The 108,851-nt window shown below is 70.7% G+C and carries 103 protein-coding genes; 32 read left to right on the top strand and 71 right to left on the bottom strand.

The features are described from left to right. Both AC2YHJ_RS19225 and AC2YHJ_RS19220 read right to left on the bottom strand, forming a co-directional pair. On the bottom strand, positions 1-4,056 hold a 4,056-nt coding region (locus AC2YHJ_RS19225), incomplete at its 3' end, for a type I polyketide synthase (RefSeq protein ID WP_487397711.1). A gap of 40 nt (positions 4,057-4,096) precedes the next feature. Further along, the gene (locus tag AC2YHJ_RS19220; RefSeq protein ID WP_487397710.1) at positions 4,097-5,386 is read right to left on the bottom strand and encodes a glycosyltransferase family 4 protein; all 1,290 of its coding nucleotides are present in this window, start codon (positions 5,384-5,386) and stop codon (positions 4,097-4,099) included. A 275-nt stretch (positions 5,387-5,661) separates the two neighbouring features. On the opposite strand from AC2YHJ_RS19220, the gene AC2YHJ_RS19215 reads away from it, so the two are divergent. The 4 genes from AC2YHJ_RS19215 to AC2YHJ_RS19200 all read left to right on the top strand — a co-directional run bounded on the left by AC2YHJ_RS19215 (position 5,662) and on the right by AC2YHJ_RS19200 (position 8,174). Beyond that, positions 5,662-6,090, top strand: a complete 429-nt coding sequence (locus tag AC2YHJ_RS19215; protein WP_487397709.1) for a hotdog fold thioesterase — start codon at positions 5,662-5,664, stop codon at positions 6,088-6,090. Positions 6,091-6,261: 171 nt separating this feature from the next. Next, a complete protein-coding gene (locus tag AC2YHJ_RS19210) occupies positions 6,262-6,477 on the top strand; it encodes a hypothetical protein (RefSeq protein WP_487397708.1) in 216 nt (71 codons plus the stop codon). Next, entirely contained in the window at positions 6,474-7,469 is a 996-nt protein-coding gene (locus AC2YHJ_RS19205) for an asparaginase (RefSeq protein ID WP_487397707.1), read from the top strand. The genes AC2YHJ_RS19210 and AC2YHJ_RS19205 overlap by 4 nt, the downstream gene beginning before the upstream one ends. Before the next feature lie 87 nt (positions 7,470-7,556). After that, a complete protein-coding gene (locus AC2YHJ_RS19200; RefSeq protein WP_487397706.1) occupies positions 7,557-8,174 on the top strand; it encodes a hypothetical protein in 618 nt (205 codons plus the stop codon). Positions 8,175-8,184: 10 nt separating this feature from the next. On the opposite strand, the gene AC2YHJ_RS19195 is transcribed toward AC2YHJ_RS19200, so the two are convergent. Then, on the bottom strand, positions 8,185-8,943 hold the full coding sequence (locus AC2YHJ_RS19195; protein WP_487397705.1) for a hypothetical protein: 759 nt from the start codon (positions 8,941-8,943) through the stop codon (positions 8,185-8,187). A 114-nt stretch (positions 8,944-9,057) separates the two neighbouring features. Here AC2YHJ_RS19195 and AC2YHJ_RS19190 point away from each other — a divergent pair, with 114 nt between their 5' ends. Next, positions 9,058-10,071: an NAD-dependent epimerase/dehydratase family protein gene (locus AC2YHJ_RS19190; protein WP_487397704.1), complete on the top strand. Its 1,014-nt coding sequence runs from the start codon at positions 9,058-9,060 to the stop codon at positions 10,069-10,071. Continuing rightward, on the top strand, positions 10,068-11,036 hold the full coding sequence (locus tag AC2YHJ_RS19185) for a tripartite tricarboxylate transporter substrate binding protein (RefSeq protein WP_487397703.1): 969 nt from the start codon (positions 10,068-10,070) through the stop codon (positions 11,034-11,036). Before AC2YHJ_RS19190 ends, AC2YHJ_RS19185 begins: the two co-directional genes overlap by 4 nt. Before the next feature lie 3 nt (positions 11,037-11,039). On the opposite strand, the gene AC2YHJ_RS19180 is transcribed toward AC2YHJ_RS19185, so the two are convergent. From AC2YHJ_RS19180 to AC2YHJ_RS19155, 6 genes are all read right to left on the bottom strand, one after another. Further along, positions 11,040-11,663 carry a hypothetical protein gene (locus AC2YHJ_RS19180; protein ID WP_487397702.1) on the bottom strand — a complete coding sequence of 208 codons (624 nt, stop codon included), beginning with the start codon at positions 11,661-11,663 and terminating at the stop codon, positions 11,040-11,042. Between the two features lie 63 nt (positions 11,664-11,726). Further along, entirely contained in the window at positions 11,727-12,581 is an 855-nt protein-coding gene (locus tag AC2YHJ_RS19175; protein ID WP_487397701.1) for a LysR family transcriptional regulator, read from the bottom strand. A 90-nt stretch (positions 12,582-12,671) separates the two neighbouring features. Continuing rightward, positions 12,672-13,445 carry a DUF2076 domain-containing protein gene (locus AC2YHJ_RS19170; protein WP_487397700.1) on the bottom strand — a complete coding sequence of 258 codons (774 nt, stop codon included), beginning with the start codon at positions 13,443-13,445 and terminating at the stop codon, positions 12,672-12,674. Positions 13,446-13,536: 91 nt separating this feature from the next. Then, on the bottom strand, positions 13,537-13,968 hold the full coding sequence (locus tag AC2YHJ_RS19165) for a CoA-binding protein (protein WP_487397699.1): 432 nt from the start codon (positions 13,966-13,968) through the stop codon (positions 13,537-13,539). Further along, positions 13,965-14,474, bottom strand: a complete 510-nt coding sequence (locus AC2YHJ_RS19160) for an N-acetyltransferase family protein (protein ID WP_487397698.1) — start codon at positions 14,472-14,474, stop codon at positions 13,965-13,967. Before AC2YHJ_RS19160 ends, AC2YHJ_RS19165 begins: the two co-directional genes overlap by 4 nt. Further along, positions 14,474-15,223 carry a maleate cis-trans isomerase family protein gene (locus AC2YHJ_RS19155; protein WP_487397697.1) on the bottom strand — a complete coding sequence of 250 codons (750 nt, stop codon included), beginning with the start codon at positions 15,221-15,223 and terminating at the stop codon, positions 14,474-14,476. The genes AC2YHJ_RS19160 and AC2YHJ_RS19155 overlap by 1 nt, the downstream gene beginning before the upstream one ends. A 120-nt stretch (positions 15,224-15,343) precedes the next feature. Here AC2YHJ_RS19155 and AC2YHJ_RS19150 point away from each other — a divergent pair, with 120 nt between their 5' ends. Next, entirely contained in the window at positions 15,344-16,318 is a 975-nt protein-coding gene (locus tag AC2YHJ_RS19150; protein ID WP_487397696.1) for a Bug family tripartite tricarboxylate transporter substrate binding protein, read from the top strand. Between the two features lie 457 nt (positions 16,319-16,775). Here AC2YHJ_RS19150 and AC2YHJ_RS19145 read toward each other — a convergent pair whose 3' ends face one another. Genes AC2YHJ_RS19145 through AC2YHJ_RS19135 form a run of 3 tightly spaced genes read right to left on the bottom strand, consistent with a single transcriptional unit; the run spans position 16,776 to position 19,368 of the window. After that, complete coding sequence (locus AC2YHJ_RS19145) at positions 16,776-17,555, bottom strand: hypothetical protein (protein WP_487397695.1); 780 nt, start codon at positions 17,553-17,555, stop codon at positions 16,776-16,778. Continuing rightward, on the bottom strand, positions 17,552-18,184 hold the full coding sequence (locus tag AC2YHJ_RS19140; RefSeq protein WP_487397694.1) for an isochorismatase family protein: 633 nt from the start codon (positions 18,182-18,184) through the stop codon (positions 17,552-17,554). The genes AC2YHJ_RS19145 and AC2YHJ_RS19140 overlap by 4 nt, the downstream gene beginning before the upstream one ends. Then, positions 18,181-19,368: an FAD-dependent oxidoreductase gene (locus AC2YHJ_RS19135; RefSeq protein ID WP_487397693.1), complete on the bottom strand. Its 1,188-nt coding sequence runs from the start codon at positions 19,366-19,368 to the stop codon at positions 18,181-18,183. Before AC2YHJ_RS19135 ends, AC2YHJ_RS19140 begins: the two co-directional genes overlap by 4 nt. A gap of 76 nt (positions 19,369-19,444) precedes the next feature. Here AC2YHJ_RS19135 and AC2YHJ_RS19130 point away from each other — a divergent pair, with 76 nt between their 5' ends. Next, positions 19,445-20,260 carry a S49 family peptidase gene (locus AC2YHJ_RS19130; RefSeq protein ID WP_487397692.1) on the top strand — a complete coding sequence of 272 codons (816 nt, stop codon included), beginning with the start codon at positions 19,445-19,447 and terminating at the stop codon, positions 20,258-20,260. Here the strand turns inward: AC2YHJ_RS19130 and AC2YHJ_RS19125 are convergent. Both AC2YHJ_RS19125 and AC2YHJ_RS19120 read right to left on the bottom strand, forming a co-directional pair. Next, entirely contained in the window at positions 20,255-21,388 is a 1,134-nt protein-coding gene (locus AC2YHJ_RS19125; protein ID WP_487397691.1) for a M20 family metallopeptidase, read from the bottom strand. The genes AC2YHJ_RS19130 and AC2YHJ_RS19125 overlap by 6 nt on opposite strands. A gap of 1 nt (position 21,389) precedes the next feature. After that, positions 21,390-22,181: an SDR family NAD(P)-dependent oxidoreductase gene (locus tag AC2YHJ_RS19120; RefSeq protein WP_487397690.1), complete on the bottom strand. Its 792-nt coding sequence runs from the start codon at positions 22,179-22,181 to the stop codon at positions 21,390-21,392. Positions 22,182-22,208: 27 nt separating this feature from the next. On the opposite strand from AC2YHJ_RS19120, the gene AC2YHJ_RS19115 reads away from it, so the two are divergent. The 3 genes from AC2YHJ_RS19115 to AC2YHJ_RS19105 are packed head-to-tail and all read left to right on the top strand — an operon-like array spanning position 22,209 to position 24,669. After that, a complete protein-coding gene (locus AC2YHJ_RS19115) occupies positions 22,209-23,114 on the top strand; it encodes a YicC/YloC family endoribonuclease (protein WP_487397689.1) in 906 nt (301 codons plus the stop codon). Beyond that, positions 23,104-23,739, top strand: coding sequence for a guanylate kinase (gene gmk / locus AC2YHJ_RS19110; protein WP_487397688.1), 636 nt, complete (start codon positions 23,104-23,106; stop codon positions 23,737-23,739). Before AC2YHJ_RS19115 ends, gmk begins: the two co-directional genes overlap by 11 nt. Positions 23,740-23,742: 3 nt before the next feature. Next, positions 23,743-24,669, top strand: coding sequence for an AEC family transporter (locus AC2YHJ_RS19105; protein WP_487397687.1), 927 nt, complete (start codon positions 23,743-23,745; stop codon positions 24,667-24,669). On the opposite strand, the gene AC2YHJ_RS19100 is transcribed toward AC2YHJ_RS19105, so the two are convergent. Beyond that, entirely contained in the window at positions 24,629-25,570 is a 942-nt protein-coding gene (locus tag AC2YHJ_RS19100) for a LysR family transcriptional regulator (protein WP_487397686.1), read from the bottom strand. The genes AC2YHJ_RS19105 and AC2YHJ_RS19100 overlap by 41 nt on opposite strands. 130 nt (positions 25,571-25,700) lie before the next feature. On the opposite strand from AC2YHJ_RS19100, the gene AC2YHJ_RS19095 reads away from it, so the two are divergent. Then, positions 25,701-26,615 (top strand): alpha/beta fold hydrolase, encoded by a 915-nt coding sequence (locus AC2YHJ_RS19095; RefSeq protein WP_487397685.1) that lies wholly within the window; start codon positions 25,701-25,703, stop codon positions 26,613-26,615. A 119-nt stretch (positions 26,616-26,734) separates the two neighbouring features. Here the strand turns inward: AC2YHJ_RS19095 and AC2YHJ_RS19090 are convergent, their stop codons facing one another. Next, positions 26,735-27,082 carry a hypothetical protein gene (locus AC2YHJ_RS19090; RefSeq protein WP_487397684.1) on the bottom strand — a complete coding sequence of 116 codons (348 nt, stop codon included), beginning with the start codon at positions 27,080-27,082 and terminating at the stop codon, positions 26,735-26,737. Between the two features lie 46 nt (positions 27,083-27,128). Between AC2YHJ_RS19090 and AC2YHJ_RS19085 the strand changes: the two genes are divergently transcribed. Continuing rightward, positions 27,129-30,236: an ATP-binding protein gene (locus tag AC2YHJ_RS19085; RefSeq protein WP_487397683.1), complete on the top strand. Its 3,108-nt coding sequence runs from the start codon at positions 27,129-27,131 to the stop codon at positions 30,234-30,236. 46 nt (positions 30,237-30,282) lie between these two features. Here the strand turns inward: AC2YHJ_RS19085 and AC2YHJ_RS19080 are convergent, their stop codons facing one another. From AC2YHJ_RS19080 to AC2YHJ_RS19045, 8 genes are all read right to left on the bottom strand, one after another. Continuing rightward, positions 30,283-32,181, bottom strand: a complete 1,899-nt coding sequence (locus AC2YHJ_RS19080) for a hypothetical protein (RefSeq protein WP_487397682.1) — start codon at positions 32,179-32,181, stop codon at positions 30,283-30,285. Between the two features lie 56 nt (positions 32,182-32,237). Continuing rightward, positions 32,238-33,071 (bottom strand): 16S rRNA (adenine(1518)-N(6)/adenine(1519)-N(6))-dimethyltransferase RsmA, encoded by an 834-nt coding sequence (gene rsmA, locus AC2YHJ_RS19075; RefSeq protein ID WP_487397681.1) that lies wholly within the window; start codon positions 33,069-33,071, stop codon positions 32,238-32,240. A gap of 240 nt (positions 33,072-33,311) precedes the next feature. Continuing rightward, positions 33,312-34,652, bottom strand: coding sequence for a peptidylprolyl isomerase (locus tag AC2YHJ_RS19070; RefSeq protein WP_487397680.1), 1,341 nt, complete (start codon positions 34,650-34,652; stop codon positions 33,312-33,314). Between the two features lie 218 nt (positions 34,653-34,870). After that, positions 34,871-37,150 carry an LPS-assembly protein LptD gene (locus tag AC2YHJ_RS19065; protein ID WP_487397679.1) on the bottom strand — a complete coding sequence of 760 codons (2,280 nt, stop codon included), beginning with the start codon at positions 37,148-37,150 and terminating at the stop codon, positions 34,871-34,873. Between the two features lie 5 nt (positions 37,151-37,155). Then, positions 37,156-38,280 carry an LPS export ABC transporter permease LptG gene (gene lptG / locus AC2YHJ_RS19060; protein ID WP_487397678.1) on the bottom strand — a complete coding sequence of 375 codons (1,125 nt, stop codon included), beginning with the start codon at positions 38,278-38,280 and terminating at the stop codon, positions 37,156-37,158. Continuing rightward, positions 38,277-39,428, bottom strand: a complete 1,152-nt coding sequence (lptF, locus tag AC2YHJ_RS19055) for an LPS export ABC transporter permease LptF (RefSeq protein WP_487397677.1) — start codon at positions 39,426-39,428, stop codon at positions 38,277-38,279. Before lptF ends, lptG begins: the two co-directional genes overlap by 4 nt. A 145-nt stretch (positions 39,429-39,573) precedes the next feature. Continuing rightward, complete coding sequence (locus AC2YHJ_RS19050) at positions 39,574-40,989, bottom strand: FAD-binding oxidoreductase (protein WP_487397676.1); 1,416 nt, start codon at positions 40,987-40,989, stop codon at positions 39,574-39,576. 40 nt (positions 40,990-41,029) lie between these two features. After that, positions 41,030-41,350 (bottom strand): hypothetical protein, encoded by a 321-nt coding sequence (locus AC2YHJ_RS19045; protein WP_487397675.1) that lies wholly within the window; start codon positions 41,348-41,350, stop codon positions 41,030-41,032. Between the two features lie 153 nt (positions 41,351-41,503). Between AC2YHJ_RS19045 and AC2YHJ_RS19040 the strand changes: the two genes are divergently transcribed. Continuing rightward, positions 41,504-42,061 (top strand): hypothetical protein, encoded by a 558-nt coding sequence (locus tag AC2YHJ_RS19040; protein WP_487397674.1) that lies wholly within the window; start codon positions 41,504-41,506, stop codon positions 42,059-42,061. 9 nt (positions 42,062-42,070) lie between these two features. On the opposite strand, the gene AC2YHJ_RS19035 is transcribed toward AC2YHJ_RS19040, so the two are convergent. From AC2YHJ_RS19035 to AC2YHJ_RS19020, 4 genes are all read right to left on the bottom strand, one after another. Next, positions 42,071-43,081: a TAXI family TRAP transporter solute-binding subunit gene (locus tag AC2YHJ_RS19035; protein WP_487397673.1), complete on the bottom strand. Its 1,011-nt coding sequence runs from the start codon at positions 43,079-43,081 to the stop codon at positions 42,071-42,073. Next, entirely contained in the window at positions 43,078-45,183 is a 2,106-nt protein-coding gene (locus AC2YHJ_RS19030; RefSeq protein WP_487397672.1) for a hypothetical protein, read from the bottom strand. The genes AC2YHJ_RS19035 and AC2YHJ_RS19030 overlap by 4 nt, the downstream gene beginning before the upstream one ends. A gap of 243 nt (positions 45,184-45,426) precedes the next feature. Next, complete coding sequence (locus AC2YHJ_RS19025) at positions 45,427-45,951, bottom strand: chromate transporter (protein ID WP_487397671.1); 525 nt, start codon at positions 45,949-45,951, stop codon at positions 45,427-45,429. Next, on the bottom strand, positions 45,948-46,508 hold the full coding sequence (locus AC2YHJ_RS19020; protein ID WP_487397670.1) for a chromate transporter: 561 nt from the start codon (positions 46,506-46,508) through the stop codon (positions 45,948-45,950). The genes AC2YHJ_RS19025 and AC2YHJ_RS19020 overlap by 4 nt, the downstream gene beginning before the upstream one ends. Before the next feature lie 182 nt (positions 46,509-46,690). Between AC2YHJ_RS19020 and AC2YHJ_RS19015 the strand changes: the two genes are divergently transcribed. The 4 genes from AC2YHJ_RS19015 to mltG all read left to right on the top strand — a co-directional run bounded on the left by AC2YHJ_RS19015 (position 46,691) and on the right by mltG (position 50,878). Further along, positions 46,691-47,668, top strand: a complete 978-nt coding sequence (locus tag AC2YHJ_RS19015) for a Bug family tripartite tricarboxylate transporter substrate binding protein (protein WP_487397669.1) — start codon at positions 46,691-46,693, stop codon at positions 47,666-47,668. Positions 47,669-47,935: 267 nt separating this feature from the next. Next, positions 47,936-48,175 carry an acyl carrier protein gene (locus tag AC2YHJ_RS19010; RefSeq protein ID WP_487397668.1) on the top strand — a complete coding sequence of 80 codons (240 nt, stop codon included), beginning with the start codon at positions 47,936-47,938 and terminating at the stop codon, positions 48,173-48,175. 30 nt (positions 48,176-48,205) lie between these two features. Beyond that, a complete protein-coding gene (gene fabF / locus AC2YHJ_RS19005; RefSeq protein WP_487397667.1) occupies positions 48,206-49,489 on the top strand; it encodes a beta-ketoacyl-ACP synthase II in 1,284 nt (427 codons plus the stop codon). 357 nt (positions 49,490-49,846) lie between these two features. Continuing rightward, positions 49,847-50,878, top strand: coding sequence for an endolytic transglycosylase MltG (gene mltG / locus AC2YHJ_RS19000; RefSeq protein WP_487397666.1), 1,032 nt, complete (start codon positions 49,847-49,849; stop codon positions 50,876-50,878). Here the strand turns inward: mltG and AC2YHJ_RS18995 are convergent. Then, positions 50,811-51,626 (bottom strand): YdcF family protein, encoded by an 816-nt coding sequence (locus AC2YHJ_RS18995; protein ID WP_487397665.1) that lies wholly within the window; start codon positions 51,624-51,626, stop codon positions 50,811-50,813. The genes mltG and AC2YHJ_RS18995 overlap by 68 nt on opposite strands. A gap of 143 nt (positions 51,627-51,769) precedes the next feature. Between AC2YHJ_RS18995 and AC2YHJ_RS18990 the strand changes: the two genes are divergently transcribed. Continuing rightward, complete coding sequence (locus AC2YHJ_RS18990) at positions 51,770-53,107, top strand: class I SAM-dependent methyltransferase (RefSeq protein ID WP_487397664.1); 1,338 nt, start codon at positions 51,770-51,772, stop codon at positions 53,105-53,107. A 154-nt stretch (positions 53,108-53,261) separates the two neighbouring features. Here the strand turns inward: AC2YHJ_RS18990 and AC2YHJ_RS18985 are convergent, their stop codons facing one another. The 5 genes from AC2YHJ_RS18985 to AC2YHJ_RS18965 all read right to left on the bottom strand — a co-directional run bounded on the left by AC2YHJ_RS18985 (position 53,262) and on the right by AC2YHJ_RS18965 (position 58,953). Continuing rightward, entirely contained in the window at positions 53,262-54,503 is a 1,242-nt protein-coding gene (locus AC2YHJ_RS18985; protein WP_487397663.1) for a hypothetical protein, read from the bottom strand. A 14-nt stretch (positions 54,504-54,517) separates the two neighbouring features. Further along, complete coding sequence (locus AC2YHJ_RS18980; protein WP_487397662.1) at positions 54,518-55,495, bottom strand: FkbM family methyltransferase; 978 nt, start codon at positions 55,493-55,495, stop codon at positions 54,518-54,520. A gap of 100 nt (positions 55,496-55,595) precedes the next feature. Further along, a complete protein-coding gene (gene der, locus AC2YHJ_RS18975) occupies positions 55,596-56,951 on the bottom strand; it encodes a ribosome biogenesis GTPase Der (RefSeq protein WP_487397661.1) in 1,356 nt (451 codons plus the stop codon). Positions 56,952-56,965: 14 nt separating this feature from the next. Then, positions 56,966-58,303, bottom strand: a complete 1,338-nt coding sequence (locus tag AC2YHJ_RS18970) for an outer membrane protein assembly factor BamB family protein (RefSeq protein WP_487397660.1) — start codon at positions 58,301-58,303, stop codon at positions 56,966-56,968. Then, entirely contained in the window at positions 58,303-58,953 is a 651-nt protein-coding gene (locus tag AC2YHJ_RS18965) for a tetratricopeptide repeat protein (RefSeq protein WP_487397659.1), read from the bottom strand. The genes AC2YHJ_RS18970 and AC2YHJ_RS18965 overlap by 1 nt, the downstream gene beginning before the upstream one ends. A gap of 107 nt (positions 58,954-59,060) precedes the next feature. Here AC2YHJ_RS18965 and AC2YHJ_RS18960 point away from each other — a divergent pair, with 107 nt between their 5' ends. Beyond that, positions 59,061-59,627, top strand: coding sequence for a hypothetical protein (locus tag AC2YHJ_RS18960; RefSeq protein WP_487397658.1), 567 nt, complete (start codon positions 59,061-59,063; stop codon positions 59,625-59,627). On the opposite strand, the gene AC2YHJ_RS18955 is transcribed toward AC2YHJ_RS18960, so the two are convergent. The 10 genes from AC2YHJ_RS18955 to AC2YHJ_RS18910 form a co-directional block, all read right to left on the bottom strand. Next, a complete protein-coding gene (locus AC2YHJ_RS18955) occupies positions 59,598-60,320 on the bottom strand; it encodes an SDR family NAD(P)-dependent oxidoreductase (RefSeq protein WP_487397657.1) in 723 nt (240 codons plus the stop codon). The genes AC2YHJ_RS18960 and AC2YHJ_RS18955 overlap by 30 nt on opposite strands. 175 nt (positions 60,321-60,495) lie before the next feature. Then, complete coding sequence (gene purF / locus AC2YHJ_RS18950; protein ID WP_487397656.1) at positions 60,496-61,956, bottom strand: amidophosphoribosyltransferase; 1,461 nt, start codon at positions 61,954-61,956, stop codon at positions 60,496-60,498. A gap of 13 nt (positions 61,957-61,969) precedes the next feature. After that, a complete protein-coding gene (locus AC2YHJ_RS18945) occupies positions 61,970-62,527 on the bottom strand; it encodes a CvpA family protein (RefSeq protein ID WP_487397655.1) in 558 nt (185 codons plus the stop codon). A gap of 33 nt (positions 62,528-62,560) precedes the next feature. Continuing rightward, entirely contained in the window at positions 62,561-63,967 is a 1,407-nt protein-coding gene (radA, locus tag AC2YHJ_RS18940) for a DNA repair protein RadA (protein WP_487397654.1), read from the bottom strand. Positions 63,968-64,048: 81 nt separating this feature from the next. Further along, positions 64,049-65,053, bottom strand: coding sequence for an ABC transporter substrate-binding protein (locus tag AC2YHJ_RS18935; RefSeq protein WP_487397653.1), 1,005 nt, complete (start codon positions 65,051-65,053; stop codon positions 64,049-64,051). A 108-nt stretch (positions 65,054-65,161) separates the two neighbouring features. Next, positions 65,162-66,466, bottom strand: coding sequence for a tetratricopeptide repeat protein (locus AC2YHJ_RS18930; RefSeq protein WP_487397652.1), 1,305 nt, complete (start codon positions 66,464-66,466; stop codon positions 65,162-65,164). A gap of 78 nt (positions 66,467-66,544) precedes the next feature. Further along, positions 66,545-68,299 (bottom strand): asparagine synthase (glutamine-hydrolyzing), encoded by a 1,755-nt coding sequence (gene asnB / locus AC2YHJ_RS18925; RefSeq protein ID WP_487397651.1) that lies wholly within the window; start codon positions 68,297-68,299, stop codon positions 66,545-66,547. A gap of 4 nt (positions 68,300-68,303) precedes the next feature. Then, positions 68,304-69,329, bottom strand: a complete 1,026-nt coding sequence (locus tag AC2YHJ_RS18920; protein ID WP_487397650.1) for a glycosyltransferase — start codon at positions 69,327-69,329, stop codon at positions 68,304-68,306. Next, a complete protein-coding gene (locus AC2YHJ_RS18915) occupies positions 69,326-70,096 on the bottom strand; it encodes a glycosyltransferase family 2 protein (protein WP_487397649.1) in 771 nt (256 codons plus the stop codon). Before AC2YHJ_RS18915 ends, AC2YHJ_RS18920 begins: the two co-directional genes overlap by 4 nt. Continuing rightward, a complete protein-coding gene (locus AC2YHJ_RS18910; protein WP_487397648.1) occupies positions 70,093-71,019 on the bottom strand; it encodes a glycosyltransferase family 9 protein in 927 nt (308 codons plus the stop codon). The genes AC2YHJ_RS18915 and AC2YHJ_RS18910 overlap by 4 nt, the downstream gene beginning before the upstream one ends. A 74-nt stretch (positions 71,020-71,093) precedes the next feature. Between AC2YHJ_RS18910 and ygfZ the strand changes: the two genes are divergently transcribed. After that, complete coding sequence (ygfZ, locus tag AC2YHJ_RS18905; RefSeq protein ID WP_487397647.1) at positions 71,094-71,918, top strand: CAF17-like 4Fe-4S cluster assembly/insertion protein YgfZ; 825 nt, start codon at positions 71,094-71,096, stop codon at positions 71,916-71,918. Between the two features lie 3 nt (positions 71,919-71,921). Here the strand turns inward: ygfZ and AC2YHJ_RS18900 are convergent, their stop codons facing one another. Beyond that, the gene (locus tag AC2YHJ_RS18900) at positions 71,922-72,356 is read right to left on the bottom strand and encodes a GNAT family N-acetyltransferase (RefSeq protein ID WP_487397646.1); all 435 of its coding nucleotides are present in this window, start codon (positions 72,354-72,356) and stop codon (positions 71,922-71,924) included. Between the two features lie 83 nt (positions 72,357-72,439). On the opposite strand from AC2YHJ_RS18900, the gene AC2YHJ_RS18895 reads away from it, so the two are divergent. Continuing rightward, positions 72,440-73,183: a polysaccharide deacetylase family protein gene (locus tag AC2YHJ_RS18895; RefSeq protein ID WP_487397645.1), complete on the top strand. Its 744-nt coding sequence runs from the start codon at positions 72,440-72,442 to the stop codon at positions 73,181-73,183. A 270-nt stretch (positions 73,184-73,453) separates the two neighbouring features. On the opposite strand, the gene AC2YHJ_RS18890 is transcribed toward AC2YHJ_RS18895, so the two are convergent. The 6 genes from AC2YHJ_RS18890 to AC2YHJ_RS18865 are packed head-to-tail and all read right to left on the bottom strand — an operon-like array spanning position 73,454 to position 81,200. After that, on the bottom strand, positions 73,454-74,611 hold the full coding sequence (locus tag AC2YHJ_RS18890) for a hypothetical protein (protein ID WP_487397644.1): 1,158 nt from the start codon (positions 74,609-74,611) through the stop codon (positions 73,454-73,456). A 9-nt stretch (positions 74,612-74,620) separates the two neighbouring features. Next, a complete protein-coding gene (ppdK, locus tag AC2YHJ_RS18885; RefSeq protein ID WP_487397643.1) occupies positions 74,621-77,293 on the bottom strand; it encodes a pyruvate, phosphate dikinase in 2,673 nt (890 codons plus the stop codon). A 13-nt stretch (positions 77,294-77,306) separates the two neighbouring features. Then, positions 77,307-79,637: a glycine--tRNA ligase subunit beta gene (gene glyS / locus AC2YHJ_RS18880; RefSeq protein WP_487397642.1), complete on the bottom strand. Its 2,331-nt coding sequence runs from the start codon at positions 79,635-79,637 to the stop codon at positions 77,307-77,309. Then, the gene (locus AC2YHJ_RS18875; RefSeq protein ID WP_487397641.1) at positions 79,637-80,026 is read right to left on the bottom strand and encodes a type II toxin-antitoxin system VapC family toxin; all 390 of its coding nucleotides are present in this window, start codon (positions 80,024-80,026) and stop codon (positions 79,637-79,639) included. The genes glyS and AC2YHJ_RS18875 overlap by 1 nt, the downstream gene beginning before the upstream one ends. After that, positions 80,023-80,274, bottom strand: coding sequence for a type II toxin-antitoxin system VapB family antitoxin (locus AC2YHJ_RS18870; RefSeq protein ID WP_487397640.1), 252 nt, complete (start codon positions 80,272-80,274; stop codon positions 80,023-80,025). The genes AC2YHJ_RS18875 and AC2YHJ_RS18870 overlap by 4 nt, the downstream gene beginning before the upstream one ends. 59 nt (positions 80,275-80,333) lie before the next feature. Continuing rightward, positions 80,334-81,200 carry a glycine--tRNA ligase subunit alpha gene (locus tag AC2YHJ_RS18865; protein ID WP_487397639.1) on the bottom strand — a complete coding sequence of 289 codons (867 nt, stop codon included), beginning with the start codon at positions 81,198-81,200 and terminating at the stop codon, positions 80,334-80,336. A 139-nt stretch (positions 81,201-81,339) separates the two neighbouring features. Between AC2YHJ_RS18865 and AC2YHJ_RS18860 the strand changes: the two genes are divergently transcribed. Continuing rightward, positions 81,340-81,747: a ketosteroid isomerase-related protein gene (locus AC2YHJ_RS18860; RefSeq protein ID WP_487397638.1), complete on the top strand. Its 408-nt coding sequence runs from the start codon at positions 81,340-81,342 to the stop codon at positions 81,745-81,747. Here AC2YHJ_RS18860 and AC2YHJ_RS18855 read toward each other — a convergent pair. The 3 genes from AC2YHJ_RS18855 to AC2YHJ_RS18845 are packed head-to-tail and all read right to left on the bottom strand — an operon-like array spanning position 81,731 to position 84,625. Further along, complete coding sequence (locus tag AC2YHJ_RS18855; protein WP_487397637.1) at positions 81,731-82,603, bottom strand: DMT family transporter; 873 nt, start codon at positions 82,601-82,603, stop codon at positions 81,731-81,733. The two genes, AC2YHJ_RS18860 and AC2YHJ_RS18855, sit on opposite strands and share 17 nt — an antisense overlap. A 7-nt stretch (positions 82,604-82,610) precedes the next feature. Then, positions 82,611-83,291 (bottom strand): nitroreductase, encoded by a 681-nt coding sequence (locus AC2YHJ_RS18850; RefSeq protein ID WP_487397636.1) that lies wholly within the window; start codon positions 83,289-83,291, stop codon positions 82,611-82,613. After that, positions 83,288-84,625 carry a dihydroorotase gene (locus tag AC2YHJ_RS18845; RefSeq protein ID WP_487397635.1) on the bottom strand — a complete coding sequence of 446 codons (1,338 nt, stop codon included), beginning with the start codon at positions 84,623-84,625 and terminating at the stop codon, positions 83,288-83,290. Before AC2YHJ_RS18845 ends, AC2YHJ_RS18850 begins: the two co-directional genes overlap by 4 nt. Positions 84,626-84,757: 132 nt before the next feature. Between AC2YHJ_RS18845 and AC2YHJ_RS18840 the strand changes: the two genes are divergently transcribed. Together AC2YHJ_RS18840 and AC2YHJ_RS18835 are read left to right on the top strand one after the other, a co-directional pair. Then, positions 84,758-85,756 carry a patatin-like phospholipase family protein gene (locus AC2YHJ_RS18840; RefSeq protein WP_487397634.1) on the top strand — a complete coding sequence of 333 codons (999 nt, stop codon included), beginning with the start codon at positions 84,758-84,760 and terminating at the stop codon, positions 85,754-85,756. A gap of 21 nt (positions 85,757-85,777) precedes the next feature. After that, on the top strand, positions 85,778-86,449 hold the full coding sequence (locus tag AC2YHJ_RS18835) for an HAD family hydrolase (RefSeq protein ID WP_487397633.1): 672 nt from the start codon (positions 85,778-85,780) through the stop codon (positions 86,447-86,449). 3 nt (positions 86,450-86,452) lie between these two features. On the opposite strand, the gene AC2YHJ_RS18830 is transcribed toward AC2YHJ_RS18835, so the two are convergent. Next, positions 86,453-87,337: a TauD/TfdA dioxygenase family protein gene (locus AC2YHJ_RS18830; RefSeq protein ID WP_487397632.1), complete on the bottom strand. Its 885-nt coding sequence runs from the start codon at positions 87,335-87,337 to the stop codon at positions 86,453-86,455. Between the two features lie 83 nt (positions 87,338-87,420). On the opposite strand from AC2YHJ_RS18830, the gene AC2YHJ_RS18825 reads away from it, so the two are divergent. Beyond that, complete coding sequence (locus tag AC2YHJ_RS18825; RefSeq protein WP_487397631.1) at positions 87,421-88,002, top strand: GFA family protein; 582 nt, start codon at positions 87,421-87,423, stop codon at positions 88,000-88,002. Between the two features lie 36 nt (positions 88,003-88,038). Here the strand turns inward: AC2YHJ_RS18825 and ahpD are convergent, their stop codons facing one another. From ahpD to rpsF, 12 genes are all read right to left on the bottom strand, one after another. Then, the gene (gene ahpD / locus AC2YHJ_RS18820) at positions 88,039-88,575 is read right to left on the bottom strand and encodes an alkylhydroperoxidase, AhpD family (protein ID WP_487397630.1); all 537 of its coding nucleotides are present in this window, start codon (positions 88,573-88,575) and stop codon (positions 88,039-88,041) included. A 139-nt stretch (positions 88,576-88,714) separates the two neighbouring features. Continuing rightward, a complete protein-coding gene (locus tag AC2YHJ_RS18815; protein WP_487397629.1) occupies positions 88,715-89,290 on the bottom strand; it encodes a peroxiredoxin in 576 nt (191 codons plus the stop codon). A 160-nt stretch (positions 89,291-89,450) separates the two neighbouring features. After that, positions 89,451-90,227: an ABC transporter ATP-binding protein gene (locus AC2YHJ_RS18810; protein WP_487397628.1), complete on the bottom strand. Its 777-nt coding sequence runs from the start codon at positions 90,225-90,227 to the stop codon at positions 89,451-89,453. After that, positions 90,224-91,009 (bottom strand): MlaE family ABC transporter permease, encoded by a 786-nt coding sequence (locus tag AC2YHJ_RS18805; RefSeq protein WP_487397627.1) that lies wholly within the window; start codon positions 91,007-91,009, stop codon positions 90,224-90,226. Before AC2YHJ_RS18805 ends, AC2YHJ_RS18810 begins: the two co-directional genes overlap by 4 nt. A gap of 4 nt (positions 91,010-91,013) precedes the next feature. Beyond that, a complete protein-coding gene (alr, locus tag AC2YHJ_RS18800; protein ID WP_487397626.1) occupies positions 91,014-92,096 on the bottom strand; it encodes an alanine racemase in 1,083 nt (360 codons plus the stop codon). Then, entirely contained in the window at positions 92,093-92,557 is a 465-nt protein-coding gene (locus AC2YHJ_RS18795; RefSeq protein WP_487397625.1) for an N-acetyltransferase family protein, read from the bottom strand. The genes alr and AC2YHJ_RS18795 overlap by 4 nt, the downstream gene beginning before the upstream one ends. After that, positions 92,550-94,058, bottom strand: a complete 1,509-nt coding sequence (locus AC2YHJ_RS18790; RefSeq protein WP_487397624.1) for a replicative DNA helicase — start codon at positions 94,056-94,058, stop codon at positions 92,550-92,552. Before AC2YHJ_RS18790 ends, AC2YHJ_RS18795 begins: the two co-directional genes overlap by 8 nt. 95 nt (positions 94,059-94,153) lie before the next feature. Continuing rightward, complete coding sequence (locus AC2YHJ_RS18785; RefSeq protein WP_487397623.1) at positions 94,154-95,383, bottom strand: class I SAM-dependent methyltransferase; 1,230 nt, start codon at positions 95,381-95,383, stop codon at positions 94,154-94,156. Between the two features lie 138 nt (positions 95,384-95,521). Further along, the gene (gene rplI, locus AC2YHJ_RS18780; RefSeq protein ID WP_487397622.1) at positions 95,522-96,088 is read right to left on the bottom strand and encodes a 50S ribosomal protein L9; all 567 of its coding nucleotides are present in this window, start codon (positions 96,086-96,088) and stop codon (positions 95,522-95,524) included. Next, positions 96,085-96,990, bottom strand: a complete 906-nt coding sequence (locus AC2YHJ_RS18775; RefSeq protein WP_487397621.1) for a hypothetical protein — start codon at positions 96,988-96,990, stop codon at positions 96,085-96,087. The genes rplI and AC2YHJ_RS18775 overlap by 4 nt, the downstream gene beginning before the upstream one ends. A gap of 24 nt (positions 96,991-97,014) precedes the next feature. After that, positions 97,015-97,293: a 30S ribosomal protein S18 gene (gene rpsR / locus AC2YHJ_RS18770; protein WP_198370384.1), complete on the bottom strand. Its 279-nt coding sequence runs from the start codon at positions 97,291-97,293 to the stop codon at positions 97,015-97,017. A 6-nt stretch (positions 97,294-97,299) separates the two neighbouring features. Further along, complete coding sequence (rpsF, locus tag AC2YHJ_RS18765; RefSeq protein WP_487397620.1) at positions 97,300-97,773, bottom strand: 30S ribosomal protein S6; 474 nt, start codon at positions 97,771-97,773, stop codon at positions 97,300-97,302. Positions 97,774-97,995: 222 nt separating this feature from the next. On the opposite strand from rpsF, the gene AC2YHJ_RS18760 reads away from it, so the two are divergent. The 5 genes from AC2YHJ_RS18760 (at position 97,996) to AC2YHJ_RS18740 (ending at position 102,804) form a co-directional block, all read left to right on the top strand. After that, positions 97,996-98,805 (top strand): class I SAM-dependent methyltransferase, encoded by an 810-nt coding sequence (locus AC2YHJ_RS18760; RefSeq protein ID WP_487397619.1) that lies wholly within the window; start codon positions 97,996-97,998, stop codon positions 98,803-98,805. 102 nt (positions 98,806-98,907) lie between these two features. Beyond that, on the top strand, positions 98,908-99,867 hold the full coding sequence (fabD, locus tag AC2YHJ_RS18755; protein ID WP_487397618.1) for an ACP S-malonyltransferase: 960 nt from the start codon (positions 98,908-98,910) through the stop codon (positions 99,865-99,867). A 13-nt stretch (positions 99,868-99,880) separates the two neighbouring features. Continuing rightward, complete coding sequence (gene fabG / locus AC2YHJ_RS18750) at positions 99,881-100,621, top strand: 3-oxoacyl-[acyl-carrier-protein] reductase (RefSeq protein WP_487397617.1); 741 nt, start codon at positions 99,881-99,883, stop codon at positions 100,619-100,621. A 97-nt stretch (positions 100,622-100,718) separates the two neighbouring features. Further along, on the top strand, positions 100,719-101,771 hold the full coding sequence (locus AC2YHJ_RS18745; protein WP_487397616.1) for an alpha/beta fold hydrolase: 1,053 nt from the start codon (positions 100,719-100,721) through the stop codon (positions 101,769-101,771). Positions 101,772-101,829: 58 nt separating this feature from the next. Then, a complete protein-coding gene (locus AC2YHJ_RS18740) occupies positions 101,830-102,804 on the top strand; it encodes an alpha/beta hydrolase (protein ID WP_487397615.1) in 975 nt (324 codons plus the stop codon). Positions 102,805-102,811: 7 nt separating this feature from the next. Here AC2YHJ_RS18740 and AC2YHJ_RS18735 read toward each other — a convergent pair whose 3' ends face one another. The 4 genes from AC2YHJ_RS18735 to cysQ form a co-directional block, all read right to left on the bottom strand. After that, positions 102,812-104,386: a hypothetical protein gene (locus tag AC2YHJ_RS18735; RefSeq protein ID WP_487397614.1), complete on the bottom strand. Its 1,575-nt coding sequence runs from the start codon at positions 104,384-104,386 to the stop codon at positions 102,812-102,814. Then, on the bottom strand, positions 104,383-105,063 hold the full coding sequence (locus AC2YHJ_RS18730; protein ID WP_487397613.1) for a cysteine hydrolase family protein: 681 nt from the start codon (positions 105,061-105,063) through the stop codon (positions 104,383-104,385). The genes AC2YHJ_RS18735 and AC2YHJ_RS18730 overlap by 4 nt, the downstream gene beginning before the upstream one ends. 366 nt (positions 105,064-105,429) lie before the next feature. Next, the gene (locus AC2YHJ_RS18725; RefSeq protein ID WP_487397612.1) at positions 105,430-106,401 is read right to left on the bottom strand and encodes an L-threonylcarbamoyladenylate synthase; all 972 of its coding nucleotides are present in this window, start codon (positions 106,399-106,401) and stop codon (positions 105,430-105,432) included. Beyond that, the gene (cysQ, locus tag AC2YHJ_RS18720) at positions 106,398-107,168 is read right to left on the bottom strand and encodes a 3'(2'),5'-bisphosphate nucleotidase CysQ (protein WP_487397611.1); all 771 of its coding nucleotides are present in this window, start codon (positions 107,166-107,168) and stop codon (positions 106,398-106,400) included. Before cysQ ends, AC2YHJ_RS18725 begins: the two co-directional genes overlap by 4 nt. Before the next feature lie 135 nt (positions 107,169-107,303). On the opposite strand from cysQ, the gene AC2YHJ_RS18715 reads away from it, so the two are divergent. Then, positions 107,304-108,779 carry a leucyl aminopeptidase gene (locus tag AC2YHJ_RS18715; protein WP_487397610.1) on the top strand — a complete coding sequence of 492 codons (1,476 nt, stop codon included), beginning with the start codon at positions 107,304-107,306 and terminating at the stop codon, positions 108,777-108,779. Positions 108,780-108,851 lie beyond the last annotated feature (72 nt).

Here is a 108,851-nt window from a genome sequence, read left to right as displayed (position 1 = left end):
TTCCGCCGGCCAGGCGGCGGCGAGCTTTGCGATGGCCGCTTCCATCACCACGGCGATCCGCGCGAAGGAGCCGGCCTCGGCGGGCGGCGGCGCAGCGGCGCGCGGCTGACCAGCCAGCGCGCCAGGCAATGCTTCCGCCGCGCGGGCGAGCCAGGCCATGTCGAGCGCGAGCCGCGGCTGCTCGGCCAGCACCGCGCGCCAGATCTCCTGCGCCGGGGGCAGGGACTGGTCCTCCGCAAGGGTCCAGCCGGCAGGGCTTTCCTCGGCGATGCCGGCCTCGGCCAGGGATTGCCACAGCGCGCGTCGATAGGGCGTGGCGAGCAGCGGCGCGGCCGGCAGAGCGGCAACGGCCGCCGAGGCGGCGAAGCCTTCCAGCAGCAGCGCGGCCTCGGTCATGTCGGCCGCTGCATCCGCCAGGCGCGCGGCCTCCAGGGCGGCCTCGGCCTCGAAGGTGGCAGGCGCGGCGGGGAAGGGCGCGGCCGGCAGTGGATCGAGCCGGAAGGCGTGTTCGGCCGGGGTGCTGCGGCCAGGCAGGCGGATGCGTTGCAGCCAGACATCATGGCCGGTCGCGACCACGGCGCCGGCCGCATCGCGCAGCACGAGATCGGCGGCCACGAAGCGTTCGCCGCGCCGGGTCAGCGCGACCTCGGCGACCGCTGGCGGCTCGGCGCCGCGCCGGGCAGCGAGGCGGCCGATGCGCACCGGCACCAGCGACTGGCCTTCCGGCCGCACCAGCGCCGAGAGCAGCGCGATCAGCCCCTGCAGCGCGCCGTCCAGCAGGACGGGATGCAGGATGAAGCCCTCGGCCGGCGGGGCGGTGTCGGGCAGGCGGAGCGTGACGCGGGCGCGGGCCTGAGCGTCATCCGCCAGCACCTCCACCACCGGGCGGAAGGCGGGGCCATAGTCAAGCCCGCAGCGCGCGGCCAGCGCCACCACCTCCGCCCCCGTGACGCGGCGGCGCCCGGCGGCGGCGGGCTGGTCGACGCCGGGCAGGCGCGGCAGGGTGGCGATGCGGGCGCGGGCCGACAGGCTCCAGGGTTCCTCGGCAAGGCGGCGCCGGCTTTCCAGGGCAAAGCCGCCTTCCTCTCCGGTGATCGCTCGTACTTCGCGCGTGCGGTCCGGCTCCAGCGCCAGCGGGCGCAGGATAGCCAGGTCGGAGACCTCCAGCACCTCGGCCTCCGGGAAGCGGGCGGCGGCGGCGGCGAGGGCCATCTCCGCCATGCCGGCGGCCGGCAGCACAGCCTCCCCAAGCAGCCGGTGGTCAGCGAGCCAGGGATGCAGGTCGGCGTCGAGCCAGGTGGTCCACGCACAGGCGTCCTCACCCTGGCGGATGCCGAGCAGAGGATGCTCACGGCGCGGCTGCGCCAGCGCGGCGGTTTCGGTGGTGCGCGGGAACCAGGTGGGGCTGCGCGCGAAGGGGGTGCGGGGCAGGGCGGCACGTTCCGCCGGGCCGTCGAAGGCAGGGCCGGATCGCGGGTCGGCACCGCGTGCGATGGCGCGGCCGGCGATGGCGGGAAAAGGGTCACCTGGCCCATCCCGCCGCGTCAGCGTGGCGAGCACCGCCGCGCCATCGGTGTCCTCGCGCAGGCTTTCGCGCAGATAGGATTGCAGCACCGCGGCCGGGCCGATTTCGACGAACAGCCGAGCGCCGGTTGCCGCCGCGCCGCGCACCGCGTCGCGGAAGCGCACGGGCTCGCGCAAGTTGCGCCACCAATAGGATGCGCCGGCCTCGGCCCCGGGTAGCACCGCGCCGGTGACCGACGACACCATCGGGATCGCAGCGTCGCACGGCGCCAGCGTCGCCAGGTCGGCGAGCAACCCGTCCCGCACCGGGTCCATCGCCGCCGCGTGGAAGGCATAGTCGAGGTCGAGCGGCACGGCCGAGAAGCGCGCCTGTTCGGCCGCCGCGCAGAGCCGCGCGATCGCCTCGGCCGGGCCGGCGACGGTGATGGCCGATGGGCCGTTGACGGCCGCGACTTCAAGACCTGGCCCGCAGGTTTCGAGCAACGGCGCGGCGGCCTCGGCCGAGGTGCCGATCGCCGCCATGCGCCCGGCGCCGCGCGTCGCATGCTGGTGGCGGGACCGCGCGACGATCAGCCGAGCCGCCTGGTCGAGCGGCAGGATGCCGGCGCACCAGGCCGCCGCGACTTCACCCACCGAATGGCCGAGTGCCAGGGCCGGGCGGATGCCCTGCGCGGCGAGTGCGCCGACCACGCCGACCTGCACCGCGAACAACAGCGGCTGCGCCACATCCGTCCCGGCCAGCATCGCCCCTGGCACGCCGCGCTTCAGCAGCGTCATCGGCGACCAGCCGAGCAGCGGCGCGAGCGCCGCATCCGCATCCTTCATCGCGGCGCGGAAGGCCGTGTTGTGGCGCAGCGCCTCGCGCGCCATCGCCTCATGCTGCGCGCCGTTGCCGGAGAAGACGAAGGCGAGGCTGCCGCGCACCGCCTGGCCCTGTTCGGCGGCGTCGCGCTGGCCATCGGTCGAGGCCGTGATGGCATCGGCTATCGCCGCGCCATCCGCGCCGCGCAGGACCAGCCGATGCGGCGCGAGGTCGCGATGCCGCGCGATGCCACGCGCAAGTGCCGCGGCACCATCCGCATCGACGTCGTCGAGCGCGTCGCGCCAGCGCGAGGCCAGAAGGCCGAGCGCGGCTTCGGAGCGTGCGGAGAGCACCAATGGCGGCGTACCGCGCGCGCGTCCGGCCGGGCTGCGCTTCGGCGCCGGCGCGCGGCCGAGCAGCACCGTCGCGTTGGTACCGCCGAAGCCGAAGGAATTGACGCCGACCACGGCATCCTCGCGCGCCGCGACGGGCGTCAGCGCGGTCGGAACGGCGATGTTCAGCGCGGCGAAATCGATCTCGGGATTCGGTTCGTTGAAATGGAGCGAGGGCGGGACTGCGCCCTTCTCCAGCATCAGCATCGCCTTCAGCAGCCCGGCCATGCCGGACCCCGCTTCGAGATGCCCGATATTGGTCTTCACCGAACCGACCGGCAGCGGCGCGCCGCGGTGCTGCGCGATGGTGGTGCCGATCGCCCAGGTCTCGGCCGGGTCGCCGACGCGGGTGCCGGTGCCATGCGCCTCGAAAGCCAGGAAGCGATCAGGCGCGATGCCGGTGCGCGCCAGCACACGGCCCATCAGCACCGCCTGCGCGGCGCGGTTGGGCAGCGACAGCCCAATGGTGCGCCCCGCCGCATTTGCCCCGCTGCCGAGCAGCACCGCGCGGATCGGATCGCCGGCGGCGATCGCGTCCTCGAGCCGCTTCAGCACGACGACGCCTGCGCCCTCGGCGCGGACATAGCCATCGGCGGCGGCGTCGAAGGCCCGGCAGCGCCCGGTCGGCGAAAGCATCCCCGCGCGCGAGAAGCCGATGAAGGAATAGGGCGAGAGCAGCATGTTCACGCCACCCACCACCGCCGCTTCCAGTTCCGGATCGTCGATCAGCGCCTGGGTCGCGAAATGCAGCGCGACGAGCGAGGAGGAGCAGGCGGTGTCCACCGTCTGCGCCGGCCCGCGCAGGTCGAAGACGTTGCCGATCCTGTTCGCCAGGATCGACAGCGCATTGCCAGTCATGAAGAAGCGGTCGCCGGCCGAAGGATCTTCCAGCCTCAGCTCCGCATAGTCGGTCGAGGAGCCACCGGCGAAGACGGCGATGTTGCGCCCGGCGAGGCGTTCGGCTGGCCAGCCCGCATCCTCGAAAGCCTCGGCGGCGACTTCCAGCAGCAGGCGCTGCTGCGGGTCCATCTCGGCCGCCTCCCGCGGGGACAGGCCGAAGGCAGGCGCATCGAAGCCGGCCGCATCGCCGATCGTGCCGGCGGCGAAGGTATAGGACCGGCCCGGTTCGGACTTGCGCGGATGGCCCCAGCGCAGCTGGTCGAAGCGGTCGGTCGGCACGGTCGTGACGGCGTCGCGCCCTTCGGCGAGCAGCGTCCAGAAGGCGTCGAGGTCGGGCGCGCCGGGCAGGCGGCAGGCAGCGCCGACGATCGCGATCCCGCCATTCGGGCGGGCTGCGCGGCCCCGGGTCGTGCGGCGCGTGCGGTCGTGGGCGGTCATCCGCGCGGCCGGCCCGGCCTGGCACGCGATGCAAGGCGGGTCATCGCAGGATGGCCGGCTGTGCGTCGATGGGTTCGGATGCCGGCGCGGCGGCGCCGGCACGGCGTGGCGCAGTGCCGGGGACGGCGGCGTGGCGCAGCGCGACGCGGGCCAGCAAGCCGTCCACCGCCTCGAAATGCTCGTCCCAGCAGGGTGCCGACCAGCCGCGCAGCCGCGCGAGCTGCGCCGCGCGCGCACGGCTGTCCGGCGCGGCGTAGTCGAGCACCATGCGCCGCCATCCCGCGCCGTCCAGCGGGTCGAGGTATTCCGGCACGTCGCCGCCCACCTCGCGCAGCGCCGGCAGGTCGGAACAGATGGCCGGCGCGCCGGAGGCCAGCGCCTCCGCCAGCGGCAGGCCGTAGCCCTCGGCGAAGGAGGGGAACAGCAGCGCCCGGCTGCCAGCCAGCAGTGCCGCGACGGCGGTGTCGGGCAGCGACCCCGCTTCCGTCACCAGGCCGCGCAGCAAGGTGCAGCGTTCCAGCAGGTCGAGGACGTTCTCATTCTCCCACCCCCGCCGGCCGACCAGGACGAGCCGTGGCGCGGCCGGGCCCCATTTGGCGGCGAAGTCGCGCCACAGGTGCAGCAGCAGCAGGTGGTTCTTGCGTGGTTCGATCGTGCCGATCGAGACGAAATAGGGTTCGTCCGGCATCGCCGGGACATTGGCGGCCGGGCCAGGCATGCGGATGCCGAGCGGGGCGACGACAACCTCCGGCGGGTCGGCCTGGCGCACCAGATGCGGCTGCAGCACCGCGCCCGTCGCGGCCGAATTGACGATGATGCCGGTAGCCAGGGAGGCGACGGTTTCGAGCCGCCGCAGATGCTGCATGGCCACGCCCGGCCGGGCATATTCGGGGTGCGTCGCCGGGATCAGGTCGTGCACCAGCGGGATGAAGGCGGCCCCCGCGGCGCGCAGCTCCGCGATCGGCTCCGCCTTCTCCATCAGGCGATGCGAGACGAGGAGGAACAGGCTGCGCCTTTCGCGGGCCATGACCTCGGCGAGCCGGGCCCGGCCACGCGAGATTGCCAGGCGCAGCAACGAAAGGCGGCCGAGGCGCTGGGCGGATCGGCGCGCCGCTGCGGCACCTGGCGCATCGGACCAGCCGACCGACAGCGCCGCAGCGTAGTCGGCGACCAGGGATCGTGGCACGGCGGCATAGCCGCCCCAGGGGCCACGCGCGCAGAAGGTGACATCGGCTGCCGGCGCCGCCAGCCATCGGGCCGCATAGGCAGCCTCGACTCGGTCGATCCCCGACGGCGCCCGCCGACGACCACAGGCAAGAAACCGGGACACGTCCAGCACTACGTGCAAGGCACCACCATTCCCTGCCGGCCAACCCCGCCGGCACCCGTTACGCCCCGCCATGACCAGGCTTCAGGCCCGGCAACCCCACGGCACCCTTCTGAACAGGGATGCTCGCGACAGCACTGCGTCCCGCCCTCCATGCAACCTATCACAACCTTAATCCCTCGGTAGTCTGCCGCGTCAACATCGAAGGTCCGGCCCTGGCAGGATCGGCCGTTCCGGGCCAGACTCGCGAAGGATCTACCTCGGAAGTGTGAACTCCCATGACCATCTGGCGCCGCAAGGCAGACCCCGCCGACATGGAGGCGCGCTTCCGCGACAGCCTGCCCGGCCTGTTCGGAATCCGCATCATCGAGATCGGGCCGGATTTCATCCGCGCCGAGATGCCGGTCGATCAGCGCCATGCGCAGCCCTTCGGCATCCTGCATGGCGGCGCCTCCGTCGTGCTGTCCGAGACGCTCGGCAGCATCGCGAGCAGCCTGACCCTGCCCGAGAGTCGCCGGGCCGTGGGGCTCGAGGTGAACGCGAACCACGTCTCCGGCGTGCCAGTCGGGCAGGTGGTCAGCGCCATGTGCCGGCCGCTGCATCTCGGCCGCACCACCCAGGTCTGGCAGACCGAGATCCACCGCGCTGATGGCAAGCTCGCCTGCGTGTCGCGGTTGACCACGGCGGTGGTGGAACGGCGCGACTGAATGCCCGTGGGGCATTCAGTCGCTGGTTTTCTTGATCCCTCAGGTGGCGGGCACCGCGCATTCGCGCTCGCGGATCGCGTGCGGTTGCCGGGCCGGGGTGCCGCCGATAGCCTGCGCTGCGGAAACCCAGACAATCGCCGGCCCTCCGAATGAACCGAGGAGACCGTTCGCATGCACCCCATTGCCATTCTATCCGTACGTGACGCGCGCTGGATCACCTTGCCCAGCCTTCACGCGCCCATGCTGACCACGGGTGACACCGCGTCCAGCGATGTGGCGCACAGTGCCGCGCGCGGGTTGTCGCGCACTGCTGTCGGGGATATCGCGACGGTCCGCCGGGCGATCGACAATCCGCGCATCGGCGCGGCAAGAAGGGCCATCGCATGAGCACGAAGCCAAAGGTCGCCGTCATCGGCACGGGCGGGACCATTTCCTCGGTCGGGCGCGGGCCGCTCGACCTGATCGACTATTCCGCCGCGGGCCAGGTGCTGGACGTGAACGGGGTGATCGCCCGCGTGCCAGAACTGGCGCTGGTCGCCGACATCGTCCCGGTGCCGTTCAGGGCCATTCCGTCCACCGCGATCGGTTGGGCGGAATGGAAGGAATTGCTGCTGATCTGCGACCGGCTGGTGGCGGAGCACCCCGACCTCGCGGGCATCGCGGTGACGCATGGCACTGCCTCGCTGGAGGAGACGGCCTATTTCCTGTCGTTGACACTCAAGATCCCGGTGCCGGTCGTCCTCGTCGGCGCGCAGCGGCCGGCTTCGGCCCTTGCCGGCGACGGGCCGATGAACCTGGTGAATGCGGTGCGCGTCGCCGCCGATCCGCGTGCGCGGGGCCTCGGCGCGCTGGTGCTTTTGAACGACGAGATCCAGGCGGCGCGGGAGGTGACCAAGACCTCCACCCTGCGCCTGCAGACCTTCCGCACGCCCGATTTCGGCGTGCTGGGCCATGCCGATGCCGATGAGATCTGCTGGTACCGCAAGCCGCTGCGGCGCATGGCGCCCGATACGGAATTCGATGTGCGCGGGCTGGACGCGCTGCCGCGTGTCGATATCGCCTATGCCTATGCCGGAGCGGATGGCGCGGCGATCGACGCCTTCGTCGCCGCCGGCGCGAAGGGCATCGTCACCGCGGGCTTCGCGCCCGGCTTCGTGACGCCGGCCATGGCCGCTGCGATGGAAGCGGCGGTGGCGACGGGCGTGGCCGTCGTCCTGTCGTCCCGCGCCGGATCGGGCCGGGCCGGCAAGACCACGCGCGGACGGAAGTCGGGCTTCATCACCGCCGACAACCTGACGCCGCAGAAGGCGCGCATCCTGTTGTCGCTCTCGCTCGCGGCCGGTGCGACGGATCATGAGCGCATCTTCGCGACCTACTGACCGTTCCTGTCGTAACGGACGGGTTCGGCGCGAGGCGTGCCCGCTGATCGTGGGCATGCTGGCGCGGCTGCGCGGGATCGCCGGCTGATGACCGATCGCGCCTGGGTGCGGCTGCCTTCGGGGCGACGGCTCGACCTCCTCGCGCCCACGCCCTTCGACTGGACGGATGCGGACCTTGCCACCGGCCTTGCGCGCACCTTCCGCTGGGGCGGGCATTCCGCCTGGCCGGAGCCGCTGTCGGTCGCGCAGCATTCGCTGACGGTGCTCGCGCTGCGCCGGACGCGCACGCGGCACCGCCTGACGCCGGCGCAGGAATTGCGCGAATTGCTGCATGACGCGGATGAGGGGCTGATCAACTTCGACTGCATCTCGCCGCTGAAGCCCTTCCTCGGGCCGGGCTTCGCGGAGTTGCAGGCGCGGCTGCTGGGGGTGATCGCCGCGCGATACCGGCTGCCGGCCTGGAGCGTGGAGGAGAAGCGCGCCCACAAGGCCGTCGATGTCGCCGTCGCCGCCGCAGAGGCCGTGCATGTCGTCGGCTGGACGGCGCAGGAGGTGCGCGAGACGCTCGGCATCCGCGCCGTGCCGATGGAAAAGGACCCTCTCGCCGTGCGTTACGGCGATCCGCCCTGGCGGCCCTGGGCGCCGGATGTGGCGGCGGGGCGGTTCCTGGAGGAACTGGCGGCGTTGCAGGCGCGCGCGCGGTAGACGAAGACGCTTAGCGCCCGAGGCGCTCGCCTTCCAGGACATAGCGATTGAAGAGGTCGGCCGCGGCAGCGACGATGGTTTCGGACTCGAGGTCGAGCCGGCCTACCCAGCGGATGCTGAAGACGACGCCGGCATCCGCCCCCGAGATTTCGCAGCTGATGTCGCGCGGCGACGTTCCATAGCAGAGGCGCTCGATACGAATGGCGCGGCTGTTGATAACGACAATCGCGTTCAGCGGCCGTCCTGAGGGCGTCGCGTCGCGCAGGCGCGAACTGAAGTTCACGCTGAAAGGGAGCCCAGGGAGGGCTCCCCCGCTGCCGAGCGCCGAGGGCACGCTGCCTGATGTCGCGTGCTGGGTTTGGCCATCGTCGAGCAGGACCCCGCGAAGGGACCAATATTGCCACATTTCCGGATGGCGCCCGGGAAGGGCTTCGCGCCTGCCATCGGCATTTGCCTCCGGCAGGCAATCGCTGTGTGGGGAACAGTACCCGACCGGCCAAGATTGATTCCGTGTGGGCATTCCGTGCGCAGAGTTCCCCAGCATATCGATGCGCGTCCAGCGCGGACCGGTGAAAGCCGACCACGGCACCTGCATGCGTCGATCCGGGCCGAAGCCGAAGGTGCAGTGTTCCGATGCTCCGCGCCGATCATCAGGACAAAGGTCGGCTGCGAACCCTGGCGGCGGCGGTGTGGAAGCCTCTGCGCGGCCCATCGAGAAGGAACTGAGTGCGGTCAGAAGCACTAGTAAACGATGTGCGTGACCGGTCATCGTGAGATCCCCCACCTTGCCAACTCCGCGCCCCACGAGAGGGAGGGTAGCCGGATCGCCCGTCCCGCGCGATCATCCCCTTTGGGAAACGTACCGAGAGGGATTGGAACGCGCATGACTGCCGCCGTGCCGGTTGCCGGCCACAAATTCATCATCGTGGGCGGCGCGAGCCTCGTGGGCTCCGCCACCGCCGCCGAACTGCTCGATGCCGGCGCGTCGGAAGTCGTGCTGTTCGACAATTTCTCGATGGGCTCCGAGCAGGCCATCGCGCACATCAAGGACAATCCGCGCTTGAAGACCGTGCGCGGCGATGTGATGCGCCTGCCCGACCTGCTGCGCGCCATGGAAGGTTGCCACGGCGCGCTGCTGCTCGCCGCCTACATGACGCTGAACATGGATCGCGACCCCTGGGGCGGGTTGGACGTCAACATCCGCGGCGTGCAGAACGCGCTGGAAGCGGCGCGCGCCAACGGCGTGAAGAAGGTGGTCTTCGCGTCCTCCAACGCCGTCTATGGCTACGGCCCTGGCGTGAAGGGCGATCTCGTGGAGGACACGCCCTTCCATTCCGTCGGCGCGCCGCCGGCCGCGATCATCTATGGCGCGACCAAGATCATCGGCGAGCAGCTCTGCCGCGATGCCAAGCGCCGCTTCGGATTGGACTACGTCGTGCTGCGCTACTCCACCGTCTATGGCGAGCGACAGCACTACCGCGCGGCCAATGCGCTCTACATCATCGAGACCTGGGACAAGGTGAAGAAGGGCGAGCGTCCGCAGGTCTATGGTGATGGCTCCGAGACCAAGCACTTCGTCTATGTCGGCGACCTGGCGCGGGCCAACCGCATGGCCTTCGAGGCGGATGCCACCGATGTCGCGGTGAACACCTCAGGGCCGAAGCCGGTCACCACGCTCGAACTTGTCGGCATGGTGACGAAGCTCGCGGGATCGTCCATCGAACCGGAGTTCGTCGGCGACACGCCGGGCAAGGTGCGGCTGACCTCGGGCGGTGCCTTCCGCATCGCGCATGAGCAAGCCTTCAAGGCCATCGGCTGGAAGCCGCAGGTGGAGATGGAGGAAGGCCTCCGCCGCCTGATGGCCTGGATCGAGAGCAATGAGGGGAGGACATCGTGACGACGACACGCCGCACGCTGCTGGCTGCTGGCGCCGGGCTCGCCGCGCCCGGCATCGCCCCCGCGCTCGCCCAGGTCAATCGCTGGCCGGACAAGCCCATCGAGATCGTCGTCGGCTTCGTCGCCGGCGGCGCGACCGACCTCGATGCCCGCGCCGTGGCGCCGATGCTGGAAAGGCGCATCGGCGGATCGGTCGTCGTGGTCAACCGCCCCGGTGCGGGCGGTGAGGTGGCGCTCGCGGCCGTCGCGCGCGCGCGGCCGGATGGGCACATGCTCGGCACCACCAACATGCCGGGGTTGCTGACCATCCCGATCGAGCGGACGGCGCAGTTCAAGCTGGATGACTTCGCCGGCATCGCCAACATGGTCACCGACCCCACCGCGGTCACGGTGCATGAGGACAGCCCGTATCGTTCCATGCAGGACCTGATCGCGGCGGCACGCGCTCGGCCGGAGACGATCACCTATGCCTCGCCCGGCGTCGGCACGGACGACCATCTGCAACTGGTGCTGCTGCAGGCGGCGACGGGAACCAGCTTCACCCATGTGGTGTTCCAGGGCGATCCGCAGCTCATGGCCGCGGTGCTCGGCCGGCAGGTCGATGCGATGGGGCTGAACCTCGGCCCGGTCTCGGCGAACCGCGACAAGCTGCGCACGCTTGCCATGGCGGGTGCGGCGCGCAGTTCCTTCCGCCCGGACGTGCCGACGCTGAAGGAACTCGGCTTCGATATCGAGATGGCGTCCGAGCGCGGTCTGGTCGCGCCGGCCGGCACGCCGCCCGCGGTGCTCGCGAAGCTGCGCGAGGCGATGGCCGACGTGGTGAAGGACCCTGCCTTCGTCAGCGCCTTCCGCGCCCGCTTCACCGAACCGCGCTACGAGGAAGGCGAGGCTTGGTTCACGCGCCTGCGCGGGTTGCAGGAGGGCTATCGCACGCTGTGGCAGCGCACGCCCTGGTCGCAGCGGTGACGCTCAGCGCAGCGGGATCGGGATCGGCTCCACCTGCTTCGCGCCGGTGTTGTCGGCCATCAGCAGGACGTTCGCCGGCACGGTGAAGCCGGTATCCTGCGGGCGGCTTTTCACATGGTCGCCCGGCCCGCCGATCGGCGGGCCCGAATGGGTCCTGTCGTGGTGCTCGACCCAATCATTCGTCCAGACCTCACAGGTCGTGGCGTGGATGATGCACTCGACGAAGACCCCGACGCGGCCCTCGCGGTTGTAGGACAGGTCGTAGCTCAGCACCGGCCCGTCGAAATGCAGTGCTTCGGCGATCGCGCGCATCTCGGCCACATGTTCCTGCACGCCGGGCATGCCGGGGCGATAGCTGGAACCATCGCCGATCTTGGCGGCGACATAGAGGTTGATCCCCTGGCTGCCCCCGCTGGGGTGTCCGGCGACGAAGTTCGCGAACTTCGCAGCGAAGGCATCGAAGCGGGACGGATTGGCGCCGAGCGCCTGGTGGAAGCCGAACACCCCCGCCGTGGTCTGGTACATGATCGCCCGGCAGGCGCTGATGCTGGGGAAGCCCAGCCGCGTCGCCGAGAATCCGTATTCATGCTCGCTGAGCAGGACCAGTCCCTGCGAGAAACTCGGCATGGCGGCGATCCCATCCTGTATGGCAGGCGCACATCAGACGATGCCCGCATGGCCGGAGGCAAGTCAGGCGGGCGTCGTCACGCTGTCGCGGATGAAGCCGATCAGCGGTTCAACGAGCGCGGAGCGGCCCTCCGCATCGCCGAACAGGCACATCTCCGCCGTGCCGCAGCCGGGCAGGGCAGGTAGCTCCACGAGGCCCGGCGGCAGCCCGGCACGGCCCAGCACCGTCGTCGCGAACCCCGCCTGCGCTGCCGCCGCGACGCCGGGCAGGGAGGCGGAGGTGAACACCACCTCGAAGGCCATCCCGGCACGGGCGAGCGCGGCCAGCGCCCGGTCGCGGAACATGCAGCCCTGCGGCAGCATCGCGATGGGCAGCGGTCGGTCGGCTGGCGGGTCCCAGCCGGGGGCGGCGACCCAGACGATGGTTTCGGTAAAGATCGGGCGGCCTTCCGTCTCCCCGTCGCGCCGCTTGCCGAGCACGAGGTCGAGCGCGCCGTCGGCCATCGCGCCGCGCAGCTCATGGCTGCGGCCGACCTCCACCTCCAGCCGCACCTGCGGATAGGTCTGTGCGAAGCGCGCCAGCACCGGGGCCAGGTTGCGCGGGATGAAGTGATCGGCGACGCCGAGCCGCAGCCGCCCTTCGACCGGCGGCGCGATCATCCGCCGCACCGCTTCGTCGTTCAGCGCGAGGATGCGGCGGGCATAGGCGAGCAGCGTCTCGCCTTCGCGCGTCAGCGCCACGCCACGCCCGCCACGGTCGAGCACTCGCTTGCCGAGGATATCCTCCAGCCGCTTCACCTTCAGGCTGATCGCCGATTGCGTCAGGCCGAGCGCGGTGCCGGCGGCGGTGAAGCCGCCACGCTCGGCCACCGTGACGAAGCCGCGCAGCAGGTCGAGATCAAGGTCGGGGACACGCATGGCATGAGGAACCATCATGCGCATCGCGGCGTCAATGACATCCGCAAATGAAAAGGCCGGGCCCCGAAGGGCCCGGCCTGGTTCCGGGGGCTAGATTTCCTCGTCGCTGCCCCAGTCGCCGCCGTCATCCTGGGCGCCGTAGGCGTCCTGGTTGTCGTCAACCGGGGCGGCATCCTGCTGGCCCCAACCGCTGTCCGCCGGCGCCTTGGCACCGCCATCCCCGCCGGCCCCGCCCGGATCGGTCCAGGGCGAGGAGACCGGCGACGCATCCGCCCCGCCGGTGGCGAAGGGGGTCGCGGCCTGCGCCGCGCCGCCATGCCCGCCGAAGGCGCTCGACAGCATGTTGCCGAGCATCATCCCGCCAGCCACACCCGCGGCCGCGGCGACCGCGGTGCCGAGGAAGCCCATGCCGCCCCGGCCCTGCTGCTGCTGCATCGCCTGCGGGTTGTAGCCAGCCGGGTATTGCGGCTGCGGCGGGGGCGGCATCGGCGGCGGCATGCGTGCATTGGACCGCCCGCCGAACAGCCCGCCGAGCATGCCACCACTGCCGGCCTGGGCCACCTGGGCCTGGCCCTCGCGGCGGGCGTTCTCGACTTCCCATTCCAGACGCTGGATGCGGTTGTTCGCCTCGACCAGCGCCGCTTCCTGCACGAAGGCGGACTGGGTGATGCGGTACCGCGCCTCCGGATAGCGCGTGAAGAGGTCGGCGATGAAGCGATCCGCCTCCGGGTCCACCGGCGGCAGGTTCGGGCGCTGCGGCGCCGGGGCGGCGCCCCAGGGACCGCTCGGTGCCTGCGGCACGGCCGCATTGCCGCTGATCCGTTCCACGAAGGCGGAAATGATCCGCCGTTCTTCTTCCGTCATTAGACCTCATCCTCTCCCGACTGAGCGGCGACGCGCCTGGACCAGCGCATTCTTCCGTCGCGGCGCGAAATGGCCCGGCGCGGGTCGGGATTCAAGGCGTGTCGCGCGGCGCCCGGTCCGGCATCGACAAGCGCCGCCATTCGATCGCCGGGCAGTGGTCCATCACCACGGCCAGCCCCGCCGCGCGGGCCCGCGCCGCCGCCGCCTCATCGATCACGCCCAGTTGCATCCACACGGACCGCGCGCCGAGCGCGATGGCCTCGTCCACCACCCCGCCGGCCTCGGACGAGCGACGGAAGATGTCGACCATGTCGAGTGGGCCGGCCTCGGCCAGCGTCGCGACGGAGGTGACGCCATGCACGGCGCGTCCCTGCAGCGCCGGGTTCACCGGCACCACGTCGTAGCCGCGATCGCGCAGGAAGCCGAAGACGCCGTTGCTTGGGCGATTCGGCCGGTCGGATGCGCCGACCACGGCGATGCGCCGCGTCCTCAGCAGCAGGTCGCGGATCTGTCCGTCGGTCATCGCGGCGCCCCCGGCACATCGAGGAATTTCTGCATCAGTTCCAGGTCCAGCCAGCGGTCGAACTTCCGCCCGACCTCCCGCAACACCGCGCCGCGCTCGAAGCCGAGCCGTTCATGCAGGCGGATCGACCCTTCATTCGCCGCATCGACGCCCGCGATCATCACATGCTTGCCGAGCGCGCGCGCCGGTTCGAACAACGCGGCGACGAGCGCGCTGCCAAGCCCCCTGCCGCGCGCATCGGCGCGGATATGGACAGAATGCTCGACCGTGTGGCGGAAGCCCGGCCAGGGCCTGAAATCGCCGAAGGAGGCGAGGCCGAGCACGCCGTCGCCCTCATCTGCGACCAGCACCGGATAGCCCAGCACGCGCCGCGCGGCGAACCAGGCAGCGCGGTCCTCGAGGCTGAAGGGATCGTCGGCATAGATCGCCGCGGTGGTCGCGATCACCTCGTTGAAGATCGCGGTGATCGCCGGCAGGTCGTCCTCGTTGGCCGGGCGGATGGCCATCAGAATTCCTCGAGCAGGCGGCCGCAGCCCTCGAAGCGATCCATGATCCCGTTGGCGCGCAGCGCGTGCCAGTAGGTCGCGGTGTTGATCGCGATGACCGGCTTGCCGAGCCAGAGTTCCGCCATCGCCGCGAGCCTCACCATCGACAGGTTGGTGCCAACCTGGATGATCGCATCCACGTCGTCGCCGTCGATCTGCTTGAGCGCGGCGACGCATTGCTGCGGCGTGACCTGCGCAATGCCCGTCCAGGACCGGCATTGCAGCGCGATGTCGCGCACCACGGAAAAGCCCATGTCGCCGAAGTACCGCGCGACCTCGGTGTTCATCGCCGGCCAGTAGGGCGACAGCACCGCGAGGCGCTTCACCCCGCCATAGCTGTTCAGCGCCGCGGTGCAGGAGTGGCTGCCAACCGAGATGTCGAGGCCCGAGGCATCCTTCACCTGCGCGATGAAGCGGTCCGCACCCTTGGCACCGTCGAAGAAGGTGACGGCCGACATGCCCATCACGAGGTAGTCCGGGTTGCAGGTCATCACCGACCGCACCGCGTCGAGGGTATTCGCCCCGATCAGCTCCGCGCCGGCGCGGAAGGTCTCATTCGACACCGCATCGGCATTCGGCGTGAAGATGCGCGAGTAATGGTTGGTCACGCCGGCCGGGCGCATCATGTCGAAATCCGGCTGCACCACGGTGTTGGTGGACGGCCCCATCACGCCGAACAGCTTCCGCCAGCCAAGGATATCGCGACCCATCACCGTCTCCCGCATAAATAGCCGCGTGCAGCCTGCCACAGGTGCCGGCCCGCGCCAGCCCTTGCCGGCACGCGGCATGCAAGGCCACTGTCCGATGCTTCACGCCGGAGAACGACATTGATGACCGGGGCCAGCCGCCGCACCTTGCTGCTCGCAGCACCAGCCCTTGCGCTGCCAGCCGCGGCCCGCGCGCAGGCGCCCTGGCCCGACCGGCCGATCCGCTGGATCAACCCCGGCCCGGCCGGTGGCGCGGGGGACGTGCTGTCCCGCCTGGTCGGCGACCGCGTCTCGGCCCGTCTCGGCCAACCCGTGGTGGTGGAGAGCCGCCCCGGCGCCGGGACGAACATCGGCATGACCGCGGTCGCACGCAGCGCGCCGGATGGCTACACGCTCGGCCTCACCTCCATCGCATCCAATGCCGCGAATCGCTGGCTCTATCCGAACATGCCCTTCGATCCGGAGAAGGATTTCGCGGCCATCGGCATGATTGCGCTGGTGCCCAACATCGTCGTCATCCCGCCCTCCATCCCGCCGCGCAACCTCACGGAATTCGTCGCCTGGGCGAAGGGGCTGGGGCGGCCGCTGAATTTCGGCTCGGTCGGGATCGGGTCGTCGCAGCACCTCGCCGCCGCGCAGTTCGGCCAGATCACGGGCATCGAGATCATCCACGCGCCCTACAACCAGGCAGGGCAGATGAACACCGACCTGATCGAGGCGCGGCTGGACGTGCTGTTCCAGTCGATCTCGGCGGTCGCGTCCATGGCGCAGGCGGGGCGGATGCGTCCCATCGCCGTCTCGGGCCCCGATCGCGTGCCCGCCTTCCCCGACCTGCCGACGATGCGCGAACAAGGCGTGGACGTGACCACCACGGGCTGGTTCGGCCTTGCCACACCGGCCGGCGTGCCGGAACCGATCCTCGCGCGTCTGGATGAGGCGCTGACGGCATCGCTCGAAGAACCCGAGCTGCGCCAGCGGATCATCACCGGCGGATCGGTGCCGACCATCATCCGCCGCGCGGAGTTCGCGCGCTTCATGGCGGAGCAGAGCGAGGAGATGGGGGCGATCATCCGCGCGACAGGGGCGCGGCTGCAGTAGCCTAGCCGGACGGTGCAGGCGGCCGCATCCCATTGGGCGGCGGCCGGGCCTTGCCCGGACATGATTGCGCCAGAAGAGCGCCTGCAACTGCGTGCGGCAGGCTCGATGCTGTCAGCATTGAGCATGAGTCGAGGCCGTCACGCACAGTTGAATGTTCCGTTCCGTTCGGGCCGGTGCGGAACAGTTGACCTCACCATTTGGGATTCACCTGCGCGACTCAGGGAATCTTGCGCCTGATCAAGTTTCTCATCCGCCGAAGCGGATAGAGGGGCGGTGAGATCGCAGACTTTCAATTGTGACGTGGTGAGGGTGCGGATCGATTTCCGTCACCGTCGAAGTGCGCATGCGGAGGAAGAAGCCCCTCTTCCGCTACGCACCCAGGACCGCTGGCGCAAGACTCGCGCCGGCGGTCCTGCGCTTGGCCGAAACCCGCCGCTTCGGGCGTTGCAGCGTGCGGTCAGCCCGGCGCGGCAAAGGCGCCGCGCAGGGCCAGGCCGATCGGTACCATTCCGGGGATCACCTCCCGCGTGAACAGCGTGAGGGTCGGGGCGAAGCTGGCCAGCGCCGCCGGTGTTGGAGGCGCCGGACCAAGTGCCGCGATCAGGCCGGGCGCCTCAGCCTCCGCCGCAGCGACGGCCGCTTCGCGTGCGGCGCCGAGCCGGCCGGCTGCGAGCAGCTGGGCCAGCATGGCGGGCAGCGTCGCCAATATCGCCGGCCAATGCGCGAGATGCAGATAGAGGCTGGGCACCACGGAAGCATCGGACAGCCCGTGCCGCGCGGCGAGCGCGCGCACCTCGGCGGCGGCATCCGGCGGCAACTCCGCGAGCCGTGGCAGGGCAGGGGGCGGGGGCGGCATCGATCCGATCGCACCAAAGGCGGCCGGACTGCCGGGCCCCATGCCGGCAAGTCGCAGCCGGATCGCCGTCAGCACCGCAAGGTTCGTGAGGTTACCGCGATTGTAGGTCTCGATCAGTTCCGCGACGCCGGCCGGCGCGGCCGTGCGTGGCAGCACCGGCACTGCGACGCGCGCCGCGATCCGGTCGCGCGCCCCGGCCGCCGCGCCACTGTCCAGCGCCGGGCGCGCCTGCACCCACAGCCAGTCGAGCACGCCCGGCATTGCCGCAGCATGACGCCAGATCAAATTGACCTGCGCGACGCCCACGCCCTGCCGCAGCCCGGCATAGACCGCCGCGACCGCGGGCGGCGCCTCTGCCTCGCGGATCTCGGCCAGGCTCACCGCGGCGCGGTCCAGGCGGTCTCGAGTTCCGCCCGCGTCATCAGGTCCGCGTATTTCTGGCCCATGTCGAACAGGTTCGCCTCATGCGGCGCGATGGCGCGATCGCCGACGCAATCGATGACGCAGACGGTGCGGAAATTGTGCTGCATGGCATCGACCACCGTCGCGCGCACGCAGCCCGATGTGGTGCAGCCTGCCACCGCCACCGTATCCACCCGCCGGAAGGCCAGCCATCCGGCGAGGTTCGTGTCGAAGAAGCCCGATGCTCCCTGCTTGCGCACCACCAACTCGCCCGGCAGCGGCGTCAGTTCCGGCACGATCTGCGACAGCGGGCTGTCTTCCGTCAGTTTCTTCAGCGACGGTGCCTTCAGCGTGAAGACACCGGCATCCGACCCGTCATCGGCATAGACGACGCGCGTATGCGCGACCGGCCAGCCCTGCTTCCGCGCGAAGGCGAGCAATTGCACCGTCTGCTCGATGGCAGGCGCGATGTTGCCGCCGCCGAAATGCTCGGGGTCGGAGAAGCCGACCACGAAATCGATGATGACCAGCGCCGGCGCCTGGCCCAGCCCCGCGCGGTTGCCCATGCCCTGGCGGTGATAGATGTCGGCTTCCGGATGTCCGCTCATGCGACGTTCTCCAGGTCCCGCAGCGATTGGATCATCGAGGTGCGCAGCAGGAAGGCGCGATGCTTCGCCGCATCGCCTGCCGTCGCGCGCAGGTCGTCGTGATGGGCGCGCCGCACCTCGGGGTCGCGCTGGTTCAGGATCTGGCGGTTGCGCAGTGCGGTCGCCTGCACCGTCTCCAGCGCCACCTTGCGGCGCTGGCGGGAGTAGCGCTCCATCAGCGCCACATCGGCGCCACGCCAGACCTCGATCAGCTTGCCGGCCAGGTTGAAGGCGTCGTGCACGCCGCCATTCATCCCCATGCCGCCCAGCGGGTTGTTGATATGTGCCGCATCGCCGGCGATGAAGCAGCGCCCCTGCACATAGGTGTCGGCGACGCGTTCATGTACGCGGTACGCGGTGCGATGGCGCAATTCGTAGCCGGCGGGGTTCGGTAGCACCGCCTGCAGCCGGTCCTGGATGCGGGCGGGGTCCAGCATCCGCTCCTCCGTCTCTGCGGCATCGGTGGGGAACAGTACTCGCCACAGGGACGCCGTGCGCAGCAGCACGAACCATTCCTCCGGATCGGAGATATAGGCGATGTTGGCGAGGTCGCCGATGTGATCGTGAAATGCGAAGGTCGTTGACAGCGTCAGGAAGATCTCGGGGATCGTCATCCCGTCGAAGCCGATGCCGAGCGACTTGCGCACCGCCGAGGACGCGCCATCCGCACCGATCAGGTAGCGCCCGCGGATCGGCTCGCGCGACCCGTCCGGGCGCTCGACCGTGAGCGTCACGCCATCGCCGTCCTGCGCGACATCCACCGCCTTGGCGTCATACAGGAACGCCTCCGCCGGCAGCCGGTCGCGCAGCATCCGCGTCAGCCGCCATTGCTCGCATTGCAGGCGATAGGGATGCGCCGTGTCGTCCTTCAGATGGCCGAGATCGAAGGTGGCGATCACCCCCGCATGCCGGTCGCGGAACTGCCAGGTCGGGCAGATCAGCCCCTGTTCGATCATCGCGCCCGTCACGCCGAAGCGGTCGAGCATGTCGAGCGTCGGCGGATGGAAGGTGGATGCACGCAGATCATCGGGCAGGTCGCGCGCCTGTTCGACGATGGTGATGGGAATGCCTGCATCGGCGAGCAACGCGGCGGCGACGAGCCCAGCAGGCCCGGCACCGGCAATCAGGACACGGTCATCGGTCATGGGTGCATAGCAGCGCGAGGGACGGCCGGCGGCAAGGCGCCTTGATGCGACCACCGGCGTGGGCGTCTATTGCGGCATGGTGTTCTCCCTCTTCGATCGCGCCCCGCGCGTGGCGCTGGTCCGGCTGGCCGGGCTGATTGCCGCGCGGCCCGACCCCTTCGCGGGTGGGCTGAATGCGGCCGGCATCGGTCCGTTGCTCGACCGCGCCTTCGCCATCAAGCGGCTGGCGGCGGTGATGCTGGTGGTGAATTCGCCGGGCGGGTCGCCGGTGCAGTCCTCGCTGATCGCCGCCCGCATCCGCCGCCTGGCCGAGGAGAAGAAGGTCCCGGCCATCGCCGTGGTCGAGGATGCGGCGGCCTCGGGTGGCTATTGGATCGCCTGCGCGGCGGATGAGATCGTCGCCGATCCGGCTTCGATCCTGGGGTCGATCGGGGTGATCAGTGCCGGCTTCGGTTTCGACAAGGCGATCGCGCGGCTCGGCGTGGAGCGGCGCCTGCGCACCGCGGGGTCGGAAAAGTCCTTCCTTGATCCCTTCAAGCCTGAGCGCGAGCCGGATGCCGCGCGGCTGGAGGAACTGCTCGCCGCGCTGCATGAGGAATTCAAGGCCTGGGTTCGCGCACGTCGCGGCGCCCGACTGAAGGCGCCGGAGGACGCGCTGTTCACCGGCCGCTTCTGGACCGGCCGCCAGGCGCTGGAGCTTGGCCTCGCGGATGCGCTCGGCGATGCGGAGGGCGAGGCGAAGCGTCGCTTCGGGGAGAAGGTGAAGATCATCCGCCTCGGCCAGCGCAAGCGGCCTTTCCCCTGGCGGCTGATCCCCGGCGCGCGGGAGGGGGTCGAAGCGATCGCGGCGGCGATGGAGGAGCGCGCCGCCTGGGCGCGGCTCGGCCTATAGCCCTGCCACTCCCGGACCCAGCGTCTCGAACAGCCGCGCCAGCACCCTCGTGCGCGGTACCAGGCAGCGCAACTCGACGAATTCCTCCAGCGTATGCGGCCCGCCGCCGATCACGCCGAGGCCATCCAGTGTCGGCACGCCCAGCGCCCCGGTGAAATTCCCGTCCGACCCGCCGCCTGCGACCCGCTCCCCGGCCGAAGGCAGCCCGCATTCGACCGCCAGCGCGGCGGCGTGGTCATACAGCGCCTGGATCGCTGGCGTCTTACCGAAGGGCGGCCGGCCAAGCCCCGCGGTCACCTCGGTCCGCACATCGGGGTCGTGCTGCGGCAGGGCGTGCACCGCCTCGCGCAACTCCGCTTCCTCCGCCGCCGTCGGCACCAGCGCATAGCAGATCGCCCGGCATTCGGCGGGCACCATGTTCTCATGCGTGCCGCCCTGGATGATGCCGATGTTGACGTAGAAGTTGCGCGGGTGGTCGGTCAGCGCCTCCAGCGCCAGGATATGATGCGCCATCTCGCGCACCGCGGACCGGCCCTCGGCGTGATAGGCCCCGGCATGTGCGGGCCGGCCGATGGTGCGCAGATGCCACCGCGCGATGCCGTGCCGCGCGATGGTGAACTTGCCGCCCTCGCCGGAAGGTTCCACCACCAGAGCGGCTCGGTGCCGCAACGCCTCGGCCTCGATGGCGGCGCGGGATGACGGGCTGCCGACTTCCTCATCCGGGATCATCATCAGGCTGACCGGCAGGCGTGGGCGGCGACCGGTCGCGTGCAGGTGCTGCAGCGCGGCCACCGCCATCGCATTGCCGCCCTTCATGTCGTAGATGCCGGGGCCATAGGCGCGCTCGCCCTCGACGCGATACGCGAAGGTGCCGCGCTGATGCACCGTGTCCATGTGGCCGAGCAGCAGCAGCCCTGGCCCGTTCACCTCGCCCGCCACGCGCCCGATCAGGATGTCGCCGTATCCGTCGCGCCCCGGCGTGCGCTCGATCGTCGCGCCGATGCCGCGCAGCAGCCCTTCCGCATGGTCGGCGACGCGGTTCACGCCTGCCGCGTCGTTGGTCGGGCTTTCGATCTCCACCCAGGCACGGACGGCATCGAGCAATCCGTCCGTCGTCAAATCCCGCATCTCAGATGTTTCCGTCCGCTGCCTTGGCGGGCATGCGGCTGAAGAACCAGGCGCGCGCCGCGATGGGCAGCATGCCGAGGATGCGTGCGCCGGCATAGGTCGGCCAGGGATAGGCCACGCGCACCTTCCCCCGCGCGATGCCCGCCAGCGTCCGCCGGGCAGCCTCGTCGGCATCCATCAGGAAGGGCATGGAAAAGGCGTTGCGTGCCGTCATCGGCGTGCGGACGTAGCCCGGGCAGATCGCATGCAGCCGGATGCCGCGTCGTCGCTCGGTGGCGTCCAGCGCCTCCGCCCAGCGCTGCACCGCCGCCTTGGTCGCGCAATAGGTGGGCGCGCCGGGTGCTGCGACGAAGGCGGCGAGCGACGCGATCACCGCCACCCGGCCACGCAGCCCGTCCTGACCCGGCGCCTGCGCCGCCATGGCGTCGATTGCCGGTAGGGCGGTGTTCAGAACGCCGGTCACGTTGATGTCGAAGATGCGCCGGGTCTGGTCGGCGGGTTCCGTCGCGCCACCCGTCCCGGCCGAGACTCCGGCATTGGCGATCACCAGGTCCAGCCGACCGGCCGCCGCGATCCAACCCGCCATCGCCGCCGCGTCGCGCACGTCGAGGACCTGCGCGCGCACCTCCGCCCCTCGGGCGCGGCAGGCGGTGGCGGCGTCCTCTAGCCGTGCGGCGTCGCGCCCGGACAGGTGCAGCACGGCGCCCGGCCGGGCACAGGCCTCCGCCAAGGCGCGCCCCAGGCCGGAGGACGCCCCGGTGATCAGCACATTGTCCCAGCCGGCTTGCATCATGCCCCTCCACGGGGGAGAAGCGGCGCCATGGCCGCACATCCCCTATCCTCCATGACCGGCTTCGCCCGCGAGGGCGGCACGCTGGCCGACGGTTCCTCCTTCCTGTGGGAATTGCGCAGCGTCAACGGCCGGGGCCTCGATGTCCGCCTGCGGCTGCCGAACGGCCTCGACACGATCGAGGCCCCATTGAAGGAAGCGACGGCGAAGCTGCTCAAGCGCGGCAATGTTTCCGCGACGCTAACGGTCAAGCGCGAGGAGCGCGCCGCCCCGCGCCTGACGCCCGATCCGGCCGCGCTCGACCAGGCGCTGAAGATTGCCCTCGATCTCGCCGCCCGCATTCCCGGCGCGGCGCCCCCGCGCGCCGAGGCGCTGCTGACCCTGCCCGGCGTGCTGCGCTCTGAGATCGTCGAGCCGGACGAGGCGGAGGAGGAGGCGAAGCGCAGCACCATCGCCACCGCCTATGCCAAGGCGCTGGACGGGCTGATCGCATCCCGTCGCGCGGAGGGCGAGAAGCTCGCCGCCATCCTGACCGTGCTGCTGGATGAGGTCGCGGCCCTGCACGGTCTCGCCACCACCGAGGCTGCCGACCAGCCCGCGCTGCACCTCGCCCGCCTGCGCGAAAGCCTCGCCGCGCTGCTGGAGGGCGAACGCCGCGTGCCTGAGGAGCGCCTCGTCCAGGAAGTCGCGATGCTCGCGACCAAATCCGATGTGCGGGAAGAGCTGGACCGGCTCTCCGCCCACATCGCGGAGGCGCGCCGCCTGCTGACCTCCGGGGATGCGGTCGGCCGCAAGCTCGACTTCCTGACGCAGGAATTCGTGCGCGAAGCCAATACGCTGTGCAGCAAGTCCTCCTCGATCCCGCTGACGCGCATCGGGTTGGAACTGAAGGCGGCGATCGAGCGGCTCAAGGAGCAGTCGGCGAATGTCGAATGACGTGATCGCGCGGCGCGGCCTCTGCCTGGTGCTGGCGGCGGCACCGGGCGCGGGGAAGACCTCCGTCTCCCGTGCGCTGCTGGAGACCGAGCCGGAGCTTTCGCTGTCGATCAGCGCCACGACCCGCGCGCCGCGCCCGGCCGAGCAGGAAGGCGTCCACTACTTCTTCAAGACCGATGCCGAATTCGACGCCATGGCCGAACGCGGCGAGTTCCTGGAACACGCCCGCTTCCTCGGCCGCGCCTATGGCACGCCGCGCGGGCCGGTGGAGGCCGCGCTCGCGGCCGGCCGCGACGTGCTGTTCGACATCGAATGGCAGGGCCATCGCCAGATGAAGGCGACGCTGCCCGAGGATGTCGTAGGCATCTTCCTGCTGCCGCCCTCGCTGCCCGACCTCGAGGCCCGGCTGCGCGGCCGCGGCCAGGACAGCGAGGACGAGATCGCCCGCCGCATGGCAGCGGCGCGCGAGGAGATCACCCACTGGGACGAGTTCGACCACATCGTGGTCAACCGCGACTTCACGGCGACGGTCGCGCAGGTGCGGTCCATCCTGCATGCCGCGCGCAGCGAACGGCGCCGCCAACCCGGCATGGCCGGCTTCATCGCGCGGCTGCTGGCGGGCTGACGCTTGGGCGTCATCCTCGATATCGTCGCACCCGTCTTCATCATCATCGGGCTCGGCTACCTGGCGGCGGTGCGGGGCTTCATCACGGAAGCCGGCTTCCGTGGCCTCAACGACTTCACCTTCAACCTCGCGGCACCGGCGCTGCTCTTCATCGGCGGCACTTCGGGCAATATGGGCGGCGGGCCGGCCGCGCTCGCCTTCTTCGGGGCTGCTCTGCTCATCTATGCCGCCGCGCTGTGGCTCGGGACGCGGCGCATGGCGATGCCGCTGGGCGAGGCCGGGCTGTTCGCTCTGAACTGCACCTTCGGCAACACGGTGATGATGGGCATTCCGCTGATCGCGGCCACCTTCGGCCAGGCGGGGCTGCCCATCCTGATCACCATCATCGCCTTGCATTCCATGGTGCTGCTGACGCTCGCGACCGTGGTGGCGGAGGTCGGGCTGCACCGCCACGCGCCCTGGCGGCGCATCGTGGTCGCCACCGTCTCGGGCGTACTGCGCAACCCGGTGGTCGCGACGGTCTTCGTCGCGCTCGCCTGGAGCACGCTCGGCCTGCCGGTGCCGGGGGTGATGCGCCGGACGCTGGAAATGCTGGGTGCGGCGACGCCGCCCGTCGCACTGTTCTGCCTGGGCGGTTCACTCGCTGCCTTCCGGGCCGGGCAGGCCTGGGGGGAGGTCGCCTGGGCGACGGTGCTGAAGCTCGCCGCGCTGCCGCTGCTGGTCTGGGGCGGTTGTCTGCTCCTGGCACTCTCACCGCTGGAGACCGGCGTGGCCGTGATGACCGCGGCCTTGCCGACCGGGGCCAACGCCTTCCTGCTGGCGCGGCGCTACGCGACCGGGGCTGACCGGTCGGGGGCGACAGTGCTGGTGTCCACCGTGATCTCGGTGTTCACGCTCGCCTTGGTGCTGGGCTGGATCCGGGCGGGCTGATGGGCTGATCCCAGCTTGGCGGATCGCCGAAGGCGCAGCGCAGATGGGCCGTGAGGGCGCGAATCTTCGCGGAACTCCGTCGCCCCTCGGCATGGGCCAGGACGATGAATTCCGGCTCGGCCTCCGCGCCGACATCGATGGACGACAACACGCCGGCGCGCAACGCCGCGCCCGCGATGAAGGATGGCAGCAGCGCGATGCCGAGGCCCGCGATGGCCGCGTCGCGCATCACGTCGCCATTGTTCACGCGCAGCGCGACGCGCGCGCGCACCAGCGCCACGCCCTCCCGCCCGACCAGGCGCCAATCCGCCACGCCGCGATTTGCGTAGAAGATGCCGCCATGCTGTTCGAGGTCGGCGATCGAGCGCGGCGTGCCGTGGCGCGCAAGGTAGTTGGGCGACGCGACCAGGCAGCGCCGGCTCGAAGCGAGGCGCATGGCGACCAGCCGGCTGTCTTCGATCGGCCCGTGGCGGATGACGGCGTCATAGCCCTCGGCGGCGACATCCACACGCCGGTCGTCGAGGTCGAGCGCCAGGGCGATGCCGGGATTTGCCGCGAGGAAGGGATACAGTGCCGGGCCGAGATGCATCCGCCCGAAGGTGACCGGCGCCGACAGGCGCAGCGGCCCGGTGAGGCTGCCACGACGTTCGGCGATCTCGGCCGCAGCCTCCTCGACCTCCCGCGTGATGCGGGTGGCGTGCGCGAGGAAGGCGCTCCCGTCCTCCGTCAGTGACAGCCGGCGCGTCGTGCGATGTAGCAGCACCGCACCAAGGCTGCGTTCGAGCTCGACCAGCCGCTCGCTGACGACCGATTTGGCCAGCCGCAGGCGCCGCGCGGCCTCGCTGATCGATCCCGCCTCGGCGACCTGAACGAAGGCCGCGATGCCGTCGAGTTTGAGCATCGTTCGGTGAATCCGGATTACAGTTTCGATATTTGCAGTCTGCTCCGAACGCATGGACGATGCCATTGTCGCGGCAACACGAGCGGTTGGGGCAAGGAAACGCCGCCCGACCGCCGCAGGAGACACAATCATGCTTCGTTCCGTGATCGGCGCGGCTGCCGCGCTGGCCTTCGCGTTGCCGCTGGCCGCCGAGGTTCCACCCTATCCCGATGGCTTCCGCATCCAGCAGGTGCAGGCGGAGGGCGCCACCATCCATGTCCGCATCGGCGGGCAGGGGCCAGCGGTACTGATGATACACGGCTATGGCGAGACTGGAGACATGTGGGCGCCGCTCGCCGCCGCGCTGGCGCGCGACCATACCGTCATCGCGCCCGACCTGCGCGGCATGGGCTTGTCCTCCAAGCCCGAGGGTGGCTACGACAAGCGCACCCAGGCGGGGGACATGGCGCGGGTTCTCGATGCGCTCGGCATCCAGCGCGCCGACTTGGTGACCCACGACATCGGCAACATGGTCGGATACGCCTTCGCCGCGCAGTATCCCGCGCGTGTGACGCGCCTCGTGCTGATGGATGCGCCCATTCCCGGTGTGGGTCCGTGGGATGAGATCCTGAAGAGCCCGCTGCTGTGGCATTTCCGCTTCGGCGGACCGGACATGGAGCGGCTGGTCGCGGGCCGCGAGCGCATCTATCTCGACCGATTCTGGAACGACTTCTCAGCGGATCCGCGCCGCTTCGACGAGGCATCCCGCGAGCATTATGCGCGGCTCTATGCGCAGCCCGGGGCGATGCGCGCGGGCTTCGCGCAGTTCGCGGCCTTTGATCAGGACGCCGTGGACAACCGCGCCTTTCTCGCCCGTGGGCCGCTGACCATGCCGGTGCTGGCGGTCGGTGGTGCCGCCTCGCTGGGTCCGGTGATGGGCGCGGTCGCACGCGGCGCGGCGACGAATGTGGAGGAGGTGATCATCCCTGCCTCCGGTCACTGGCTGATGGAGGAACAGCCCGAGGCGACGGTCGCGGCCATCCGCACCTTCCTCGGGCGCAACTGACGCGCCTCGCCCCGTAGAAACCATGCGTCTCAGGCGGTGGCGAGGCCGATGGCCTCGCCACTGAACGATCCCGCCCCACGCGCCATCCGATCACGCGAGGCGCAGTCCTTGCGTCCGCCTTACGGCCAGACCTTCGACCGGCCGCCTTCCTGGTCCTTGTCGGCTTCGAGCGCGCCCGCGCCGAGGTTCACCACGCGCTGGATGGTGCCCGTCTCCTCGCGGCGGATGGGCTGGTCGGCCACCACATCCTCGGGCTCCTGCGCCTCCCAGACGCCGTCCTTCATCAGGTAGCGCTGGATCCGGCCGGATTGCTTGTAGGTCACGCTGAACGGGCCGGGGTGGAACACCGCCCGCGTCACCGATCCGGGGGGCCAGAGGATCTCATAGGTCGCCACATCGGCATCGGCGTCGAAGGCCGCCTCGCGGGCCTTCGCCAGGGGCATTTTCTCAAAGGGATCTTCGGGCATACGATTGACGATCCTTCATTTCTGTAGCGTGTGGTATCGCATCCTCATGTCGGCCGCGGAAGATGCTTCTCGGTGTCCCAGATGCTCGACGCCCGTTCTCGCGGGCGCGCGCTTCTGCCATGGCTGCGGCCATTTCCTCGCTGCCCCGCAGACGAGCCGCACCGAGGAGCGCAAGGCGCTGTCGGTGCTTTTCGCTGATATCCGCGGGTCGACGCGACTGATCTACAACGAGGACCCGGAACGCGCCCGGGAACTGTTCAAGCCCGCCATGGACGCCATGGTCGATGCGGTCCGCCGCTTCGGCGGCACGGTCAACCGCGTGGTCGGCGACGGCATCATGGCGATGTTCGGCGCGCCGGTGGCGATGGAACAGCATGCGCTCGGCGCCTGCTGCGCCGCCCTGCACATGCGCGACGCGCTGCGCCACATCGGCATCGAGCAGCGCACGCGCCACGGCATCGACTTCGCCACGCGAATCGGCGTGCATTCGGGCGAGGTCGTCGTTCACGACGTCGCGAACGACCTCTCGGCCGGCCTCGATGCCGCGGGCGCCGTGGTGCACATCGCCGCGCGAATCGAACAGGCGACCGAACCGGGGGAAGCGTGGATCTCCGCCGCCACGCACCGGCTGGTCGAAGGCTACGTCACCGCCGACACGCCGCGCATGCTGGACCTGCGCGGCGCGACCGAACCGGTGGAGGTGTTCCGGCTGGTCGCCGTCGATCCGCGCCGCCCGCGGCTGCAGATCGGCGCCCGGCGCGGCCAGGCCCCCTTCGTCAGCCGCAGCAGCGAGATGTCGGTGCTGGACGCGACGCTGAACCGCAGCGTCACCGGCCATGGCGGGGGCGTCGTGCTGGTGGGCGATGCCGGCTGCGGCAAGTCGCGCCTGGTGCATGAATTCCTCGCCCGGCAGCCGCAGGACAATCCGCGCATCCTGCACGCCTTCTGCCAGCGCTACGACGCGACGACGCCGCTCGCGCCGCTGGCGACACTCGCCCGCACGCATTTCGGCATCACGTCCGAGGACGACACCGAACGCGTTCATGAACGCGTCGAACACGGCTTGCGCGACGCCGGTCCTGCCATGGCCGACGCCGTGCCGGCCCTGGTCGCGACGCTGAGCCGCGGTGCCGAGGAACCTGCCTGGCGCGCGCTGGCGCCGGATCAGCGCCAGCGCCGGCTGCACGCCGCCTTCACCGGTCTGTTCCACCACCTCGCCGAGGAACAGCCCCTGGTGCTGACGGTCGAGGACCTGCATTGGGCCGATGGCGAGACGCTCGCCGTGCTCGACCGCGTGGCCGAGGCGCTGCCGACTTCGCGGCAGATGCTGCTGCTCGACCACCGGCCGGAATTCACCCACGCCTGGCCGTCCAGCATCAGCGCCGTACGGGTGGAACCGCTGTCGCGCGACCACACGCTGGAACTGATCCGCCGCATGCTGGGCGATGCGATCGGCAATCACCGCCTTGCCCGGTTGCTGGCCGAACGCACCGGGGGCAATCCCTTCTTCCTCGAGGAATGCGTCTCCTCGTTGCTCGAACAAGGGGCACTGGTCGGCGAGCGCGGCGCCTATCGCCTGGTCGCGGAACTCGACACGCTCGACCTGCCGGACACGGTGCGCAGCCTGATCGGTTCGCGCATCGATCGCCTGATGCCGGCGGACAAGCAGGTGCTGCAGGCCGCCGCCATCATGGCGCGGGAGGTCGAGCCACGCATCCTCGCCGCCATGCTGGAACGTGCCGAAGGCGACGTGCTGCCCGCCCTCGCGCGCCTTGAAGGTGCGAACCTGATGCAGGGCGCGCTGGGGGAGACCGAGGCCAGCTTCGAGTTCCGCCACGCGCTGATCCAGGAAACCACCTATGCCGGCATGCTGAAGTCGCATCGCCGCACCCGGCATGCCCGGCTGACGGAGGTGCTGGAAGGACCGCTCGGCGACCGCCTGACCAACCGGGTCGAGGCGCTGGCGCTGCACGCGGCGCGCGGCGAGACCTGGGACAAGGCGGCGCGCTACGGCCGGCAGGCCGGTGCCAAGGCGGCGGCGCGCTCGGCCAACCGGGAAGCCGTGCAGTTCATCGAACAGGCGATGGACGCCCTGTCCCGCCTGCCCGAGACCGAGGAAGTGCTGCGCGAGGCGGTCGATCTGCGCTTCGACCTGCGCACCCCGCTGTTCCGACTCGGCCAGGTCGCCGGGCTGTCCGACCGGCTGCGGGAGGCCGAGGCGCTGGCCGAGCGGCTCGGCGACTATGAGCGGCTGGGCCAGCTCGCTTTGTTCATGAGCCATCAACGCTGGCTTGCCGGCGACAATGCGGGCGCGATCGGCGCCGCGGAACGCGCCGCGGCGATCGGGCGCAGCGCGGGTGACAACGCATTGGTGGTGCGGGCGGGCTTCCAGGCCGGGCTCGGCCAGGTCGGGCTGAGCCAGTTCGCGGCCGCGGCGGCGTCGATGGCGACGGTGGCCGAACTCGGGGAGCAGCCCGGCTATATCGACCGGTTCGGGTTGGAACGACCCCTGACGGTTGTCGCCCTCGGCTACCGCGCCCGGGCGCTGGCCGAACTCGGTGAATTCCAGCGCGCTTCGGAGGCGGTGGATGCGTGCCGGGCGCTGGCGGCAACCGTGAAGCGGCCCTTCACCTCGATCTTCGCCTCCATCGCGGAGGGCCATCTGCGACTGATGACCGGTGAGCCGACCCCGGCGATGGCCTCGCTGGAGGCCGCGCTCGACTTCGCGCGCAAGGCCGAGACGCAGCTCATGATCCCAGTCGCCGAGGGCTTCTTCGGCGCCGCCTGCACGGCGGCCGGGCGCTGGAGGGACGGGGTGCGCCACCTCGAAGCCGCGGTGAAGGAGGCCGACGAGATGGGCTTCCTGTTCCAGCAGCCTCTGCGCCTCGCCCTGCTGGCCGAGGCGCACTTGGCCGCCGGGGAGGTGGAAGCGGCGGCGACCCAGGCCCGGGCGGCGCGCAGCCTTGCCGAACGCCAGGGGGCGCGGGCCGCGCTGGCTCATGCGCTGATGATCGAGGGGCGGCTGGCCCAGGGCGCCGGCGAGGAGGCCGCCGCGCAAGCACAGCTCGCCAGGGCGCTCACCATCGCCGAGGAACTGTCCCTGCGCCCGCTGGCGAGCCGAATCCGCGGCATGCTCGGCCTGCCCCCTCTCTGAACCACCTCACACTGCGGTCAGGGTGGGTTTCCGGCTGCGATCTCCGTCACAGCACCGCGTCGAAACGCTTGGGCCGCGTCATGTTGCCGATCGAGGAGAGCACCACCAGCTTCCCGTCCGGCCCGCCTTTCAGCGTCGCGCATAGACCCCAGCCGTTCGCCGCGAGGGGGATCTTCGGCGCTTGCCAGGGGATGCGGACCTCGCCCGTGGCGCCGGGGGCGATCGGCGGCAGCGTGGCCTCGCCGACCGGCCGCCAGGCGCCGGCGCGCAGCGGGGCATCGGCTGTGGTGCCCTGGGCGGCGATGGCGACATGCAGCGACCCGCTCGGCGCATCGCCGCGATTGGTCACGCGCAGGCGGAGTTCCTTGCCGTCCAGCGCCAGGTCCGGGGAAGTCCAGGGCCAGGCCCCGGCGCGCGGGTCCGTTTCGTAGCTGGTGCCGGGCGCGGCGTTCCAGGGCGTGGCATGCAGCACCGCCCGGCCGGCCGCGGCGCTGACGGAGAGCCGGTAGCGCCCCGCCTTCTCCCGCGCCGCGACGATCACCACGACTTGGATAAGGCCGGCGGTCGGCACGAAGCGCGTCCAGCGCGGTCTGTCGCTGCGGATCAGGTCGGCAAGCTGTTCCTGCCCGGCCGCGTCGCGGCGGATCAGCAGCAGCTGGACGATCGGATCCTCCATGCCTTGGTCCACCGCGAAGTCGAGTTGGAGCAGGGGCGGGGTGGCGCCGGCCAGGTCGATCACCGTGTAGCGCGCGGCGAAGCCGGCGCGGACGGCGCCCTTCGGGATCTCGAAGACATAAGGCTTGGCGGCCAGCGTCTCGGCGCGGATCGTCTCGCCGGGCCAGACGAAGGGGCGCTTGCGGCTGAACCGGCCACCGCCCTCGTCATCCTCGACATAGTCGAAGCGCTGGTCGGGCACCGGCCGGCCGGTGCCGTGCAGCCAGTTGGCGACGAGGAAATTGCCCCAATCCGTCTCGGTGGACAGGATCTCGCCGCCCGCGACGTCGAGATGTTCGAAGCGGTCGAGATGGCCTTCGCCGACCACCTCGCCGCGCGCTTCCCGCAGATCGGCCAGGATGTAGCCGGTCTTGTCCACCATGCGTTCGAGGATGGCGAGCATGACGTCGTGGCCGAAATCTGAGGTGCCGCGGATCTCGCCATGCTGTTCGCACAGCCAGCGCCAGAACAGCGCGGCGGCGTAGGAATGCGGCGCGATCTCGCCGCCCGGTGCGGCGTGGTGCAGCAGCGGGCGGCCCGGGTCGTCGAGGAACTCGATGCCGTCCTTGAGGTAGCGATCGCCGGAATCGAGCACCCAGTCCTCGGCCAGCCGCGCGCCGCCCTCGCGCAGCGCGGCATAGAGCGGGGACGTCTTCGCCGTGGTCGCGTTGTATTCGTACTGCACGCGGTGGAAAATCTCGTGCGCCACGGTCAGCAGCGCATCCGCCCCGTCGAGGCGGGTCGAGACCCAGACATGCGGCAGCCAGACCTCGGTGCCGCCGCGGTAGTTCGCCCCCGATTCGGCACCGAAGGTGCAGAGGCGGATGGTCAGCCGCTTCGGCACCTTGAAGCCGAGGTCGCCGAAGACCTTCAGCGAATGAACCGCCATCCGCGCGACGGCCTGGACATGGGCCGGATGCGCCGGGTCCGCGATGGGCCCGAGCGGGACGCCAGCGACCGTGCAATCCGTCGGGCCGGCCGGCGGGGCGGCGCGTTCGGGTGGCAGGGCGTGGTGCGGATGCGCCGCTGCATCCAGGGTGTAGACGATCTCGATGGCGCCATCGGTGAAGCGCCGCCAGGCATCCAGTGGTGCCGTCAGCGGGCCGAAGGCCGGGCCGAGCTTGGGGTCGCCGCCGGGCGGCGGCGCGACCGGAACCGCGCTCAGGGATTGGGCATCCGACGCGGAGCCGCAGCGGCAGGCGCCGCGCCCGAAGATCTTGCCAAGCAGCATGGTTGACGTTCCCGATCCGAATCGGCTGGCAGCCTCCCCGCCACGCATGGCAGGCGTCAAGCCGTGCGGTCGCGCAACCCCCGCGCGAGGCGGTCGAACTCCGCCACGGTCAGCGTCTCCGCGCGCCGCGATCCGTCGATTCCGGCCGCGGCCAGCAACCCCTCGGCATCGCCCAGCGACTTCAGCGACCCCCGCAGCATCTTGCGCCGCTGCCCGAAGGCGGCCGCGGTGGTCCGTTCCATCGCGGCGAACAGGGCAGGGCCGGGATCCTCGGCATGGGGCGTGAAGCCGACCACGGCGGACCACACCTTGGGCGGCGGCGTGAAGGCACCGGGCGGCAGCCGCAGCAGCAGGTCGCACCGGCAGCGCCACTGCGCCAGCACCGCGAGCCGACCATAGGCCGGCGTGTCCGGTGCCGCAGTGATGCGCTCGGCCACCTCCTGCTGGAACATCAGGGTCATGCCCTCGATCGCCGCGGCCTGGCGCAGCCAGCCGACCAGCAGCGGGGAGGCGACGTTGTAGGGCAGGTTGGCGATGATCCGCCGCGGCGCGGGCACCAGCGCCGTGGCGTCGGCCTTCTGGGCGTCGCCTTCGATCACCGTGAGCCGGCCGGGATGCGCGGCGGCGAGTTCGGCCAGAAGTGCCACGGCCCGGCGGTCGAGCTCCACGGCGACCACCTCGGCCGCCGGCGTCGCCAGCAGGGCGCGCGTCAGGCCACCGGGGCCGGGGCCGACCTCCAGCACATGCCGCCCCGCGAGGTCGCCGGCCAGCGCGGCGATGCGCGCGCAGACGGAGGGGTCGAGCAGGAAGTGCTGGCCGAGCGACTTGCGCGCATCGAGGCCATGGCGGGCGATGGCCTCGCGCAGGCTAGGCTGGTCGGGGGGGGTCATTGCGGGGAAGGAAGCCGGAGGGGCGCTGCCCCTCCGGACCACCCCGCCAAAGGGCAGTGCCCTTTGGACTGCCGTCTTTTGGTGCCGGGCGCCGCTGCAGGGCGGAGCCGCTTCGGTGCAAGACGGGCGCTGCGAGGGTTCCGAATGACTGCTGTGCTCGCCACCAGGTGAAGGTTTCCAAAGGCCCTTAGGCCTTTGGCGGGGTGGCTTGGAGGGGCGGCGCCCCTCCAACCTTTCCCCTCAACCACGCCGCGCCGGCTGCTGGGCTGCGGCGGGCGCCTGTGCCGGCGCCGGGGTCCCCGAACGGATGTCGATCTGCGCGCGCCGCTGCAGGTCGCGCAGCACCTGCCGCGAGATCAGCTCCACCCTTTCGCGCACGATCCGGTCGCGCGCCTGGTCGGCCGTGACCTCGGCGAGGTTGCGCGTCTCCCGCGCGCAGACCACGAGAACCATCGCGCCATCCGGGGCGATGATGGGCTGCGACGGCCGGCCGAGCGGCAGGTTGGCGAGCAGGTCGCGCAATTCCGGCGGCGTGACGGTGTCGAGCCGCACCTGCCCTGGGTCGTTCACCCGCGCCCCGGCGCGCCCCGCGGCGTCCAGCGCCTCGCAGGACCGCGCCGTTTCCGACAGCCGCTGGGCGCTTTCGACCTGGCGCATCTGCTGCGCGGTCGGGGCGACCGGGTTGACCTGGCCTTCGAAGGGGAAGACCGCTTGGCGCACCGTCATCATCGTCGCCATGTCGCGGCCCGCGGTGCGCTTCTGCCGCAGCATCGCGATGACGTAGCCGCCGGGAACGCGGATCGGGTTGGAGACGGCGCCCTCGGGCATCTGCCGCACCACGGCCGCGACTTCGGGGTCGAGCCGTTCGGCCTGGGTCCAGCCAAGGTCGCCGCCGAGCATCGCCGACTGCGACTGGCTGAACTGGGTCGCGACCATGGTGAAGGGCGCGCCCGCCCGCAGGCGGGAGATGATGTCGGAGGTGAAGCGCTGGACCTCGGCCTCCTGGCCGGGGGCGGAGACGGGGATGAAGATCTCCGAGACCATGTATTCGGGCTGGCCGCTGCGCGCCTGGGCGGCGGCGAGGTATTCGTCGATCACTGGCTGGCTGATGGTCGCCTGGTCGCCGAGCAGGCCGCGCAGCAGGCGGTTCCAGCCGATCTGGGCGCGGATCTGGTCATAGAGCACGCGCGGGTCGATGCCGCCGCGGCGCAGATTCTCCCGCAGGCCACCCGGTGGCAGGCCGTTGCGCGTCTCGATGTCGCCGACCGCATTGGCGATGTCCTGGTCGGTCACCGGGATACGGCGGCGCGTGACTTCCTGCGTGCGCAGGCGTTCGTTGATCAGCAGGCGCAGGATCTGGTCGTTGGCGCGGCCGGCCACTTCGCCCGTCATGCCGGCCGACAGTGCGAGCAGGCGGCGGCGGCTTTCGACCTCGTTCAGGGTGATGACGTCGCCATTCACCACGGCGGCAACGCGATTGGACTGCGCCGCGGCCGGGCCCGCCAGGGCGAGCAGCGCGGCCAGCGCCGCGGCGGCAAGGGTGGGCAGGCGGCCCCGTGGGGTGTGCGTCGCGTCTGTCATGGCAGCGCCTTCATAGTGGGTGGGGCGGGCAGGGGCCAGCCCGGCGAGCGCACCCCATGCCGCGATCCGCGAGCGCACAGCGCGACCGCGCCCAGACCGCCCGTTGCGCCCGGCGCGACGGTGCGGGGCGCGAAGGCAAGCCGGCCGGATGGCCGGCGCCCGCCGTTCGAGGGATCAAACAAAGACCCATCCACAGGCCGCCACGGGCGGCCTGTGGATCAGATCGCTCTGAACCCGACATCGCCGACCGTTTTCAGCCCGATGCGGAACAGCAGGACCGTATTGGCCGGATAGAGATTGTTGGTCGAAGGATCCTCGGCGAAGCGCTTGAGGAAGCGGGCTTCGAGCAGGAAGCACTCATCCTCGTAGGCCGCCGAGGCGGTGATCACCACCGGCCGGTTCAGCTCGATGTCGTAGCGGGCGAAGGCGCCGAAGCGCCAATTGCCGAAACGCTGGTTGAAGCCCACCGCGACCTCGTTGCGGTCCTGCACGGGGGTCAGGTAGGGCATCGCAGGCGTGAAGAGGTAGCCGCCCGTCAGCGAGGTGCCAGAGCCGATGCTGACAGTGGTCGAGAGGTCGAGGAACTGCACCGCGCCATTGTCCTGCGCGAAGCGCCCGCGGCCGAGGAACTCCAGCCAGCTGACCGGCATCAGCCGCGCGCGGCCGACGTAATCCGAGGCCCGGTTCTCAAGCCCGCTGTTGGTGTAGAACGGCCCGCCATCGTTCTGCACGCGATAGGACGCGCCGGCGAGGCCTTCGAGCATGCCGCCATTGGGGAAGTACCAGGCGCCGCGCAGCGCGTAGTCCACGCGGGTGCCGCCTTCCTGCCGGTCGCGCCCGGCGAAGCGGTTCAGGTTGAACAGATTCGCGTCGGTGAATTCGAGGTCGATGCTGTCCTCGTTCGGCACCGAGGACTGGTTGCCGGTCAGCGGCCCGCCGACGAACTGGATGCGCGGTTCGATCACCTGCTGGCCGTATTCGCCGGCAGAACGCACGAACGGCATCCGCCAGTCGAGCGCGGCGCGGATATTGGCCGTGCCGATCGACCCGTTGTCGGCGCTGGTCGAGAAGTTCGGCGCGGCGGCAAGGTCGGTATAGGCATAAGCCGAAAGATCGGCCTGCGCGCGGACCGTCCACAGCCCGCCCGCATTGTCCGTCATCGGCAGGTTGTAGCCGATGCGGGTCGATCCCCGCTGGGTGCTGGTGCCCTTGTCGCGGAACACCGCGAAGTTCCAGGTATCGAGCGTGAAGGTGCCGCCCAGCGGATCCGGCTGCGACTGCCAATCCGCGTAGATGTTCGGCAGGACGTAGGGGATCAGGCTGTTGTTGTCAGTCGGGCGCAGGCCCTGATAGGCGCGCGCGTCGATGCGCGCATAGGCGCTGGTGCCCCAGAAGCCCTCGGTATAGGCGTTCTGGTCGAGCAGCCGCCGCGCGCCGTAGCGATAGATGCGGAGGTAATCCTCGCTGGTCGCCCAATTGTAGTTGAAGCCGGCGCGCCAGTTCTCGTCGAGACTGAAGCGCCCGCGGGAGAAGATGTGCCCCGCCGCGCCCTCGGGCGTGTTCTCGCGCCCGTTCAGGTAGCCGAGCGAGCCTTCCGCTGCGATCTCGCCGAAGTTGAAGCGGCGACGATACTCCATCCCGAGGTTGGGCAGGTTGTTGGTCGCGATCAGCGGCCGCAGCAGCAGGTCCTGCGTCTCGTCGATCGCCCAGTAGTAGGGCGTCTCGACAAAGCCGCCGAGGTAGGAGGTGATGCCGAAGGTCGGGCTGAGGAAGCCCGACTGCCGCGGCGCAGAGGCCGAGGGATGCTGCAGATACGGCGTCCAGAACAGCGGGATGCCGCCGAATTCGACGGTGGCATCGCGATAGCGCACCTGCCGCGCCGTCTGGTCGAGCGTCGCGGTGCGCGCGCGGAGCTGCCAGATGGGCGGTGCCAGCGGGTCGGTCTGGCAGGGATCGCAGGCCGAATAGACGACGCGGGAGAGGTCGAAGAAATTCCCGCCGGTGCGCCGCGCGCCGGCCGCGGCGACGCGCCCGTTCTGCGCCAGCAGTCCGCGCAGCCCTTCGAGAACGCCGTCCTTGAACTCGTTCCGCAGTTCCACGCTGTCGGCGAAGATGACCTGGCCGTCGGCCTCGATCAGTTGGACATTGCCGCGCGCAGTGGCGACGCCGGTGTTGCGGTCATAGGTGAATTCATCCGCGCGCAGCACGCGGTTGCCCTGCCAGGCCTCGACCCGGCCGCGGGCGACGACCAGGGCGCGGTTCTGGTCATACTCCACCTCCTCGGCGGTGAAGGTGACGGGCTGGTCCTGCGCCGGCGGCGCACCGGGCGCGGCGGCAGCCGGGGCGGCGGCTGGTGCGCCCCGATGCTGGCCTGGCAGCACCGGGGCAACGTTCTCCGGCGCGGAGATCGGCGGCAGCGCGCTGGTCTGCGCGAGCGCCGGGCCGGCCCCCAGCGACAGCAGCGCACCGAGACCGAGGCATTTCGGCAGTCCGGCCATGGGCCTCATCCGTCCTCGAGGTGCAGGAGCAAGGCGGTGGCGAGCAGGAAGCCCGCCCCGGCCGGTGCCCAGGCGGCGAAGATCACCGGCAGCGTCCCGGCCTCCCCGAATTCCCCGGTCACCTTGTCGATCACGAACAGCGCGAAGCCGGCGGCGACACCGCCGCCGATCATCTGCCCCACGCCGCCACGGCGGGAGGAGCGCATGGAGAACCCGGCCGACAGCAGCGCCATGGCGGCGGCGAGCAGCGGCAGGGCGAGTAGCGACTGGAACTGCAGCCGGTGGCGCACCGCCGAGAAGCCCGCATTCTCCAGCACCTGGATGAAGTCCGGCAGCGCCCAGAAGGACAGCGTGTCGGGGCTCGCGAAGGAATCCTGGATGCGGGACGGGGTCAGCTCCGTCGGCAGTTCGAGCCGCCGGACGGGCGAGGGCATGCGGTCCGACCCGAAGGTCACGGCGCTGCCGATCACCCAGCGCCCGGGTTCGAGCACGGCGGAGGATGCCTCGACCCGCGCCAGCGGGCGGTCCTCGGCCGACAGGCGCCAGACGGTCACGTCATCCAGGCGGAAGGCCTCGCCCGGGCGGAGGTTGGCGATCGGCACCGGCCGGCCGGACAGGATGGCCACGCCCTGCGGTTCCAGCCCGGCATCGGATTGCCGCAGCCACAGTCGCCCGCCGGCCAGGGCGGTGATGCCCGAGGTGTTGCGCAGATACTGCGCGTCGAGCCGTTCGGCCCGCGCCAGCATCGCCGAGGAGAGCGGCGAGATCATCGTCGTCGCGAAGGTGCCGAGCAGCACCGCGACGACGACCGGCCCGGTCAGGAAGCCCCAGGCCGAGACGCCGGCTGCGCGTGCCACCACCAGTTCCGAGGACCGCGTCAGGCGCCAGAAGGCGGTGATGCCGCCCAGCAGGATGGCGAAGGGCAGGATCTGCATGGCGACGAAGGGCAGCCGAAGTGCTGCGATCTGCGTGACCAGGCCGAAGGTCGCGTCCTGGCGCGTCGCCGCGCGGCGCAGCAGCTCGATCAGGTCGAACAGCGCCACCAGCGCGGCGAGCGCGGCGAGCATGGCGACCGTCATCGCCGCGAAGCGCCGCGACACGTACAGGGTCAGGGTCCGGGTGAAGGTCATGCCTCGGCCGGCATGGGCGGGCGGGCGGGCTTCGGCCAGCCGGGCGCGCCGGTCATCCACCACAGCGCGATGACGCCGGGCAGCAGCGCCTGGATCCAGATCAGCGGCACCCAGGCATTGTTGCGCGCCGCGAGATTGCCGCCGGTCAGCCCGAAGGCGAGCAGGCCGACCACCAGCGCGATGCCGACCGCGATTCGCGCACCCCCGCCATGGCGGCGAAATTCCCCGGTCAGCGCGACGGCAAGCCCGACCAGGGCGAAGGACAGCGTCGTGAAGGGGCCGGACAGGCGCTGGTGTGCCTCGGCGTAGTAGCGGCGGAGTTCTCGGTCGCGCAGGCCTTCCGCAGGGTCGGGATTGAGCAGCTCGGCGACCGAGCGCTCGCGCGAATCGCGCGTCCGGGCTTCCTCCCCGCGCGTCGCGCGGGCGAGATCGATGCTGTTTTCGGAGAACGACAGCAGGTTGAGCCGCAACGGCGGCGTGCCCGGCGCGGCATTGGCCGGCGCCTTCTCGACTTGCTGGCGCACGCCGTTCAGCAGCGTCACGCGCGGGCCGGTCGGCGACGTCGTGATGCGTCCCTGCTCGGCGAGGATCGTCACCGGCGCGCCGTCGTCGCGCTGGTCATGCACCAGGATGCCGCGCAGCGTGCCGTCGGGGTCGCGGTAGCGGGCATAGACGGTCAGGTCGTTGCCAACCTGCGAGAAGACACCTTCCTGCAGCAGCACGCCGACCAGCTGGTTGCGGATCTCGAACTGCCATTGCCGGAAGGCGGTGTGCGACAGCGGCACCAGCCACAGGTTCAGCACCATGCACGCGCCGGTCGCGACCATCGCCAGCAGCACCGCCGGGCGTGCGAGCGTCCATTGCGACAGCCCCGCCGCGCGCATCACCACCAGTTCGCGGTCGCTCGCCAGGCGCACATAGGTGAACAGCACCACGATGAAGGTCGTGATCGGCAGGATCACCGCGAAGAAGGAGGGCAGCATCAGCGAGGTGAGCTCGATGAACACCACCATCGACAGGCCGCGGTCGAGCACGAGTTCGATGAAGCGCAGCGACTGCGTCAGCCAGACAAGCGCCGCCAGCCCCACCGTGACGGCGATGAGGGCGATGGTCAGTTGGCGCAGGAGATAGCGATCGATGCGGGTCATGAAGCCGAGGCAAACTAGAGGTTTGTCCCCCGCGCCGGAAGTCTTGTGGCAAGGGAGATGTTACACTGTTACGCGCGCCGGGCGGCGCGGCAGGGGTCATTTGGGGTAGTGCGCCGATGTGGCCAGATCGCGGCCGGCGGCGACTTCAGGGCAGGACCTTGCCCGGATTCATCACCCCTGCGGGGTCGAGCGCGGCCTTGATGCGCTGCATGGTCGCGAGTTCCGCCCCGCCGCGCCAAGCCTCCATCATGTCGGTCTTGAGCCGACCGATCCCGTGTTCGGCGGAAAACGACCCGTCGAGATCGCGCACCACGTCATTCACCGTATCCATGATGTCGTGGCTGCGCGCGAGGAAGGCGTCGGGGTCCATGCCCACCGGCTGTTCCAGGTTCATGTGGATATTGCCGTCGCCCATGTGGCCGAAGGGCACCGGCCGCGTGCCGGGGATCAGCGCGACGCAGGCGGCCGAGGCGCGGCGGATCAGTTCCGGCACCTTGGACACCGGCACGGAGACATCGTTCTTCACCGACGCACCTTCCTTGCGCTGCGCCTCGGGGTGCTCCTCACGAATGCGCCAGATCGCCTGGCGGCGCGCCTCGCTGCCGCCGATCACGGCATCGATCACCGCGCCGTCCTCCATCGCGGCACCCAGCACCTGCTCGGCGAGGCCCTGCAGGTCGGCATCGGCGCGGGTCGAGGCGAGGTCGACCAGGATGTAGTGGTCGGCCCGTTCCGCCAGCGGCAGGGTGACGCCGGGGATGTGCTTCACGGCGAAATCGACGCCGAGGCCGGACATGTATTCGAAGGCGCGGATCGCGGTCTCGTCGGCCTCGCGGAAGCGGCGGAAGACGGATAGCGCGGCGTCCTCATCCGTCACGGAGCAGAACAGCACTTCGTTTGCGCGGGGGCGGGCGAACAGGCGCAGCGTCGCCGCGGTGACGATGCCGAGCGTGCCTTCCGCGCCGACGAACAGATGCCGCAGCGCGTAGCCGGTGTTGTCCTTGCGCAGCCGGCGCAGCCCGTTCCAGATCTGCCCGTCGGGCAGCACGACTTCGAGGCCGAGCATCAGTTCCCGCGCATTGCCGTAGCGCACCGTCGTGTTGCCGCCGGCGTTGGTGGACAGGACGCCGCCGATCGTCGCCGTGCCCTCGCCGCCGAAGGATAGCGGGAACAGGCAGTTCGCATCCGCCGCCGCGTCCTGGGCGGATTTCACGATGACGCCGGCCTCGGCGGTCATGGTCATGTCCAGCGGGTCGAGGTCGCGGATGCGGTTCATGCGTGCCAGCGACAGCACGACCGACCGGCCGTTCCCTTCGGGCGTCGCGCCGCCGACCATGGACGTATTGCCGCCCTGCGGCACGATGGCGATGCCGGCCTCGGCGCAGATCTTCACGCAGGCGGCGACCTGTTCGGTCGAGGCCGGGCGCAGGACGGCCATGGCCGCGCCCCGATAGAGGCCACGCCAATCCGACAGCGCGGGCGCGATGTCGGCCGGGTCGGTGATCAACCCGGCGGGGCCGAGCAGGGTGGCGAGGGCGGCGGGCAGGGCGGTGTCGGTCATGGCGGGCGCAAACTCCGGCGAAGCCGGGCGAGGGTCAACCTCACCCCTTGCCGGTCATCCGCGCAAACACCTGCCGGTCCCGGTTTTCCTGCATCAGCATGGTCAGGCTCGGGATCTTGCCTAGGCCGAGACCCTGCGGCGGCCCGCCCTCGGGGTCGGCCTCGACCTTGGCGTAGGGCTCGGAGGCGACCTTCTCCCATTTCCCGGCCGGCTTCTTGACCTCGATCGTCACCACCGTCGCCTTCAGCAGCATCCGCACGATCGCCTCCTTGGGGGCGGAAGGCTTGGTCAGGCTCGGGTTGCCGCCGATCATCGTCCAGCCATTGGCGAGCGCCCAGGTGGTCAGCGCATCCTTGTCCATCACGGGCGTCCTTCGCGTTTGCCCGCACCCTATGGGCCGGCGGGACGGCGGCGGCAACGTCCGCGGCGCCGTGTGACGAAACGGCCTGGAAGGTGCGGCCGATCCATGCGGTCATGGCGCTGGGCGCGCCTTTTCGGGGAATCGCGGGGGACCATGGGTTCGGGAACGATCTGGCAGTGGCTGCTGGTCCTGCTCGCGCTGGCGCTGCCGGCCATCCTGATCGTCGTCGCGATCTGCGGCGCGCAGGCCGAGGGCGGGGTGATGACGCCGGGCTTCAAGGGCTGGCTGTTCCTGCTTGCCGCCTCGGTCTGGCTGACGCCGCTGCGCGGGTTGTCGGAGATGGCGCGGATGTCCGCCGAAGGATCCGGCGCTGCGGCGCATTTCCCTTGGCTGATCCGGGCCGATCTCGTGATCTCCGGCATCACGGTGCTGCTGTCGGGCTTCTGCCTGGTGCTGATGCTGCGGCGCGCGGCGGCGTTCCGCACGGTGTTCCCGATCGCAGCGGGCTGGGTCGTGCTGAGCTTTCCGCTCTCGATCCTTGTGGCGTGGCAGGTCCTCGGCTCGGTCTATGGGGTGGAGGTCGCGCTGGGGGAGCTCTTCGCCGCGCTGCGCAACGACATTCCGCAATGGGCGGGCGGCCTCGCCGCGGCCATCGGCTGGGTGGTCTATGTGCGGCGGTCGCGCCGCGTCGCCATGACCTTCGTGGCCTGAACCGTCTCTTCAGCGAGACGGCCGCAGCCGGCCTTCCGCCTCCTCCGCCGCGCGCAGCCGTGTCCAGCCTGGCACCCGCGCGGCAAGGTTCACCTCGCGCCATTTCGGATGGCGCGGCGGGCGCAAGAAGGCCTCGAAATTCTCGAAGAAGGCATCGACGAAGGTCGCCACCTTGCGGTGGCGGTCGCTGCCCGGCTGCCAGGCATAGGCCGCCATCACCGCGCCGACCGCGATGGTCTCCACCGGCGCGCCGTCCGGCACCAGCGCAGGATACTGCGCGGCGGCGAGTTCGGCCGGCAGGTAGGTGTCGAGCAGGGCGGGCGCCATCGGCAGCGGCACGAAATGCAGGTTGGCGTCGCGCGGGATGTTGGAGAACAGCCGCGCCGGCTTGCCGGCGACGTAGACCATCGCCGCGATCTCCCCGCGGCGGAGCTTCTCGAGCGCCGTGTCCTGCACGTCGTTGACGATCTGCACCGGGATGCCGAGGCTTTCGAACAGCACCGCGGAGGTCATGGCCGTACCGCTGCCGCGCACATCCACATTGACCGGGCGGTTGGCGAGATCCTCGACCCGGCGGATGTCGCCGCTCGCGAGCAGATGGATCTCCTCATCGTAGAGCTTCGAGATGTAGTGCACCCGCTGGTCGAGGCCAGGGAACATCCGCTGGCGCCGCGCGAAGGCCAGCGCGTCCGACTGCACGATGCCGATGTCGATGCCGCGCAGGAACATGATGTCGGACAGGTTCTGCAGCGATCCCTTGCCGATGATCGGGATCACCCGCAGCCGGAACCCGTCATCGAGCACCGCCGCGAGGTCGGTCGCGATGCGGATGTAGGTCCCGTCCACGCCGCCGGCGATGACGCCGACCGTGCCGGCATTGGCGCGCGCGGTCAGGGCGTTGATGCCGGCGAGCCCGTCCTGCGCGTGGGCGAGGCTGGGCGCGGCGAGCGACAGCCCACCCGACAGCAGCAGCAGGCGGCGGGGCAGCGTGAAGCGATCCATCGTCTCGTCCTTCGTCATGGCGGCCGCGCCGCGGGCAGGGCCTGCAGAAGCCTGGTGGCGTCGGGCTCGCCGAGTGCCGCGCCGCGCCGGTACCACTCGGCCGCGGTGGGTGCGTCCGGCCGGATGCCGCGCACGCCGAGGGCGGTGAGGAAGCGCGGATCATAGGTCCGCCCGAGCGCGACGGCGGCCGCGCCGCTGCCGCCATTTGCTGCCCGTTCGAACAGCAGCCGCGCGGCGGAGATGTCCCCGACCGTGAGCATCTCCTGCCCACGCTGCATCAGCGCCGTGATCATGGCGGGCGACAGGGGCGGGCGGCGCGGTGGGGATTGCGGCGCGGCGGCGGATGCGGGCGGTGCGTCGATCGGCGCGACGGACGGCCGCGGCAACGCAGTGGCATTGGCGGCGGGGGTAGAGGGTGGTGGAGCGGCCATGCTTGGCGTCGCGGCCGCCCGATCGGGGCCCGGCGTGGGCGGCGACGGTGTCTCCGCGCGCGGCGGGGCAGCCGCGACCGGCGCGGCGGCGGTCGGCGGCGCGATGCTGGGGCTTGGTGCGGCTTGCGCCGTGGCTTCTGTGGCGGGTGGGGTGGGAGTGTCAGATATGGTCGGTGCCGTGGCGACAGGCGGTGCGATGTCGGGGCTTGGCGCCGCAGCGGCGGCGGCTGGCGGGACGGGGGCCTCAGTCGCGGCCGGTGCCACGGCGGCGGGTGCGTCGGGGCGCGGCCCGGCGGGCGTTTCAGAGGCGGCCGGCGCCATGGCGGTTGGTGGCGCGATGTCGGCGCCTGGTGGGGTCGGCGTCGCGGCCTCGACGGCTGGTGGGGTAGGGGCCTCCGAGGTGGCTGGCGCCGCGCCGGCGGGCGGCGCGATGTCGGCGGGCGTCTCGGCTTGCGTCGCACCCTCGGTGGTCGGCGGAGCGGCGGCCTCCGATGCAGTTGGTGGTACCGAGGCAGGCGCCATGGTGTCGGGGGCGGGCACCGTGATGGCGGGCGGCGGGGCCGCGAGCGTCGTTGGCATGGCGCTGGAGCTATCCGCCGTGACAGCAGCCGTTGCTGGCGACGGTTGGTCGGGCGTGGCGGGGGTAGGTGCCTCGGGGCCCGGCGCCGGTGCTGGGAGGATCGCGACGGGCTCCTGGGCGATCGGCGCGGTTGGTTCGGTATGGAGCGTGGGCGGCGGCATGCGCCCCGCTTCTGCGGCGGTCGGCTCTGTCACGGCGGCGGCGGCCTGAGGCGGCAAGGTCGTGCCCGGCGCAGGATCGGAGGACAGTTCAGCCACGATCAGGGGCGGTTCGGGAACGGGAGCCTCGTCCACGGCCAAGGGTGGATCTGGCGCAGCAGGGGTGGCGATCGGCGCGGCCGGTTCCGCTGACATCATCGGTGCCGGTGCGATGGGCACGTCAGGCCGATAGTCCGTGACGATCGAAGGCGGCACCTCCGCCATTGGTGGCGCTGTGAGGGCAGGGACGGGCTCCCGTATGGCCAGAGCGACCACCGCGGTGGCCGGGTTGGAGGGAGGCGCCTGGGTTGCTCGGCGTGCCGGCTCCGATTGCTCGTCCGGCAACGGCGCTGGAGACATCTCGGTTGGCAACCGGGCGGGCAGCGGGCCGCTGTCAGCGGGCGGCGTCCAAGCGAGTGCCGCCGCATCCGGGACGGCGACGTCCACCCCTGGCATGTCCCGGTATTCGGCGGCGTCCTCGGCCATCGCCGGCATGACGGAGGGACGTGGCCCGGCAGCCACCGTCGATGGGTCGTCCGCGGGGAGGGCCGGCGCCGGCACCTGCGCCGGAACCTCGGACGCGATGGTCGCCATGGACGCATTCCCGGCGGCCTCCGCGTGCGGGTGCAGGTCGGTCAACCGTTCCGGCGCGGCGTTTCCGGCCAGTGCCGGCGCCAATGACGCCGTCGTAAACCCGCGCGCCTGCCCGGTGCCGCCGGCCACCCCTGCCATCGCGGCCGGCGCGGGTCCGGCCGGTTCCGGCGGCCCGAGATACTGCAGCACCGCCACCCCGCCCGCGGCCGCCAACAGCACCACGCCCCAGAAAGCAATCAGGACGCGCAGACCGGGCAGCCGCCGCGCACGGGCCGGGCCGCCGGCGGTCGTGGCCGTGCCGGACAGCTGGCGCGCCATCACCTGCCCGGCCCTTCGGGACGGTGGATGGGATCATGCCCCGGCTGCGGCACCGCCCGGTCGGGCAGCCGGTGCAAGCGGCGACAGGCAAGCACCTGGGCGAACCTCCCACGCTCGCGCGCGGGCTGCGGATCCGGAAGGACGCCGTTACTCGATGGCGCAGTGCTTGGCGTCCCAGGAAGGTCCGCGCCGCGTCGAGCCGCCCGAAGGATACCGCTATGGCAAAGTCATTGCGACTCGATATCAGGCCAGGACCGCGCCGAACACCGCCCCCGCGCCCAGCACCCACAGCGGCGAATAATCCGTCCGCCAGACGAACAACGCCGAGCAGGCCGTCAGCGCCGCCGGCATCCACCCCGTCGCGGTCCCCTGCGCCAGGATCAGCCCGGAGGCGCCGATGAGGCCGACCGCGATCGGCACCAGCCCGCGCTCGGTCACCCGCAGCCAGAACCGCCCGGCCAGCCGCGCCCGCAGCCGCGAGAACCCGAAGGCCAGCAGCGAGGTCGGCAGCGTCATCGCCAGCACCGCCGTCAACATCCCCAGCACGCCGCCGACATGCCAGCCGAACAGCCCGACCACCAGCACGTTCGGCCCGGGTGCCGCCTGCGCCAGGGCGAAGCGTCGGGCGAAGTCGGCATCCGACATCCAGCCATGCACATCGACCACCAGGCGGTGCATCTCCGGCAGCACGGCGATGCCTCCGCCCACCGACACAAGGGAGATCGCCCCGAAGCCCAGCACGAGCTGCCAGAAGACCGTCGCCGTCATTTCGCGCGCAGCGCCTGCCAGGCGCCGAGGATGCCGAAGGGCGCCAGGCCCAGCACGACGTAGGGCAGCGGCACCCGGAACACCCCGGCCGCGACCAGCGCGCACAGCCCGACCGCCAGCAGCGCCGGCGGCGGGCGGATCTTCTGTGTCATCTTGGCCGCGGTGCCGATCACCATGCCCGCCGCCGCGGCCGCCACGCCGGCCAGCACCGACTTCACGACCGGCACGTCCCCATAGGCGTCGTAGAACATCGCGAGGCCCGCCAGCAGCACCAGCGGACCGCCGAACATCGCCGCCGGTCCGGCGATCGCACCGGCCGTGCCATGGAAGCGGTCCCCCACCATGATCGCCGCATTCAGGGCATTGGGGCCGGGCAGCACCTGCCCCAGGCCGAGCGTCTCGGCATATTCCTGGTCGGTCAGCCAGCGCTTTTCCTCGACCAGGACGCGCCGAGCCCAGGCATTGATGCCGCCGAAGCCAATCAGCCCGATCCGCCCATAGGTGAGGAACAGGTCGAGAAGGCTCGGGACGGGGCGGGGCGGGGGATCATCGGTCATGCTCTGTCAGGGGACAGCGCCGGCCCCGCCGGATCAATCCCCCCGGGCCGTTCCTTGCCAACGCTTCATTCCCGGAGGCCCGTCATGATTCGCCAGCGCTTCACCTTCGGCCCGGGATGGGACTACAGGGGCGCCGCCAGTCGCCGGCAGTGCCCGGCCCAACATGTGAAGGCATGAAAAGCATGACCACCCGCCGGACCCTGATCGGTGCCCTCGGCGCCGCCCCTGCCCTGATGGCGCTGCCTGCCGTCGCACAGGACGCCGCCTTCCCGAACCGCCCGGTGCGCATCCTGCTCGCCTTCGCCCCCGGCGGCGGCACGGACCTGATTGCGCGCACCGTCGCCTCGGCGATGCAGGGCGTGCTGGGCCAACCGGTGGTCGTGGAAAACCGGCCGGGTGCCGGCGGCAACATCGCGACCGAGGCCGCCGCGACCTCGCGCCCCGACGGCTACACCATCCTGATGGGCAATCATGGCCCGATGAGCGTGAACGTCTCGCTGTTCCGCAACATGCGGATCGACCCGGAACAGGCGCTGGAACCGATCGGCCTCGTGGCCGACGCGCCGTTGGTCGTTGTGGTCGGGCCGAAGTCCCGCGCGCAGAACCTGCAGGAGCTGCTGGCCGAGATCCGCGCCGCCAATGGCCAGTCCACCTATGGGTCGGCCTCCAACGGGTCGGCGAGCCACCTCGCTGCCGCGCTGATGCTGCAGATGGCCGGGCTGCGCGCCGAGCACGTGCCCTTCCGCGGCGCCGCCCCGGCGCTGACCGACGTGGTCGCCGGCCACCTCGACTTCATGATCACGACGCTGCCTTCGGTGGTCGGGCTGATCAATGGCGGCCAGGTGCGCCCGCTCGCCGTGACCGGCGAGACCCGCATGGCCGTGCTGCCGAACGTACCGACCGTCGCCGACACCATCCCCGGCTACAAGGCGACCGCCTGGTACGGGCTGCTGGTGCCCAAGGGCACCCCGGCCGAGGTCAAGGCGCGGCTGTTCGCCGCGATGCGCCAGGCGCTGACCAATGAGGAAGTGATCCGCCGCCTGCGCGACGAGGGTGCGGAGCCGTCCGACATGGATGGCGAGGGCTTCGCCCGCCTGATCCGCTGGGAGCGCGAGCGTTGGGCGACGGTGATTCGCCAGGCCAACATCACGGTGGACTGAACCGATCGGAGCGCGCCGGCCGCCGGGGCGGTCTGCCTCGCGGGGTGTGGCGCTTCGGCTACAGGCGCTGCCGCCGCCGGGCCGGCAACCGGGTGCCGCGCAGCCGGGCCTTGACCGGAACCGGCGGGACCGCCTAGGCCGCGCGACGCTTCCATGATAAGCGCCGGGCTCCGCGAGGGCCCGGGGCGCGAGTCCGGCCCGGCCGGGCGGAACGCAGTAGGCATTTTCGCACGGGTCACGCCCGGCAGAACGGAGAGAGTAAACGCGATGAGCGACACCGCCGAGAAGGTGAAGAAGATCGTCGTCGAGCACCTCGGCGTCGAGGAGGCGAAGGTCACCCCCGAGGCGTCCTTCATCGACGACCTGGGCGCCGACAGCCTCGACACGGTCGAACTGGTCATGGCCTTCGAGGAAGCCTTCGGGGTCGAGATCCCGGACGACGCCGCCGAGAAGATCACGACCGTGAAGGACGCGATCGACTACATCGAGAAGCACAAGGGCGAGTAACGCCTTAGACTGGCCCGGGGGGTAGAGCGCGTGTTCCAGAACGGTTTCTCGCCGCGACGTGTTGTCGTGACCGGCATGGGCATCGCCTGCCCGCTCGGCCTGGGTGTCGAGCATGTGTGGAAACGGATGCTGGCCGGCGAATCCGGCATCGGCAGCATCCAGTCCTTCGACGTCTCCTCGCTGCCCGCGAAGATCGCCGGGCAGATCCCGGCCGGCACCAAGGCGGATGGTCGCCTCGACCTGTCCGAATGGATCCCGATCAAGGACCAGAAGAAGATGGACCGCTTCATCCAGTTCGCGCTCGTCGCGGCTGAGGAAGCGGTCGAGGATTCCGGCTGGCGCCCCGACGGCGAGGAAGCGCGCTGCCGCACAGGCGTGATGATCGGCTCGGGCATCGGCGGGCTCGAGACCATCGACGAATCGGCGCGGCTGGCCGCCCAGGGCAAGGCGCGGCGCATCTCGCCCTTCTTCATCCCTTCGGCGCTGATCAACCTCGCTTCCGGGCAGGTCTCGATCAAGTACGGCTTCAAGGGGCCGAACCATTCGGTGGTGACGGCCTGCGCGACCGGCGTGCATGCGCTCGGCGACGCGGCGCGACTGATCGCGCTCGGTGACGCCGATGTGATGGTCGCGGGCGGTGCCGAGGCCGCGGTGTGCGAACTGGGCGTGGCCGGCTTCTGCGCGGCGCGCGCGCTGTCCACCGGCTTCAACGACACGCCGGCCGCTGCCTCCCGCCCCTGGGACGAGGGCCGCGACGGCTTCGTGATGGGTGAAGGCGCGGGCGTGGTGGTGCTCGAGGAATACGAGCATGCCAAGGCGCGCGGCGCGAAGATCTATGCCGAGGTGATCGGCTACGGCATGTCGGGCGATGCCTATCACATCACCGCCCCGGCCGAGGGCCATGAAGGCGCCTTCCGCGCGATGAAGGCGGCGCTGGCTTCGGCCAACATCACCGCGGCCGACATCCAGTACGTCAACGCGCATGGCACTTCGACGCCGCTCGGCGATGACCTGGAACTGGAAGCGGTGGAACGGCTGTTCGGCGACGACGCGCGCGGCGTGGCGATGTCCTCCACCAAGTCGGCGATCGGGCATCTGCTTGGCGCGGCGGGCGCGGTGGAGGGGATCTTCTCGATCCTCGCCATCCGCGACAAGGTCGCGCCGCCGACGCTGAATCTTGAAAAGCCGTCGCGCGAGAGCGTGATCGACCGCGTTGCCTTGCAGGCGCAGCCGCGCCCGATCGAGGTCGCGCTGTCCAATTCCTTCGGCTTCGGCGGCACCAACGCCAGCATCGTGTTCCGGGCCGCGCCCTGAGTTTCGATGGCCGCCGCTGGCGGCCAACGGGCTTTCTTGATCCCTCGGACGGCGGGCACCGCACATCCATGCGGCTTGCCTTCGCGCCTTGCGCTGCCGTTCCGAGGGCTGATGCTGGTCTGGGCGCGGTCGCGCTTCGCGCTCGCGGATCGGTGCCACGCATCGGTCCGGTGAGTTGGGGATGAAGGCCGCTGGGATGCTGGCAGCAGGATCGGGCATGAGCGGCGCATGGCCCTGGCCCGACGCAGGGCTTCCCGACTGCCATGCCCGGCACCAAGTTCCCGCGGTCCAGGGGGGCGTTGCCCCCTGGCGGGGTGGTCTGGAGGGGCGGCGCCCCTCCGGTATCGAGGCTTCGACATGCGTCTCCGCCTTCTCCTCCTGACGTTCCTCGTCGTCCTGCTGATCGCCGGTGGCCTCGGCGTGTCCGCCGCCTGGCGTGCCTATACGCGCCCCGGCCCGCTCGCCGAGCCCGCGCAGATCGTTGTCCCGCGCGGTGGCACCGAGCGCATTGCCGAGGCGCTGCTCGAACGCGGCGTGATCCGCGATGGGCGGACCTTCGCCGCCGCCGCCTGGCTGACGCGCGGCGCCGGCCCGCTGCGCGCCGCCGAATTCGCCTTCCCGGCCGCCGCGCCGCTATCCGAGGTGCTGCGTATCCTGCGCGAGGAGCGCCCGGTCCAGCGCCGCCTGACCATCCCCGAGGGCTTGAGCGCGCACCAGATCCGCGCCCTGCTGGAACGCACCGAGGCCCTGACCGGGGAGGTTCCCGCCTTCAACGAGGGCGACCTGCTGCCCGAGACCTACGCCTTCGAATGGGGCGAGACGCGTGCCGCCATCGTGCGCCGGGCCGATGCCGCGATGGACCGCGCCCTGGCCGAAGCCTGGGCCAGCCGCGCCCCCGACCTGCCGCTCGCCAATCCGCGGGAGGCGCTGATCCTGGCCTCGATCGTCGAGCGCGAGACGGGCAGGGCGGAAGAACGGGCGAGGGTCGCCGGTGTCTTCGTCAACCGGCTGCGCCGCGGCATGCCGCTGCAATCGGACCCCACCGTCGCCTATGCCACGACCGGGGGCGTGCCGATGGACCGGCCGATCAGCCGCGCCGATCTCGACCGCGACCACCCCTTCAACACCTATCGCATCCGCAGCCTGCCGCCGGGGCCGATCGCAAGCCCCGGCAAGGCGGCGCTCGCCGCGACGCTGCGCCCCGAGGCGAACGACTTCCTGTACTTCGTCGCCGATGGCTCCGGCGGGCACGCCTTTGCCCGCACGCTGGACGAGCACAACCGCAACGTCGCCCGCTGGCGGGAGATCGAGCGCGGCGGCGCTACCGCGCCGGCTGCTCCCGCGCCGGCAGCACGCTCTCCGTCCGTCCCATCAGGCGGTAGGCGATAAGCCCCATCCATTCGCGGATCGCCCATTCCAACTGGCCGAGCCGCTCGGGGAAGGGGGCGTCGTACCAGGCGGCCCAACTGTGCCCGGTGCGGAAATTCACCGGCCAGGGGACGATGCCGCGCCAGCCTGCCGCACGGAACACCGCGACTGATCGCGGCATGTGCGACGCCGAGGTGACGAGCAGCCAGACCTCGCCCGGCTTGGGTTGCAGGAGGCGATAGGTGAAGACCGCGTTCTCATGCGTGTTGCGCGCCTGGTCCTCGTAGATCACGCGATCCGGCGGCACGCCCATCGCGGTCCAGAGCTGGCGCGCGACATCGGCCTCGGTCAGGCCGCCATGCACGAAGGATCCCTGGCCGCCGGTGAAGACGATTCGTGCATTGGGATAGCGGTTGGCGAGGATCACGCCTTCCGTCATGCGTTCCGCCGCGCCGTTCAATGACGGGATGCCGCGCGCTTCCGTGATGTTCTGCTCGACCGCGCCGCCGAGCACGATGATGCCATCCACATGGGCGGGTGGTTGGGCGGGCCGGGCGAAGCGGTCCTCCAGCGGCAGCAGCAGCCACTGGTTCACCGGCGTGACCACCAGCATGGCGAAGAAGCCAAGGGAGAGCAGGATCAGCCAGCGCCCGCCGCGCCGGCCGCGCCAGACCAGGAACAGGCCGATGAAGCCGAGGATGATCGCGAAATGCCCAGGGCGCGCGGGGAACCACAGGATCTTCGACAGCGCGAAAAGAAGGTCGTTCACGACGCCATGCCGTCCATCTTCAGGTCAATGGCGGCCATAGCACACTCGCTGCGCGCACGCGCATGGTGCGGGGCGCCATTCGCCTTCCGGCCCGTGTCGTCCGATACTCCACCCCGACGACGACACGGAGAGCGCCGATCGCCATGGATCACGACGATGTCCTGCCGCAACTCGCGGCCCTCGGCCGCTTCGGCGATGCGCTGCAGAAGCTCTGCGACGCGGAGGACTGGGCCGATCCGCGCTTCCGCCTGGTGGTGCGCCACGCGCTCGGCCGGCACCCGCGCATCCATCCGCGCCAATGGGAACAGGCGGCGGCCTTCCTCGCCCTGGCCGAGGCCGGCGTGCTGCGCCCGGATGCGCAGGGCATCGCCTTCGGCTCGGGCCGCGAGCCCCTGACCTATGCCGTCACCTCCCGCGTCGCACGGCTGACCGCGACGGATCTGTATGAGGCCGGCACCGCCTGGGACGTGGCGCGCACATCGGACCCTCTCGGCTTCGTGCTGGGCGCGGCGCCGCGCGGCTTCCCGGCGGAACGGCTCGCGGTCCACCACATGGACATGCGCGAGATCCGCTATCCGAACCACGCCTTCGACTTTTGCTATTCGATCTCGGCCTTCGAGCATATCGGCGACGATCCCGACTTCGTGCAACATCTGCGCGAGGTGCGCCGCGTGCTGAAGCCCGGCGGCATCTACGCGCTGACGACGGAAGTGCTGCTCGGGCCCGAGACGCGGCGGACGCGCGGAAACTACGCCTTCACCGTGGACCATCTGCTGCGTCTGTTCGCCGAGGCCGGGCTGCAGGCCGCGCCCGTGGTGGACATGCGCTTGTCCGACTTCGACGAGAACGCGCCGCGCCCGTTGCAATCCATGCTGCATGAGGATCCGGCCGAGCCCTTGCTGCAGGGCCTGACCATGCGTGACCTTGCGGGCTTCATCTCAGGCCCCGTGGTCTTCCTGCTGCGCCCGACGGCAGATGGCGTGACGCGGCCCGTCACGGTGCACGGCCTGGCCGAAAGCACCGCCGCGATGGAACGCGCACGCGTGGAGCAGCGCAACCGCCGCTATGGTGACTGGGTGCGGATCAATCCCTTCGGGCAGCGCCCGGCCCAGGCACGGCTGTCGCTCGATCTCTGGGCCGGCACGCCGGTCGCCACGGGCCAGCCGCTCTTCGCCACGCGCAATATCGAGTTCGGCAGGGCGCGGGCGGCCTTCCAGATGGTGCTGGTGCCCTCACCGGCCATGACCGGGCGGGGCACCGTGCTGCTGCGCGTCTTCGAATCGCGTCCCGGCTTCGACGGTGCAGTGCTTGCCGGCGAGGCGCGGCTCGCCATCAACGAGCCTTCCGGCCAGCCTGTCGTGCATCGCTTCGAGGCCCCGACGCGTGCCGGACAAGTCTATGGCCTGGTTGGTCGCGTGCTGGAGGGCGAGGTGCTGTTGACCAGCGTGGACATCCAGGCGCGCCGGCATCCGCCGGGGTGAGGCGCCGAGAGCGCGGGCCACCAAAGCGACCTTCGGCCTGATGCACGGCATCGGACCGCGGGTGCACCGCGGGCAAGCCAGGCACGCGGATGCATGCGCCGGCGTTTGAGGCAAACAAGGACGCCAAGGGTCGTGACAAGCAACCCTTGGCGGATCACTCTTCCTCGAAGGCGATCGACATGCTCCGCACCGCGAAGCTGCGGCGCCGGTGGTCACCCGTCGTCGCGTCGATCTCCGCGAAGGTCGAGGAGCGCGACCCGGTGAAGCGCACCACCACCGCATTGCCGTGCCGCTTCAGCGTCTCGGCATCGATGCGGAAGCTGAACTCGACGCCCGGGTCGGTCAGCACCGCCTCGGTCTTCTGCTGGCGGCCGTCGAAGTTGACCCGGATGCGTGCCGCGTCGAACCCCATGGTCTCCAATACATGCACGCGCACGCGCAACGGCCGGCCAGCGGCGGAGGCGATCAGCACGCGGGGTGCCTCAGTGGTCCACCAATACCGGTGGTCCGAGACGGGATCGCCAACCCAGCCCTGCGCGTGCCAGCCATCGAGGAAGGCGAGCGCGGCGTCCTCCTGCCGTGCCAGTACCCAGGGCATCGGCCCGGTACCGCGCAGCCCGGCCAGCAGCGCCGCCGCCGCGCGCGATGCCGCGCGCTCCGAGAGCCATCGGTCGAGCCGTTCCTCCGCCGTGCGCCGCAGCACGAAATCGGCGCCGAGCCGCAGCAGCCATTCGTCGCGCCGCAGCACCTCCTCGCAAGCCTCGATCTCGTCGCGCGAGGCGCGGCCCTCGTTCAGCCGCTGCGCGGGGAAGCTCGGGATCGCGTAGTGCTCCGACATCGCGTCGAGCGATTCCTGCATCCGCTCGGTCACACCCACGAAGTCGAACCGCGCGAGCGCTGCTGTCGCCTGTTCGGAAGCCTCGTGCGGGTCCCCGGCGCGGCGCATGCCAAGCGCCATGGTCAGGTAGCGCGTCTGCGGGTTGGTGCCGAAGGTCGGATAGGCGCGCAGGAAGTCGAGGATGCCGAGCGCGCTGGCCGGTCCGTGCATCGGAAGGTCCGGCATGTGGCGGAAATACAGGTAGTGCGAGGCGACGAGCCGCACGGGATGGCGGGCGAACGTGGCGAGCCGCAGCCGCCCGAGCGGCAACTGGTTGGGCATCGACGCATGCACATGCCCGTGCAGGAAGCGCAGCCCCGGCAGACGTTCACGCGCGATCGGATAATCCGGCCCGAGCAGCGTGAGCTGCGGCGGCGGCGGGAAGACCTGCTCCGCCGGCAGGAAGGCGAGGAAGTGGGACACGACGGTGTTGCCGCCGGTCTTGGGGATGTGGATGAAGAAGACCGGGCGGTTGGCCGCCTCGGTTTCGGTCTCGGTCTCGGGCACGGAATCGGTCATGGCGGGATCGCGACTCAGCCTGGCTCGTCCCGCGCGACGAGGATGTTCTGGATGCCCGACGCCTCGGCGAGCAGCCGGTCCCAGCTGGTATCGGCCAGCGCGCCGTCCTGGCCGATCATCCAGGGCCGCAGCCCGATCCCGCCGAGCATGGCAGCGACCTCCGACGCCTGCACGCCGGAGCGCGCCATCATCTCCGGCACGAACTCCATCATGATGCGCACGCCGGGCGCGCGTTCGAGCATCCGGCGCATGCCGCGCAACGCCCGGCCCTCATGGCCTTCCACATCCATCTTGATGACGTCGGGGCGATAGGCGGGGTCGGCGAACATCTCATCCAGCACGACCAGGCGGCAATCGACGCCGGGGCGCCCGCCATCCGCGCTGCCCGCCAGCGCGACCGCGCCGCCGCCCGAGAAATTGTCGTTGAACACCAGCCGCGCCGTGCCCGCTTCCTCAGACGCGCCGACCGCATGCACCCGTGCCCAGCCGCCGAAGCCGTTCAGTCGCAGCGAGAGATCGACGAGTTTCGCGAGGCGCGGATTCGGCTCGAAGGCATCGACGCTGCCCGACGGGCCGACGATCTGCGAGGCCAGCAGCGCATAGACGCCATGGTTGGCGCCGAGGTCGAGCACCGTGTCGCCGGGCTTCACCAGCCGGGTGAACAATTCCGTATAGGCGGTCTCCCACCGGCCGAGCGTCAGCAGGTGGATGCCGATGTCGATGCTGCGCGTGTCGACGAGGATCCGGATGCCGTTCTCGAGGAAGGTGATCGCGGTGTGGTCGCCGAGATAGGCGGATTGGCTGTCCACCAGCCGGTTCGACCGCACGGCGAAATAGGCGATCGCTTCCTCGAGCCGGCGCTCGATATGCGCGAGCCGCTCCTCGGCGCGTTCGGCCCGCTCGGTCAGGAGCCGTTCGATGCGATCGAAGCGATCAAGAAGCCGCTGCCGGCCAGTGAGGGAATCGATGAGATGGCCGGATGGATCGCTCATGAGACGGAAATCACAATCCCCATGCGTTACAACCGGACCATACAATGTGCGGTTGCAGCATGCCATGCCCCGCAGGTCACACGGCGGGGCACACTGCCGGTCAGGATTCCTCGGCGTAGGGATTCCGCGTGCCGCGCAACTGCAGCCGGATCGGCACGCCCGGCATCGCGAAGGCCTCGCGGAAGGAATTCACGAGATAGCGGCGATATTCCTCGGGGATTTCCTCGGCCCGCGTGCCGAACACGGTGATGGTCGGCGGGCGCGCCTTGGTCATGGTGGCGTAGCGCAGCTTCACGCGCCGGCCATTCACCGCCGGCGGCGGATGCCGCGTCAGCGCCGATTCGAACCAGCGGTTCAGCTCCCCGGTCGCGATGCGCCGGTTCCACAGCGCATAGGTGGCGCGCACCGCCGGCATCAGCCGGTCGAGCCCGCGGCCGGTCTGCGCCGACAGCGGCACCACCGCGATACCCTTCAACTGCGCAAGCGAGGCGGTCAGCACGTCGTCGAGCTTCTGGCGCGTCGCCGTGCGCTCCTCGACCGCGTCCCATTTGTTGAAGGCGATGACGACACCGCGGCCCTCGCGTTCCGCCAGCCGCGCGATGCGCAGGTCCTGCTCGTCCATGCCGAGCAGCGCGTCGACGACGAGGATGACGACCTCCGCCTCCTTCAGCGCGCCGAGGGTCGAGGCGACGGACATCTGCTCCAGCCGTTCCTCGATGCGCGCCTTCTTGCGCATGCCGGCGGTGTCCACCAGGCGCACGCGCCCACCGGTCTCGTCGCGCCACTGCACCGCGACAGCATCGCGCGTCAGGCCGGGCTCGGGGCCGGTGATCATCCGTTCCTGCCCGATCAGGGCATTGAGCAGGGTGGATTTGCCCGCATTCGGACGGCCGACGATGGCGAGGCGCAGCGGACGCTCGGGGTCGTCGCCGGCATCCTCCTCCTCATCCTCCTCGGGCGGCTCGCCGAGCGCCTCGGCCACTGCCTCATGCAGGGCGCCAAGGCCCTCATTGTGCTCGGCGCTGACCGCGATCGGATCGCCGAGGCCGAGTTCATAGGCTTCCATCGCCGCGGCGATGCCGCCGCGCCCCTCGGCCTTGTTCGCGATCAGCAGCACCGGCAGCGAGGCGCGGCGCAGCCAGGCGGCGAAGGCGCGGTCCGACGGCGTCAATCCGCTGCGCACGTCGATGACGAACAGCACCAGGTCCGCGGCGCGCAGCGCGGCCTCGGAACTGCTGCGCATGCGCCCCGCGACGGTGTCGGGCGGCGCTTCCTCCAGCCCGGCGGTATCGACCAGCGTGACGTCGCGCCCGGCGATGCGTGCCTGCGTCTCCTTGCGGTCGCGCGTGACGCCCGGCGTGTCGTCCACGATCGCGATCTTCCGCTGCGCCAGGCGGTTGAACAGCGTGGATTTACCGACATTGGGCCGGCCCAGGATGACGACGATGGGTTGCATGGCGCCGGTGCCGCTCAGCCGCCCGACAGCGCGAGCAGCGTCGCGTCGTCGGTCGCGGCGAGCATCACCCCGCCCACGACGGCCGGCTGCAGCGACAGCCCCGCCGGCAGCGACATCCGCGCCGACACGGCACCGCTCGCCGGATCCAGCGAGACCAGTTCCGAGGCGGAAGTGCCGACCAGCAGCCGCCCGCCCGCGAGGACGGGGCTCGACAGCCCGATCCGATCCGGCGGCCGGTTGCCGCGCGGGGCCGGGCGCAGGGATGTCGCCCAGCGGACCTGCCCGGTCTCGCGTTCCAGCGCCGCCACCTGGCCGGCATCATTGGCCAGGAACACCCAGTCGCCGGCCATCCAGGCCCCTTCGGTGCCGCCCGATTCCTGTTCCCATAGGCGCCGGCCGGATCGCAGGTCCACGCAGATGGTCAGCCCGCCCATGCCGACCGCGACCACCCGGCCGCTGGCGATCGCCGGGCGCGCGCGCACCCCCGCGATATCCGACAGCGCGCCGGTGCCCGCGGCCGCGAGGCTCTCGCTCCACAGCACGCGCCCGTCGCTGGCGCGCATCGCGATCAACTCGCCGGAGGGGAAGCCCGCCACGACGATGTCGCCCTCCACCGCCGGGGTGCCGAGGCCGAGCGGGATGGTCGGGATCGCCGAGGCACGGTGCATCCACAGCCGGCGCCCGTCATCGGTGGCGAGTGCCACGAGGTGGCTGGAGACGGTCGGCACGAAGACGATGTTGCCGGCGACGGTCGGCGCGCCGCGCGCCGGGGCTGGCAAATCCACGCGCCAGCGTACCGCGCCGTCCGCGGCGTTGAGCGCCAGCAGTTCAGACAGGCCGGTGGCGACGAACAGCGTCTCGCCGCTGACGGCGATGCCGCTGCCCATCGTCCCGTCATCGTCGTTGGTGCGGTCGGTATCGCGCCGCCAACGCCGGCCACCGCCAGTGACGTCGAAGGCCGAGACCGAGCCCAGCGCGTCCGAGACATAGACAGTGCCGCTCGCTGCCACCGGGCCAGCGAGAAGTCGCCGGCGATAGGCGGTGCCGCTGCCGAAGCCGCTGCTCCACGCGCGGGCGAGGCCCGGGCCGAACGCGATGTGCCCGCCCGAATGCGCGACATCGCCGCCGGCGACCGGCCAGTCCTGGCGCGGCGCGGGCGGCGGGACCGCCACCGCAGCGCCCTGCGCCGCCGGATCGACCTGAAGGCTTCGTTCCGGGATGTCCATGACGGAGCGGCGTTCGCCGGGGAAGCGCTCGCGGCGCTCACCGAAGATGCTGTCGAAGGTCTCGCAGCCGCCGAGCAGCGCGGCGGCCCCGAGCAGCGCCCCGCGGCGCGTCATCGTCCCGCGCATCAGGAAGCGAGCCCCGAGGCGACGCGCCCGGCGCGGTCGCGAATGGCCTGCGGCGCCGTCGTGTCCTGGGCTAGGGCCTCGAGCGCGCGGCGGGCTTCGTCGCGCTGCCCGGCCTTCAACTGCACCAGGGCGGCCAGTTCGCGCGCCGAGGCGCTGTACGGCGCCCCCGGGCGCATCAGCGGCGCAAGGCGGGCATTGAGCGCGGCCGGTTCGGCGGTGTCCATCGAGCGCAGCACCCACATTAGCGAGGCGAGGTCGCGGTAGAGCGGGTCCGCCGTCGTGTCGCGGGCGACGCGGTCATACAGGGCGAGCGCGGCGTCGCGGTCGCCGACCTCGGCCTTCAGCGCCGCGGCACGCAGCAGCGCGATGATGCGGTAGCCGCCCGGCGCATCGGCGGTCAGGCCCTCGAAGCGTGTCGCCATGGCCGGCAGGTCGGCGCCCTCGGCCTCGGCGGCGCGGTGGGCGGCCATGAAGGCGGTGGCGGCGGCGGTCTCGCGGCGGGTCTCGTACCAGCGCCAGCCCTGCCAGCCGCCGACGCCGGCCACCACCAGCAGCAGCGCGGCGAGGAACGGCGTGCTGAAGCGCTGCCAGAGTTTCTGGGCGCGTTCGGCGCGGAGATCCTCCTCCACCTCGTCGAAGATGTCGGGCAAAATGCGGCACCTCTGGCTGCCGGCCGGCGCGGCCGGCCTGGAAAAGGGGGCGGAACATAGCCGCCCGTTGGCGGGGCGTTAAGCCCGTCCGGGTTTTCCTGCTCCTCATGCACCGAATCCTGTCGCCTGTCGTCCTCCTCGCGCTGGCCGGCTGCCAGGCGATCGGTGCGCCCGGCGCGCCGCTGCTGGCCATTCCCGCGGCGGTGGAAGCCGTATCCCTGCGCGCCTTCGGGCGGACCACCGGCGATTCGATCGTCTCCCTGGTGACCGGGGAGGATTGCTCGATCGCCCGGATCGGGCGCGGGGAGGCCTATTGCGGCCGGGATGACGCACCGGCGCCGCCGCCGATGTGCACCCGCAGCCTGGGCGCGGTGGATTGCTGGACGGTGCCGCCGGCGGCCTGGCCGGCTTATCGCGGCGTCGCCAACGGGCCGTCCACCCTGTCTGAGGCGCAGGAGAACAACCGCATCGGCTGGGCGCGGCGGGTGGTCCGCGCACTGGAACCCGCCCCAGCGCCCCCGCCCGAACCGCCCCAGGGCGCGGTGCCGGTGGTGGTGCCGGGGCCGGGCCATCCCGTCGCGCCCCAGGCCGGGGCGGCCGCCGCCGAGGCGGCGGCGCGCTCCCTCATCCCCGATCCGGGGCCGTCAATGGGTGCTGGCCTGCGCCAGGATTAGGGCGCCGTGCCGCGTCTCCGCCGGCTCGCACAGCGCGGCGATGGCCGGGGCGACATCCGCGGGTGCGGCGATCAACGACGGGTCCTGGCCGGGGAAGGCATTGGCGCGCAGCTGCGTCGCGACCGGGCCGGGATCGACCAGGTTGACGCGCAGCGCGCCCCCGGCGGTTTCCGCCGCCCAACCGCGGACCAGATGCTCCATCCCCGCCTTGGCGGCGCCGTAGAGGCCCCAATAGGGGGTGGGGGTGGCGGCGATCGCGTCGGTCAGCACGACGGCGCGGCCCGCTTCGGCAGCGCGCAGCGGCGGATCGCAGGTGCGGATCAGCCGCCAGCAGGCCGACAGGTTGACGGCGAGCGATTCCTCCATGTCGCGCGGCTGGATATGCGCGACCGGGGTCAGCTTCGACAGCACGCCCGCGGCATGGACCAGGATGTCGAGCCGGCCGAAGCGGGCGACGATGGACGGCCCCAGCATGTCCACATCCTGCGCGCGCTTCTGCAGGTCGAGCGGCAGCAGCGTGGCCGGCAGGCCGCCGGCGGCGCGGATCGCGTCATCCACCTCCTCGAGCCCGCCCTGGGTGCGCCCGACCAGGACGCATTGCACGCCACGGCGGCCAAGCTCGATGGCGACGGCGGCGCCGATGCCGCGGGTGGCGCCGGTGATCAGGGCGACGCGGGCAGGGGAAGTCGTCATGCGGTCCTCGATGGTGGGAAAAGGGGGATTTGGAGGGGCGCCGCCCCTCCAAGCCACCCCGCCAAGGGGCAGTGCCCCTTGGAACGCCGTTACCGGGCGCCGGGCGCGGCGGGTGTCTGAAGGAGGCTTCCGGGATCGGTGGCAATTCGGGGAGGGCGGAGCCGTCCTCCGGCCTTCACTGCCCCGCCGGCTGCAGCAGCGACAGCTGCTTCTCCGAATTGTCCTGCCAGTCGGTCAGCGGGATCGCATAATCCCCGGTGAAGCAGGCATCGCAGAAATCCGGCTTCTTCGGGTCGCGCGCCGGGCGGCCGAGCGCGCGGTACAACCCATCCAGCGAGATGAAGGCCAGGCTGTCCGCGCCGATGATGCGCGCCATCTCCTCGACGTCGTGCTTCGCGGCCATGAGCTGCGAGCGCTCGGGCGTGTCGATGCCATAGTAGCAGGAGTGCGTGGTGGGCGGGGAGGAGATGCGCATGTGCACTTCCTTCGCCCCGGCGGCGCGCACCATTTCGACGATCTTGCGCGAGGTCGTGCCGCGCACGATCGAATCATCGACCAGGATGACGCGCTTGCCTTCCAGCATCGGCTTGTTGGCCGAATGCTTCAGCTTCACGCCGAGATTGCGGATCTGGTCGGTCGGCTCGATGAAGGTGCGCCCGACATAGTGGTTGCGGATGATGCCGAGCTCGAAGGGGATGCCCGCCTCCACCGCATAGCCCATGGCCGAGGGCACGCCGGAATCGGGCACCGGCACCACGACATCCGCAGGCACGCCGGATTCGCGGGCGAGTTCCGCGCCGATGCGCTTGCGCGTCTCATAGACCGGCGTGCCCTCCATGACGGAATCCGGGCGCGCGAAATAGATGTATTCGAAGATGCAGAAGCGGCTTTCGTGGCGGCCAAAGGGCTTCACGCTGCGCACGCCGTCGTCATTGATGATGACGATCTCGCCCGCTTCGATGTCGCGCACGAATTCGGCGGACACGATGTCGAGCGCGCAGGTCTCCGACGCCAGGACATAGCCGCCATTGGCCAGCCGTCCGAGCACCAGCGGGCGGACGCCGAGCGGGTCCCGCGCGCCGATCAGCGCGCCGTTGTGCAGCGCCACCAGCGAATAGGCACCCTGCACCTGCTTCAGCGCGTCGATCAGCCGATCGAGCACGGTGGAATACAGGCTGATCGCGATGAGGTGGATGAACACCTCGGAATCCGTGGTGGACTGGAACAGGCAGCCGCGCCGCACCAGCGCGCGCTTCAGCGCCGCGGCATTGGTCAGGTTGCCGTTGTGGCCGACCGCGAAGCCGCCGAACTCGAAATCGGCATAGAGCGGCTGCACGTTGCGCAGCGCCGTCTCGCCTGTCGTCGCATACCGGTTGTGCCCCACCGCGGCACCGCCGCGCAGCGATGCGATGACCTTCGCCTCGCCGAAATTGTCGCCGACCAGGCCGAGGCCCTTATGGGCGTGGAACAGCCCTTTCTCGTCGAGCGTGACGATGCCCGCCGCTTCCTGCCCGCGGTGCTGCAGCGCATGCAGGCCGAGCGCGGTGAGCGCGGCCGCGTCGCCGCCGTTCCACACGCCGAAGACGCCGCATTCCTCATGCGGCTTGTCGTCGTCCTGGTCGATGGTGACGAGCATCGCGGGTCCTCGGTTATCGGCTGCGCGCGGGGGGACGCAGCAGGTCATCAACGGTCGGGCCACCGGGCCCGGGGGGTTCCACCAGCCGCGGCCGGTAGGCTTCGGGCATTCTTTCCACCACGCGGCGCGCGGCGTCGGCAACGATGGGAAGCCCGCGCGCATCCTTCACGGCGGTGGGCCACTTCTCCGTCTCCGGTGCGAACATCCCGGCGAGGATATAGGCAAGCACCAGCAGGAAAGCACCCCGCACCGCACCGAACACCAGGCCGAGCACGCGGTCGATGCCGCCGAGCATGGAATCCTGCACGCGGTCGGCGATCATGTTGGTGATGATCTTGAGGATCACGAGCACCACCAGGAACACCGTGCCGGTGCCGACCGCATCGGCGAGGATCGGCGGTTCCAGCCATTGCGACACATGCGGGCGCAGCGGCTCGCGCGCCAGGAAAGCCGCGCCGGCCGCGCCGATCCAGGCGCAGAGGCTCAGCACCTCCCGCACCAGGCCGCGGAAATAGGCGCAGGCGGCCGAGATCACGACCACCGCGATGAATGCAGCGTCAACCCATGTCATGGCGCCCCCCTATAGCGGCGAGCCACGCCCGCGTCACCCGCCGGCCCTGCGCGGCTTGATGGTCTGCTCTGCGAAAACCGCGACCAGATCGGCCATGTGCCCGGTCTCGGTCAGGGCGATGCCATCGGGTGCGGCGGGCGCCTTGCCGCCGCGAGCGACCCGCCGGGGCAGGGTGGCGCGGCCGAAGCCGAGCTTCGCCGCCTCCCGCAGCCGGGCCTCGGCCTGGGAGACCTGGCGGACCTCCCCGGACAGCCCGACCTCGCCGAAATAGACGCGGTCGGGGTCGGTCGGGCGGTCGGTCGCGGCCGAAACCAGGGCGGCGGCCACCGCGAGATCGGCGGCCGGCTCGGCGATGCGCAACCCACCGGCGATGTTCAGATAGACGTCGTTCTGCCCGAGGCTCATGCCGCAGCGGGATTCGAGCACGGCGAGCAGCATCGACAGCCGCCCGGAATCCCAGCCCACCACCTGCCGGCGCGGGGACCCGCCCGAAGATGGCGACAGCAGCGCCTGCACCTCGACCAGCACGGGCCGCGTGCCCTCGATCCCCGCGAAGACCGCGGAACCGGACACATTGCCGCGCCGCTCGGCGAGGAACAGGGCGGAGGGGTTGGCGACCTCGACCAGGCCGGTGCCGGTCATCTCGAAGACGCCGATCTCGTCGGTGGCGCCGAAGCGGTTCTTCACCGCGCGCAGGATGCGGAACTGGTGGCCGCGATCGCCTTCGAAATACAGCGTCGCATCGACCATGTGCTCCAGCACGCGGGGGCCGGCGAGCGTGCCTTCCTTGGTCACATGCCCGACCAGCACGATGGCAAAGCCGCGTGCCTTGGCCAGCCGGATCAGTTCCGCCGCGCAGGCGCGCACCTGGGCGACGGTGCCCGGCGCCGAATCGAGCGCGTCGAGCCACACCGTCTGGATGGAGTCGATCACCACCAGCGCGGCGTCCGCTTCCTGTTCCAGCGAGGCGACGATGTCGCGCAGCGCTGTCGCCGCCGCCAGCGCCATGGGGCTCTCGGTCAGGCCAAGCCGGGCGGCGCGCAGCCGCACCTGCTCGACCGCTTCCTCGCCGGACACGTACAGCACGCGCCGCCCGGCGGTGGCCACGCGGGCGGCGGCCTGGAGCAGGATGGTGGATTTGCCGATCCCCGGATCGCCGCCGACAAGCACGGCCGAGGCCGCGACCAGCCCGCCGCCGAGCACGCGATCCAGTTCCGCGATGCCGGTCGGGATGCGCGGCGGCGGCGCGGAATGGCCCTTCAGCCCGACGAATTCCACGCGCCGCCCGCCGCCCGCCTTGGCTGCCGGACCCGGGCCGCGCGGGGTGGGGGCTTCCTCGGCCAGCGTGTTCCACTCGCCGCAGGCGTCGCAGCGGCCCTGCCATTTCGGATAGGCCGCGCCGCAGGCCTGGCAGACGAACTGGGTCTTGTCCTTGGCCATGGGCGACTCGGGTCCAGCGTGTGGCGAGGCCCCAGGGCTAGACGATTTCCCCGCCCGCGGCACGCGCCGCCGTGCGGTCGGTCAGCGGATCACCTGATCCGCCTGCGCCACCAGCGCATCCGGAATGGCGACGCCGATCCGTTGCGCGACCTGCAGGTTCAGCACCAGTTCGCGCCGTGTGACGAATTCCACCGGCATGCCGGCCGGGCTCGTGCCCTTCAGGATGCGGTCCACCATCGCCGGGATGCGGCGCCATGTATCGGTGACGGTGGTGCCGAAGGCGACCAGGCCGCCGGCCTCGCCCATGCCGCCGGGGAACATGGCGGGCAGCTTGCGTGCCACCGCCAGCCCCGCGATCCGCGCGCGGTTCGGGAAGACGAAGGGCAGTTCGAGGACCAGCACCGCCTGGGCGCGGCCCTGCTCCATCTCGGCGAAGGCGGCCTCGAAATCCGGGGTAGGGGCCGCGGCGGTGGGCGTCGCCACCTTCACCACCTGCGGCTGCAGCCCAAGCGCCTGTGCCGCGGCGACATTGGCCCGGTCGATCGGCGCGAGGCCTGCGGCATCCGCCCCGGGGATCACACGGTCGGAAAGGATCGCCATACGCTCCAGGCTGGGCAGGATCGTGTTGAGCAGCGCGAGCTGCGCCGCCGGCTGGCCGGGATCGAGGCTGGTGACGCCGGTGACGTTGCGCCCCGGCGCCTCGATCGCCGCGACGAGGCCGAGCGCCTTCGGGTCCGTGACGATGGAGAACACGACCGGAATGGTCGTCGTGGCCCGGGCCGCCGCGACCGAGGCGGGACCGCCGAGCGTTGCGATGACATTCACGCCCTGGGCGACCAGATCGGCGGCGAGTGCCGGAAGGCGGCCCAACTGCCCCTCCGCGAAGCGCGGCTCGATCGCGATGTCGCGGCCCTCCACGCGTCCGAGGCCGGCGAAATCCTCGATCATCTTCGCGCGGATGGCATCGAAGACCGGGCCGGGAGGGCCGTTGAACAGCACGCCCAGGCGCGGCGGAGCGGCTTGCGCCCGAACCCCCTTCGACACGCCGACCGAAGCACCCGCCAGCAGCAGCATCCTGCGTTGCATCATCATCCCCTCGCTGGCTGGAACAGCCTTGAAGCCGGAAGCCGAGCGCCGCGATCGCGCTCGTGAAATCTGAAGCGGCCGTGGCGGGCCAGGAACCTGCCGGCGCGTTCAGTGCGCCGTCGGGAGGCCGGCAATCGGGATTGCCTCCGGGCCGCGCCGCCGCGCGACGAGCATCTGTCGCATGGCGTCGAGACGGCCCGCGGCCAGATAGGCCTTCAGCAGCGTGAACTCGACCAGGTCGCGCTGCGCGCGGCTTCCGCCGATCCTCTCATGCTCGGCGAGGACTGGCTCGATCTCGGCGATGGCGGCATCGAAATCACGGCGCAGGAAGGCGGCGAAGCCGCGCGACAAGGCCGGGACGACCGGGCCGGAGGGCAGGCGCCCCTGCCGCTGCATCTCCTCCATGTCCCGCAGCCGCGCTTCGAGCGCATCGCCGTCACCGTTGACGGCATCGGCCAACGCCGCATGGGTATCCGCGAAGGCGATGCCGCCACGCGGAAACATCCGGTGCGTGAAGTCATGCAGGGCCTGCCAGCGTGCGGGGTCCCGCGGATGGCCGGCGAGTTCGGCGCGCCACAGGAAGGAGACGGCGTCGGTCAGCGTGTTCAGGGCCGGTCCCCAGGACCCGCCCGGCGCGATGCTCCGGGCATAGGTGTCGAAGGCCCGAGTGGCGTCGCCGGCCTCCAGTTCGCACAGCGCGACGTGCCAGCTGATGTGGCAATGCAGCTGGCCTTCCCGCGAATAGGATTCCATCCAGGACCGCAGGAAGGCGAGCGATGCCGCCTGGTCGCCTTCCTCGTAGTACAGATGGGCGCGGATATGGGCGCCATGGGCGTTGCGCGGAACCTGCGCCATCGCGCTTTCGATCTTCGGATGCGCCGCGGCGAGCTGGCCGGTTTCCAGCAGCGCGAAGGCGTGCTGCGTATTGAACCACCAATCGTCGCCATAATGCGTCGCCAGGCCGTCGAGCAGTTCGACCTGTTCGCGTTCCCGCCCGGCGCGGCCGGAGAAGCCAATCAGGCCGAAGACCGAGGTGCAGGGGCTGAGTACCATGGCATCGCGCGGCCAGGTCGCGAGATGCTGCTTCGCGGCGGCAACGGCGGCATCACCCTGGCCCGCGAGCACCAGCCCGTAGAAGTGCATATGGCTCGCCTCGCGCGCCGGCAGGCCGGAGGACACTGCCACGCCCGCTTCCATGGCCTGCCGCGCGGCCGGGATTTCGCCTCTCAGTTGAAGGGTGCGGGCGAGGGCGGCATGGGCCAGGGCGAAGCCGGGGTCGGCCGCGATGGCGTCGCGGAAGGCGCGGTCCGGCCCCACATTCGCGGAGAGCAGCAGGTCGCACCCTTCCACATAGGCGTCCCGCGCCGCCGGGGATGCCGTGGCGAGGGCCAGCCCATATCGATCAGCCAGCATGCCGTTCCCTCCGATCTGACGGAGAAAACGTTACGATCCGCGATGAAAAGCCTGCCACAGAAATCGGCAGTGTCGATTTCAGCCGCGCAATGACTCGAACACGTCCCCCTCGGCGGGGCGCCCTTCGACATGCCGGCGGTGCCACAGCGCGTGGAACAGCAGGTGCCAGGCGGCGAAGCCCTCGCGCTTGCCGGCGGCGGCGCGGAACAGCGGCAGGATGCGGTCGGGCTTGGCAATCGCCGCCACGCCGGGCTGGGCCGCGACCAGCGGTGCCAGCCGATCGGCCGCTTCGGCGATCCAGGCGCCGACCGGCACGGTGAAGCCCTGCTTCTTGCGGAAGGGCTCGCTCGCCGGGAAGTGCTTCGCGAGCCATTGCCGCAGGATCCACTTGCCCTGCCCGTCGCGCACCTTCATCGCATCCGGCAGGCGGAAGGCCGCCTGTGCGATGCCGGTGTCGAGGAACGGCGTGCGCCCTTCCACCGCATGCGCCATCAGGCAGCGATCGAGCTTCGTCAGCAGGTCGTTCGGCAGCCAGTCGGCCACATCCAACGCCTGCGCCGCCTGCAGCCGTGTGCGGCCGGGCGTCGCTGCCGCGGCCGCGGCGGCCTCGATCCCGTCGCGCCAGAAGCGCGGCGGGCTGCGCAGCACATCCAGCCGGTCGAAGGCGCCATGGGCGCGCATCGCCTTGCCGCCCAGCCACCAGGGGCGCATCGCGGAACGATACCGGCCATAGCCGCCGAAGATCTCGTCGCCGCCCTCCCCGGACAGCACGACCTTCACATCCTGCACCGCGCGGCGGGCAAGGAACCAGGTCGGGATGATGGCGTAGTCGGCCGCCGGATCGTCCATGCAGGCGACGATCTCGGGCAGGTGGCGGAAGACGTCCTGCTGCGTCACGTTCAGCGTGACGTGGCGCGCGCCGGCCGCCGCCGCGGCGCGCGCGGCGGCTTCCCGTTCATCGGCCGCACCCGGCACGTCGAAGCCGGCGGTGAAGGCCAGCACCGGCCGGTCGTTCAGCCGCGCCATCATCGCGAGCACGGCCGCCGAATCCGTCCCGCCCGAGAGGAACATCCCGTAGGGCACGTCGCTGCGCTGATGCAGGTCCACCGACCGCTCCAGCGCGGCGTCGAGCCGCGCGAGCGCGGCCTCCTCGGTGATGGTCTCCGGCCCGCCTTCGGGGAGTGCTGTGCGGCGGCGGCGCTCGACGATGCAGCCATCGGCGATCACCACCGTCTCGCCGGGCAGCAGGCGGGTGATGCCCTCGAAGATCGTCTCGGCGCCGGTGGTGAATTGCAGCTGCAGCAATTCGTGCAGCGCGGGTTCGCGCAGGCGCGGGGTGACGAGGCCGGCGGCGATCAGCGCCTGTGCTTCCGACGCGAAGGCGATGCCGTGCGGCGTCTCGGCCAGGTAGAGCGGCTTGATGCCGAAGGGGTCGCGCGCCAGCACGACCTGGCGCGAGGCGCGGTCATGGATGGCGATCGCATACATGCCGCGCAGCGTCTCGGCGAAGGCGGCACCGTCGCGGCGGAACAGATGCAGCGGCGGCTCGCAATCCGATCCCGTCGCGCAGAGCAGCGCGTTGTCGGTGCGGAGTTCGCGGTAGTTATAGACCTCGCCATTGCCGACCAGGCTCGCCGGGCCGGCATGCAGCGGCTGGTCGCCGGTCACGAGGTCGATGATGGCGAGCCGCGTATGCGACAGCGCGACATTGCCCTGGACGTGATGGCCGTGGCCGTCCGGGCCGCGATGGGCAAGCGCGCGTGTCAGCGCGTCCAGCACGGTCGGGTCGGGGCGCGCCCCGGGTTTCAGCGCGAGGCCTGCGATGCCGCACATGGCGCTACGCCGCCTGCCGCCGCGGCGCGACCGCGGCGAGGAATTCGCGCCAGCGCGCCACCACGGCGGCCTCGGTGAAGTCGCGTTCGTAGGCTGTGCGGCCGGTCTGGGCGATCCGCGCGGCACGCTGCGGATCGGCGACCAGCGCGCCGATGCCGCGGGCCAGCGCCTCGGCATCCTCGACCGGCACCAGCAGGCCGCTCTCGCCATCAGTGATCAATTCGGATGGCCCCTGCGCGGCGGCGGCGACCACGGGACGAACCGCGGACCAGGATTCCAGCACGATGTTGCCGAGCGGCTCGTGGCGCGAGGAACAGACGAAGATGTCGCAGCCCGCGAGCAACGCACCGATATCGGACCGCCAGCCGAGGAAGGTGACGCGGTCCACGACGCCGAGGTCGCGCGCGAGGCCCTCCAGCGCGCCGCGTTCCGGGCCTTCGCCGGCGATCGACAGATGCGCGCCGGGCGGCAGCAGCGCCAGTGCGCGCAGCGCGACATCGAAGCCCTTGTTGCGGTGCAGCCGCCCCATCGCCAGCAGCCGCGTTTCGCCAGGCAGCACCGCCGGCGCCGCGCCGGCCAGGTCGGCGGCGAAATTCGGCACATAGTGGGCGCGTGCCGCCGGCCAGCCCTGCGCAGCGATCCAGCGCGCGATGTCACGCGTGTTGCCGACCAGATGGTCGCAGCGGCGATAGTATTTCAGGTCGTAGTAGCCGCCGAGCCGCCCCACCAGCGTCCAGGGCCCCTTTGGCGCGAAGCGCGCCGCGCGGTTCATCCAGGCGACCGTGACGGACGGCGCGAAGCCGTTCAGCACGCCGCGCAGACGCGGTCCCGTCAGCAGGTCGAGCGCGCCGCCGAAGCCGAGTTCGACCGGCGCCAGCCCGCCCGCGCGCAGCCGTTCGGCGCGCCCGGCATCACGGCGGATGATCGGCAGAACCTCCTCGCCCGCGGCATGCAGCGCGATGCAGAGCCGTTCATAGAAGGCTTCCGCCCCGCCCTGCGGCGCGCCGGCCATCACCTGCGCCACCCTCATCGATAGCGTTCCGGCTCTAGCGCCGCCTTCAGATAGGACAGCAACGGAAAGGCCCCGGTGCAGAGCGCCAGCAGCACGCCCCAGCCCCCTTCGCGATAGCCCCTGCGCGAGACGTAGGACTTGAACCCGCGCGAGAAGAAGCGCCGCACATTGGCGCGCAGCGTGCCGATGTTCCCGCTCGCCAGCAGGTCGGCGGCCTTGGCACTCGAATACTTGTCGAGCCGGCGCAGCATGTCGGAGACGTCGCGATCGACCAGATGCACCAGCGCGCCCCGTTCGATCTTCGCCCCTTCCTGGCCAGTCCAGTCGAGCCCCGGATGCACGCGCTGCGCGCGCCAGCGCTTCGCACCCTTGCGCGACAGGCGCGGCACCGAGGTCGTGCCGAAGGACCCTGCCCAGCCGAAGCGGATCAGCCGGTCCCCGACGTAGTTGTCGACCGGCACCTGGTGCCAGGCATGGGTGCTGGTGGCGATGGTGGTGCGGATCGCCTCGGCCAGTTCGGCGTTCACCCGCTCATCCGCATCGACTTCCAGGATCCAGTCGCCGGAGCAGGCATCGAGGCCGGCATTGCGGCGATCACCTTCCAGTTCCCAGGATCCTTCGATGATCTTTGCCCCGGCGAAGGCGGCGATCGACGCGCTGGTATCGGTGCTGCGGTCGAGCACCACCACCACCTCGTCCGCGAAGGCGACGGAGGCGAGGCAATCGGGCAGGCGCGCTTCCTCGTTGCGGGCAACGATCAGGGCGGACAGGCGAGGCGGCGTCATGCGGCGGCTTCCCGTTCTGCCCGCGCCAGCAGGGCCGATGCCTGTTCCGCGACGCGGGTCGCCGGCAGCGCGCCCATCGGCGCCGCCCCCGGCGGCCCCTTCGCCAGCACGGCGAGCGCCCGCGCGCCAACCGGGGCGTATTCCGATGCCGGGGTCGGCCCGAACAGCCCGATGGTCGGCGTGCCGGTCGCTGCCGACAGGTGCATCAGCCCCGAATCATTGCCGACGAACAGGGCACAGCGGGCCAGCACGGCGGCGGCCTCCGGCAGGTCCAACGTGCCGACCAGGTCGATCGCGCCCGGCAGCCCGGCAAGCACCGGGGCCGCCATGTCCCGTTCCTGCGCGCCCGGGCCGCCGAGCACGGCGATGCGCGCACCCTCCAGCGCCCCGCCGGGGCCGGTCAGCAGCCGCGCCAGCGTCAGGAAGCGGTCCGGTGGCCAGACCTTGCGTACCCAGTTCGCCGTCGGCCCCAGCGCCAGCACGGGGCCGCCAGCGGGCAACCGTGCCTCGGCCTTGGCGGCTTCTTCCGGCCCGAACCAGGCGACCGGGCGCGGGGCCGGGCTGATGCGAAGGGTCTGCGCGATGTGCAGCAGCCGATGCCCCGGCCGCCGGCCGCCGCGCATCACGGCGCGCCGCTTCGCCAGCAGCAGCCAGGCGATGGCCGAACCACGCAGGTCCACCACTAGGTCCCAGCGCCGGAAGGCCACCTTCGACCACAGGCCGAGCCAATGCAGCCCGAAGCGCTTCTTCTCGATCGGGATCAGCCGGTCCAGCGCGGGCATGCGGCGGAACACGCCTTCGGCCACGCGGCCGACGGCGATGGTGAAGCGCGCGTCGGGATGCGCGCCCATGAGATGGTCGATGACCCCGGTGGACAGCACCGCATCGCCGATCCGGGTCGAGGTGATGAACAGGATGCGCACGGGCGGCGCCTTACCACGCCACGGCGCCGGGGGGGAGGTTGCAGCGCGGGCCGATCCGCCTCAACTGTTGATGCATGTCAATCGCCCTGCTCCCCGACCGAGGCGTGCTGGAAGTGGCCGGACCCGACCGGGTGGCCTTCCTCCAGGGCCTGGTATCCAACGACGTGGCCGCGATCCCTGCCGGGGAAGCGGCCTGGACCGCGCTGCTGACGCCACAGGGCAAGTGGCTGGCGGACTTCTTCGTCATCCCCGCGGGCGAGGTGCTGCTGCTGGATGTCGAGCGTGCCCAGGCGGCCAGCCTGGCGCAGCGCCTGTCGCGGTTCCGATTGCGGTCCAAGGTGACGCTGCGGGACGCCTCGGACGAATGGCGCGTCCATGCGGCCTGGGGCGCGCCGCCGGTCGCGGTTGGCGTGGTGGCGCGCGATCCAAGGCTGGACGGGGCAGGGTGGCGGGTGTTGTCCCCGGCGCCGCTCGCCACCGATGCGACGGAAGCCGACTTCGACCGCCACCGCCTCACCCTTGGCCTGCCGGACGGGTCGCGGGACATGGAGGGGGAGAAGTCCGTCCTGCTCGAGGGCGGCTTCGACGAGCTGAACGGCGTCTCCTGGTCCAAGGGCTGCTACATGGGGCAGGAGCTGACGGCGCGGACGCGCTATCGCGGCCTGCTGAAGCGGCGGCTGGTGCCGGTCGATGTGGAAGGGCCGCTGCCCGCCCGCGGCGCGGCGCTGACCGATGCGGCCGGTGCGGAGGTCGGCGAGATGCGATCCGGCCGGGACGGGCAGGGGATGGCACTCCTGCGCCTTGATGCGCTGGATCGCGCGCCCTTCCGTGCCGGTGAGGCCACGTTGACGCCACGCATTCCCGCCTGGATGCGCCTGCCGGCGCGCGAGGAGGCATAGGCGTCAGGCCAAGCGCTTGCGCAGGAAGGCGCGCTGCTGCGCCCCTGGGTAGCCCTCCAGCACCCCGAAGCGTTCGTAGCCGAGGGCGAGATAGAAGCCCTCCGCCTGGAAGGTTTCGAGCCAGGCGGCGTGGCAGCCCCAGGCGCGGGCCTGCGCCTCGGCGCGTTCCATCAGCCGCCGCCCGGTGCCCTGACCACGCAACGCGGCATCCACCCAGGCGGCATCGATGAACAGCCAACCCCAGCTCGTCACCGCCGAGATGCCGGCCAGCAGCCGCCCGTCGGCATCGCGCAGCGCGAGGCCGAAGCGGCGCGCGTCATAGGGGACGGTCTGCCCGTGGAAGGCATGGATCTGCCGGGCGAGCTCGGCCCGGAAGGTGGGCTCGGGGTCTTCGACCAGGGTCAGGACGGTGCCTTCGGGCCAGTCATCGGTGTCCATGAACGGGATCATCGACCAGGCTTGGCGCCGATGCTACGCGTCCGGCCGCGATGGACCTGGATCCGCCCCCGTGCCGCTGCTGTGTGCCCGCCATCGGCCGGCGCGGCGCGCTGGTTGCGGCCGTCACGCTGGCCGCGCGGCCAGCGCGGGCGGAGGCGCATCTCTCACCGCGGCTGCGCCTCGCCCCGCTGCCCGGCGCGCCGCCCCGCGTGGCGCTGACGCTCGATGCCTGTTCCGGCCATGCGGATCTGCGCGTCATCGGCGGGCTGGTGCGGCTGGGCCTGCCGGCCACGATCTTCGTCACCGGGATCTGGCTGCGCGCCAATCCCGACACGGTCGCGCTGCTGCGCGGACGGCCGGACCTGTTCACCCTGCAGAACCACGGCGCGCGCCATGTCGCGGCGGTGCTTGGCGCCGGGCGGCTCTACGGCGTGCCGGTCGCCGGCACGATCGAGGCGGTGCGCAGCGAGGTCACGGGCGGTGCCGCCGCCATCCTCGCCACCGGCGCGCCTGCGCCGACGTGGTTCCGTGGCGCCACCGCGCTCTACAGCCCTGACGCGCTCGCCGAGATCCGCGCCACGGGCCTGCGCGTCGCCGGCTACTCGGTGAACGGCGATGAGGGCGCGTCGCTGCCGGCATCCCGCGTGGCGGCCCGCATCGCTGCGGCGCGCGACGGCGACGTGATCATCGCCCACACCAACCACCCCGAACGCCCGAGCGGCCTCGGCGTCATCGAGGGTGCCGCGGGGCTGGCTGATCGGGGCTTCCGGTTCGTGCCGCTCGACGCCGGACCCGTCGAGGAAGCCGACGCGCCATCGCGCGTGTGATCGCGGCGCTCATCTCTCCTTGACGCATGGCCCGGCAAACTGTGCCGGTCATGCCGAGCATCCCCGCCGCGTGGCAGGCGCTGCTGCCATCCCCTCCGGCAGCGGCAGCCCAGCGAGCGCCAAAGCATCGCGACTTCAAGCTGGCGCTGGCGCGCGCCACGCCAGCCGTCGCCCTGCGGCCCTGGGAGGCGCAGCCCAACGCCACCTTCCGGCACCGCATCGCCGAGGCTGAACATGGCCGGCGGGTGGATGCCAGGCGGCACTGCCGCCTCAGCGGCTCGCCTCCAATTGCAGCCCTTCTTCAGTCATCCGGGCCTCGATCCGGGCGTCACCGAGCAGCATCGTCCCGCCGAGCGGTGCTTCCGCCTGGGCGCCGATGTCCGGTCGCCTGAGCCGCACCTGCGTGACCGCCACACCCATCGGCAACCGAAGGACAACCCTGCCGGGAACCGGGAGATCGGCTTCGGGAAGCTCGATCGCATCCCCGGGCTGGCTCACCTCCACCCGCACCACGGCATCGCCGTTCAGCCAACCGTTGTACCGGTCGATGATGGGGCCGCTGCGGAGGGCGAAGCGCGCCCTCACCGTCACGCCGTCGGCGTCCAGCCCGACCCGCACCGCTGAGGCATGCGCCGCGTTGCGCGGTTCGAACCGGGCGTCGAGGAAGCGTTCGTCCGGCGCCAGGCGGTAGACCACGCGCGCATAGCTCCGGTCGGTCGGCAGGATACCGTGCTCGGACAGGGTCTGTGAGATCGTCTGGCGTCGTTCCAGCGTGGCCATGTGGGGCATGGTGACCACCGTGGCCTGAATACGCTGCGCCGCGGGCGGCGGCGGGGGCGGGGGGCGCACCAGCACCGCGATCTGGCTGCGGTCAACCGCGGGTGCGCCGCGCGACATCACCTTGACCGAGAGCAGATGCAGCCCCGGCACGGCCAGCACGTAGGTCTGGCAGGCGGACACGCGAAGCCCCTGCGCCCCCTGACTGGTGAAGGCCTCGCGCCCCTGGCAACTGGCATCGCTGTCGAGCGGGCCGGCACGGTGGTCGGGGCGCGGGCCGCCCATCGTCCATGCGGCGTAATCGGCGCCCGGCGCCTCCACGGTGCAGGAGATGGAGGTTCCCGCCACGACGCTTGGCAGCAGAAGCGGGCCGCCATCCTCGGGCAGGCCGGATGCCATGGCACCCGCGCCGAACATCGCGATGGCTGGCGCTTCGGCCTCGGACAGCGCGTGCGGGTCGCCCACGGCCTGGCAGCGGATGGACTGCACGAAGGGCGGGTACCCCGCGCTGATCGCGAGCAGGAGGTACTGCGCCCCAAACACGGCGACGCCGCCGAGGAAGGCGCCGGCCGTCGCGATCAGGGTCGAGCGGACCCAGATGCGCCGCATCCGCGCTGCGCGACTGTCGTCCTCCTCCTCCTCCGCGGCCACGTCGGCGGCTCAGGCGGTGCGGTCGCCCCCGCCGCCCGCCAGCGCTGCCTGTGCGGCCGCCAGCCGCGCCACCGGCACGCGGTAGGGCGAGCAGGAGACGTAGTCGAGCCCGACGCTCTCGCAGAAATGGATCGAGGACGGGTCGCCGCCATGCTCGCCGCAGATGCCAAGCTTGAGGTCGGACTTCACCCGTCGGCCCTTCTCGGCCGCGATCCTCACCAGCGCGCCGACGCCATCGGGATCGATCGACACGAAGGGGTCCTTCGGGAAGATGCCCTTCTCGACATAGAGCGGCAGGAACTTGCCGGCATCGTCGCGCGACAGGCCGAAGGTCGTCTGCGTCAGGTCGTTGGTGCCGAAGGAGAAGAAGTCGGCGGAATCGGCGATGGCATCGGCGGTGAGGCAGGCACGCGGCAGTTCGATCATCGTGCCGACGCTGTATTCGACATGGTAGTGCGTCTCGGCGAAGACTTCCTGCGCGATGCGGTCGATCTGCGCGCGGGTGATCTCCAGCTCGCGGCGCGTCGCCACCAGCGGGATCATGATCTCCGGATGCGGCGCCTTGTGCGTTTCCTTGCCGATCTGGCAGGCGGCCTCGAAGATCGCGCGGGCCTGCATCTCGTAGATCTCGGGGAAGGAGATGCCGAGCCGGCAACCGCGATGCCCCAGCATCGGGTTCGCTTCCGACAGATCCTGCGCACGGCGGTGCATCGCATCGACATCGGCGCCGAGCGACTTCGCCACCTCCGCGATCTCGTAGCCCGTATGCGGCAGGAATTCGTGCAGCGGCGGGTCGAGCAGGCGGATGGTGACCGGCAGCCCCGCCATGATGCGGAACAGATCGACGAAATCCTGCCGCTGGAAGGGCAGCAGGCGAGCGAGCGCGATGCGGCGGCCGGCTTCGGTCTCGGCCATGATCATCTGCCGCACGGCGCCGATGCGCTCGGGGTCGAAGAACATGTGCTCGGTGCGGCACAGGCCGATGCCCTCGGCGCCGAACTTGCGCGCGGTCTCGGCATCGAGCGGCGTCTCGGCATTGGCGCGGACCTTGAGGCGCCGCACCTGGTCCGCCCAGCCCATCAGCGTCGCGAAGTCGCCCGACAGTTGCGGTTCGACCATGGCGACGGAGCCGACGAAGACCTCACCGGTGCCGCCATCGATGGTCAGGATCTCGCCGCCGCGCACCTGCACGCCGCCGGAGGACAGCACCTGGTTGTTGTAGTCCACCGACACGCCGCCGCAGCCGGCAACGCAGGGCCGGCCCATGCCGCGGGCGACGACGGCGGCGTGGCTCGTCATGCCGCCGCGCGTGGTGAGAATCCCCTTCGCGGCGTGCATGCCGTGGATGTCCTCGGGGCTCGTCTCGATGCGCACGAGGATGACGGATTCACCCTTCTGTGCGCGCGCCTCGGCCTCGTCAGCGCTGAACACGACGATGCCCGAAGCCGCACCGGGGGAGGCCGGCAGGCCCTTCGCCAGCACCTTGCGCGGCGCCTTGGGGTCCAGCGTCGGATGCAGCAACTGGTCGAGTGCCGCGGGGTTCACGCGCTTCACGGCTTCCGCGTGGTCGATCAGGCCCTCGCGCGCCATGTCCACGGCGATCTTCAGCGACGCGGCCGCGGTGCGCTTCCCGTTGCGCGTCTGCAGCATGTAGAGCTTGTTCGACTGGACCGTGAACTCGATGTCCTGCATGTCGCGGTAGTGGCGCTCAAGCGTCTCGCGCACCTTCACCAGCTCGGCATAGGCGTTCGGCATGGCCTTTTCCATGCTGCGCTCGCCCGCCTTGGCGCGCAGCTCGGCCATGGGCTGCGGGGTGCGGATGCCGGCGACGACGTCCTCGCCCTGCGCGTTGATCAGGTATTCGCCGTAGAAGATGTTCTCGCCGGTCGAGGGATCGCGCGTGAAGCAGACGCCGGTCGCGCAATCCTCGCCCATGTTGCCGAAGACCATCGCCTGGACATTCACCGCCGTGCCCCATTCGGCCGGGATGTCGTGCAGGCGGCGATAGGTGACGGCACGCTGGTTCTGCCAGGAGGAGAATACCGCGCCGATCGCGCCCCACAGCTGTTCATGCGGGTCCTGTGGGAAGGGCTTGCCGGTCACTTCCCGCACCATCTCCTTGTAGCCATCGACGACGCGATGCCATTCGGAGGCGGTGAGCTCGGTATCCTCGATCTTGCCGGTATCGAGCTTGATATGCTCGATGATCTCCTCGAAGCGGTGGTGGTCCACGCCGAGCACGACCGAGCCGTACATCTGGATGAAGCGGCGGTAGCTGTCCCAGGCGAAGCGCGCATCGCCCGAGGCGGCGACCAGCCCTTCCACCGTCGCGTCGTTCAGGCCGAGGTTCAGCACCGTGTCCATCATGCCCGGCATCGACACCCGCGCGCCGGAGCGCACGGAGACGAGCAGTGGCTTGTGATGGTCGCCGAACTTCGTGCCGACGGCCTGTTCCACGCGCTCAAGCCCGGCCTTCACCTGCGTTTCCAGATCGCCCGGGTAGTGCTGGCCGTTCTGGTAGTACCAGGTGCAGACCTCGGTGGTGATGGTGAAGCCCGGGGGCACCGGCAGGCCGATGGAGGCCATCTCGGCGAGGTTGGCACCCTTGCCGCCGAGCAGGTTGCGCATCTCGGCGCGTCCCTCGTTGCGGCCGGCGCCGAATGAATAGACCCACTGCGTCATCGGGGGCTCCCCCTCAGGCTTCGATCTTGGAGAAATCGGCGACCGCATCCATCGTGGCGCGGAGCCGGGCGAGTAGTTTCAGGCGATTGCGGCGAAGTTCCGGCGCGGGATCGTTGACGATCACCTTGTCGAAGAAGGCATCGACCGGCGCGCGCAGGGTGGCCATGGCGTCCATCGCGCGTTCGAAATCCTCGGCCTTCAGGTCGGGTTCGATGCGCTGGGCGGCCGCCTCCAGCGCGGTGGCGAGGGCGTCTTCCTCATGCGCCTTCAGCAGGTGGCGTTCATAGCCGGCATCGAAGGTGACGCCGTCCCGCTTTTCCTCGATGCGCAGGATGTTCACGGCGCGACGATGGGCGGCGAGGAGGTTCGCGCCGGCGTCGGATTCGACGAAGTGGCGAACCGCTTCGGCACGGCGAAGCAGGCGGTTCAGGTCGTCGTCGGGGGCGGCGCCGAGGACGGCGGTGACGACGTCGTGGCGGGTGCCCTCGGCCCGGAGCTGGACGCGGAGGCGGTCGGTGAGGAAGTCCATCAGCTCATGCCCCAGGGCGGCAGGCTCTCGCACTTCCACGGCGTCGGTCGCGCGGAAGACACGGGTCAGTTCGCCCGAGGAGCCGGTCTGCGGGACAAGATAGACGGGGATGCCGTGCTCACGCAGGGCAGGGGCTTGGCCGAGTTCCATGATGCGGACCAGGATGCGTTCATTCGCGGCCAGGCCCTCGCTTTCGAGCCGCTCGGCGACCTCCAGCATCTCCTGCCTGATCTCGGCATTCGTGACGAGCGGGGCGACCTGTGCCGGCACGGCGGCCAGCCAGGGGGAGCCGCGCCATTGATCGATGTAGCCGGCCATGGCCTGCTCGAGGATACTCTCAAGGGCGAGCGGCAGCCCGTTCTCCCGCACGATGCGGATGATGCCCAGGGCCGCGCGGCGTAGCGCGAAGGGGTCACCGGAACCGGTCGGCTTCTCGCCCACGGCGAAGAAGCCAGCAAGCTGGTCCGCCTTGTCAGCAAGCGCCACGCTGACGGCGATGGGCTCCGCCGGCACCTCGTCCCCCGGTCCGAGCGGGCGGTAATGCGCGGCGATCGCCTCTGCCACGCGAGGATCCTCGCCCTGCGCCAGCGCGTAGTACCGCCCCATCACGCCCTGCAGTTCCGGGAACTCGCCCACCATGCCGGAGGCAAGATCGGCCTTGGCCAGCTTCGCCGCCCGCGCCGCCAGCACGGGGTCCGCGCCGACCTTCTCCGCGATCAGCCTCGCTAGCCGTTCAAGCCGCGCCACCCGCTGCCCCTGCGTCCCCAGCTTGGCGTGGAACACCACGCTATCCAGCTTCGGCAGGAAGGATTCCAGCGACTGCTTGCGATCCAGGTCCCAGAAGAACCGCGCATCGGACAACCGGGCGCGCAGCACGCGCTCGTTCCCCGCGACGATTGCCGCACCGCCATCGGGTGCTGCGATGTTCGCGACCAGGGCAAACCGCGGCGCGGCCGCCCCCTCCGCTGTCCGCAATGCGAAATACCGCTGGTTCACGCGCATCGTCGTGCGCATCACTTCCGGCGGCAGGTCCATGAAGGCGTCGTCGATGCGCCCGAGCAGCGGCACCGGCCATTCCACCAGGCCCGCGACTTCGCTGACCAGCCCTTCATCGGGCACCACGGACAGGCCCTCGGCCGAGGCCAGCGCTGCGATGCCCTCGCGGATTTCCCGCGCGCGCTCGGCGGCATCCAGCACGACGCGGCGCTCACGCAGCCCTTCCTGGAAATCCGTCAGCCCCCGCACCGCGAAGGCGCCCGGCGCCATGATGCGATGGCCCTCGGTCTCGTTGCCGGAAGCCAGCCCATGGCCGTCATCGTCACCCACGCGCAAATCGAAGGGCACCACCGCGCCATCCAGCACGCAGAGGATGCGCTTCAGCGGCCGCACCCAGGTCATCCCCGACGTCCCGCCCCAGCGCATCGACTTGGGCCAGGGGAAGCCGCGGATGATGGCCGGGATCGCAGCGGCGACCATAGCGTGCGCCTCGACCGTCTCGCCGGGCTTGGACAGCACCCAGAACTGGCCTTCCTGCTTCAGCGCATCCCGCGTCGCGCCATGCTTGCGCAGGAAGCCGTCCAGCGCCTGGTCGGGCGCGCCGATGCGTGGGCCGCGTTCTTCCTTGCCTTCCGTCGTCACCGCATCACGCAGCAGCACGGCAAGGCCGATCCGGCGGGGGCCGTGAAAGGTCAGCGCGGGTGCTTCGATCAGCGCGGCGCAGCGTTCGGCGAACAAGCGCGACAGGTCCTCGGCCGCGCGCGCCTGCATGCGCGCCGGGATTTCCTCGCAGAACAGTTCGAGCAGGAGTTCAGGCACTAGATGGCAGCCTTCACATCGGTTTGGGCGAAATCCTCGCCCTTGAAAAGCAGGGGCTCGCCCCGTTCCTGCGCCAGTGCGTAGGCGAAGCAGTCACCAAGATTGAGCCGCGCCCCGTGGCGGCCCTTGCCGAAGCGGCGCCAGCCATCCCGCGCGATCCGTGCCGTTTCCGCCGTGACCGGGCAGATCTCGGCGCCGACGCGCAGCAGCAGCGCGTCGATCACATCGGCCATGTCCGGGCCGCCACGACCTTCGATCACCATCGTCGCCTCGACCAGCGTGGCAGCCGAGATGCGCAGTTTCGGCGCGCCAACCATGGCGTCGAGGAAGCGATCCTCCTCCGCCTCGGCGAAGAGGACCGCGGCGATGGCCGAGGTGTCCAGGATCACTTGGGCAGGCCGCTCTCGTCATAGAGATCGGAATGGTCGCTGGTGCGCAGATGCGCCGGCGTCGCCGCCCGCACGCGCGCGCCGAGCGCCTTGATCGCCTCAATTTTGGCGCTGCGTTCCGCCTCCATCCGCCCGACCCGTTCCTCGAGCGCAGCCACGACCGCCTGGGTCTTGCTCTCACCGGTCAGGGCGACGAGGCGGGAGACGAGTTCCTCCGCGCGATCGCTCTTGATGTTCAACTGACCCATGGCACCCTCCATGGTAGAATGATGCTGGAATGTGGTAGAATGGAGCTCCGAAAGCAAGCTCACGCCGCCGTTTCCCCCGCCAGCCACGCCTCGCAGCACCCCTTCGCCAGGTTCCGCACCCGCCCGATATACGCCGCGCGTTCCGTCACGCTGATCGCGCCCCGCGCATCGAGCAGATTGAAGCGGTGCGACGCCTTGATGCACTGGTCATAGGCCGGCAGGGCGAGGCCGCGTTCCAGGAGTGCGGCGCATTCCTTCTCCGCATCCTCGAAGTGGCGGAACAGCATGCCGACATCGGCGAATTCGAAGTTGTGGGCGGAGTATTCCTTCTCGGCGCGCAGGAACACCTCGCCATACTTCACGCCGTCATCGTTGAAGGCGAGGTCGTAGACGTTCTCGACGCCCTGGATGTACATCGCCAGCCGTTCCAGCCCGTAGGTCAGTTCGGCGCTCGGCTTCTCGCAGGCGATGCCGCCGACCTGCTGGAAATAGGTGAACTGCGTCACCTCCATCCCGTCGCACCAGACCTCCCAGCCCAGGCCCCAGGCGCCGAGCGTGGGGCTTTCCCAATCGTCCTCGACGAAGCGGATGTCGTGCAGCCCGGGATCGATGCCGAGCGCACGATACGATTCGATCAGCAGCCCCTGCGGATCGGGCGGCGATGGCTTCAGGATCACCTGGTACTGGTAGTAATGCTGCAGCCGGTTCGGGTTCTCCCCATAGCGGCCGTCGGAGGGCCGGCGGGACGGCTGCACATAGGCGGCCTTCCACGGCTTCGGCCCCAGCGCCCGCAGCGTCGTCGCCGGGTGGAAGGTGCCTGCGCCGACTTCCATGTCATAGGGCTGGAGGATCACGCAGCCACGCTCCGACCAGAAGCGATGGAGGCGCAGGATGATGTCCTGGAAGCTCGGCGGCTTCTGCGGCATTGGGCGGTCCGGTGTGCGCGGGTTCTGTTGCGGTGCACCTATAGGCGCAAGGCCCCGGACCGGCAAGAAAACCACCGGCCGTGACGGGCCGCGCCGAAGCGGCTATCCCGGCCGCGCCTGGACCGCGAAGGAACCCGCCTTGGACGCCGCTGCCCTGATCCGTGCGTATCTCGATGCCTTCAACCGCGGCGACCGGGTCGCGATGCTCGGCCTGCTGGCGGACGACGTTGCCCATGACGTGAACCAGGGCGGGCGGGAGGTCGGGCGCGACGCCTTCGCCGCCTTCATGGCGCGGATGGATCGCTGCTACCGGGAACGCCTGCTGGACATCCTGGTGATGGCCGAACCCACCGGCACCCGTGCCGCGGCCGAATTCATCGTGCAGGGTGCATACCTCGCCACCGACGAAGGCCTGCCCGAGGCGAAGGGCCAGACCTATCGCCTGCCGGCCGGTGCCTTCTACGACATTCGGGATGGACGGATCGCCCGCGTGACGATGCACTACAACCTGGCGGACTGGATCGCGCAGGTCAGCGCCGCGTCGTGACGATCGCGACGCCGGCCAGCACCACCACGCCGCCGGCGACCACCTGCCAGGACGGGACCTCGCCCAGCCAGGCCGCGGCGATCAGCGTGGCGAAGACCGGCTGCAGGTAACCCACCATCGCCGCATCCGCCGCCCGTGCCCGTGTCGCGAGACCCAGGAACAGCGTCAGCGGAATGGCGGTCGCGAAGATCGCCAGCACGATCGCCAGCACCCAGACATGGCCGGGCTGCGCCAGCGCCACCGGCCCATCCACCATCAGCGCCAGCCCGCCCGCGACGATGCCCGACACCGCCTGCTGCCCGAGTGCAAGTGCCGCCGCCGGACCGCGTGGCGCCTTGCGGACCCAGATGGTGCTGATGGCATAGGACAGGGTCGCCCCCAGCAGCATCGCCACGGCGAGCGCGGTCCCCCCGCCCAGGCCGCCGGGCCCGATCACCAGCAGGATGCCCAGGAAGCCGACGCCGATTCCCACCAGCATGCGCGGCGTCGGCTTTTCCCCCGGCAGCAGCAGCCCGGCGAGCAGGGTGATCATCAGCGGCCCGGTCGCCTGGATCAGCGCGGCGGGCGCGGCCTCGATCCGCTGCAGGGCGATGGGCAGCAAGGTATTGGGCAGCACGCCGCTGAAGGTGCCGAGCACCAGCGCGCCCACCGCCACCTTGCGCGTGAAGCCGCCGAGCTGGCCGCGCATCCACAGGAACAGGAAGACCACGATCGCCGCGAGTACCCCGCGCACCCCGGCCATGGCCAACGGCGGCAGGTAGCCAGAGAGGTAGCGGATCAGCGGCAATGCCCCGCCCCACAGCGCGGCGATGGTGATCAGCCGCACCCATAGCGCCGCCCCGGTCAGCGGAGGCATGGTCCGGTCAATCCCAGCCGAGGAAGCGGCAGAATACCCGCGCCGGGGCGCGTTCGGTCACCAGCGTGTTCTCGGGCGCATCGGCGTTCGCGCGACCCAGGGCCATGCCGCAGACGACGACCTCCTCCTCCGGGATCGGCAGGTGCGCGCGGATGGTGCGGTGGTGGGATGCGAAGGCCGCCTGCGGGCAGGTGTCGAGCCCCATGCCGCGCGCCGCCACCGTCACATTCCCGAGGAACATGCCGTAGTCGAGCCAGGAGCCGATCTCGAGCCGCCGGTCGATGGTGAAGATGATGCCGACCGGCGCGCCGAAGAAGGTGAAGTTGCGCGCATGCTGGGCGCGCATCTTCTCGTTCTCCCCGCGCGCGATGCCGAGCAGGCCATAGAGGTCCCAGCCCACCTTGCGCCGGCGCGACAGGTAGGGCTCGAAGAACGCTTCGGGGTAGTAGCGGTATTCGCTTTCGCCATGCCGGCCCGCCATGTGCTCGGCGACCAGCGCGGCGGAAAGCGCGCGCATCGGTTCCCCGGTCACGACATAGCCGCGCCAGGGCTGCATGTTGGTCCCCGACGGCGCGCGGGCGGCGATGTCGAGCAGGCGCTCCACATCCTCCCGCGCCACCGGATCGGGGTGGAAGGCGCGGATGGAGCGGCGGCCGGCGATCGCCGCCGCGACCGGGTCCGTGGTCACGCCCGCGCGGTGTCCGCGAAGGACACAGGCTTGCCCTGCGGCGCGCCCTGCACCTCATCCTCGCGCATCGCGACATGGCCGCGAATAATCGTCGCCACCGGCCAGCCGGTGCAGACGGTGCCGTCGAAGGGCGTCCAGCCGGCCGGCGTGGCCAGCCAGTCGTTGCGGATCATGCGCTGGCGCTTGAGGTCCACCAGCGTGAAGTCCGCATCGTAGCCGGCCGCGAGCCGCCCCTTGTTCAGCGCGCCATAGACGCGCGCCGGGCCCGCGCACATCAGGTCCACCAGGCGGGAGATCGACAGCCGCCCATTGGTGACGTGGTCGAGCATCAGCGGCACGAGCGTCTGCACGCCCGTCAGGCCGGCCGCCGTGTTGGGCCAGGGGCGTTCCTTCGCCTCGCGCGAATGCGGCGCGTGGTCGGACCCGATGCAATCGACAGTGCCATCCGCGACGGCGGCCCAGGCCGCATCCAGGTGGCGCTGGTCGCGGATCGGCGGGTTCATCACCGCGTATCCGCCGAGGCGGTCATAGGCCTCGTCCGTCTGGGTCAGGTGGTTCAGCAGCACCTCGACCGTGCAGACATCGCGGAAGTCGCGGAGATAGGCGAGTTCCTCGGCGGTCGAGACATGCAGGATATGGGCGGGCCGGCCGGTCTTGCGGGCAATCGCCATCAGCCGCTTCGTGCCGAGCATCGCGGTTTCCACATCGCGCCAGACCATGTGGTTGCGATGCGGCATGCCCGCGGTGAACATCGGCTTGCGTTCCTGCAGCCGGTATTCATCCTCCGAGTGGTAGCAGATGCGCCGGCGGCCGGAGAGCATGACGCGCTCCAGGCTCTCATCATCCTCGACCAGCAGGTCGCCGGTGCTGCTGCCGGCGAAGACCTTGATGGCGCAGACATTGGCCTCGAGTTCCAGCGAGGCGAGTTCCGCGATGTTCTTCTTGGTGGCGCCGACGTAAAGCCCGACATCGCACCAGGCATGGCCCGCCAGGAAGGCGCGCTTCTCGTCCAGGATCTCGTGGTTCACCACCGACTTCGTGGTGTTCGGCATGTCGAACACGGCGGCGAGGCCACCCAGGATCGCCGCCTTCGTCCCGGTCTCGATGCTTTCGACCGCGGGGTCGCCGGGGTCGCGCAGATGCACATGCGGGTCGATCAGGCCGGGCAGGACGTGCAGGCCGCGGCAGTCGATGACCTGCGCGGCCTCGGCGGTGCGCAGGTCGCCCAGCGTGACGATACGCCCGTCGCGCACGCCGACATCGGCGGTCTCGACACCCCAGGGCGTCACCACATGCCCGCCACGGAGAAGGAGGTCGAAGCGTTCGGCGGTCATCGGCGGGGCTCCCTGCTGGTCGGGCGCCCTTGTCGCACCGCCGCTGGCCGCCCGGAAGTCCCGCCCTGGCCGATATGTCATCAACCCTGCCTCTTGTTGCGGTTGCCGGCCTTGCCCATGTGCCATGTTGCAATGCAGCATAATCGTGAATCGACGCCGCGCCCCTTGGCCCTGGCGCTGCAGGGCGGCGGATCCTTCGGCGCCTTCACCTGGGGCGTGCTGGACCGGATCCTGGCCGAGCCATCGATCCCGCTCGCCGCGGTCAGCGGGGCAAGCGCCGGCGCGGTCAATGCCGTGCTGCTGGCCGATGGGCTGCTGGCTGGCGGGCGGGAGGAAGCGCGGGCGCGCCTCGCACGCTTCTGGCGCCTGCTGTCGGACTGGTCGGGGATGGCGGGCCTGCCGGTGGTCGGATCGGTCCTCGCCATGGGCGAACTGCCGGGTGCGCCCTTCGGCTTCGCCCTGCCGGGGCCCGATCCGCTCAAGGAATTGCTCGGTGACCTGGTCGATTTCGCCCGGCTGCGCAAGGAATGCCCGCTGCCGCTGCTGATCGCCGCGACACGTGTGCGTGACGGGGAGGCGCGGATCTTCCGCGAAAGCGAGATCACCCTCGATGCCGTGCTCGCATCGGCCTGCCTGCCGCTGCTGCACGAGGCGGTGGTGATCGATGGCGAGCCATACTGGGATGGCGGCTACAGCGCCAATCCGCCGCTGCGGGACCTGATCGGCGCCACCACGGCCGAGGACCTGCTGCTGGTGCAGCTGACGCCGGATGAGCGCGAGGGCAGCCCGCGGCTGCGCCACGACATCCAGCGCCGCTCGCTGGAGATCGCCTTCTCCGCGCCGCTGAAGCGCGAATTGCAGGCGATCGAGGATATGCGCCGCCTGTGCGGCGAAACCCTGGCGCTGCGCCCGTCGCTGTGCCGGCAGCTCGACCGGCTGCGGCTGCACCGCCTGTCACTGTGGGACGATTTCGACGAAGCCGGCGCCAATCCGGCGAATGTATCCTGGCCCTTCCTCAGCCGCCTGGCCGAGGCGGGGCGCGCCGCGGCCGAAACCTGGCTGGCAGGCGCGCCCGGGACGGCGGAAGATGACATCGTGCCGGAGACGGACGCGGCGGCGGCGGGCGGCTGACACTCCGCGCAGGAGGGTGGGATGGCGTTGCGCAACCGGCCGAACGGCATCGTCTTCGACATGGACGGGCTGCTGTTCGACACGGAGACGCTTTACCGCGACGCCGCGCGCGAAGCGGCCGAGGGTGCCGGGCGCGACCTGCCCGACGCGGTTTTCCTCAGCCTGGTCGGTGGCACTTGGCCGGACAATCGCCTGCGGCTGCTCGCCCATTTCGGGGCGGATTTCGCGGTGGATGCCTTCGAGGCCGAATGGATGCGCCACTACGCGGCACGCGCTGCCGCCGGCCCCCCGCTGAAGCCCGGGGTACGGGAATTGCTGCTGCTACTCGATGAACTCGGCTTGCCGCGCGCCATCGCGACATCTTCGTCCCATGAGGCGGTGCGGCGGAACCTCGGCGCGCATGGCCTGGCGGGGCGCTTCGACGCGGTGGTGGCACGTGGCGACTATGCCGCGGGCAAGCCGGCGCCCGACCCCTTCCTGCGCGCGGCGGAGCGGCTGGGCGCGACACCTGGCGGGTGCCTGGCGCTCGAGGATTCGCCGCATGGGGTGCGCGCGGCGGCGGCGGCCGGCATGGCGGTGGTGATGGTTCCTGACCTGCTGCCGGCGGGCGAGGCGGAGCGCCGCCTCTGCGCCTTCGTCGCGAGCGACCTGCATGAGGTGGCGCAGGCCATCCGCACCGCCGTCACGCGCTGAGTGTCACGCCGCCTGCTGTTCCAGCGTGGGTGCCACGTCCTGCAGCGTCACGCGGCGCATGTCGCGCGGATAGGTCGTGTCCTCGAAGGGCCGGGCGCGGTGCATGGTGCAGCGATTGTCCCAGATCACCAGGTCGTGCTGCCGCCAGCGATGGCGATAGACGAATTCGCGCTGCGTCGCGTGCTCCGCGAGGTCGCGGATCATCGACATGCCCTCGGGCACCGGCATGCCCTCGATGCGGCCGATATGGGCCGAGAGATAGAGCGAGACGCGCCCCGAACCCGGATGCCGCCGCACGAGGCGCTGCTGCACCGGTGCGAAGGCCTTCTTCTCCTCCTCGGTATAGGCGTCGAAGCCGAGCTGGGCGCGGGAATAGATCAGCGAATGCCAGGTGGTGAGCGTCCGCAGCTTCGCCTTGTCCCTGTCGGGCAGCGCATCCCAGGCAGCGCGCATGTCGGCAAATTCGGTCTCCCCGCCCTCGGGCGGGATCACCCGCGCATGCAGCATGGAATAGAGCGCTGGCGTGGCCTTGAACGATGAATCGCTGTGCCACAGCCGGTTGCCGAGGCTGAACATCCGCCGCCGGTCATCCGCCTTCAGCAGCGAGCCATCGGTGTCGAGGTTGGAGATGTCGTTCATCTCCTTGTGCTTCAGCCGGTGCTTGTCGGCATCGACCGTCGCGCGGGTGCCTTCCAGCGTGCCGAGGCTGCGGCCGAAATCCATCTGCTGGTCGTCGTCCAGCGCCTGCCCGGGGAAGACGAGGACGGCGTACTGGTCCATGGCGCGATGCACCTCGGCCGCCTGGTCGGGGGTGAGCGGCTGGCGGAGGTCGAAGCCGGTCGCCTCGGCGACGAACAGCGGGTGCAGCGGCTTCAGCGACAAGGGCATCGACAGTTCCTCCAACCGGCCCGGTCCCGGCGGGCCGGGCTTATCTGCCTGAAAGCGTCGCGCCGGTGGGGGAGGGGGTCAAGATGTGTGGCGCCGCCCGTGTCCGTTGCGCGACACTCCCCGCCGCCGGCGGCAAACACGATGGCGGGAGGCGGATCATGGAAGGCGGATGCATCTGCGGGCATGTGCGCTATCGCGTCGAGGGGACGCCCCTCATCGTCCAGGCCTGCCACTGCAGCTGGTGCCAGCGGGAAACGGGGTCTGCACATGCGCTCAACGCGCTGTACACGGCGGACCAGGTAAGCCTGACCGCCGGCCAGCCCGAGACGATCAACACCCCATCCGCCAGCGGCCGGGGCCAGTTGATCGCGCGCTGCCCGGAATGCCATGTCGCGGTCTGGAGCAATTATCCGCAGGCCGGCCCCGCGGTGCGTTTCGTGCGGGTGGGAACGATGGACACGCCAGGGGCCTGCCCGCCGGACGTGCACATCTACACCTCGACCAAGTTGCCCTGGGTGGTGCTGCCGGAGGGTGCGAAGGCGGCGGCGGAATTCTACGACGTCGCCGAGGTGTGGCCGGCGGAAAGCCGCGAGCGGGTGCGCGCGATGCGCAAGCGGCTGAAGGAGCAGGCGGCCGTGCCGGATCCGGCCGATCCCGGCAGTTGATGAAGGGCGGCCACCAGGGCCGCCATCCATTGCGCGTCAGGCGGCGGAGGCCAGCGCGTCCTCGGCATCCAGCACGCCGGCCACCGCATGCACCACGGCTGCGATGCGCACGGCGGCCTGCACGGCTTCCTTCGACAGGCCACCATGGAGCACGACCTTCTCGTGCGCTTCCATGCACATGCCGCAGCCATTGATGGCGGAGACGGCGAGCGACCAGAGCTCGAAGTCCACCTTCTCGACGCCCGGCTTCGCCATGACGTTCATGCGCAGCTTCGCCGGCAGGTTCGGGTAGTCGCCGCCGACCAGATGCGTGAAGCGGTAGTAGACGTTGTTCATGCCCATGATCGCGGCGGCCGCCTTGGCGGCGGCGAGGGCCTCCGCACTCAGCTTCGGGGCGAATTCGCCGAGGATGGCGCGTGTGACCTCGGCATTGCGGGCGGCGAGCGCGCTGGCGATGAAGGTGCCGGCGAGCTGCTGCTGGGTCAGCACCGGCTCGGTGGCGAGCGAGCCGAGGTTCAGCTTCAGGTCCTTGGCGTGTTCGGGCAGGCGGGCGCGCAGGGATTCGAGGGACATGTTCACCTCCGGGAGCAACACGTCCTGCGAGGCGTCACGCCTCGCAGGACCGGGGGGTCTACGGGGGGGCTGCATGCCCCCCGTTCCGCCATGCAGGTAGGGTTGGTGTGGCGGCTACCTGCGTGGCGGATCGCGGCCGTCAGGCCGCCTTGTCGAAGAGCTTCTGCGCGTCGAGCACGTCCGTGCCCTTTTCCCAATTGCAGGGGCAGAGCTCGTCGGTCTGCAGCGCATCGAGCACGCGCAGCACTTCCTGCGGGTTGCGCCCGACATTCAGCCCGTTCACCGAGGCCCACTGGATGGTGCCGTCCGGATCGACGATGAAGGTCGCGCGCAGCGGCACGCCGGCGTCCTTGTCGAGGATGCCGAGGCCGTTCGACAGCTCGCGCTTGATGTCGGCGAGCATCGGGATCGGCAGGTCGCGGATGTCGTCGTTGTGGACGCGCCAGTTCAGGTGGACGAACTCGCTGTCGGTGGACACGCCATAGACCACCGCGTCGCGGTCGGAGAATTCACCGGCGAGCTTGCCGAAGGCGGCGATCTCGGTCGGGCAGACGAAGGTGAAGTCCTTCGGCCAGAAGAACACGATCTTCCACTTGCCGGCATCGGAGGCGGAGGTGATTTCGGTGAAGGACACGCCGGGGCCGCCGAGGCCCTCCTTGCCACCCTTCACTGCGGTGAGCGCGAATGCGGGGAACTTGTCGCCAACGGTCAGCATGATGGTCAGGCTCCTCGAGTCAGTCGGGCCGGTGGCCCGTTGTGCAGTGCACTAGGTGCGGTGCAGCAATGCGGGTGCCCGGGGATTCTGTCCAATGGATTTCTTCGGGAAATTCGATCGACCAGATCGATTTGATCGGTTCGATCCCGCGGGTTGGGCTCTACCGCCGCAACTCCATCTGGATCGGGCCTTCCCGATCCCCGCGCGCGAACTGGTCGACCATCGCGTTGCCGGTATCCCCCAGCACTTCCGCCGCCCCGGTCCAGACGATCCTGCCCTTGTGCAGCATCGCCGCGTCGTCGCCGATGCGCCGCGCACTCGCCATGTCGTGGGTGATCGAAACCGCTGTCGCACCCAGCCGCTTCACCACATCGACGATCAGCCCGTCGATCACCGCGCCCATGATCGGGTCGAGCCCCGTGGTCGGCTCATCGAAGAAGATGATGTCCGGCTGCGCGGCGATAGCGCGCGCGAGGCCGACGCGCTTCTGCATCCCGCCCGACAGTTCCGATGGCGACAGGTCGCCCACCGAAGCAGCCAGGCCGACCTGCGCCAGCACCTCCGCCGCCTTGTCGCGCGCCTTGGCTCGGGTGATGCGCTTCTGCGCCAGCAGCTTGAAGCAGACATTCTCCCAGACGGGCAGGCTGTCGAACAACGCACCGTTCTGGAACAGCATGCCGATGCGGTCGTTGAGTTCCTCGCGTTCCCGTCGCGGCATCGCAAGGATGTCGCGCCCGTCCACCTCGATGGTCCCGGCATCGGGTGCGATCAGCCCGAGGATGCACTTGATCGTGACCGACTTGCCCGAGCCGGACCCGCCCAGGATCACCATCCCGTGCCCGGCCCGGATGTCGAGGTCCACGCCGTCGAGAACGCGCTTCTCGCCAAACGCCTTGGACAGGCCGCGCAGGCGGATCTTCGGGATCGGCCCGGTCATCGCGCGAAGAACATCTCGGTCAGGATGTAGTCGAAGGCGAGGATCAGGATGGACGACGCCACCACCGCCGTCGTCGTCGCCGCACCCACGCCTTGCGCGCCGCCGCGGCTGTTGTAGCCGCACCAGCAGCCCATCAGCGTGATGATGAAGCCGAACACCGCCGCCTTCACCAGGCCCGAGACGACGTCCATCACCTGCAGGAAGTCCATCGTGGCCTTGAGGTAGCCCGCGGAATTGAAGCCGAGCTTCGTCGTCCCGATGAGCCAGCCGCCCATCACGCCCAGGATGTCCGCCACCAGCACCAGAAAGGGCAGGGCCAGCACCCCCGCCAGTAGCCGCGGCGCCACCAGGTACTTCATCGGATTGGTGGACAGCGTGGTCAGCGCATCGATCTGGTCGGTCACGCGCATGGTGCCGATCTCGGCGGCGAAGGACGCACCGATGCGCCCGGCCACCATCAGCGATGCGATGACCGGCCCCAATTCGCGCGTGATCGACAGCACCACGACATTGGCGACCGCGCCCTCGGCGTTGAAGCGCGCGAAGCCGGTATAGGATTGCAGCGCCAGCACCATGCCCGTGAACAGCGCCGTCAGCGACACCACCGGCAGGGAGAAATAGGCGATCTCGACCAGATGCTTGAGGAACAGCCGCGAATAGAAGGGCGGGCGCAGCAGGTGCGACAGCCCCTCCAGCGCGAAGAGCGCGAGCGTGCCCACCGTGCGGCAAGCATCCAGCACGACGCGGCCGATCGCAGCGACAGGGTTCAGCACCAGGTCCAACGGATCAGCCCCGCAGATACTCGCGCGCATAGCGCGGGCCGAGGCCGGTCAGGATCTCGTAGCCGATGGTGCCCGCGCGCGCGCCGACCTCATCCGGGCTGCACCCGTCGCCGCCGATCAGCGTCAGCCGGTCGCCGGGCGCGATCTCAGGCAGGTCGGTCACGTCGAAGGTCGTCAGGTCCATGGACACTCGCGCCACGAGGGGAACGGACCGGCCGCGGAACTCGGCCACGGCGCGGCCCGACAGACCTCTCAGGTAGCCATCCGCATAGCCTGCGGCAACCGTCGCGATCCGGGTCGGTCGTGGCGCCGTCCAGGTGGCGCCATACCCGACCGGGGTGCCGGCCGGAACCTCCCGGACCTGCAGGACCGGCACGTCGAGCCGCACGACGCCGCGCATCGGGTTCGGTTGCCCTGGCGTCGGGTTGATGCCGTAGAGCGCGCAACCCGGCCGCGCGAGGTCCGATGCGAAGTCCGGCCCGAGGAACATCCCCGAGGAATTGGCGAAGGACCGGCGCATCGCCGGCAGCCCGGCGCTGGCCGTCGCGAAGCGGGCCGCCTGCGCCGCATTCATGGGATGGCTGGGTTCATCCGCGCAGGCGAGATGCGTCATCACATAAAGGAGTTCGAGCCCCGCCAGCATCCCGTGATCCGCCGCGACACGCGCCAGTTCACTCGTATCCAGCCCGAGCCGCGCCATCCCCGTATCGACATGCAGGATGGCCCGCCGCGCCCCCCCGGCCGCGCGCCCCGCCGCCGCATGGGCCATGACGTCGCCGAGCGAATTCAGCACCGGCGTCAGCGCGGCATCGCCATCCGCCCCGGGCGCGAAGCCGCCCAGCACGCCGATCATCGGCCCCGGGCCGATCGCCGCGCGCAGCGCCATGCCTTCCCCCAGCAGGGCGACGAAGAAATGCCGGCAGCCCGCCGCGCGCAGCGCGCGCCCAACCTCGGCCGCGCCGAGGCCATAGGCATCCGCCTTCACCACCCCTGCCACCGCCCCCGGCGCCCCGCGCGCGGCGAGGTCCCGCCAATTCGCCACGATCGCGGGAAGGTCGATGGTCAGCGTCGCGGCGGCAGCACTCATCCGAGGTCCTTGCGATACAGCAGGAAGCCGCCATGCGCGGCGACCTTGTCATAGAGCCGCCGCGCCGTCGCGTTGGTCTCATGCGTGTGCCAGTAGACGCGTTCCGCCCCGGCCGCATGCGCGCGGTCGTACAGCGCGGCGATCAGCGCGCGCCCCACGCCGCGCCCGCGCAGATCGGGGGCGGCGAACAGATCCTGCAGGTAGCAGGTGCTGCCGGCGAGACTGGTGTTGCGGTGGAAGATCAGGTGCGCGAGGCCGACGAGGCGGCCTTCCGCCTCCGCCACCAGGCATTCCATCGGCTCCAGCGCGTCGAAGAAGCGGCTCCATGTCAGCCGCGTGATCGCTTCGGTCGGCGCCGTCGGGCCCTGCCGCCCATAGAAGGCGTTGTAGCCGAGCCAGAGCGGCAGCCAGGCCTCGTAGTCGTCCGGCCGCGCGTGGCGGACCGTCAGGCCGTCAGCCATGGTCGTCCTCGTGATGGGTGTCGAGGTCGCCGAAGCGGGTGAACTCGGCCTCGAAGAACAGCTTGATGGTGCCGGTCGGGCCGTGGCGCTGCTTGGCGATGATCAGCTCCGCCTTGTTGTGCGCCATCTCCATGTCCTTCTGCCACTTGTCCACCGCCTCGTGGAACTTCTCCGGGTTGTCGAAGGTCAGTTCCTTGGGCGCGCGCTGGGCGAGGTAGTAGTCGTCGCGATAGACGAACATGACGGAGTCCGCGTCCTGTTCGATCGAACCTGATTCACGCAGGTCGGACAGCTGCGGCCGCTTGTCCTCGCGCGATTCCACCTGGCGCGAGAGCTGCGACAGCGCGATCACCGGCACCGCCAGTTCCTTCGCGATCGCCTTCAGCCCCTGGGTGATCATCGAGATTTCCAGCACGCGGTTCTCCGGCCGCGTGCCCGCCGCGGGACGCATGAGCTGGAGGTAGTCCACGACCACGAGATCCAGCCCCTTGGTGCGCTTCAGCCGCCGGCAGCGCGTGCGCAGCGCGGAAATGGTGATGGCCGGCGTGTCGTCGATCCACAGCGGCAGGGCCGAGATCTCGCGGCTGACCTCGACGAAGCGGTCGAAGTCGCGCTGGCCGATCTCGCCACGGCGGATGCGGTCGCCGGAGATGCGCGCTTCCTCCGACAGCAGACGCGTCGCGAGCTGGTCCGCGCTCATTTCCAGGGAGAAGATCGCGCAGCCGCCCTTGGGCACGGCGTTGGGGTCCTTCTCCCGCGCCTCCCGCAGGATGGATTTCGCCGCGCCGAAGGCGATCTTGGTGGCGAGCGCCGTCTTGCCCATGCCCGGCCGCCCGGCGACGATCATCAAATCCGACGGATGCAGCCCGCCCATCTTGGCGTCGAGGTCGCGCAGCCCGGTCGGCAGGCCCGACACGCCACCCGGCGTGCTGAACGCCTTCTCGGCATGCTGGACCGCGACGGTCAGCGCGCGCTCGAAGGACACGAAGCCGCCATCGCCGGCGCCGCCTTCCTTGGCGAGGTCGAACAGCGCCTGCTCGGCGGCTTCCAGCTGGCCGCGGGCGTCGAGTTCCGCCTCCGCGCCGAAGGCGCGGTTCACCACCACCTCGCCGAGGTCGATCAACTGCCGGCGCAGATAGGCGTCATAGACGACCTTGCCGTATTCGCCGGCATTGATGATGCCGACCATGGCCGAGAGAAGCTGCGCCAGATAGGCGGGCCCGCCGACCTCATCGAGCAGGCCGGAATGTTCGAATTCCGCGCGCAGCGTCACGACATCGGCGAGCTGCCCGGCTTCCACCCGCCGCTGGATGCCCTGGTAGATGCGGCCATGGATCGGATCGGCGAAATGCTCGGCGGCGAGGAATTCCGAAACCCGCTCATAGGCCTTGTTGTTCGCCAGCAGAGCGCCGAGCAGCGCCTGTTCGGCCGCGAGGTTGGACGGCGGCAGGCGCTGCGATAGTCCAAGCAGCCCGCCTGCACCGGGGTCGATGTCATTCATCGACGCAGTCTAGACCCTTGCGCAGAGTCGCGCGCCTGTGGATCACGGGGATGACGGGGATGACTGCCCGGCGTTGCCGGCGTGTCGCCGCCGTGTCACGCCGACTGACGCGATCGTGCGACGGCCTGTCGTTCCGCCTCGAACATGTAGTCGCGCGTCAGGGGCAGCGCGTCCTGCCGGCGGGTCAGTTGGATCTGCCAGATCATGTGGCCCCAGTGGCGGAAGATCAGTTCCACCCCGGCCAGATAGAACTCGAACATGCGGCAGAAGCGTTCGTCGTAGAGCGAGGCGATGGCATCGCGATTGCCCGCGAAGCGGGCGCGCCAATGGGCGATCGTCTGCGCGTAGTGCAGGCGCAGCACCTCGATGTCGGTGGCCCAGAGGCCGGAGGTCTCGATCGCCGGCAGCACCTCCGACAAGGCGGGGCAATAGGCTCCGGGGAAGATGTACTTCTTGATCCAGGGGTTGGTGGCACCCGGCCCGTCGGCGCGGCCGATGGCGTGGATCAGCGCCACGCCGTCGTCCTTCAGCGCGGACTGCACCAAGCGGAAGAAGCCACGATAATGGGTGAGGCCGACATGTTCGAACATGCCGACCGACACGATCCGATCCACCGGCCGGGTCCAGGCGCGATAGTCCAGCAGCTCGAAGCGGACGCGATCGGCGACGCCGGCTTCCGCCGCGCGCTGGCGCGCCACGTCGAGCTGTTCGGTCGATAGCGTGATGCCGGTGACGCGCGCGCCGAATTCCTGCGCCAGCGTGATCGCCATGCCGCCCCAACCGCAGCCGATGTCGAGCACTTCGAGCCCCGGCCGGTCCAGCATCAGCTTGGCCGCGATGTGGCGCTTCTTGGCGATTTGCGCTTCGTCCAGCGTCTCCTGCCCCGTCGCGAAATAGGCGCAGGAATACTGGCGGTCGCGATCGAGAAAGAGGGAATAGAGCCGCCCGTTGAGGTCGTAGTGATGCGCGACGTTGCGCCGGGCGCGCGGGGCGGGGTTGATCTGCGCGAGATGCCGTGTCGTGCGGCGCAGGATCTCGCGCGCGCGTTCGAAGGGATGGGTCCCGCCGGTGGCGATATTGGCGGTCAGGAATTCGAGCACGTCGTAGATCGAGCAGCCGACCGGCTCGATCTCCCCGTCCATGTAGCCTTCGCCGAGTGCGAGGCCCGGGTTGAAGGTCATGCGCCGGAGCGCGCGCGGCGTCGTGATCCGTAGCCCGACCTCAGGGCCGGGGGTGCCTTCGTAGCGACGCAGGCTTCCGTCGGGATATTCGACGGTGAGTACGCCGCGCCGGACCAGGCGCGTCATCGCAAGGTGGAACAGCATGCGTGCTCCTCCGTGGTGCGGAAGGCAGCATCGCAGACGGTACAGGTCCAAGGAAAGTCATTTATACCGCAGTGCAGCAAAGACCGCCGGCGGCACAGGCGGCGCGGAGGCGATCTGCCCCCGCGCCGGGCTGTCGTATCAGGCGCCCTCGGCCTGGCCGGCGGCCAGTTCGGCCGCGAGCTCGGCCTCGAGGCTCGCCGCCTCGGCCTCGGCCTCGGCTTCCACGCGCTCGCCGCGGGCCTGCTTCTCGGCTTCCTCGACCGAGCGTGCGATGTTCACCGCCACCGGGATCGAGACTTCCGGGTGCAGCGCGACCTGCACGGTCGCGATGCCGACCGACTTGATCGCGTGGGGCAGGTTCACCTGGTCGCGGCCGGTGGTCAGGCCGGCGGCGGTGCAAGCCTCGGCGATGTCGCGGGTGGAGACGGAGCCGTACAGCGCCCCGCTCTCGCCCGCCTGGCGGATGATGGTCACCGACAGGCCGGCGACGCGCTCGGCGACGCGCTCGGCTTCCTCGCGGCGCTTGATGTTCTGCGCTTCCAGCTGGGCGCGCTCGCGCTCGAACCGCGCGAGGTTGTCCTTGTTCGCGCGGATCGCCTTGCCGGACGGCAGCAGGAAGTTGCGTGCGTAGCCGGGGCGCACCTTCACCAGCTCGCCCATCTGGCCGAGCTTGTCGACGCGCTGCATCAGGATGAGTTCGATCATGTTGTGCCTCCGGGCGGGCTCGTGCGCCGCCCCCATTGCTCGTAGAAACCGAAGGCCGTCACCGCGACTGCGGCCGGCACGCTGAGGATGACAAGCCCGGCATAGAAGACGCCGAGCATGAAGTTGCGACCGGGACGGCCGGCCGAGCGGCGATGCACCGCGGCGATGCCCTGCAGGAATACCGGCAGCAGCAGCACCAGCAGCACGGACAGGGCGACGACGTCGCCTTCCCCGCCGAAGGCGAGCCAGCCCGCGGCACCGATGCCGGTCAGCGGCGGATACCAGCCGGGCAGCCGGACCGCGCTCCAGTGCGGCGTCGGCGCCAGGGCAAGGCCGGTCCGTGCCAGGGCGGACTGGGCTGCCGCCCCGTTGACCGACAGCGACACCGCCGACCAGAAGCCGATCGCCGCCGCCATCACCTGCACCAGTTCCGAGACCGGGAACTGCGCGCCGGATGTCCCCATGCGCTGCAGCCCATGGACCACCGCGGTGCGGATCGCGCCTTCAAGCCCGCCGGGCACGCCCGAGAAGGCGAAGCCGGCCAGCAGGATGACGATCGCCGGCCAGATGCCGAGCACCGCGAGCGGCGTCCCGATCTCGAGCCGACCCCGGCGGAAGCCGAGGATGACCATCAGCAGCGCCGGCACCGCGAAGCCCACGAGGAACACCGCCATCGGCAGCATCCCCGCCACCGCGACGTGGATCACGGCAGCGATCCCCGCCGCCCAGGCCATCGCACCCGGGCCGAAGCCCAGGCCGCTGGCGAAGAGCGGCAGCGGCGTCAGCCAGAAGGCGGCGAAGCCGAGCGGCAGCCCGCGCATGGCCCATAGCGAGAGGACGGCGGCCGTGAGGCCCGCCGCCGTTCCCGCCAGCCAGCGCGGATTGCTGAGCACGCTGCCCATGGCCGAATGCCCCGGTCCCCGTCCTCAGTCGTTGATGACGTAGGGCAGCAGCGCCAGGAAGCGGGCGCGCTTGATGGCCTGGGCCAGTTCGCGCTGCTTCTTGCCGGATACCGCCGTGATGCGGGACGGGACGATCTTGCCGCGCTCGCTCAGGAAGCGGGACAGCAGGCGGACGTCCTTGTAGTCGATCTTCGGCGCCTGCGGCCCGGAGAAGGGGCAGGACTTCTTGCGCCGATAGAACGGACGACGGGCGCCAACGGCCGGGCGACGGCCAGCGGGGGTCAGGTCGGTGGATTCGGACATGCTGGCTTACTCCTCGATCCCGCCGGGACCGTCCATTTCGTCACGCGGGCGGGCGCGGAACTCCTCGCGGTCGTCGCCACGCTCACGGCCACGGCCGGAACCGAAGCGGCCGGCCGGGCGGGGGCCGCGGAAGCCGCGGTCGCGCTCGCGGTCGTCGCCACGCTTCGCCAGGACGGCGGAGGGCGCCTCGTCGATCGCCTCGACGCGGATCATCAGGGACCGCAGCACGTCCTCGTTCAGGCCGAGCTGACGCTCGACTTCCGGCAGCGCGGTGCCGGGGGCGTCGATGCCGAGGAGCATGTAGTGCCCCTTGCGGTTCTTCTTGATCTTGTAGGCGAGGCCGCGCAGGCCCCAATACTCGCGCTTCTTCACCTCGCCACCGCCTTCGGTGATGAGGGTCGCCACCTGCTCGGCGATCGCCTCGACCTGCTGCTGGGTGACGTCGTTGCGCGCGATGAACACGCATTCGTAGAGCGGCATGTGCTCTCCCTATGGCTGTCTCAGCCCTGGCCCCGGAATGGGGCGCGCAAACGGGCATAGCCGGGCGCTTGCCTCGCGCCCGGCAGGGGAGCGGGGCGTAAAGCACGGGCGGGGTGGGGAAGCAAGGGCGGAATGGGCGTTTGCCGGGTGGCCGGCGGAATTGTTGCGAAATCGTTGCCACCGACGTGCCACCATGGTGCCACCGCTGCTCGGAGGACGTCCATGGCCGCTTCCTCGACCTTCAACGCCACCGACGGCGATGCCTATGAACAGCAGATGGGTCGCTGGAGCCGGCGGCTCGCCGAGCCCTTCCTCGACTTCGCCGGGCCGGCCGGGACCGGTCATGTGCTCGACCTCGGCTGCGGCACGGGCAGCCTGACGCTGGCCCTGGCGGCCCGCGCGTCCGAGTGCCGCATCACCGGCATCGATTTCTCCGCGGCCTATGTGGATTACGCGCGGCGTCGCGCCGCGGGGCCGCGCATCGATTTCCAGGTGGGGGATGCCTGCGCCATTCCGGCCCCGGCAGGCAGCTTCGACAGCGTGCTGTCCTTGCTGATGCTGCACTTCGTGCCGCGCGCGCCGGAGGCGGTGGCGGAAATGCGCCGCGTCGCCCGCCCCGGCGCCGTGGTGGCCGCCGCGGTGTGGGATGCCCGGGGTGGCGTCGTCGCGCAGCGGATGTTCTTCGACACCGCGGCAGCGATCGACCCCCAGGCCGATCAGTTGCGTGCGCAGAACTGCGTCAGGCCCATGACGCGCCCCGGTGAACTCGCCGCCGCCTGGCGGACCGCCGGCTTCACCGGGATTCGCGAGGCCGCCCTGACCATCCCCATGGACTATGCGGATTTCGATGATTTCTGGGGGCCTTACCTGGGCAGCCAGGGGCCGGGCGCGGCCTATGTCGGCGAGCTCGACCCCGAAATGAGGGGCCGGCTGCGGGATCATCTCCGCCGGGCCTATCTGGATGGCGAGCCGGACGGCCCCCGGTCCTACGCCGCGACAGCCTGGGCGGTGCGCGGCGTGGCGCCGGGATAGGGCCGCCATCGGGCGGGACGGCTGCGAAGCGGTTGACAAGCGCCGCCTCGCACCGCATCCCGCGCGGCCTGATCGCCTGTAACAACACGGAACCGCGCGCACATGGCAACCGCCTTCGTCTTCCCCGGCCAGGGCAGCCAGGCCGTCGGCATGGGTCGTGACCTCGCCGAGGCCTTCCCCGCCGCTCGCCACGTCTTCCAGGAAGTGGACGACGCGCTCAACCAGAAGCTCAGCAAGCTCATGTGGGAAGGCCCGCAGGAGGAACTGACGCTGACCGCCAACACCCAGCCCGCGCTGATGGCCCATTCGCTGGCCGTGGTCCGCGCGCTCGAGGCCGAGGGCGGCTTCCGCCTTTCCGAGCGCGTCGCGCTGGTCGCCGGCCATTCGCTCGGCGAGTACTCCGCGCTGACGGCGGCCGGCGCCTTCGACATCGCGACTGCCGCGCGCCTGCTGCGCCTGCGCGGGGAAGCGATGCAGAAGGCGACACCGCCGGGCACCGGCGCGATGGCCGCACTGCTCGGCGCCGAGATCGACCTCGCGCATTCCATCTGCGCCAAGGCCGCGACCAACCCGGAGACCGGCAAACCCGAGGTGGTCGAGGCCGCCAACGACAATGGCGGCGGCCAGGTCGTCATCTCCGGCGCCAAGGCGGCGGTCGAGCGCGCCATCGAGATCGCCAAGGCCGAAGGCGTGAAGCGCGCCATGCTGCTGCCGGTCTCCGCACCGTTCCATTGCGCGCTGATGGCTCCTGCGGCGGATGCCATGGCCGAGGCGCTGGCGAAAGCTGACCTGCGCGCCCCGGTGGTGCCGGTGGTGGCGAATGTCACCGCCGCCAAGGCGACCGACCCGGTCGAGATCCGCGACCTGCTGGTGAAGCAGGTGACCGGCACCGTGCGCTGGCGCGAATGCGTCGCCGCCATGGCCGCCATGGGCTGCGACCGCTTCGTGGAAGTGGGCGCGGGCAAGGTGCTGACCGGCCTGATGAAGCGCAACGCGCCCGAGGCCACCGCACTTGCCATCGGCGCGCCCGCCGATGTCGAAGCCTTCCTGAAGTCGCTCTGAGGAGACGCAGCGCATGTTCGACCTGACCGGCAAGACGGCGCTCGTCACGGGTGCCACGGGCGGCATCGGCGAGGCCATCGCGACCGCGCTGCACAAGCAGGGCGCGACCGTCTGCATCACCGGCCGGCGCGAGGCGGAACTCGCCCGCGTCGCCGAAGCCCTGGGCGGTGCGCGCGTCATCGTCGCCCCCGCTGACCTGACCGACCCGGCGGCCCCCGCCGCGCTGGTCGAAAAGATCGAGGCGGAGGCGGGCGGCCTCGACATCGTCGTGAACAACGCAGGCTTCACCCGTGACATGCTCGCGCTGCGCATGGGCGATGCCGACTGGAACGCCGTGCTGGAAGTGGACCTGACCGCGCCGTTCCGCCTGGCGCGTGCCGCGCTGCGCGGGATGATGAAGAAGCGGACCGGGCGGATCATCTCGATCGCGTCGATCGTCGGCGTCACCGGCAATGCTGGGCAGGCGAACTACTCGGCCGCCAAGGCCGGGCTGATCGGCATGTCGAAGTCGCTCGCGCAGGAAGTCGCGACGCGCGGCGTGACGGTGAACGTCGTCGCCCCGGGCTTCGTGAAGACGGCGATGACGGATGTGCTGGGCGAAGCGCAGAAGACCGCGCTGCTGTCGCGCATCCCGACCCAGCGCATGGGCACGCCGGAGGACATCGCGGCCGCCGTGGTGTTCCTGTCCAGCACCGAGGCCGGCTGGATCACCGGCCAGACCATCCATGTGAATGGCGGGATGGCGATGATCTGAGCCTGGGCGCCGCCGCGCCCGCCGAAGGCGGTGGTGGCGGCCCGACCTGGCTCTCGGCTAGCCTCCCGGGAAAGAGATACCCAGGAGGACAACGCCCATGCGCCTGTTCCGCCGCGCGGCGCTGCTGCTGCCGCTTCTCGTCGCCATCCCGGCCCTGGCACAGACCACCACCGCGCCGGAACCGCGCGAGGCCACCTGGACCGCGACCGGCTTCCGCTTCCACACCGGCCAGGTGATGGATGTGCGGCTCGGCTACATCACGATCGGCAATCCCGCGAACCCCGCAGTGCTGATCCTGCACGGCACCTATGGCACGGCGCGGGGCATGCTCTCGCCGGCCTTCGGTGGGCAACTGTTCGGGCCGGGCCAACCGCTCGATGCTGCGCGCTACTTCATCATCATCACCGATGCGCTCGGCACCGGGAATTCCTCCAAACCCTCGGACGGCATGCGCGCTGCCTTCCCGCGATACAACTACGACGACATGGTCACCGCGCAGCATCGGCTGGTAACGGAAGGCCTCGGCATCCGCAGACTGCGGCTGATCCTCGGCAATTCCATGGGCGGGATGATGGCCTGGAACTGGGCCACCAACTTCCCCGACATGATGGATGCGATCGTGCCCATGGCGTCCCAGCCCACCGCCATGGCATCGCGCAATTGGATGATGCGGCGCCTGATGATCGAGACGGTGCGTCGCGACCCCGCCTACATGGACGGCAACTACACGACGCAGCCGCCATCCCTGCGCATCGCCAACGTCATGTACGGCACCGGCACCAATGGCGGCGCGCTGAACCTGCAGCGCAGCGCGCCGACGCGCGAGGCGGCGGACCGCATCGTGGACCAGCGCCTCGCCGCGCCGCCACCCGCCGACGCGAACGACTTCATCTGGCAATGGGATTCGAGCCGCGACTACGACCCGGAACCAAAGCTCGATCGCATCCGCACGCGCGTGCTCGCCATCAACTCCGCCGACGACGAGCGCAACCCGCCCGAGACCGGTATCACCGAACGCGCCGTCGCGCGCATCCCGAATGCCCGCCTGCTGCTGATCCCGGCGAGCGCGGAGACGCTCGGCCACGGCACCACGGGTAATGCGCGTTTCTGGCGGGAGGATCTCGCGCGCTTCCTGCAGACGCTGCCGTAAGGTCCTTCAACGACCCGCACTTCGGCGTGTAGCCTGCGGGCTCTGCCGGAGACGCCGCATGAATCGACCGCCGACCGCCCTGCCGATCACCCTTGCTGCCTGGGGTTCCCTCCATCTCGGCGGGCGGGAGGTGACGCTGTCCGGCCAGCCGGTGCGCGACGTGCTGTTCACCCCCGGCAGCGCGATGATCCGCCACGATCCCAACGGCACCTATCTGGTTGGCGGGATGTACGCCCAGTTCATGCGGCCCGAGCCCGGCCGCGGCGCGGTGCCGCTGATGCTGTGGCATGGCGGCGGGCTGACCGGCGCCTGCTGGGAAACCACGCCCGATGGCCGCGAGGGCTGGCAACATTTCTTCCTGCGTCGCGGCTGGGAGGTCTTCGTCACCGACGCCGTCGAGCGCGGCCGCTCAGGGTGGATGCGCATCCCGGAGGAGACGGGCGGCACCGCCGTCACGCTTACGATGGAGAACCCCTGGGAACGCTTCCGCATCGGGCCGGGCACGCCGCAGGACGGGCGCGTCTTTCCGGGCCAGCAATTCCCCGCCGACATCGCATCCTGGCGCAACTTCATCCGCCAATGCGTGCCGCGCTTCACCACCACCGACGAGCTCACCATCGCGGCCTACGGTGCACTGCTGGATCGCGCCGGCCCTTCCGTCGTCGTCGCGCACAGCCAGGGCGGCTTCTTCGCCTGGCGTGCGGCGCAGGAATGGCCGGAGAAGGTGCGCGCGCTGGTGCTGGTGGAACCGGCCTCGATCGGCCTGGCGGAGAAGGTCGCCGCGTTGCGCGGCATTCCCGTGCTGATGATCTTCGGCGACTACATCGAAGGCGATGCGCGCTGGCCCGAGATCCGCGCCAAGGGCATCGCCTTCGCCCAAGCCGTGCGCGCAGCCGGTGGCAGCGTCGACGTGGTGGACCTCCCCGAACGCGGCATCACCGGCAACAGCCACATGATCCAGATGGACCGCAACAGCGACGTGGTGGCGTCGCTGGTGCAGGATTGGCTGGCGGCCAGGGGGTTGTGGCGATAGGCGGCGCCTACTCCGCCGCCACCGGTTCCACCTTTGCCATCGTGCCCCCCGCCAGCACCGGCCAGCGCGCGCAGGCAAAGAGGAACCCCGCCATCATCGCATAGGCCAGCGCGACCCCCGGCGTGACCGCGAAGCCCACCGCCGGGCCGTGCATGAAGCCGAAGAAGGTCAGCACCGCACCGGCCGCCGAGAAGGACGCGGCGTTGATCCAGTCCTTCTCGATCACGAAGACGGCGATGGCCGCGAGGACCAGGCCCGACAGGATCGCGCCTTCGCCCAGCACTTCCAGCCCCGGATACAGCACGCCGAGGGTCGCGAGCTTGTCCATGCCCACCGCATGCGCGTTGGTCCCTGCCGCCCCCAGCGCCCCGTCGATCAACGTCTTCGCCCAGGCCGCGAGATGCGGCACGAGGCCCAGCACCACCGCCGGCGCGTGCGATTTCGGCGTCTCCTGGAAGGCCTGCGCGCCGATCAGCATGCCGATGTAGAGCAGGATGGGCGAGATCGCGACGACCGGGATCAGGTCGAGCAGCAGCGACACCACGCCGAGCCAGGTCACCACCAGCACCGCAAGCCCGGTCGCGGCGGAATACCCGATGCGCCCGCCCATCGCCTTCCAGCCGGGGTGGCCGATATAGACCGCGTTGATGAAGGGATTGCCCATCAGGCAGCCGATCAGGCTGACCACGCCATCGGCCGTCAGCACGCGCGTCGTCGGGAACTCGTCGCCCGCGGCCTCCGCGCTCTCGACGTTGTCCATCGCCTCGACCAGGTCGTAGATGCCGAAGGGGATGGCGGTCACCAGGATGATGCCGAGGAACTCGAAGCCGCCGAAGACGTGTCCGACCGCCGGCATGGGCACCGAGAAGCCGATATTCGCGAGGCCCGAGAACAACGCGTCGATGCTGCGCCCGCCGGTGCCGAGCCCGAACAGCGCCGCGAGCCAGCCCACCGCCATGCCGAAGGCGATCGCGACGAGGCCCGCCGGCGTGCCACGCGGATAGCGCAGCCCCCCGAACCACGACGCCAGCACGATCGCGAAGCATGCGAGGCCGATCGCCGGCGTCATGAACATCTCGAGCGCCGGGCGCATCGAGATGAAAGTGATAGACACGCCGGCGAGCGTGCCGAGCAGCGCCGCACGCGGCGTGATGCGCCGGATGTAGGGGGCGACGAAGCCACCCGCCATCAGGATGAAGGACTGGATGAAGACCCAGGTGAGCCCGGCTTCCCAGCCCTTGATCGGATCGCCGGTGCGCTGCGCGATCGGCAGCATGATGACCAGCACGACGACGAACATGTGCGGCACCGAGATGCCCGAGGGCAGGGCGCAGACATCGTTGCGCCCCGTGCGCGCCGCCAGCCGGTAGGCGAGGAAGGCGTAGTACCAGGTGGACAGCGCCATCATCAGCCCGGCAGCGGGCAGGATCCGGCCGAACACGATCTCGGGCGGGATGTTCAGCACGAAGCGCAGCAGCCCGGTCAGCACCAGCAGGTTGACCAGGATGTTGGTGCCGAAGCCGAACAACGCGTTCCAGTCGCCCGGCGTCCAGAGCGCCGGCCGTGCGGTCGTCGTCGTCATGCCCTGTCTCCCTGCAAGGCGGCCAGTAGCCGCGTGGTGTCGGAAACCCAGCCGAAGATCCCGCCCTGTGCGCTGACCATGGCGAGCGCCGCGGCATGGAATTCGGGGAAGTAGGAGGCGCAGGCATCGGCCAGCACGGCGCAGCGGAAGCCGCGGTCATTGGCTTCGCGCACGGTGGTGTGGACGCAGACCTCGGTGGTCACGCCCGCGACCAGCAGCGCCTCGATGCCGCGATGGCGCAGCATGGGTTCGAGCTCGGTGGCGTAGAAGGCGCCCTTGCCGGGCTTGTCGATCACCGGCTCGCCATCGAGGGGCGCGAGCGCCGCGACGATCTCATGCCCCGGTTCGCCACGAACGAGGATGCGGCCCATCGGCCCGGGATCGCCGATGCGCTTCGACGGCGCGCCGCGCGCCACCTTGGCCGGGGGCGCGTCCGACAGGTCCGGGCGGTGGCCCTCCCGCGTATGGATCACCAGCATCCCCGCTGCGCGCGCGGCGTCGAGTGCTGCGCGGCACGGGCCGATGGCGGCGGCGAGCAGGGACACGTCGTTGCCGAGCGTCTCTCCGAAGCCGCCCGGCTCCAGGAAGTCGCGCTGCATGTCGATGACGATCAGCGCGGTCCGCGCGGGGTCGCACTCGAAATCCGAGGGCTCGGCAGGGATGGCGATCGGCAGCATGCGGCGCGCGCCTTCGCGGTGGTGTGCGCCGCACCATGCAATCCGCGTGCAAACTGTATACTTGGCTGTATGCAAGGGCCGCGGCGTGGTGCGCTGCATCAACGGCGGGCAATTCGCCGCGGGACTGCCGATTTCCCTGGCGGTGCCGGGGCCGCGCTGTTATAGGAAAATAATCACGATCGTCATGCGCCCATGCCGCAGCGGCCGCTCGCGCCATTGCGATGCGTGGATCGCCGCGTCACATCTGGCGCGGTCGCGGCCCGCGATCATGCAAAAGGACGCGATGCACCGTGGGAAGGCGGTTCGGCGCGCGGCACGCAGATAAAGGCTTAAAAGCCTAAAATGCTAAAGTGATAAAAATGCCACTCAGCGCGGCGCGGCGGCGCGTTGCAGCCGGTCGTTGATTGCCGCCCCGAGCCCCGCCATCGGCACCGGCATCACCGCGATCCGCCGCAGGCCGAGCCGCGCGCCTTCCGCGTCCAGCCAGCGCAGTCCGGCGAAGAGCCGTGTGGCGGCCTCCTGCGGATCGCTGGCCTCGGACATCTGCCACACCGCGCCAGCGCCGGGGATCGGTGGGCCGAAGGCGAGCAGCGCCTCATCCGCCGCGACGGAGGTCGCGCCCAGCCGCACGGGCAGGGTGGGCGCGTAGTGCGACAGCATCATCCCCGGCGACCGCAGGGTGCGGGACGCCTCGGCGGCCGAAAGCGGGATGGGGCGTGACACAGGGCCGATCACCGCCTCGATCGCCTCGACCGGCACGCCGCCATGGCGCAGCAGCGCGGCCCCGCCGGTCGCGAGGTCGAGCACGCTGCTCTCGACCCCCACATCGCAGGGTCCCCCATCCAGCACCGCGGCGATACGCCCCGACAGCCCGTCCAGCACATGGTCCGGCGTGGTCGGGCTCACCTGGCCCGACCGGTTCGCGGATGGCCCGGCCACCGGCACCGCCGCCGCCCGCAGCAGGGCGAGCGCCAAAGGATGCCCCGGCACGCGCACCGCCAGCGTATCCAGACCGGCGCCGGCCAGCAGGTCGATGCCGCAGGCCGGCCGGCGCGGCAGTACCAGGGTCAGCGGGCCGGGCCAGAAGGCCGCCGCCAGCGCACGAGAGCGGGGGTCGGGCAGCACCTCGGCGAAGGCGGCCTCGGCATCGGGGAAATGGCAGATCAGCGGATTGAAATGCGGCCGGCCCTTGGCCGTGAAGACGGCGGCGACGGCGCGCGCGTTCCGCGCGTCGGCGCCGAGACCGTAGACCGTCTCGGTGGGGAAGGCGACGAGTTCCCCCGCCCGCAGCAGCGCGGCGGCGCGCTCGACCTCCCGCGCGGGCAGCCTTTCGGTCACGCCGGGCGCCCTTCGCAGACGAAGGGCGGATTGGCCCAGCCCTTCTTGCGGTACAGCAGCGGCCCGCCGCCATCGAACAGCCGCAGCGTCCCCCCGGCGGCCTCCAGCACCGCCTGGGGTGCGGCCGTGTCCCATTCCATGGTGCGGCCGAAGCGCGGGTAGAGATCGGCGCTGCCTTCCGCGACGCGGCAGAACTTCTCGGCCGAGCCGATGTTCACGATACGCGCGACCTGTCGCCCCTGCAGGAAGCGGTCCATGCGCGGGTCGTCCTGGTAGTGGTGGCTGCCCATGACGGTGACACCCTCGGCGGGTACGGCACGCACGGCGATCGGCCGCGTTCCTGCGGCGTCGCGCTTCCACGCCCCGGCGCCGACCCGGCCCCAGAACAATTCCCCGGTCGCCGGGATGGCAACGGCGCCGAGCACGGCGCGGCCATCCTCGACCAGGCCGACATTGACGGTGAAATTGTCGCGCCCGGCAGCGAACTCGCGGGTGCCATCCAGCGGATCGACCAGCCAGAACCGGTGGCCGGGATCGGCGGGGGCGGTGCCGGCCTCGATCTCCTCCTCGGCGATCACCGGGATGGACGGGGCGGCGGTGCGCAGGCCCTCGACGATCAGCGCCTCGGCGATGCGGTCGGCCTCGGTCACCGGGGATCGGTCGGATTTCCGCTCGATCGCGAAGCCGGCGGCGCGCACCGCGTTGATCGCGGCCGCCGCCTGGTCGGCCAGCCGGGCGGCGAGGGAGAGCAGGGCATCATCGTCCATGGCCCCGGGGTGTGCCGCCGCCGCGCGGCCGGGGCAAGTGGCGCCCCAGCGCCGCCGGGGCAAGCCCCGCACTTGGCCGCATCCCGCCACGCTGCGTAATGTGGCGGCCACAAATAGCGCCAGCACGGAGTCACCATGCCCGACATCGCCTTCGTGAAGCCTGCCCTGCCGCGTGCCGGCGCGCTGGTTCTGCCGCTGGCCGAGGAAGCGCCGCTCGCCGGCCTCGCCCAGCAGGCGGATGAGGCCACGGGCGGCGCGATCTCGCGCGGGCTGGAGGCGGCGAAGTTCAAGGGCCGCAAGGGGCAGACCGCGACCTTCTGGGCGCCGGGGGCGGGGCTGTCGAAGGTGGTCGCCATCGGCCTCGGCAAATCGGCGGACCTCGTCGCTTCGGGCGTCGAGGCGGCCGGCGGCTCCATCGCCGGGGCGATCGCGCAGGAACGTGAGGCGGTGGTCGCCGCCGATGCCCTGACGCCGTCGCTCGCCGCGGCGCTGGCCATGGGCGTCGCGCTGAAATCCTATCGCTTCGACCGCTACCGGACGAAGGAGAAGGAGGAGGACAAGCCGAAGATCGAGCGCGTCGCCATTGCCGTCGCCGATGCCGCCAAGTCCAAGGCCGCCTATGCGCCGATGCAGGCCGTCGCCGATGGCGTCTTCCTCACCCGCGACCTGGTCAGCGAACCGCCCAATGTGCTGACGCCGGCCGAATGCGCCGAACGCTGCAAGGCGCTGACCAAGCTCGGCGTCGAGGTCGAGATCCTCGGTCCGAAGGAGATGAAGAAGCTCGGCTTCGGCGCGCTGCTCGGCGTCGCGCAGGGCAGCGTGCAGGAACCGCGCATGGTGGTGATGCGGTGGAACGGCGCGCCGAAGGGCAAGAAGGCCGCCAAACCGCTCGCCTTCATCGGCAAGGGCGTGACCTTCGACACCGGCGGCATCTCCATCAAGCCGGCCGGCGGCATGGAGGATATGAAGTGGGACATGGCCGGCGCGGGCACCGTCATCGGGCTGATGGCCGCACTCGCGGGGCGCAAGGCGAAGGCCGACGTGGTCGGCCTCGTCGGCCTGGTCGAGAACATGCCCTCGGGCAACGCGCAGCGGCCGGGCGACGTGGTGACGACCGCGTCGGGCCAGACGGTCGAGGTGATCAACACCGACGCCGAGGGCCGGCTCGTGCTGGCCGACGTTATCCATTATTGCATCGAGACCTTCGACCCGCGCTTCATGGTCGATCTCGCGACGCTGACCGGGGCGATCATCATCGCGCTCGGCCACGAGCATGCCGGGCTGTTCAGCAACGACGACGCGCTCGCCTCCCGCATCGAGGCCGCCGGCCGCGCGGTGAACGAAGCCGCCTGGCGCATGCCGCTCGGCGATGCCTATGACAAGCAGATCAAGTCCGACATCGCCGACATGAAGAATGTCGGCGGGCGCCCCGGCGGGTCGATCACCGCCGCGCAGTTCATCCAGCGCTTCGTGCAGGGCCGGCCCTGGGCGCATCTCGACATCGCCGGCACGGCCTGGAGCAGCAAGGACATGCCGACTGCGCCGAAGGGAGCGACCGCCTACGGCGTGCGCCTGCTCGATCGCCTGGTCGCGGAGCATTACGAGGGCTGAGCGCCCGGCCATGATCGCCGTCGAGTTCCGCCGCGCCATCCCCGGCGCGGAACGCCTCCGCGCGCTGCCGCT

The organism is Roseomonas sp. SRI_022 (assembly GCF_057586215.1).
This window is presented reverse-complemented; position numbering and strand designations above follow the sequence as displayed.

What these genes read in the sequence shown, in the direction of transcription:
- AC2YHJ_RS19130 (WP_487397692.1), top strand. Translation starts at nt 19,445, where the DNA reads ATGGTGTTCTCCCTCTTCGATCGCGCCCCGCGCGTGGCGCTGGTCCGG.
- AC2YHJ_RS18835 (WP_487397633.1), top strand. Translation starts at nt 85,778, where the DNA reads ATGGCGTTGCGCAACCGGCCGAACGGCATCGTCTTCGACATGGACGGG.
- purF (WP_487397656.1), bottom strand. Translation starts at nt 61,956, where the DNA reads ATGCTCGTCACCATCGACCAGGACGACGACAAGCCGCATGAGGAATGC.
- AC2YHJ_RS18945 (WP_487397655.1), bottom strand. Translation starts at nt 62,527, where the DNA reads ATGACATGGGTTGACGCTGCATTCATCGCGGTGGTCGTGATCTCGGCC.
- ahpD (WP_487397630.1), bottom strand. Translation starts at nt 88,575, where the DNA reads ATGTCCCTCGAATCCCTGCGCGCCCGCCTGCCCGAACACGCCAAGGAC.
- AC2YHJ_RS18815 (WP_487397629.1), bottom strand. Translation starts at nt 89,290, where the DNA reads ATGCTGACCGTTGGCGACAAGTTCCCCGCATTCGCGCTCACCGCAGTG.
- asnB (WP_487397651.1), bottom strand. Translation starts at nt 68,299, where the DNA reads ATGTGCGGCATCGCAGGCCTCGCGCTGAAACCCGGGGCGCGCCCCGAC.
- AC2YHJ_RS19085 (WP_487397683.1), top strand. Translation starts at nt 27,129, where the DNA reads ATGTCGGCCGCGGAAGATGCTTCTCGGTGTCCCAGATGCTCGACGCCC.
- fabG (WP_487397617.1), top strand. Translation starts at nt 99,881, where the DNA reads ATGTTCGACCTGACCGGCAAGACGGCGCTCGTCACGGGTGCCACGGGC.
- AC2YHJ_RS19025 (WP_487397671.1), bottom strand. Translation starts at nt 45,951, where the DNA reads ATGACGGCGACGGTCTTCTGGCAGCTCGTGCTGGGCTTCGGGGCGATC.
- AC2YHJ_RS19050 (WP_487397676.1), bottom strand. Translation starts at nt 40,989, where the DNA reads ATGACCGACACCGCCCTGCCCGCCGCCCTCGCCACCCTGCTCGGCCCC.
- AC2YHJ_RS19070 (WP_487397680.1), bottom strand. Translation starts at nt 34,652, where the DNA reads ATGACAGACGCGACGCACACCCCACGGGGCCGCCTGCCCACCCTTGCC.
- AC2YHJ_RS19045 (WP_487397675.1), bottom strand. Translation starts at nt 41,350, where the DNA reads ATGGACAAGGATGCGCTGACCACCTGGGCGCTCGCCAATGGCTGGACG.
- AC2YHJ_RS18985 (WP_487397663.1), bottom strand. Translation starts at nt 54,503, where the DNA reads ATGACCGATTCCGTGCCCGAGACCGAGACCGAAACCGAGGCGGCCAAC.
- AC2YHJ_RS19155 (WP_487397697.1), bottom strand. Translation starts at nt 15,223, where the DNA reads ATGGGTCGCGATATCCTTGGCTGGCGGAAGCTGTTCGGCGTGATGGGG.
- AC2YHJ_RS18855 (WP_487397637.1), bottom strand. Translation starts at nt 82,603, where the DNA reads ATGCCTCCGCTGACCGGGGCGGCGCTATGGGTGCGGCTGATCACCATC.
- AC2YHJ_RS19015 (WP_487397669.1), top strand. Translation starts at nt 46,691, where the DNA reads ATGACCACCCGCCGGACCCTGATCGGTGCCCTCGGCGCCGCCCCTGCC.
- AC2YHJ_RS18935 (WP_487397653.1), bottom strand. Translation starts at nt 65,053, where the DNA reads ATGCAACGCAGGATGCTGCTGCTGGCGGGTGCTTCGGTCGGCGTGTCG.
- lptG (WP_487397678.1), bottom strand. Translation starts at nt 38,280, where the DNA reads ATGACCTTCACCCGGACCCTGACCCTGTACGTGTCGCGGCGCTTCGCG.
- AC2YHJ_RS19095 (WP_487397685.1), top strand. Translation starts at nt 25,701, where the DNA reads ATGCTTCGTTCCGTGATCGGCGCGGCTGCCGCGCTGGCCTTCGCGTTG.
- cysQ (WP_487397611.1), bottom strand. Translation starts at nt 107,168, where the DNA reads ATGGACGATGATGCCCTGCTCTCCCTCGCCGCCCGGCTGGCCGACCAG.
- AC2YHJ_RS18730 (WP_487397613.1), bottom strand. Translation starts at nt 105,063, where the DNA reads ATGCTGCCGATCGCCATCCCTGCCGAGCCCTCGGATTTCGAGTGCGAC.
- AC2YHJ_RS19080 (WP_487397682.1), bottom strand. Translation starts at nt 32,181, where the DNA reads ATGCTGCTTGGCAAGATCTTCGGGCGCGGCGCCTGCCGCTGCGGCTCC.
- AC2YHJ_RS18960 (WP_487397658.1), top strand. Translation starts at nt 59,061, where the DNA reads ATGCACCGAATCCTGTCGCCTGTCGTCCTCCTCGCGCTGGCCGGCTGC.
- AC2YHJ_RS18915 (WP_487397649.1), bottom strand. Translation starts at nt 70,096, where the DNA reads ATGACGCCGCCTCGCCTGTCCGCCCTGATCGTTGCCCGCAACGAGGAA.
- AC2YHJ_RS19205 (WP_487397707.1), top strand. Translation starts at nt 6,474, where the DNA reads ATGAGCACGAAGCCAAAGGTCGCCGTCATCGGCACGGGCGGGACCATT.
- AC2YHJ_RS19170 (WP_487397700.1), bottom strand. Translation starts at nt 13,445, where the DNA reads ATGACGGAAGAAGAACGGCGGATCATTTCCGCCTTCGTGGAACGGATC.
- AC2YHJ_RS18900 (WP_487397646.1), bottom strand. Translation starts at nt 72,356, where the DNA reads ATGGACACCGATGACTGGCCCGAAGGCACCGTCCTGACCCTGGTCGAA.
- AC2YHJ_RS19200 (WP_487397706.1), top strand. Translation starts at nt 7,557, where the DNA reads ATGACCGATCGCGCCTGGGTGCGGCTGCCTTCGGGGCGACGGCTCGAC.
- AC2YHJ_RS19090 (WP_487397684.1), bottom strand. Translation starts at nt 27,082, where the DNA reads ATGCCCGAAGATCCCTTTGAGAAAATGCCCCTGGCGAAGGCCCGCGAG.
- AC2YHJ_RS18790 (WP_487397624.1), bottom strand. Translation starts at nt 94,058, where the DNA reads ATGAATGACATCGACCCCGGTGCAGGCGGGCTGCTTGGACTATCGCAG.
- alr (WP_487397626.1), bottom strand. Translation starts at nt 92,096, where the DNA reads ATGAGTGCTGCCGCCGCGACGCTGACCATCGACCTTCCCGCGATCGTG.
- AC2YHJ_RS18810 (WP_487397628.1), bottom strand. Translation starts at nt 90,227, where the DNA reads ATGACCGGGCCGATCCCGAAGATCCGCCTGCGCGGCCTGTCCAAGGCG.
- AC2YHJ_RS19165 (WP_487397699.1), bottom strand. Translation starts at nt 13,968, where the DNA reads ATGACCGACGGACAGATCCGCGACCTGCTGCTGAGGACGCGGCGCATC.
- AC2YHJ_RS19175 (WP_487397701.1), bottom strand. Translation starts at nt 12,581, where the DNA reads ATGCGTGTCCCCGACCTTGATCTCGACCTGCTGCGCGGCTTCGTCACG.
- mltG (WP_487397666.1), top strand. Translation starts at nt 49,847, where the DNA reads ATGCGTCTCCGCCTTCTCCTCCTGACGTTCCTCGTCGTCCTGCTGATC.
- AC2YHJ_RS18920 (WP_487397650.1), bottom strand. Translation starts at nt 69,329, where the DNA reads ATGAGGGTGGCGCAGGTGATGGCCGGCGCGCCGCAGGGCGGGGCGGAA.
- AC2YHJ_RS18970 (WP_487397660.1), bottom strand. Translation starts at nt 58,303, where the DNA reads ATGCGCGGGACGATGACGCGCCGCGGGGCGCTGCTCGGGGCCGCCGCG.
- rsmA (WP_487397681.1), bottom strand. Translation starts at nt 33,071, where the DNA reads ATGACCCCCCCCGACCAGCCTAGCCTGCGCGAGGCCATCGCCCGCCAT.
- AC2YHJ_RS18830 (WP_487397632.1), bottom strand. Translation starts at nt 87,337, where the DNA reads ATGCCCTTGTCGCTGAAGCCGCTGCACCCGCTGTTCGTCGCCGAGGCG.
- AC2YHJ_RS18825 (WP_487397631.1), top strand. Translation starts at nt 87,421, where the DNA reads ATGTGTGGCGCCGCCCGTGTCCGTTGCGCGACACTCCCCGCCGCCGGC.
- AC2YHJ_RS19065 (WP_487397679.1), bottom strand. Translation starts at nt 37,150, where the DNA reads ATGGCCGGACTGCCGAAATGCCTCGGTCTCGGTGCGCTGCTGTCGCTG.
- AC2YHJ_RS19125 (WP_487397691.1), bottom strand. Translation starts at nt 21,388, where the DNA reads ATGCGGGATTTGACGACGGACGGATTGCTCGATGCCGTCCGTGCCTGG.
- AC2YHJ_RS19020 (WP_487397670.1), bottom strand. Translation starts at nt 46,508, where the DNA reads ATGACCGATGATCCCCCGCCCCGCCCCGTCCCGAGCCTTCTCGACCTG.
- AC2YHJ_RS19010 (WP_487397668.1), top strand. Translation starts at nt 47,936, where the DNA reads ATGAGCGACACCGCCGAGAAGGTGAAGAAGATCGTCGTCGAGCACCTC.
- AC2YHJ_RS19180 (WP_487397702.1), bottom strand. Translation starts at nt 11,663, where the DNA reads ATGCCGAGTTTCTCGCAGGGACTGGTCCTGCTCAGCGAGCATGAATAC.
- AC2YHJ_RS19115 (WP_487397689.1), top strand. Translation starts at nt 22,209, where the DNA reads ATGGCCGCACATCCCCTATCCTCCATGACCGGCTTCGCCCGCGAGGGC.
- rpsR (WP_198370384.1), bottom strand. Translation starts at nt 97,293, where the DNA reads ATGTCCGAATCCACCGACCTGACCCCCGCTGGCCGTCGCCCGGCCGTT.
- AC2YHJ_RS18715 (WP_487397610.1), top strand. Translation starts at nt 107,304, where the DNA reads ATGCCCGACATCGCCTTCGTGAAGCCTGCCCTGCCGCGTGCCGGCGCG.
- AC2YHJ_RS19160 (WP_487397698.1), bottom strand. Translation starts at nt 14,474, where the DNA reads ATGGCCATCCGCCCGGCCAACGAGGACGACCTGCCGGCGATCACCGCG.
- gmk (WP_487397688.1), top strand. Translation starts at nt 23,104, where the DNA reads ATGTCGAATGACGTGATCGCGCGGCGCGGCCTCTGCCTGGTGCTGGCG.
- AC2YHJ_RS19030 (WP_487397672.1), bottom strand. Translation starts at nt 45,183, where the DNA reads ATGGCGCGCCAGCTGTCCGGCACGGCCACGACCGCCGGCGGCCCGGCC.
- AC2YHJ_RS19120 (WP_487397690.1), bottom strand. Translation starts at nt 22,181, where the DNA reads ATGATGCAAGCCGGCTGGGACAATGTGCTGATCACCGGGGCGTCCTCC.
- rplI (WP_487397622.1), bottom strand. Translation starts at nt 96,088, where the DNA reads ATGATCGAACTCATCCTGATGCAGCGCGTCGACAAGCTCGGCCAGATG.
- AC2YHJ_RS18785 (WP_487397623.1), bottom strand. Translation starts at nt 95,383, where the DNA reads ATGCTGTTCCACCTTGCGATGACGCGCCTGGTCCGGCGCGGCGTACTC.
- AC2YHJ_RS19195 (WP_487397705.1), bottom strand. Translation starts at nt 8,943, where the DNA reads ATGACCGGTCACGCACATCGTTTACTAGTGCTTCTGACCGCACTCAGT.
- AC2YHJ_RS19100 (WP_487397686.1), bottom strand. Translation starts at nt 25,570, where the DNA reads ATGCTCAAACTCGACGGCATCGCGGCCTTCGTTCAGGTCGCCGAGGCG.
- ppdK (WP_487397643.1), bottom strand. Translation starts at nt 77,293, where the DNA reads ATGACGCAGTGGGTCTATTCATTCGGCGCCGGCCGCAACGAGGGACGC.
- AC2YHJ_RS18955 (WP_487397657.1), bottom strand. Translation starts at nt 60,320, where the DNA reads ATGACGACTTCCCCTGCCCGCGTCGCCCTGATCACCGGCGCCACCCGC.
- AC2YHJ_RS18990 (WP_487397664.1), top strand. Translation starts at nt 51,770, where the DNA reads ATGGATCACGACGATGTCCTGCCGCAACTCGCGGCCCTCGGCCGCTTC.
- AC2YHJ_RS18740 (WP_487397615.1), top strand. Translation starts at nt 101,830, where the DNA reads ATGAATCGACCGCCGACCGCCCTGCCGATCACCCTTGCTGCCTGGGGT.
- AC2YHJ_RS19150 (WP_487397696.1), top strand. Translation starts at nt 15,344, where the DNA reads ATGACCGGGGCCAGCCGCCGCACCTTGCTGCTCGCAGCACCAGCCCTT.
- AC2YHJ_RS19140 (WP_487397694.1), bottom strand. Translation starts at nt 18,184, where the DNA reads ATGAGCGGACATCCGGAAGCCGACATCTATCACCGCCAGGGCATGGGC.
- AC2YHJ_RS18795 (WP_487397625.1), bottom strand. Translation starts at nt 92,557, where the DNA reads ATGGCTGACGGCCTGACGGTCCGCCACGCGCGGCCGGACGACTACGAG.
- AC2YHJ_RS19135 (WP_487397693.1), bottom strand. Translation starts at nt 19,368, where the DNA reads ATGACCGATGACCGTGTCCTGATTGCCGGTGCCGGGCCTGCTGGGCTC.
- AC2YHJ_RS18745 (WP_487397616.1), top strand. Translation starts at nt 100,719, where the DNA reads ATGCGCCTGTTCCGCCGCGCGGCGCTGCTGCTGCCGCTTCTCGTCGCC.
- ygfZ (WP_487397647.1), top strand. Translation starts at nt 71,094, where the DNA reads ATGTCAATCGCCCTGCTCCCCGACCGAGGCGTGCTGGAAGTGGCCGGA.
- AC2YHJ_RS19040 (WP_487397674.1), top strand. Translation starts at nt 41,504, where the DNA reads ATGGGTTCGGGAACGATCTGGCAGTGGCTGCTGGTCCTGCTCGCGCTG.
- AC2YHJ_RS18870 (WP_487397640.1), bottom strand. Translation starts at nt 80,274, where the DNA reads ATGGGTCAGTTGAACATCAAGAGCGATCGCGCGGAGGAACTCGTCTCC.
- der (WP_487397661.1), bottom strand. Translation starts at nt 56,951, where the DNA reads ATGCAACCCATCGTCGTCATCCTGGGCCGGCCCAATGTCGGTAAATCC.
- AC2YHJ_RS18735 (WP_487397614.1), bottom strand. Translation starts at nt 104,386, where the DNA reads ATGACGACGACGACCGCACGGCCGGCGCTCTGGACGCCGGGCGACTGG.
- AC2YHJ_RS19190 (WP_487397704.1), top strand. Translation starts at nt 9,058, where the DNA reads ATGACTGCCGCCGTGCCGGTTGCCGGCCACAAATTCATCATCGTGGGC.
- AC2YHJ_RS19215 (WP_487397709.1), top strand. Translation starts at nt 5,662, where the DNA reads ATGACCATCTGGCGCCGCAAGGCAGACCCCGCCGACATGGAGGCGCGC.
- AC2YHJ_RS18980 (WP_487397662.1), bottom strand. Translation starts at nt 55,495, where the DNA reads ATGAGCGATCCATCCGGCCATCTCATCGATTCCCTCACTGGCCGGCAG.
- lptF (WP_487397677.1), bottom strand. Translation starts at nt 39,428, where the DNA reads ATGACCCGCATCGATCGCTATCTCCTGCGCCAACTGACCATCGCCCTC.
- AC2YHJ_RS18760 (WP_487397619.1), top strand. Translation starts at nt 97,996, where the DNA reads ATGGCCGCTTCCTCGACCTTCAACGCCACCGACGGCGATGCCTATGAA.
- AC2YHJ_RS18865 (WP_487397639.1), bottom strand. Translation starts at nt 81,200, where the DNA reads ATGCCGCAGAAGCCGCCGAGCTTCCAGGACATCATCCTGCGCCTCCAT.
- fabD (WP_487397618.1), top strand. Translation starts at nt 98,908, where the DNA reads ATGGCAACCGCCTTCGTCTTCCCCGGCCAGGGCAGCCAGGCCGTCGGC.
- radA (WP_487397654.1), bottom strand. Translation starts at nt 63,967, where the DNA reads ATGGCCAAGGACAAGACCCAGTTCGTCTGCCAGGCCTGCGGCGCGGCC.
- AC2YHJ_RS19210 (WP_487397708.1), top strand. Translation starts at nt 6,262, where the DNA reads ATGCACCCCATTGCCATTCTATCCGTACGTGACGCGCGCTGGATCACC.
- rpsF (WP_487397620.1), bottom strand. Translation starts at nt 97,773, where the DNA reads ATGCCGCTCTACGAATGCGTGTTCATCGCGCGCAACGACGTCACCCAG.
- AC2YHJ_RS18930 (WP_487397652.1), bottom strand. Translation starts at nt 66,466, where the DNA reads ATGCTGGCTGATCGATATGGGCTGGCCCTCGCCACGGCATCCCCGGCG.
- AC2YHJ_RS19035 (WP_487397673.1), bottom strand. Translation starts at nt 43,081, where the DNA reads ATGACGAAGGACGAGACGATGGATCGCTTCACGCTGCCCCGCCGCCTG.
- AC2YHJ_RS18840 (WP_487397634.1), top strand. Translation starts at nt 84,758, where the DNA reads ATGCAGCATAATCGTGAATCGACGCCGCGCCCCTTGGCCCTGGCGCTG.
- AC2YHJ_RS18845 (WP_487397635.1), bottom strand. Translation starts at nt 84,625, where the DNA reads ATGACCGCCGAACGCTTCGACCTCCTTCTCCGTGGCGGGCATGTGGTG.
- AC2YHJ_RS18775 (WP_487397621.1), bottom strand. Translation starts at nt 96,990, where the DNA reads ATGGGCAGCGTGCTCAGCAATCCGCGCTGGCTGGCGGGAACGGCGGCG.